95 protein-coding genes and 10 pseudogenes (1 of these 105 only partly in view) are annotated in these 115,343 nt (G+C 62.3%); 43 read left to right on the top strand and 62 right to left on the bottom strand.

Annotation, left to right across the window (positions count from 1 at the left end; genetic code table 11):
• The first annotated feature begins 337 nt into the window (after nucleotides 1-337).
• Entirely contained in the window at nucleotides 338-1,231 is an 894-nt protein-coding gene (locus CNE_RS32455) for an NAD(P)/FAD-dependent oxidoreductase (RefSeq protein ID WP_041229020.1), read from the top strand.
• Between the two features lie 56 nt (nucleotides 1,232-1,287).
• On the top strand, nucleotides 1,288-1,677 hold the full coding sequence (locus CNE_RS32450; RefSeq protein WP_013958976.1) for an antibiotic biosynthesis monooxygenase family protein: 390 nt from the start codon (nucleotides 1,288-1,290) through the stop codon (nucleotides 1,675-1,677).
• Here the strand turns inward: CNE_RS32450 and CNE_RS39885 are convergent.
• Both CNE_RS39885 and CNE_RS39880 read right to left on the bottom strand, forming a co-directional pair.
• Complete coding sequence (locus CNE_RS39885) at nucleotides 1,605-1,904, bottom strand: 2Fe-2S iron-sulfur cluster-binding protein (RefSeq protein ID WP_238553237.1); 300 nt, start codon at nucleotides 1,902-1,904, stop codon at nucleotides 1,605-1,607. The genes CNE_RS32450 and CNE_RS39885 overlap by 73 nt on opposite strands.
• A 256-nt stretch (nucleotides 1,905-2,160) precedes the next feature.
• The gene (locus tag CNE_RS39880; RefSeq protein WP_013958975.1) at nucleotides 2,161-3,066 is read right to left on the bottom strand and encodes an AraC family transcriptional regulator; all 906 of its coding nucleotides are present in this window, start codon (nucleotides 3,064-3,066) and stop codon (nucleotides 2,161-2,163) included.
• Between the two features lie 96 nt (nucleotides 3,067-3,162).
• Between CNE_RS39880 and CNE_RS32445 the strand changes: the two genes are divergently transcribed.
• The 18 genes and pseudogenes from CNE_RS32445 to CNE_RS32360 all read left to right on the top strand — a co-directional run bounded on the left by CNE_RS32445 (nucleotide 3,163) and on the right by CNE_RS32360 (nucleotide 20,459).
• Complete coding sequence (locus tag CNE_RS32445; protein ID WP_013958974.1) at nucleotides 3,163-3,978, top strand: SDR family oxidoreductase; 816 nt, start codon at nucleotides 3,163-3,165, stop codon at nucleotides 3,976-3,978.
• Nucleotides 3,960-4,718 (top strand): type 1 glutamine amidotransferase domain-containing protein, encoded by a 759-nt coding sequence (locus tag CNE_RS32440; protein WP_013958973.1) that lies wholly within the window; start codon nucleotides 3,960-3,962, stop codon nucleotides 4,716-4,718. Before CNE_RS32445 ends, CNE_RS32440 begins: the two co-directional genes overlap by 19 nt.
• Nucleotides 4,719-4,799: 81 nt before the next feature.
• Nucleotides 4,800-5,384 carry a DUF4334 domain-containing protein gene (locus tag CNE_RS32435; RefSeq protein WP_049800708.1) on the top strand — a complete coding sequence of 195 codons (585 nt, stop codon included), beginning with the start codon at nucleotides 4,800-4,802 and terminating at the stop codon, nucleotides 5,382-5,384.
• Nucleotides 5,385-5,516: 132 nt separating this feature from the next.
• Nucleotides 5,517-6,256: pseudogene (locus CNE_RS32430) on the top strand (LysR family transcriptional regulator); the annotation flags it as partial.
• Nucleotides 6,257-6,329: 73 nt separating this feature from the next.
• Nucleotides 6,330-7,882 (top strand): IS3 family transposase gene (locus CNE_RS32420; RefSeq protein WP_238553039.1). Its coding sequence is split into 2 segments (ribosomal slippage): nucleotides 6,330-6,792 and nucleotides 6,792-7,882, totalling 1,554 coding nucleotides; the frame shifts between segments, so codons are not numbered across the junction.
• A gap of 241 nt (nucleotides 7,883-8,123) precedes the next feature.
• Nucleotides 8,124-8,378, top strand: a complete 255-nt coding sequence (locus CNE_RS32415; protein ID WP_013958971.1) for an EexN family lipoprotein — start codon at nucleotides 8,124-8,126, stop codon at nucleotides 8,376-8,378.
• A 231-nt stretch (nucleotides 8,379-8,609) separates the two neighbouring features.
• Nucleotides 8,610-10,617 (top strand): annotated as a pseudogene (locus CNE_RS32410) (conjugal transfer protein TraG).
• A pseudogene (locus CNE_RS39870) lies at nucleotides 10,614-11,091 on the top strand (ribbon-helix-helix protein, CopG family). Before CNE_RS32410 ends, CNE_RS39870 begins: the two co-directional pseudogenes overlap by 4 nt.
• A pseudogene (trbB, locus tag CNE_RS32405) lies at nucleotides 11,088-12,144 on the top strand (P-type conjugative transfer ATPase TrbB). The pseudogenes CNE_RS39870 and trbB overlap by 4 nt, the downstream one beginning before the upstream one ends.
• Nucleotides 12,141-12,524 (top strand): TrbC/VirB2 family protein, encoded by a 384-nt coding sequence (locus CNE_RS32400; RefSeq protein ID WP_013958968.1) that lies wholly within the window; start codon nucleotides 12,141-12,143, stop codon nucleotides 12,522-12,524. The pseudogene trbB and the gene CNE_RS32400 overlap by 4 nt, the downstream one beginning before the upstream one ends.
• Nucleotides 12,521-12,793, top strand: coding sequence for a VirB3 family type IV secretion system protein (locus tag CNE_RS32395; RefSeq protein ID WP_013958967.1), 273 nt, complete (start codon nucleotides 12,521-12,523; stop codon nucleotides 12,791-12,793). Before CNE_RS32400 ends, CNE_RS32395 begins: the two co-directional genes overlap by 4 nt.
• A gap of 72 nt (nucleotides 12,794-12,865) precedes the next feature.
• A pseudogene (trbE, locus tag CNE_RS32390) lies at nucleotides 12,866-14,692 on the top strand (conjugal transfer protein TrbE); the annotation flags it as partial.
• Nucleotides 14,689-15,423, top strand: a pseudogene (gene trbJ / locus CNE_RS32385) (P-type conjugative transfer protein TrbJ); the annotation flags it as partial. The pseudogenes trbE and trbJ, both read left to right, overlap by 4 nt.
• A 350-nt stretch (nucleotides 15,424-15,773) precedes the next feature.
• Entirely contained in the window at nucleotides 15,774-17,147 is a 1,374-nt protein-coding gene (gene trbL, locus CNE_RS32380) for a P-type conjugative transfer protein TrbL (protein WP_013958964.1), read from the top strand.
• A gap of 30 nt (nucleotides 17,148-17,177) precedes the next feature.
• Nucleotides 17,178-17,882 (top strand): conjugal transfer protein TrbF, encoded by a 705-nt coding sequence (trbF, locus tag CNE_RS32375; RefSeq protein WP_013958963.1) that lies wholly within the window; start codon nucleotides 17,178-17,180, stop codon nucleotides 17,880-17,882.
• Nucleotides 17,879-18,871 carry a P-type conjugative transfer protein TrbG gene (trbG, locus tag CNE_RS32370; RefSeq protein ID WP_013958962.1) on the top strand — a complete coding sequence of 331 codons (993 nt, stop codon included), beginning with the start codon at nucleotides 17,879-17,881 and terminating at the stop codon, nucleotides 18,869-18,871. The genes trbF and trbG overlap by 4 nt, the downstream gene beginning before the upstream one ends.
• A gap of 2 nt (nucleotides 18,872-18,873) precedes the next feature.
• Complete coding sequence (locus CNE_RS32365) at nucleotides 18,874-20,151, top strand: TrbI/VirB10 family protein (RefSeq protein WP_013958961.1); 1,278 nt, start codon at nucleotides 18,874-18,876, stop codon at nucleotides 20,149-20,151.
• Nucleotides 20,148-20,459, top strand: coding sequence for a DUF2274 domain-containing protein (locus CNE_RS32360; protein ID WP_013958960.1), 312 nt, complete (start codon nucleotides 20,148-20,150; stop codon nucleotides 20,457-20,459). Before CNE_RS32365 ends, CNE_RS32360 begins: the two co-directional genes overlap by 4 nt.
• Before the next feature lie 152 nt (nucleotides 20,460-20,611).
• Here CNE_RS32360 and CNE_RS32355 read toward each other — a convergent pair whose 3' ends face one another.
• The 10 genes from CNE_RS32355 to CNE_RS32310 form a co-directional block, all read right to left on the bottom strand.
• Entirely contained in the window at nucleotides 20,612-21,700 is a 1,089-nt protein-coding gene (locus tag CNE_RS32355; protein ID WP_013958959.1) for an IS110 family RNA-guided transposase, read from the bottom strand.
• 735 nt (nucleotides 21,701-22,435) lie between these two features.
• The gene (locus tag CNE_RS32350; protein WP_148271749.1) at nucleotides 22,436-23,731 is read right to left on the bottom strand and encodes a hypothetical protein; all 1,296 of its coding nucleotides are present in this window, start codon (nucleotides 23,729-23,731) and stop codon (nucleotides 22,436-22,438) included.
• A gap of 503 nt (nucleotides 23,732-24,234) precedes the next feature.
• Entirely contained in the window at nucleotides 24,235-25,332 is a 1,098-nt protein-coding gene (locus CNE_RS32345; RefSeq protein WP_013958955.1) for a porin, read from the bottom strand.
• Nucleotides 25,333-25,445: 113 nt separating this feature from the next.
• A complete protein-coding gene (gene pobA, locus CNE_RS32340) occupies nucleotides 25,446-26,630 on the bottom strand; it encodes a 4-hydroxybenzoate 3-monooxygenase (RefSeq protein ID WP_013958954.1) in 1,185 nt (394 codons plus the stop codon).
• Between the two features lie 61 nt (nucleotides 26,631-26,691).
• Nucleotides 26,692-27,846 carry an acyl-CoA dehydrogenase family protein gene (locus CNE_RS32335; RefSeq protein ID WP_013958953.1) on the bottom strand — a complete coding sequence of 385 codons (1,155 nt, stop codon included), beginning with the start codon at nucleotides 27,844-27,846 and terminating at the stop codon, nucleotides 26,692-26,694.
• A 127-nt stretch (nucleotides 27,847-27,973) separates the two neighbouring features.
• Complete coding sequence (locus tag CNE_RS32330; protein ID WP_148271748.1) at nucleotides 27,974-28,903, bottom strand: Bug family tripartite tricarboxylate transporter substrate binding protein; 930 nt, start codon at nucleotides 28,901-28,903, stop codon at nucleotides 27,974-27,976.
• 114 nt (nucleotides 28,904-29,017) lie between these two features.
• Nucleotides 29,018-29,371 carry an NIPSNAP family protein gene (locus CNE_RS32325; RefSeq protein WP_013958951.1) on the bottom strand — a complete coding sequence of 118 codons (354 nt, stop codon included), beginning with the start codon at nucleotides 29,369-29,371 and terminating at the stop codon, nucleotides 29,018-29,020.
• Nucleotides 29,358-31,133, bottom strand: coding sequence for an FAD-dependent oxidoreductase (locus CNE_RS32320; protein ID WP_013958950.1), 1,776 nt, complete (start codon nucleotides 31,131-31,133; stop codon nucleotides 29,358-29,360). Before CNE_RS32320 ends, CNE_RS32325 begins: the two co-directional genes overlap by 14 nt.
• Nucleotides 31,134-31,214: 81 nt before the next feature.
• A complete protein-coding gene (locus tag CNE_RS32315; protein ID WP_013958949.1) occupies nucleotides 31,215-31,643 on the bottom strand; it encodes a Zn-ribbon domain-containing OB-fold protein in 429 nt (142 codons plus the stop codon).
• A complete protein-coding gene (locus CNE_RS32310; RefSeq protein WP_013958948.1) occupies nucleotides 31,640-32,839 on the bottom strand; it encodes a thiolase family protein in 1,200 nt (399 codons plus the stop codon). Before CNE_RS32310 ends, CNE_RS32315 begins: the two co-directional genes overlap by 4 nt.
• A 214-nt stretch (nucleotides 32,840-33,053) precedes the next feature.
• Between CNE_RS32310 and CNE_RS32305 the strand changes: the two genes are divergently transcribed.
• Both CNE_RS32305 and CNE_RS39865 read left to right on the top strand, forming a co-directional pair.
• Nucleotides 33,054-34,334, top strand: a complete 1,281-nt coding sequence (locus tag CNE_RS32305; protein WP_013958947.1) for a CaiB/BaiF CoA transferase family protein — start codon at nucleotides 33,054-33,056, stop codon at nucleotides 34,332-34,334.
• A gap of 26 nt (nucleotides 34,335-34,360) precedes the next feature.
• Nucleotides 34,361-35,380, top strand: a complete 1,020-nt coding sequence (locus CNE_RS39865) for a CaiB/BaiF CoA transferase family protein (RefSeq protein WP_080569634.1) — start codon at nucleotides 34,361-34,363, stop codon at nucleotides 35,378-35,380.
• Here the strand turns inward: CNE_RS39865 and CNE_RS32295 are convergent.
• Entirely contained in the window at nucleotides 35,274-36,020 is a 747-nt protein-coding gene (locus tag CNE_RS32295; protein ID WP_238553201.1) for a FadR/GntR family transcriptional regulator, read from the bottom strand. The genes CNE_RS39865 and CNE_RS32295 overlap by 107 nt on opposite strands.
• 334 nt (nucleotides 36,021-36,354) lie before the next feature.
• Between CNE_RS32295 and CNE_RS32290 the strand changes: the two genes are divergently transcribed.
• The 5 genes from CNE_RS32290 (at nucleotide 36,355) to CNE_RS32270 (ending at nucleotide 41,180) form a co-directional block, all read left to right on the top strand.
• Nucleotides 36,355-37,116: an electron transfer flavoprotein subunit beta/FixA family protein gene (locus CNE_RS32290; protein ID WP_013958944.1), complete on the top strand. Its 762-nt coding sequence runs from the start codon at nucleotides 36,355-36,357 to the stop codon at nucleotides 37,114-37,116.
• 18 nt (nucleotides 37,117-37,134) lie between these two features.
• Entirely contained in the window at nucleotides 37,135-38,088 is a 954-nt protein-coding gene (locus CNE_RS32285; protein WP_013958943.1) for an electron transfer flavoprotein subunit alpha/FixB family protein, read from the top strand.
• An 83-nt stretch (nucleotides 38,089-38,171) separates the two neighbouring features.
• Entirely contained in the window at nucleotides 38,172-39,575 is a 1,404-nt protein-coding gene (locus CNE_RS32280; RefSeq protein WP_013958942.1) for an MmgE/PrpD family protein, read from the top strand.
• Nucleotides 39,576-39,632: 57 nt separating this feature from the next.
• Nucleotides 39,633-40,598, top strand: coding sequence for a Bug family tripartite tricarboxylate transporter substrate binding protein (locus CNE_RS32275; RefSeq protein ID WP_041229016.1), 966 nt, complete (start codon nucleotides 39,633-39,635; stop codon nucleotides 40,596-40,598).
• A gap of 90 nt (nucleotides 40,599-40,688) precedes the next feature.
• A complete protein-coding gene (locus CNE_RS32270) occupies nucleotides 40,689-41,180 on the top strand; it encodes a MaoC/PaaZ C-terminal domain-containing protein (RefSeq protein ID WP_013958940.1) in 492 nt (163 codons plus the stop codon).
• Nucleotides 41,181-41,195: 15 nt separating this feature from the next.
• Here CNE_RS32270 and CNE_RS42405 read toward each other — a convergent pair whose 3' ends face one another.
• Complete coding sequence (locus CNE_RS42405) at nucleotides 41,196-41,645, bottom strand: hypothetical protein (RefSeq protein WP_238553200.1); 450 nt, start codon at nucleotides 41,643-41,645, stop codon at nucleotides 41,196-41,198.
• Nucleotides 41,646-41,716: 71 nt separating this feature from the next.
• Between CNE_RS42405 and CNE_RS38755 the strand changes: the two genes are divergently transcribed.
• On the top strand, nucleotides 41,717-41,995 hold the full coding sequence (locus tag CNE_RS38755; RefSeq protein ID WP_238553199.1) for a class III extradiol ring-cleavage dioxygenase family protein: 279 nt from the start codon (nucleotides 41,717-41,719) through the stop codon (nucleotides 41,993-41,995).
• A gap of 784 nt (nucleotides 41,996-42,779) precedes the next feature.
• On the opposite strand, the gene CNE_RS32260 is transcribed toward CNE_RS38755, so the two are convergent.
• On the bottom strand, nucleotides 42,780-43,934 hold the full coding sequence (locus CNE_RS32260; protein WP_013958800.1) for an IS110 family RNA-guided transposase: 1,155 nt from the start codon (nucleotides 43,932-43,934) through the stop codon (nucleotides 42,780-42,782).
• Between the two features lie 873 nt (nucleotides 43,935-44,807).
• Between CNE_RS32260 and CNE_RS32255 the strand changes: the two genes are divergently transcribed.
• The gene (locus CNE_RS32255) at nucleotides 44,808-45,350 is read left to right on the top strand and encodes a Cache 3/Cache 2 fusion domain-containing protein (protein ID WP_013958936.1); all 543 of its coding nucleotides are present in this window, start codon (nucleotides 44,808-44,810) and stop codon (nucleotides 45,348-45,350) included.
• Nucleotides 45,351-45,398: 48 nt separating this feature from the next.
• A pseudogene (locus tag CNE_RS42975) lies at nucleotides 45,399-45,581 on the top strand (tyrosine-type recombinase/integrase); the annotation flags it as partial.
• A gap of 400 nt (nucleotides 45,582-45,981) precedes the next feature.
• On the opposite strand, the gene CNE_RS32250 reads toward CNE_RS42975, so the two are convergent.
• Nucleotides 45,982-46,179 carry a hypothetical protein gene (locus CNE_RS32250; protein WP_041229015.1) on the bottom strand — a complete coding sequence of 66 codons (198 nt, stop codon included), beginning with the start codon at nucleotides 46,177-46,179 and terminating at the stop codon, nucleotides 45,982-45,984.
• A gap of 372 nt (nucleotides 46,180-46,551) precedes the next feature.
• On the opposite strand from CNE_RS32250, the gene CNE_RS32245 reads away from it, so the two are divergent.
• A complete protein-coding gene (locus CNE_RS32245; protein ID WP_041229014.1) occupies nucleotides 46,552-47,820 on the top strand; it encodes a glucoamylase family protein in 1,269 nt (422 codons plus the stop codon).
• On the opposite strand, the gene CNE_RS43195 is transcribed toward CNE_RS32245, so the two are convergent.
• The 17 genes and pseudogenes from CNE_RS43195 to CNE_RS32175 form a co-directional block, all read right to left on the bottom strand.
• Entirely contained in the window at nucleotides 47,798-48,112 is a 315-nt protein-coding gene (locus CNE_RS43195) for a hypothetical protein (RefSeq protein WP_404997167.1), read from the bottom strand. The two genes, CNE_RS32245 and CNE_RS43195, sit on opposite strands and share 23 nt — an antisense overlap.
• Before the next feature lie 94 nt (nucleotides 48,113-48,206).
• Nucleotides 48,207-48,422 (bottom strand): annotated as a pseudogene (locus tag CNE_RS43190) (class I poly(R)-hydroxyalkanoic acid synthase); the annotation flags it as partial.
• A gap of 48 nt (nucleotides 48,423-48,470) precedes the next feature.
• Nucleotides 48,471-49,556 carry an IS630 family transposase gene (locus CNE_RS32235; protein ID WP_013958932.1) on the bottom strand — a complete coding sequence of 362 codons (1,086 nt, stop codon included), beginning with the start codon at nucleotides 49,554-49,556 and terminating at the stop codon, nucleotides 48,471-48,473.
• A 344-nt stretch (nucleotides 49,557-49,900) separates the two neighbouring features.
• Nucleotides 49,901-51,007 (bottom strand): IS110 family RNA-guided transposase, encoded by a 1,107-nt coding sequence (locus CNE_RS32230; protein WP_013958931.1) that lies wholly within the window; start codon nucleotides 51,005-51,007, stop codon nucleotides 49,901-49,903.
• Between the two features lie 95 nt (nucleotides 51,008-51,102).
• The gene (locus CNE_RS32225) at nucleotides 51,103-51,480 is read right to left on the bottom strand and encodes a hypothetical protein (RefSeq protein WP_013958930.1); all 378 of its coding nucleotides are present in this window, start codon (nucleotides 51,478-51,480) and stop codon (nucleotides 51,103-51,105) included.
• Nucleotides 51,481-51,535: 55 nt separating this feature from the next.
• Complete coding sequence (locus CNE_RS32220; protein ID WP_013958929.1) at nucleotides 51,536-51,952, bottom strand: phasin family protein; 417 nt, start codon at nucleotides 51,950-51,952, stop codon at nucleotides 51,536-51,538.
• The gene (locus CNE_RS39845) at nucleotides 51,952-52,119 is read right to left on the bottom strand and encodes a MaoC/PaaZ C-terminal domain-containing protein (RefSeq protein WP_013958928.1); all 168 of its coding nucleotides are present in this window, start codon (nucleotides 52,117-52,119) and stop codon (nucleotides 51,952-51,954) included. The genes CNE_RS32220 and CNE_RS39845 overlap by 1 nt, the downstream gene beginning before the upstream one ends.
• A 313-nt stretch (nucleotides 52,120-52,432) precedes the next feature.
• Nucleotides 52,433-54,334, bottom strand: coding sequence for an acetate--CoA ligase (gene acs / locus CNE_RS32215; protein ID WP_013958927.1), 1,902 nt, complete (start codon nucleotides 54,332-54,334; stop codon nucleotides 52,433-52,435).
• A 158-nt stretch (nucleotides 54,335-54,492) separates the two neighbouring features.
• Complete coding sequence (locus CNE_RS32210) at nucleotides 54,493-55,662, bottom strand: DUF294 nucleotidyltransferase-like domain-containing protein (RefSeq protein WP_148271746.1); 1,170 nt, start codon at nucleotides 55,660-55,662, stop codon at nucleotides 54,493-54,495.
• Nucleotides 55,622-57,742 carry an exonuclease domain-containing protein gene (locus tag CNE_RS32205; protein WP_238553198.1) on the bottom strand — a complete coding sequence of 707 codons (2,121 nt, stop codon included), beginning with the start codon at nucleotides 57,740-57,742 and terminating at the stop codon, nucleotides 55,622-55,624. The genes CNE_RS32210 and CNE_RS32205 overlap by 41 nt, the downstream gene beginning before the upstream one ends.
• Before the next feature lie 38 nt (nucleotides 57,743-57,780).
• Nucleotides 57,781-58,167: a response regulator transcription factor gene (locus CNE_RS32200; protein ID WP_013958924.1), complete on the bottom strand. Its 387-nt coding sequence runs from the start codon at nucleotides 58,165-58,167 to the stop codon at nucleotides 57,781-57,783.
• Nucleotides 58,164-60,917, bottom strand: coding sequence for a sensor histidine kinase (locus CNE_RS32195; RefSeq protein ID WP_013958923.1), 2,754 nt, complete (start codon nucleotides 60,915-60,917; stop codon nucleotides 58,164-58,166). The genes CNE_RS32200 and CNE_RS32195 overlap by 4 nt, the downstream gene beginning before the upstream one ends.
• A gap of 1 nt (nucleotide 60,918) precedes the next feature.
• On the bottom strand, nucleotides 60,919-61,167 hold the full coding sequence (locus tag CNE_RS32190; protein ID WP_013958922.1) for a hypothetical protein: 249 nt from the start codon (nucleotides 61,165-61,167) through the stop codon (nucleotides 60,919-60,921).
• A 55-nt stretch (nucleotides 61,168-61,222) separates the two neighbouring features.
• The gene (locus tag CNE_RS32185) at nucleotides 61,223-62,887 is read right to left on the bottom strand and encodes a cation acetate symporter (RefSeq protein WP_013958921.1); all 1,665 of its coding nucleotides are present in this window, start codon (nucleotides 62,885-62,887) and stop codon (nucleotides 61,223-61,225) included.
• Nucleotides 62,887-63,192, bottom strand: coding sequence for a DUF485 domain-containing protein (locus CNE_RS32180; protein ID WP_013958920.1), 306 nt, complete (start codon nucleotides 63,190-63,192; stop codon nucleotides 62,887-62,889). The genes CNE_RS32185 and CNE_RS32180 overlap by 1 nt, the downstream gene beginning before the upstream one ends.
• A gap of 426 nt (nucleotides 63,193-63,618) precedes the next feature.
• Nucleotides 63,619-63,854: pseudogene (locus CNE_RS42395) on the bottom strand (ABC transporter ATP-binding protein); the annotation flags it as partial.
• 210 nt (nucleotides 63,855-64,064) lie between these two features.
• Nucleotides 64,065-65,303, bottom strand: coding sequence for an MFS transporter (locus CNE_RS32175; protein WP_041229013.1), 1,239 nt, complete (start codon nucleotides 65,301-65,303; stop codon nucleotides 64,065-64,067).
• A 267-nt stretch (nucleotides 65,304-65,570) separates the two neighbouring features.
• On the opposite strand from CNE_RS32175, the gene CNE_RS32170 reads away from it, so the two are divergent.
• Entirely contained in the window at nucleotides 65,571-66,035 is a 465-nt protein-coding gene (locus CNE_RS32170) for a hypothetical protein (RefSeq protein WP_041229012.1), read from the top strand.
• A 133-nt stretch (nucleotides 66,036-66,168) separates the two neighbouring features.
• On the opposite strand, the gene CNE_RS41275 is transcribed toward CNE_RS32170, so the two are convergent.
• From CNE_RS41275 to CNE_RS32135, 9 genes are all read right to left on the bottom strand, one after another.
• Entirely contained in the window at nucleotides 66,169-66,363 is a 195-nt protein-coding gene (locus tag CNE_RS41275; protein WP_148271745.1) for a hypothetical protein, read from the bottom strand.
• 69 nt (nucleotides 66,364-66,432) lie between these two features.
• Nucleotides 66,433-67,569, bottom strand: a complete 1,137-nt coding sequence (gene pqqE, locus CNE_RS32165; RefSeq protein ID WP_013958918.1) for a pyrroloquinoline quinone biosynthesis protein PqqE — start codon at nucleotides 67,567-67,569, stop codon at nucleotides 66,433-66,435.
• Between the two features lie 10 nt (nucleotides 67,570-67,579).
• Nucleotides 67,580-67,858 (bottom strand): pyrroloquinoline quinone biosynthesis peptide chaperone PqqD, encoded by a 279-nt coding sequence (pqqD, locus tag CNE_RS32160; protein ID WP_013958917.1) that lies wholly within the window; start codon nucleotides 67,856-67,858, stop codon nucleotides 67,580-67,582.
• A gap of 34 nt (nucleotides 67,859-67,892) precedes the next feature.
• Nucleotides 67,893-68,618, bottom strand: a complete 726-nt coding sequence (gene pqqC / locus CNE_RS32155; protein WP_013958916.1) for a pyrroloquinoline-quinone synthase PqqC — start codon at nucleotides 68,616-68,618, stop codon at nucleotides 67,893-67,895.
• A 9-nt stretch (nucleotides 68,619-68,627) separates the two neighbouring features.
• Entirely contained in the window at nucleotides 68,628-69,566 is a 939-nt protein-coding gene (gene pqqB / locus CNE_RS32150) for a pyrroloquinoline quinone biosynthesis protein PqqB (protein ID WP_013958915.1), read from the bottom strand.
• 33 nt (nucleotides 69,567-69,599) lie between these two features.
• Nucleotides 69,600-69,674 (bottom strand): pyrroloquinoline quinone precursor peptide PqqA, encoded by a 75-nt coding sequence (pqqA, locus tag CNE_RS39835; RefSeq protein ID WP_080569682.1) that lies wholly within the window; start codon nucleotides 69,672-69,674, stop codon nucleotides 69,600-69,602.
• Nucleotides 69,675-69,902: 228 nt separating this feature from the next.
• Nucleotides 69,903-70,307, bottom strand: a complete 405-nt coding sequence (locus CNE_RS38980) for a Zn-ribbon domain-containing OB-fold protein (protein WP_013958914.1) — start codon at nucleotides 70,305-70,307, stop codon at nucleotides 69,903-69,905.
• Nucleotides 70,304-71,473, bottom strand: a complete 1,170-nt coding sequence (locus CNE_RS32140; protein ID WP_013958913.1) for a thiolase family protein — start codon at nucleotides 71,471-71,473, stop codon at nucleotides 70,304-70,306. The genes CNE_RS38980 and CNE_RS32140 overlap by 4 nt, the downstream gene beginning before the upstream one ends.
• Before the next feature lie 140 nt (nucleotides 71,474-71,613).
• Nucleotides 71,614-72,420 (bottom strand): enoyl-CoA hydratase, encoded by an 807-nt coding sequence (locus tag CNE_RS32135; RefSeq protein ID WP_013958912.1) that lies wholly within the window; start codon nucleotides 72,418-72,420, stop codon nucleotides 71,614-71,616.
• Nucleotides 72,421-72,782: 362 nt separating this feature from the next.
• On the opposite strand from CNE_RS32135, the gene CNE_RS32130 reads away from it, so the two are divergent.
• The 5 genes from CNE_RS32130 to CNE_RS32110 all read left to right on the top strand — a co-directional run bounded on the left by CNE_RS32130 (nucleotide 72,783) and on the right by CNE_RS32110 (nucleotide 78,864).
• On the top strand, nucleotides 72,783-73,556 hold the full coding sequence (locus CNE_RS32130) for an SDR family oxidoreductase (protein WP_013958911.1): 774 nt from the start codon (nucleotides 72,783-72,785) through the stop codon (nucleotides 73,554-73,556).
• A 25-nt stretch (nucleotides 73,557-73,581) separates the two neighbouring features.
• Nucleotides 73,582-75,765 (top strand): PQQ-dependent dehydrogenase, methanol/ethanol family, encoded by a 2,184-nt coding sequence (locus tag CNE_RS32125; RefSeq protein ID WP_238553197.1) that lies wholly within the window; start codon nucleotides 73,582-73,584, stop codon nucleotides 75,763-75,765.
• 152 nt (nucleotides 75,766-75,917) lie between these two features.
• Nucleotides 75,918-76,112: a ferredoxin gene (locus CNE_RS32120; protein ID WP_013958909.1), complete on the top strand. Its 195-nt coding sequence runs from the start codon at nucleotides 75,918-75,920 to the stop codon at nucleotides 76,110-76,112.
• A 149-nt stretch (nucleotides 76,113-76,261) separates the two neighbouring features.
• Nucleotides 76,262-77,524 carry a cytochrome P450 gene (locus tag CNE_RS32115; RefSeq protein ID WP_013958908.1) on the top strand — a complete coding sequence of 421 codons (1,263 nt, stop codon included), beginning with the start codon at nucleotides 76,262-76,264 and terminating at the stop codon, nucleotides 77,522-77,524.
• Nucleotides 77,525-77,622: 98 nt separating this feature from the next.
• A complete protein-coding gene (locus CNE_RS32110) occupies nucleotides 77,623-78,864 on the top strand; it encodes a 4Fe-4S binding protein (protein ID WP_049800705.1) in 1,242 nt (413 codons plus the stop codon).
• Between the two features lie 278 nt (nucleotides 78,865-79,142).
• Here CNE_RS32110 and CNE_RS32105 read toward each other — a convergent pair whose 3' ends face one another.
• From CNE_RS32105 to CNE_RS32075, 7 genes and pseudogenes are all read right to left on the bottom strand, one after another.
• Entirely contained in the window at nucleotides 79,143-80,606 is a 1,464-nt protein-coding gene (locus CNE_RS32105; protein WP_013958906.1) for an FAD-binding protein, read from the bottom strand.
• Between the two features lie 96 nt (nucleotides 80,607-80,702).
• Nucleotides 80,703-81,803, bottom strand: coding sequence for an acyl-CoA dehydrogenase family protein (locus CNE_RS32100; protein WP_238553236.1), 1,101 nt, complete (start codon nucleotides 81,801-81,803; stop codon nucleotides 80,703-80,705).
• Nucleotides 81,804-81,884: 81 nt separating this feature from the next.
• Nucleotides 81,885-83,069: an acyl-CoA dehydrogenase family protein gene (locus CNE_RS32095; RefSeq protein WP_041229010.1), complete on the bottom strand. Its 1,185-nt coding sequence runs from the start codon at nucleotides 83,067-83,069 to the stop codon at nucleotides 81,885-81,887.
• A 171-nt stretch (nucleotides 83,070-83,240) separates the two neighbouring features.
• Nucleotides 83,241-84,403, bottom strand: a pseudogene (locus tag CNE_RS32090) (acyl-CoA dehydrogenase family protein).
• Nucleotides 84,404-84,587: 184 nt separating this feature from the next.
• Nucleotides 84,588-85,349 (bottom strand): crotonase/enoyl-CoA hydratase family protein, encoded by a 762-nt coding sequence (locus tag CNE_RS32085; RefSeq protein WP_013958902.1) that lies wholly within the window; start codon nucleotides 85,347-85,349, stop codon nucleotides 84,588-84,590.
• A gap of 111 nt (nucleotides 85,350-85,460) precedes the next feature.
• A complete protein-coding gene (locus CNE_RS32080) occupies nucleotides 85,461-86,234 on the bottom strand; it encodes an enoyl-CoA hydratase/isomerase family protein (protein WP_013958901.1) in 774 nt (257 codons plus the stop codon).
• 57 nt (nucleotides 86,235-86,291) lie between these two features.
• Nucleotides 86,292-89,786, bottom strand: a complete 3,495-nt coding sequence (locus CNE_RS32075; protein WP_013958900.1) for an indolepyruvate ferredoxin oxidoreductase family protein — start codon at nucleotides 89,784-89,786, stop codon at nucleotides 86,292-86,294.
• A 317-nt stretch (nucleotides 89,787-90,103) separates the two neighbouring features.
• Here CNE_RS32075 and CNE_RS32070 point away from each other — a divergent pair, with 317 nt between their 5' ends.
• Entirely contained in the window at nucleotides 90,104-91,450 is a 1,347-nt protein-coding gene (locus CNE_RS32070) for an amidohydrolase family protein (protein WP_238553196.1), read from the top strand.
• Nucleotides 91,451-91,722: 272 nt separating this feature from the next.
• Here CNE_RS32070 and CNE_RS32065 read toward each other — a convergent pair whose 3' ends face one another.
• The 5 genes from CNE_RS32065 to CNE_RS32045 all read right to left on the bottom strand — a co-directional run bounded on the left by CNE_RS32065 (nucleotide 91,723) and on the right by CNE_RS32045 (nucleotide 100,753).
• The gene (locus CNE_RS32065; RefSeq protein WP_148271743.1) at nucleotides 91,723-94,143 is read right to left on the bottom strand and encodes an efflux RND transporter permease subunit; all 2,421 of its coding nucleotides are present in this window, start codon (nucleotides 94,141-94,143) and stop codon (nucleotides 91,723-91,725) included.
• A 41-nt stretch (nucleotides 94,144-94,184) separates the two neighbouring features.
• A complete protein-coding gene (locus CNE_RS32060) occupies nucleotides 94,185-95,261 on the bottom strand; it encodes a WD40/YVTN/BNR-like repeat-containing protein (RefSeq protein ID WP_013958897.1) in 1,077 nt (358 codons plus the stop codon).
• A 148-nt stretch (nucleotides 95,262-95,409) separates the two neighbouring features.
• On the bottom strand, nucleotides 95,410-96,783 hold the full coding sequence (locus CNE_RS32055; protein ID WP_013958896.1) for a DUF1329 domain-containing protein: 1,374 nt from the start codon (nucleotides 96,781-96,783) through the stop codon (nucleotides 95,410-95,412).
• Nucleotides 96,784-96,991: 208 nt separating this feature from the next.
• Entirely contained in the window at nucleotides 96,992-98,626 is a 1,635-nt protein-coding gene (locus tag CNE_RS32050; RefSeq protein ID WP_013958895.1) for a DUF1302 domain-containing protein, read from the bottom strand.
• A 390-nt stretch (nucleotides 98,627-99,016) separates the two neighbouring features.
• Nucleotides 99,017-100,753, bottom strand: coding sequence for an FAD-dependent oxidoreductase (locus tag CNE_RS32045; RefSeq protein ID WP_013958893.1), 1,737 nt, complete (start codon nucleotides 100,751-100,753; stop codon nucleotides 99,017-99,019).
• Nucleotides 100,754-101,011: 258 nt separating this feature from the next.
• Between CNE_RS32045 and CNE_RS32040 the strand changes: the two genes are divergently transcribed.
• The gene (locus CNE_RS32040; protein ID WP_148271741.1) at nucleotides 101,012-101,575 is read left to right on the top strand and encodes a nuclear transport factor 2 family protein; all 564 of its coding nucleotides are present in this window, start codon (nucleotides 101,012-101,014) and stop codon (nucleotides 101,573-101,575) included.
• A gap of 54 nt (nucleotides 101,576-101,629) precedes the next feature.
• Here CNE_RS32040 and CNE_RS32035 read toward each other — a convergent pair whose 3' ends face one another.
• The 6 genes from CNE_RS32035 to CNE_RS41270 form a co-directional block, all read right to left on the bottom strand.
• Nucleotides 101,630-105,166, bottom strand: coding sequence for an indolepyruvate ferredoxin oxidoreductase family protein (locus CNE_RS32035; protein ID WP_269148759.1), 3,537 nt, complete (start codon nucleotides 105,164-105,166; stop codon nucleotides 101,630-101,632).
• Nucleotides 105,167-105,203: 37 nt separating this feature from the next.
• Entirely contained in the window at nucleotides 105,204-106,496 is a 1,293-nt protein-coding gene (locus CNE_RS32030; RefSeq protein ID WP_041229009.1) for an amidohydrolase family protein, read from the bottom strand.
• Nucleotides 106,497-106,655: 159 nt separating this feature from the next.
• Nucleotides 106,656-107,891: an acyl-CoA dehydrogenase family protein gene (locus tag CNE_RS32025; RefSeq protein ID WP_013958889.1), complete on the bottom strand. Its 1,236-nt coding sequence runs from the start codon at nucleotides 107,889-107,891 to the stop codon at nucleotides 106,656-106,658.
• Nucleotides 107,888-108,988, bottom strand: a complete 1,101-nt coding sequence (locus CNE_RS32020) for a phosphotransferase family protein (protein ID WP_013958888.1) — start codon at nucleotides 108,986-108,988, stop codon at nucleotides 107,888-107,890. The genes CNE_RS32025 and CNE_RS32020 overlap by 4 nt, the downstream gene beginning before the upstream one ends.
• Nucleotides 108,989-109,041: 53 nt before the next feature.
• Complete coding sequence (locus CNE_RS32015; protein WP_041229200.1) at nucleotides 109,042-109,779, bottom strand: SDR family NAD(P)-dependent oxidoreductase; 738 nt, start codon at nucleotides 109,777-109,779, stop codon at nucleotides 109,042-109,044.
• A gap of 522 nt (nucleotides 109,780-110,301) precedes the next feature.
• Nucleotides 110,302-110,550 (bottom strand): hypothetical protein, encoded by a 249-nt coding sequence (locus CNE_RS41270; RefSeq protein WP_041229008.1) that lies wholly within the window; start codon nucleotides 110,548-110,550, stop codon nucleotides 110,302-110,304.
• A gap of 55 nt (nucleotides 110,551-110,605) precedes the next feature.
• Here CNE_RS41270 and CNE_RS32005 point away from each other — a divergent pair, with 55 nt between their 5' ends.
• The 4 genes from CNE_RS32005 to CNE_RS31990 are packed head-to-tail and all read left to right on the top strand — an operon-like array spanning nucleotide 110,606 to nucleotide 114,513.
• Entirely contained in the window at nucleotides 110,606-111,784 is a 1,179-nt protein-coding gene (locus CNE_RS32005) for a thiolase family protein (protein ID WP_013958884.1), read from the top strand.
• 22 nt (nucleotides 111,785-111,806) lie between these two features.
• Complete coding sequence (locus tag CNE_RS32000; RefSeq protein WP_013958883.1) at nucleotides 111,807-112,571, top strand: SDR family NAD(P)-dependent oxidoreductase; 765 nt, start codon at nucleotides 111,807-111,809, stop codon at nucleotides 112,569-112,571.
• Nucleotides 112,572-112,575: 4 nt separating this feature from the next.
• Complete coding sequence (locus CNE_RS31995; RefSeq protein ID WP_013958882.1) at nucleotides 112,576-113,721, top strand: NADH:flavin oxidoreductase; 1,146 nt, start codon at nucleotides 112,576-112,578, stop codon at nucleotides 113,719-113,721.
• Between the two features lie 21 nt (nucleotides 113,722-113,742).
• Nucleotides 113,743-114,513 (top strand): SDR family NAD(P)-dependent oxidoreductase, encoded by a 771-nt coding sequence (locus CNE_RS31990; RefSeq protein ID WP_013958881.1) that lies wholly within the window; start codon nucleotides 113,743-113,745, stop codon nucleotides 114,511-114,513.
• Nucleotides 114,514-114,626: 113 nt separating this feature from the next.
• On the opposite strand, the gene CNE_RS31985 is transcribed toward CNE_RS31990, so the two are convergent.
• Together CNE_RS31985 and CNE_RS31980 are read right to left on the bottom strand one after the other, a co-directional pair.
• Nucleotides 114,627-115,070, bottom strand: a complete 444-nt coding sequence (locus CNE_RS31985) for a nuclear transport factor 2 family protein (protein WP_013958880.1) — start codon at nucleotides 115,068-115,070, stop codon at nucleotides 114,627-114,629.
• Nucleotides 115,071-115,095: 25 nt separating this feature from the next.
• Nucleotides 115,096-115,343 carry the end of a CaiB/BaiF CoA transferase family protein gene (locus CNE_RS31980; RefSeq protein ID WP_013958879.1) on the bottom strand. 889 nt of this gene lie beyond the right edge of the window, so 248 of the gene's 1,137 nt are visible here — the last part of the coding sequence; its start codon lies off the right edge, out of view; the stop codon is at nucleotides 115,096-115,098.

Raw genomic sequence — 115,343 nt, 5'->3', positions numbered from 1 at the left:
GACAAGCGAATTTCCCAGCCGCAGATTTTCTGCGCCAGATCGCATAGGGTCCCGGCCGGAACGCGTTCGACTGTGGATACCAATCTTGAGCCAGGGGAAGCGCCAAGTGTCTAGCGGACCGCGCCAAAATAACAGCGAATTACGCCAAATAGGAGGAGACCTGGCTGTTGCCACCGACGAGTTGATTGCCGAACTGGCGCGTTACCGCCGCGCCCTCTACCGTTACCGAATGCAACCGCGCCGCGGACTACTGCCCAGAGGCGGATCGCTGCGGCCGGCGTTTCTTACTCGGCCCCCCAAGCCCAGCCCCTCCATCGACAAAACGGAGCCCATCACCATGAATGACGTCATCATCATCGGAGGCAGCTTTGCCGGCCTCGCCGCCGCACTGCAGCTCGGCCGTGCCCGCCGCAAGGTCACCGTTCTCGATACCGGCCTGCCGCGCAATCGCTTCGCCGGCCACTCGCATGGCGTGCTCGGCCACGACCACAGCCCGCCGCTGGGCATCCTGGCCGAGGCGCGGCAGCAGCTGGCGCGCTATCCCACAATCAAACTGGTCAGTGCCCGAGCCGAGAGCGTCTCCGGCGCCATCGACGATTTCTCCGTCCTCACTGGCGATGGTGAAAGCCTCAGGGCGCGCCGCCTGATCCTGAGCTATGGCGTTGTCGACCAGATGCCCGCTGTTCCGGGGTATGTCGAAAGCTGGGGCACATACATTGTGCCTTGCCCCTATTGCGATGGCTTTGAAGTCGCTGGCCAGCATTGGGGTCTCGTCTGGTCCGGCCCGCAGTCGATTAATCAGGTCAGGCTGTTCCACGATTGGACCGACAGGTTGACGGTCTTCGCCGATGGTCACGACATTGCACCCGATACCCGGGCCGATCTGGCGCGCCGCAACGCACCTGTCGTTGATGGCCGGATTACCGAAATCGTCCGTCACGGAGGTCGTAATGCCACGGTAAAACTCGATAGCGCCCCCGATGTCGCGGTCGACATTCTGTTCGCGCATCCGCGTACCAAGCCGTCCGCAAGCCTGCATGAATCACTCGGCCTCGCCACGGACAATACGCCAACCGGCATCGCCCTCAAGGTGGACGAGCGCCGCGAAACCAGTATGCCCGGCATCTACGCCGCCGGCGACCTCGCCAACCCCGGATTGCCCTCGGTCACCACGGCATCATGGCAGGGCGCAACGGCCGGCATCTCCGCCCAGCAGTCCATGCTGGCTTGAGTGCAAGCAGCATCGATCACGCCATTTTCAATTTCACAGTAGACGGGAGCGCCACCATGGCTGACCTAAAGCCGCAAGACCGTAAATTCAAACCGCTAGACGATAGATTCCCGCTTGAACGCCAACTCGGCATCGCGGCGGCGCCAGTCGTGCTCATCAACCTCTTCACGCTCGATTACGCCGACGAAGCGGGCTTCCTGGACGTTTTCAAGGCGGCTGCCGAGATCATAACGAAGCAACCGGGCTTCATTTCCATGCAACTGCATCGAGCGATCGGCGATAGCCCGACTTACCTGAACTATGTGGTGTGGGAATCCACCGAGACGGTCCGCGCCGGCCTCACCCATCCCGAGTTCGTCGCGAAGCTTTCGGCCTATCCGTCATCCGTCGTAGGCAGCCCGCACCTGTTCCAGAAGGTCGCCGTCCCCGGCTTCTGCACAGCCTGACTCCGAAATGGCGACTTGGATATGAAGGGCATTTCGGTCTGGGGCCGCCCACAAGTGTCCAACACCAATCGTGGGCATTTGCTGCTTCCACAACAAATCATCATCGTTCTGCTCGACGTCCGTTCCTGCTGCAAGAGGGTGGAATTTCTGTTCTGAGGAATCCCGGCCACCACGGCTGTTTGGCATGTGCCGCATGTTCCTTCGCGGCATGAATACGGAGCATCTATTCCAGCTTCTTTCCAGCGATGTGGAAATCCCCTCTGTAAACAGACCTTAGGGCAGGGGGATTGCAGGCATCGGGCACCGGCTTCTTAAGGCTGTGTCGATCGCGTGTTGCAGGTAAGGGGTCGCCCATGCCTCCGCGGTTCGTGCCGCGTGCGCTGGCGTCCCAGGCAGCGGTCGGTGATGATCGGGGGCGCGGCGTAGATCACAATGACGCGTAACTCGGCAGTTTGACCGGGCGAAGCGTTTGCGGCACAGAACTCAGGGGATATCAGTGGATCGCGCATAGCGCAATGGGGTCATTCCAACATGGCGCGTGAAAGCGGTGGTGAACGTGCTTGCAGAGCTATACCCAACCTGTGTAGCAATACGCTCAGTTGCAAGATCGTGTGCGCGCAGCAGGCGCTTCGCGAGAGCCATGCGCCAAGCGAGAACATATTCCATCGGAGCCAGCCCCACGATGCGACCAAACCGTGCGAAGAAGGCCGAGCGAGACATGCCAGCTTCAATTGCGAGTTTGGTCACAGTCCAATCGCTATCCGGTCGTGCATGTACCGCCCGCAGAGCCGGAGCCAAGCGAACATCCGACAGGCCGCGAGCCAAGCTTGGCACCGAGGCCATCTCGGTCCCGCAGCGTAGAGCTTCGATCATGAGAACCTCAAGAAGACGCTCCAACACCAGATCGCGTCCAGGTCGAAACTGACGCGTTTCATCACTGACAAGCTGCAGTAACTGCTCAAGTCGTGGCTCGCCGCGTGCGACTACTAGTGATGGCAGCAGAGAGACGAGCAGTGCGGCATCGGGCGAGGCAAATCGGCATAGCCCATATTGCATCCTGAGATTGACCGGCTCCGTCGGAGGCCCAACTCTAAACCGGCCCTCCCCAATCTCTACAGGCAGCACGTAGGCACCTTCCGGTGGTGCATCGATGCTTTCGATCGTCTGTTCATTGGCCGAGGGGGATAGGACGAAGTCGCCGGCACGAAGAAGGATAGGCGATCGGCCAGGCCCCACTACACGACAACCGCCCTCTAGAACGGCGAAGTAGACGGGCTTGCTTTCCGGATCGCGGCGGATGCGCCAGCTTCCTGTGTACTCGACTTGTTTGGAAAGGCCGGCGGACGGCTGCAGGAGCGTCACGATCTCTGAGAGTGGGTCTACAGTCATATCAGGACTATCGAAGATGATTTGTGGACCTTTGACTATAGATGGTCTGGTTATTGAAATCTACAATCAAATCAGTCATCCATCACGGAGTCATTTATGCCCACTGTCCTCATCACAGGCTGTTCATCCGGCTTTGGCCTCTTAACCGCCAAAGTATTCCTTCAGCGCGGTTGGAGCGTTATCGCCACCATGCGCAACGTAAGACCAGACATCCTGCCAGCGTCGGATAACCTCATGGTTCTCCCGCTCGATGTCACCGATCCCGAGAGCATCCGGAGCGCCGTTCAAAAGGCTGGCGAAATTGATGTGCTCGTCAACAACGCCGGATTTGGCGCAGGTGTCCCAGTTGAGCTGATCGAGCTTGATACAGCGCGTCAGCTTTTTGAGACCAATACGCTGGGCACGCTCTCCATGATGCAGGCGGTCCTCCCCCAGTTCCGCGAGCGCCGCAGCGGAACGATCATCAACATCACTTCTTCGGTGACGATCAAAGCGCTGCCGCTGGTCGGCACTTATGCCGCGAGCAAGACGGCAGTGAACGCGCTGACGGAATCACTCGCGCTTGAGGTGAGCCCGTTTGGCGTACGCGTGCATCTCGTCCTTCCTGGCCGTTCTCCGGAAACAAGTTTCAGCGGCGTTGCAAGGGCGCATTTGCGGGGGCTGGATAGTGCCGACTACAAGCCATTGATCGATGGAATGATCGCGGATTTTCGCGAGAACAATGGGCCGGTTACCTTTGCGAGCGACGTCGCCGAAGCGGTATGGCACGCGGCAACTGAGCCTAATGCACCATTCAAGATCCCTGCTGGCGAAGACGCCAGATCCTGGATGGCCCAAGCCAACTATGTAGCGCAGAGTCAGCAGAAACAATCGATAGATATGAAGGATCTTCTATGCCCGCATCAGAGTTGAAAATTGAAACCCGCTCCGGCACGAAACGTAAGCCGCGCCGTATATTGTCTATTGTTTCCAATACGGCAAAACTGAAAGGCGTTCCAGTCGGATTCTTTGCAGAGGAAATGACGCGAGCCTTCTTGATGTTCACCGAAGCCGGTCATCAGGTGGACTTGGCCTCGCCATTGGGCGGGGAGGTAATGTACGACACCCATAGCGATCCGCGCGCGCCGAATGGAGCGTATGCCAACGATCTTGTAAGCCTCGGCTTCGTTCACCATGCTAAGTTCGGCGCGCTTTTGAAGAACACGCTCCCGATAAGCAAGGTCAATGTGGACGACTATGATGCCGTATGGGTCGCGGGCGGGGGCGGTCCGCTCGTGACGTTCAGAGATGACACGGCCCTTCACTCGCTTATTGCGTCGTTCTACGAGAAAGAGAAAGTCGTCTCGTTGATCTGCCATGGCTCTTGCCTCCTGCTTTGGACCCGGCTTTCCAACGGAAAGATGCTGGCGGAGGGGAAGAAGTGGACAGGCTTCTCCGACGCGGAGGAAGAGGTGGTGAACGCCCGCTACGGCATGAAGATTCACGCCCAAACTATTCAAGGCGAGGCCGCCAATATTGCCGGAACGACCTTTATCTGCCAGGGAGTCGACGAGCCCTTCGCCGTTCGCGATGGCCGCCTCATTACTGGGCAGCAGCAATACAGTAGTGGCATGACGGCGGCGCTCGTGTTGGATGCACTCGATGAATATTGATGGCCGTGTGCAAGGTTATTTAGTGGAAGGGCTTGTTCACCTGAATTTATTGTCGAGCTGCGACGTTAGAAGGAAACAAAAATGCTGACAGAAATGCTGCGGAATCGAGTCTCTACAACTGCGGCGGTACTGGCCGCTTTCGATGAACTTGATCCATTATCGAGCGATTCGCTAGTTGGCTGCTGGAGTGGTTTTGTGATCGCTACCGGGCACCCCATGGACGGTCTTCTGAGCGCTGTCGGCTGGTACGGGAAAATGTTCCAAAGCGTGGATGAGGCATATCCGCTGATCATCCGGTCCCCGGACGCCAGTACGCTTTTTTCGATCGATCCCAGCCCTTTGCCACTTATAGGCTGCGCGAAGTTATCTCCCACGGATATGGTGTCGCGTTTTTCAACACTTTCCCCGTTGGCCCTGAGCACAACCGTCTCTCACGGTCGGCTGCGTATGGTCGAGTATCGCGGAAAGGTCACAGGAACTCTGATCTACGACCAGCAGCCGATACTCGATCATTTCGTGATGATTGATTCGCAAACGGTACTTGGAATTATGGATTTTAAAGAGTTCCCGCAGCCAGGCGCGTTTGTGCTGCAGCGCGATGACGACAGTGCCGTCAGCGTTGATCGCGGCGACTGGTCCCAACTGGCGGCGCAACGGCTCGGGTGAGCCAATACGTCCCGGCCTTCGTAGCGGGGTGCTCTCCAACCTGGCAGCGGTCCTACTGCTCCGTCCGCTGCCGCTCAGGCTGGCAACAATACGGCGGACGACGGGTTGATAGACACCGAGCGAGGAACGGACATGGAGCTTCGCAATCTACGCTGTTTCCTTGCCGTGGCCGAAGAACTCCACTTCGCTCGGGCGGCGATGAAGTTGCACATGGAGCAGTCGCCGCTGCACGCACAATCAAAGAACTGGAGGAAGACCTGGGTGAGCAGCTGTTCGTCCGCACCAGCCGCAGCACGCGGCTGACGCGGGCGGGCAGGCTGTTCCTTGAGCATGTGCCGCGCGTCTTCGCGGCCTTGAAGCAGGCGCGCGACAGCGTGAAGGCGGCGGCCAATGGTTTCCAAGGCCAGTTGCGCGTGGCGCTGTCCGATGGCATCACGCCTTCGCGCCTGCCTGCCCTGTTGGCGCAATGTCGGGAGGAAGAGCCCGATGTGGCCATCCGCTTCTTTGAGGTACCGCTGTCGCAGCAAATCAAGGGGTTGGGCGACGACCTTTATGACGTCGGCTTTGCCCAGACCGAGGACGTTGGTGAAGGCCTCGTGGCACAGGCGGTGTGGACAGATGCCTTGGTTGTGGCAGTGCCGGCCCGGCACGACCTGCTCCGGCACAAGCGGATCCCCCTGGAAGAAGTGCTGCGCTTTCCGCTTGTGTTGTGTGATCCGCATGCATGCGAGGGCCACGCGCGGCAGATAGAGCGCGTGCTGCGCAAGGTAGACATGGAACCACTAATTGCCGAGCGTGTCGCTTCGTGCGATCTGATGATGGCTTTGGTGGCAGCCGGCATTGCGTTAGGGTTGACCAGCGCAGCGCACATCCCCCGGCGTCAGAATTGTTGTCGTGTCACCTGATTTCGATTGACCCAGTCTGGGGGCGGTAGAGTCAGAGTGAATGAGAGCCTATTCAGCAGAGAGAAAGGAAGCGCTGTTGCGTCGCATGATGCCCCCCGAGAACGCGTTGGTGTCGGCGTTGGCAAGGGAGACGGGAGTTGCGGAGCAGACGTTGTATGCTTGGCGTCGACAGATGAAAGCGCAAGGAGTCCCGGTGCCGGGAGATGGAAAGAACCCCGAGGCGTGGTCCTCGGAGGACAAGTTTGCGGTGGTACTGGAAACCGCGCCGCTCAATGAAGCGGAATTGGCGGAGTATTGCCGCCGCAAGGGTCTTTACGCGGAGCAGATCGCTGCCTGGCGGGAGGCCTGTCGCTCGGCCAATGCCAACGCCGGTGAACAGGCGCGAGAACAACGACTTCAGTCCAAGGGTGACAAGAAGCGCATCCAGCAGCTTGAGAAGGAATTACAGCGAAAGGAGAAGGCGCTGGCGGAGGCGGCCGCATTGCTCATCCTGAGAAAAAAAGCCCAGGCGATTTGGGGAGAAAAAGAGGACGACTGATCAACGTCCCAGATCGCCGATTGTGTATATCGTTGATTCGTGAGGCAGAACGCTCTGGCTGCCGACTGGCACAGGCTTGCGACGAGTTGGGTCTGAGCTTGCGCACCTTCCAGCGCTGGGTTCGAGAAGGCGACGAGGTGGTCGCAGATGCTCGCACCACCACTGTGCGGCCAGCGCCAGCCAACAAGCTAAGCAAGGCGGAACGCCAGCAGATTCTTGCGGTGGCCAACAGCGTGGAGTTTGCCAGTTTGCCGCCCAGCCAGATCGTACCGACGCTGGCGGACCGCGGCCAGTACGTGGCCTCGGAGTCGAGCTTCTATCGTGTCTTGCGTAGCGCGTCGCAGCAGCATCACCGCGGTCGTGCGCGCAAGCCCTCGGCGCGGGTGGTGACCAGCCATTGCGCCACCGGACCCAATCAGGTGTGGAGCTGGGACATTACCTGGATGCCGGCAGCAATCAAGGGCCAGTATTACTACTGGTACATGATGCTGGACGTGTTCAGCCGCAAGATCGTCGGTCATGAAGTGCATCGGGCGGAGTCGGCGGAGTTGGCGGCGTTGCTCATGCGGCGAGCCAGTTTGGCCGAAGGTCTGGCTGGACGTCCTCTGGTTCTGCACTCGGATAACGGCAGTCCAATGAAGGGCGCGACGATGCTCGCCACCCTGGAAAACCTGGGGGTGGTCGCTTCGTTCAGCCGGCCGCGCGTGAGCAATGACAACCCCTACGCCGAGTCGCTGTTCCGGACCTGCAAGTATCGGCCGGACTACCCGCGCCAAGCATTCGGCAGCGTGGACGAGGCGCGTGCATGGACGCAGCGATTTGTGCGTTGGTACAACCACGTGCACAAGCATAGTGGGCTGAAATTCGTGACACCGGCGCAGCGCCACGGTGGCGTAGCCGCGGCGGTGCTGGCGCACCGTGAAGCAGTCTATGCTGAGGCTAAGGCCAGAACGCCCAAGCGTTGGTCCGGGCCGACACGGAACTGGAGTTTGGCAGACGAAGTCTGGCTCAATCCGGAACGGATTGAGCCAGCAGAACTAAAGCAGGTTGCGTGAGGTGACGTGACAACTACGTTGACAATCGCCGACATCGTGGCGAGTCGAGAGACCGGCGTAGTGGCCCGGCCGTTGGCGGGCCACTCGCCGGTACTGACACCTACCTGCTGTGCCCTTCGGGTGAGCCTAGGGAAGCGCTCGCACGCTTCATTGAAAGGGTACGAACCATCGGTCTGCCGGGAGGCACAGGGCCCGCGCTACCACCTGAATTTGATGCTCAGGAGGCAGTCGTGTGAAGCGAATGCCATCTTTGCTGCTGATCGGGGTGCTCACGGCCTGCGGCCCGTCGGAGACGCCGAAGCAGCCCAACCTGCCAACCGTGGAAGAACTCGCCGCCGATCCGGACCGCTTGAAGGAACTGCGCCAGCGATGCAAGACCGACCGCGCAACGCTTGGCGACGTGTTGTGCAACCGGGTGGCCGAAGCCACGCGCAAGCGGTTCTATGGCGACGGAAAGACACCCTATACGCCGCCCGAAACACCGCCTAAGTTCTGATCGCCAGCCTTTCGCAAGAAATTTTGCCCTTCGTAGTCAACACTCCGCAGCGCGCCCACACCTGCGGCGTTCTTACTGGTTTCTTTGCAGCCTGAAACGATGCTTTTTGCATCATCTTGCTTCCGATAACGGTCTTTGACCGGCACTGACCCGGCACCGATTCTCACGCTATGCGGCACGTCCTTTGTGCCGCGCTTGAACGGGGAATAGCGCAAGAATCGGAGGCCAGTCATGCAGGCTCAGGGCGTGCTGTTCGGGCAGATCGCCGCCGTTATCGGCATCGTGATCGCCGGTGTATGGAGTGCAACGCAATGGACAGCCGCCGCCCTGGGCTATCAACTACGCCTTGGCTCGCCCTGGTTCGATTTCTTCGGAACGCCGGTCTATTACCCCTGGCGGTTGTTCGAGTGGTGGTTCTTCTTCGATGCCTACGCGCCTCATGTTTTCGACATAGGCGGGGCAATCGCGGGCGGCAGCGGCCTGGTAGCCGTGGTGGTCGCCGTCGCCATGTCGGTGTGGCGTTCGCGGCAATCGCGCCTTGTCACTACCTACGGCTCGGCGCGCTGGGCCGAAGCGGATGACATTCGCAAGGCCGGACTGACACGGCCGGCCGGCGTGTTCCTCGGCAAATATCGCAACGAGTACCTACGTCACGAAGGCCTCGAGCACATCCTGACCTTTGCGCCCACGCGCTCGGGCAAGGGTGTCGGTCTGGTGGTGCCGACGCTGCTGTCGTGGCCGGCATCCGCCGTCATTCACGACATCAAAGGCGAGAACTGGCAGATCACCGCCGGCTGGCGCTCGCGCTTCTCGCATTGCCTGCTGTTCAACCCGACCGATGCGAAGTCGGCGGCCTATAACCCGCTGCTGGAAGTACGGCGCGGCGCGCATGAAGTGCGCGACGTGCAGAACATCGCGGACATTCTCGTTGACCCCGAAGGCGCGCTGGAGAAACGCAACCATTGGGAGAAGACCAGCCATGCGCTGCTGGTCGGAGCCATCCTGCATGTGCTCTATGCGGGCGAGGACAAGACCCTGCGCGGCGTTGCCAATTTTCTGTCCGATCCGGCCAGCCCGTTCGAGCTGACGCTGCACCGAATGATGACGACAAAGCACCTGGACGAGGTGCCGCATCCGGTTGTCGCGTCCGCTGCCCGCGAAGTGCTCAACAAGTCGGACAACGAACGCTCGGGCGTGTTGAGTACCGCCATGTCGTTCCTCGGTCTGTACCGAGACCCCACGGTGGCCGAAGTCACCTCGCGCTGCGACTGGCGTATCGCCGACCTGATCGCATCCGAGTATCCCGTCTCGCTGTATCTGGTGGTGCCGCCTTCGGACATTTCTCGGACGAAGCCGCTTATCCGCCTGATCCTCAACCAGATCGGCCGGCGGCTCACTGAATCCCTCGACGGCAGCGACGGCATCGAGCGCCGCCACAAGCTGCTGCTGATGCTCGATGAGTTCCCGGCCCTTGGCCGCCTCGACTTCTTCGAGACGGCGCTCGCCTTCATGGCGGGCTACGGCATCCGCAGCTTCCTCATCGCGCAGTCGCTCAACCAGATCGACAAGGCGTATGGGCAGAACGCAGAACCATTCCATCCTCGACAACTGCCACGTCCGCGTGACGTTTGCGACCAACGACGAACGCACGGCGAAACGGATCGCCGAAACGCTCGGCACCGCCACCGAACTGCGCGCGCAGCGCAACTATGCCGGCCACCGGCTCGCGCCGTGGCTCGGGCACTTGATGGTGTCGCGCCAGGAGACGGCCCGCCCGCTGTTGACACCGGGCGAAGTCATGCAGCTTCCAACCGATGAAGCCGTGGTGATGGTGTCCAGCGTGGCACCGATTAAGGCGAAGAATTTGCGCTACTACGCCGACGCGAATTTCAAGAGCCGTGTGCTGCCGCCGCCCGGGCTGGCGGCAGGGCGCTACGCAGATGCGCCGCCGACCCGGCCCGACGACTGGAGCGACCTGGCAATCCCCGCTATGCCGGCAGCCCCGGCGGGCCTGTCCAGCGATAGCGCTGGAACCGCCGATGACGGCGGCCCGCGTCGCCAGCCCGAGCTATCCGAAGTCGCGGAATACACCCCCGAACCGCAGCCCGCCGGCAACGACCTGGCGCTGCTCGATGACGACGACGACCTGCCGCTGCCGCTTCCCGGCCAGCTTGACCCGGCCATGCAGCGCACGGCCCGGCTGGCTTCCCTCGACTCCAACGACGGAATCGACCTATGAGCCAATACCGCCTCAACCTGTTCATCCAGCCCGAGCATGCCAAGCGCCTTGAAGAACTGGCCGCCAAGAAAGGCGTGTCCAAGTCATCCATCGTCGCAGCGGCGCTTGCATCGTGGCTGTCGCCCGATGCCGGCGACCAGCGCGAGGCGGCCATCGCCAAGCGGCTGGATCGCCTGTCGCGGCAGACCGAGCGCATGGAGCGCGACCAGAACATCCAAATCGAAACGCTGGCGCTGTTCATCCGCTACTTCCTGACCGTCAGCACGCCGGTTCCCGAAGCCCATCAGGACGCGGCCCGAGCGCAGGGCAAGGCGCGTTTCGAGCAATTCGTGGAGCAGCTTGGCCGCCACTTGTTGCGTGGTCGGAGCCTGGTGCGCGACGTGGTGGAAGAACTGCATCCCGATCCCGGTGCGGATGGACGACGCGGCGGCGCTGGCCGAAGCCCACGAACGAACTGCGGAGCGTGCCTCATGAGCGCCGTTCCGCAGACCCCGCCCGAGCGCTCATCCACCGCGGCTTCGCTGGATCGCCGCATCCAGATGCTGCGCACGGCAATGGGGCCGGTGATCGCCGCCGCGCTGGCCGACTCGGACGTGGTGGAAGTCATGCTCAACCCCGACCGCACCCTATGGGGGGATCGGCTGTCGTCGGGCCGCACGCCCCTGGGCGTGGAGCTTTCCGAAGACGATGGCGAGCGCATCATCCGCTTGGTGGCCGCGCACGTCGGTGCGGAAGTGCATCGCGGGCGGCCGCTGCTGACCGCCGAGCTGCCCGAAACCGGCGAGCGGTTCGAGGGCATCCTGCCACCGGCCGCGCCCGGCCTTCGCACTGCGCAAGCGCGCCGTGAGCATCATCGGCCTGGATCGCTATGTGGCCGACGGCATTCTGACCACAGGCCAAGCGGACTTCCTGCGCAGTGCCGTGCGCGAGCGCCAGAACATCCTGATCGCCGGCGCGACAAGCAGCGGCAAGACCACGCTCGCCAATGCCTTGCTTGCGGAAATCGCCGCCACCGGCGACCGCGTGCTGGTGCTCGAAGACACGATCGAACTGCAATGCGCCGCCCGTGACCATGTGCCGCTGCGCACCCGCGCCGGTGTCGTGTCGATGACCGAACTGGTGCGCGCCACGATGCGCCTGCGCCCTGATCGCGTGATCGTCGGCGAAGTGCGCGGCGGCGAAGCCCTGGACTTGGTGAAGGTGTGGGGCACCGGCCATCCCGGCGGCACTGCCACCATCCACGCCGGTTCCGCGCTGGGCGCATTGCTGCGCCTCGAACAGTTGATTCTCGAAGTGGCGGTGAACCCGCCGCGTGCGCTGATCGCCGAGGCGGTGAACGTCGTCATCCACATCGCCTGACGTGGCCGCAAGCGCCGCGTCGAAAGCATCGCCCGTGTCGTCGGCTTCGACGGCACTGGCTATCGCCTGGCGGACGCGCTGGAAACGCCGTTTCCCGAGCTGATGCCGGTTCCTCTCGCAGCCGATGCCGCTGCGCCTTCCCTTGACCAACCTGGAGAACTGCCATGATGCAGATGTACGCTCACGCTTTCCGTATTTCTGTAAAACCGGTTTCGACCATCGCACGCCTGCGGCGGCTGGCCGGCCCCGCACACCACGGCCTGCTGCTGGCCGCGCTGCTGCTGTTCCTGACCGGCACCGCGCAGGCGGCCGGTTCCTCGATGCCGTGGGAAGGCCCGCTGCAATCCATTCTGGAGTCGATCCAGGGGCCGGTGGCGCGCATCGTCGCGGTCATCATCATCATCGCCATGGGCCTCGCGCTGGCCTTCGGCGACACGTCGGGCGGCTTCCGCAAACTCATCCAGATCGTCTTCGGGCTGAGCATCGCGTTCGCGGCTTCAAGCTTCTTCCTGTCGTTCTTCAGCTTTTCCGGCGGGGCCGTTGTATGAGCGGCGTGGACAGCTTCGCGGCTGGCTTCGAGGTGCCGCTGCATCGCTCGCTGACCGAGCCGATCCTCATGGGCGGTGCGCCGCGCACCGTGGCGATTGCCAACGGCACGCTGGCCGCCGCCGTCGGGCTGGGCCTGCAACTCTGGATTCCCGGTGTCGCGCTCTGGATCGTTGGTCACTCGCTGGCCGTATGGGGGGCGCGTGTTGATCCGCAGTTCATGCAGGTCTTCGCCCGGCACATCAAGCACAAGCCGCTGCTGGACGTGTAGGGAGACGCCGCCATGCTGAACCTTGCCGAATACCGCCAGCGGCCCGCCTTGCTGGCCGACTGGCTGCCCTGGGCGCTCCTGGCCGATTCCGCGCTGGTCGGCGGCCTCGCGCCCATGCTGGGCGACCAGCACCTGCGCGTGGTGTCGGTGCGGGGCTTCCCGACCTCGACCTGGCCGGGCCTGCTGGACGACCTCAACCGTCTGGGCTTTGCCTATCGCTGGAGTACGCGGTTCCTCTGCCTCGACAAAGCCGAGGCGGAAAAGGAACTGGGCCGCCTGCGCCGCCAATGGTTCGCCAAGCGCAAGAACGTCATCGCGCTGCTGCGCGAAACGATCTTCCAGCAGGAAAGCCCGCTGGTCGATACCGATGCCAGCAACAAGGCGGCCGACGCAGAGGCGGCCTTGCAAGAGCTGGGCAGCGATCAAGTCGCCTTCGGCTACCTCACCGCCACGGTGACGGTGCTCGACGCCGACCCGGCCGTGGCCGACGAGAAGCTGCGCATGGTGGAGCGTGTGATTCAGGGCCGGGGCTTCGTCACCATCCCTGAAACGCTCAATGCGGTGGATGCGTGGCTGTCGTCCATACCGGGTAACGCCTACGCCAACGTGCGCCAGCCCATCGTCTCGACGCTGAACCTGGCGCACATGATGCCGGTGTCCGCCGTGTGGGCCGGGCCGGAGAAGAACGTCCACCTCGACGGCCCGCCGCTGATCGTCACCCGCACCGATGGCGCAACGCCGTTCCGCTTGGTCACGCACATCGGCGACGTGGGGCACACGCTAGTCGCAGGGCCGACGGGTATGGGTAAATCCGTCCTGCTGGCGATGCTGGCCTTGCAGTTCCGCCGCTATGGCGGCTCGCGCATCTTCGCCTTCGACATGGGGCGATCCATGCGGGCGACGGTGCTGGGCCTGGGTGGCGAACACTACGACCTCGGCGCGGACGGCGGCATTGCCTTTCAGCCCTTGGCCCGTATCGACAGCGAAGGCTATCGCACCTGGGCCGCCGAATGGATCGAAGGCCGGTTTCTGCATGAAGGCGTGACCGTCGGCCCCGACGAGAAAGCCGCCATCTGGTCGGCGCTCGGCAGTCTTGCCGGTGCGCCCGTTGAGCAGCGCACGATGACCGGCCTTTCGGTGCTGCTGCAATCGAACGCGCTGCGGCAAGCCCTGTCGCCCTATGTGCTCGGCGGCGCGCACGGCAAGCTGCTGGATGCCGACCGCGACCGGCTCGGCAGCGGCGACGTGCAGGGCTTCGAGATGGAAGAACTGATGCACAGCCCCGCCGCCGTGCAAGCGGTGCTGCGCTATCTGTTCGCCCGCTTCGATGCGCGTTTCGACGGTGCGCCCACGCTGCTGATCCTCGATGAAGCGTGGCTGTTCCTCGATGAACCGTCCTTCGCGGCGCGCATCCGGCAATGGCTCAAGACGCTCAGGAAAAAGAACGTCAGCGTCATCTTCGCCACGCAGTCGCTGGCCGACATCAAGGATTCGACCATCGCGCCCGCGGTCATCGAGAGCTGCGCGAGCCGGATTTTTCTCCCTAACCCGCAGGCTACCGAGCCGCAGATTCGCACGATCTACGAAGGCTTCGGGCTGAACTCGCGGCAAATCGAAATCGTCGCCACCGCGCAGCCCAAGCGCGATTACTACTACCAATCGCGCCTGGGCAATCGCCTGTTCGACCTCGACCTGGGGCCGGCCGCCCTCGCCTTCGCGGGCGCATCCACACCGCAAGACCAACGCGACATCGACCGCGTGCTGACACAGGCCGGCGCTCCCGGCTTCGCCGGTACGTGGCTGCGCCATCTCGGCCTCGATTGGGCCGCTGACCTGCTGCCGTCTTCGCCGGCGGCGGCTTCTTTCCTCGCTTCTCAACCGCTGGAGGTTTCGCCATGAAAGCCCGTGTCCTTTCCGTTTCGCTCGCCGCCGCGCTGTCGGTGTCCCTGCTGGCCGTGCAGCCTGCATCGGCGCTGACGGTGTTCGACCCATCCAACTTCGTGCAGAACACGCTCACCGCCGTTCGCACGCTGGAGCAGATCAACAACCAGATCAACCAGCTCCAAAACGAAGCACAGATGCTGCTGAACCAGGCGCGCAACCTGACGAAGCTGGATTTCAACATCACCAACCGCCTGCGCTCGACGCTTGCCACCACCGAACGCCTGATCGCCGAAGCGCAGGGGTTGGCCTACGACGTGCAGAGTATGGATGCCACGTTCTCGCGCCTGTACCCGGAGCAGTACGCCGCCACCATCAGCGGCGACCGCATGGCACAGGACGCACGCGAACGCTGGAAGAACACGCTCGACGGCCTGCACACCGCGATGCGGATGCAGGCGCAGGTGTCGCAGAACCTGGCGCAAGACGAAAGCGCGCTAGCCGACCTCGTGAGCCAGAGCCAGTCGGCCACCGGCGCGCTGCAAGCGATGCAGGCAACGAACCAGCTTCTCGCCTTGCAGGCCAAGCAGTCCATTCAGACCCAGCAGCTCCAGATCACGCAAGACCGGGCGGCCTCGCTGGAACTGGCTCGGCAGGCGGCGGCCACCGAGCGCGCCCGCGAAGTGCGGCGGCGCTTCCTGGGCACCGGCACGTCGTACACGCCGCAGTCCGTCAACTTCTACAACAACCGACGGGAGGCGGCCATGCGAGGCGTTCCCGTTCTGTCCGTTTCGCTGCTGGCCGTGCTGCTGACCGCGTGCGGCCAGCAGCCGGCCGAAGACCTGGCCGCCACCTTGGCCGCCGATCCCGTGCGGCTCAAGGTGCTGCGCGCCCGATGCGTAGCCGACCGGCAAGCCGCAGGCAAAGACACCTGCCGGGCCGCCGCCGAAGCCTTCCGGCGGCGGTTCTTCGCCGGCCAGGCCGGGCCGGACGAATACCGGACGCTGGCCGAACTGCCGCCGATTCCAGCGAGCTTCGACACGCCCGACGACCACGCGCCGGAAGGCGATGCGCCGCTCGCCGCTGCGGAGGACACGCCATGAACGACGTGACCATCATCGACAGATTTCTCGATACCTTCTCGCGCTACATCGACTCGGGCTTCGGGCTCCTGCAAGGCGAAGTGGCGTTCCTGACCGCCACACTGATCGTCATCGACATGACCATCGCCGGCCTGTATTGGGCCATGAGCCATGCCACCGGCCAAGGCGAGGACGTGATTGCCAAGCTGCTGCGCAAGGTGCTCTACGTCGGTGCCTTCGCCTACATCATCGGCAACTTCAACTGGTTGTCGTGCGTCGTGTTCCGGTCATTTGCGGGGCTAGGTATCACCGCCACCGGCTCGGCCATCACGATGGAGAACTTCTTGCAGCCGGGCCGGCTGGCGAAGACGGGCATCGACGCGGCTGCGCCGATCCTTGACCAGATCGGCGACATGGCCGGCTTCCCCGAAGTGTTCGTGATCCTCGATCCCATCGTGGTGCTGTTCATCGCCTGGCTGGTGGTGATCCTCTGCTTCTTCGTGCTGGCGGTACAGCTTTTCATCACGCTGATCGAGTTCAAGCTGACCACGCTCGCCGGCTTCGTCTTGATTCCGTTTGCGCTCTGGAACAAGACGAGCTTCCTTGCGGAAAAGGTGCTCGGCAACGTGGTTTCGTCGGGCATCAAGGTCTTGGTGCTGGCCGTCATCGTCGGCATCGGCTCGGGCCTGTTCGCGGAGTTTCAGGTTCATCCTGACGAGCCTTCCATCGACCATGCGCTTGTCGTGATGCTGGCCTCGATCGCGCTGCTGGCGCTCGGCATCTTCGGCCCCGGCATCGCCACGGGCCTTGTGTCCGGTGCGCCGCAGCTTGGCGCGGGCGCGATGGCCGGCGCTGCCGTCGGCGCGGTCGGCACTGGCGTTGCCATTGGTGCCACCGCGACCGGCGTGGGCGGTGCCGTCATGGCGGGCGCGCGCATGGCCCCCGCCGCCGCCAAGCTGGCCGGCAGCGGCGCACGCGCCGCCACGTCGGCGGCCAGCAGCGCCAAGTCCGCATTCCAGGCCGGTTCCGCCGCAGCGCGCGGCGGAGCCAAGGGCGCTGCGGCGGGCCTCGGCAATGTCGCCAAGACCGGCGCGCAAGCCGCAGGCCGCCGCGCCGCGTCCGGCGCTTCCGCTGCCGGTCAGAAGGTGGCCGATTCCTTCCGTGCCGGATGGAACGGCGCGAATGCCGGCGCTGCCGGTTCCGGCCAGGCCGCCGCAGGCGAAGGCGCAGACAGCGCAGCCAGCGCGCCGAAGCAAGAGCAACCCGCCTGGGCCAAGCGGATGCACCGCCGCCAGCAGATCACCCATGCCGCGACCACCGCCGCCCACACGCTGCGCGGGGGCGACGGCGGCGGCTCGGGGCAAGGCCCCAGCCTGCGCCCCGATGAGTGACCCGATACCTGACCCTCAAGGAGAACACCCATGCGATTCAAACGCCCGCAGGTGCGCTATGCCGATACGCCGCAGCCTGCCACCCCGTACCAATCCGCCGCGCAGGTGTGGGACGACCGTATCGGCTCGGCCCGCGTCCAGGCCAAGAACTGGCGATTCATGGCCTTCGGCTGTCTCACGCTGGCGCTGCTGATGGCCGGCGGCCTGGTGTGGCGCTCGGCACAGTCCATCGTCACGCCTTACGTCATCGAGGTCGATCAGTCCGGGCAGGTGCGCGCCGTCGGCGAGGCGGCCACGCCGTATCGGCCCGCCGATGCGCAGATCGCGCACCACCTGGCGCGCTTCGTGACGCTGGTGCGCTCGCTATCCATCGACCCGATCGTGGTGCGGCAGAACTGGCTGGATGCCTACGACTACACCACCGACAAGGGCGCGGCGGTGCTCAACGACTACGCCAGCAAGAACGATCCCTTCGCCCGCATCGGCAAGGAATCGGTGACGGTGCAGATCACCAGCGTTGTCCGCGCCAGCGACACGTCTTTCAACGTGCGCTGGACGGAACAACGGTTCATCAACGGTGCCCCCGCTGGCACCGAGCGGTGGAATGCGGTGCTTTCCACTGTCCTGCAAACCCCGCGCACCGAGCAGCGCCTGCGCAAGAACCCACTGGGTATCTACGTCAATGGCCTGTCATGGAGCCGCGAACTGGATTCTTCCGAAGGAGCCAAACCATGAACCAGTCTTTCCGCTTTTACGCTTTCGTGCTGACCGTGGCGGCCCTGTCGGGTTGCGCCTCGCAGGGCAAGCCGCCTCCGTCCATCTCGCTCGATAAGCCGGCGCAGGCGCAGGCGCTGCCGGAGCCACCTGCGCCGGTGGAAGTTGTCACTGTGCCCGAGCCGCTGGCGCTGCCGGCACAGTTGAAGCCGCTACCCGAAGCGGACACGGCCCCGGCGGCGCCGGAGCCTGCTGACGAGAAGGTGCGAGTCTCGCGCGCCAACGCCGAGGCTCGCATCGCGCCCACCCGCGAGGGCTACGTCAATGCGATTCAGGTGTGGCCTTTCACGGACGGCGCGGTCTATCAGGTCTATGCCGCGCCGCGGCACGTGACCGTGGTTTCCTTGCAGCCGGGCGAGGAACTGGTGACTGTTGCCGCAGGCGATACCGTGCGCTGGATCGTCGGTGACACATCCAGCGGCAGCGGCGACGCGCTGCGCATCAATGTGCTGGTGAAGCCCATCCGTTCGAGCCTCAAGACGAACTTGGTCATCACCACCAGCCGCAGGACGTACCTGCTGGAGCTGACCTCGACGGAAAAGGCATGGATGGCGTCGGTGTCCTGGGACTACCCGAAAGACCGGATGCTGGCCCTGCAGCGCCAGTCGCAGGCCGCACAGACAGCCGCGCCGGTCGATACCGGCCTGGCACTGGAGAAGATCCGTTTCCGCTACGCGGTCAGCGGCAGCAATCCGCCGTGGAAGCCGCTGCGCGCCTTCGATGACGGCGAGAAGGTCTATATCCAGTTCCCGCCAGGCATCGCGCAAGGCGAGCTGCCGCCGCTGTTCGTGATCGGCGGGCAGGGTGACGGGCAACTGGTGAACTACCGTTTCCGTCCACCGTACTACATCGTGGATCGGCTGTTCGGTGCGGCCGAACTGCGCCTGGGCGGTGATGGCGGCGACGTGGTGCGGATCGAACGCACGGATGGCGTGGCGCGGAGGAACTGACCATGAGCCAGGACGACACTCCCGACCTCGCCACGCCGCAGGCGGGCAAGGTAGCACCCGAGGCGGTGGCGCTGCGCGCCCAGCCGCGCCCAGTCACGCGCTTGAACCGGCGCACGCTGGCCATCCTCGCCGGCACCCTGTCGGTCGCCGTGCTCGGCGCGCTCATGTGGTCGCTGCAACCGCAGCGGCGCGGCGCTGGCGAGCAGACCGAGCTTTACAACGTCGATCGCGTCTCCAAGTCGGAAGGGCTGGATGCGCTGCCGGCCGACTACTCGAAGCTGCCGCCCCCTTTGCCGGCATCCGTGCCGGAACTGGGGCCGCCGCTGCCGGGCGATCTTGGCCCGGCCATCGTGAAGTCGCAGCAGCCGGTGACGGCCGCCTACACGGCCCCCGGCCACGACCCGAACGATGCGCTACGCAAGGAAGCCGAAGCAGCGGCGGCATCGTTGGTGTTCTTCCGCTCGGGTTCGCAGCAGGCCGCGCAGGTGGCGCAGACGCAGGTGGCCGCCGCGCCGGGCTTCGCCGCCAATGCGGCCTTCGACCCGCTGGCGGCCGGGCCGGCCTCGACGGCGGCTCAGCCTGCCGATCCCACCGCTGTGCAGAACAGGCAAGACCAGAAAGAGGCGTTCCTGACTGGAGGCTCTACGGAAACCCGTAATTCCGGCAATCTGACCCTACCGGCTTCGCCGTATCAGGTCATGGCCGGAACGGTGGTTGCCGGGGCGCTGGTGACGGGTATCAAATCAGACTTGCCGGGCGACGTGATCGCCACGGTGACGGAGCCGGTCTATGACACCGCCACGGGCAAGTTCCTGCTGATCCCGCAGGGTTCGCGCATCCTGGGCAAATACAACAGCCAGGTCAGCTACGGGCAGAGCCGCGTTCAAGTCGTCTGGAATAGGATCATCCTGCCCGATACGTCTTCGCTCACGCTCGACAATCTAGCCGGCACCGACCCGGCCGGCTATGCCGGCCTGGAAGATGGCGTTGATTGGCACTGGGATCGCATCTTTGCCAGCGCTGCACTGACGACGCTGCTGGGCGTCGGCGCAGAGCTAGCCGCGCCGGAGAACCGCCAAGACGGCGATCGGGTCATCATCGCCGGGCGCGACAGCGCGCAGGACAGCATCAATCAGGTCGGTCAAGAGATGACCCGGCGCAACATGAACATTCAGCCGACGCTGACCGAACGTCCGGGCTTGCCGGTTCGCATCATCGTCAACCGCGATCTGGTGCTGCGGCCGTACCAGCCGCTTTTCTTCAATAAGGGGACTTCATGATGACGACGCGCAAGCTGCGGCTGGGGCCGCTGCCGAAATCGGAATCCACGAAGCTGACCTTTGCCTGCCCGGCCAGCCTGAAAGCCGACCTCGACCGCTACGCCGCACTGCACGCGCAGACCTATGGCGAAGCGGTCGATGCGGCGACGTTGATCCCGCACATGCTGGAGACGATCATGGCGGGCGATCGGGGATTCAGAAAATCTATGGTCACCCCCATTTTTGCAACCCTGAGTCTTGATGCCGATGTTGGCTTGCGTAAATCTATTCGGCGTCGTCGTGGGGAATGGCTCCCCGCGCCACGATGAGATCCGCGCCTGACGATCCTAAAAACGGAAGCAGTCTCGAAGACTTGTTTTCTGACCAGGTTCGCCGCCAGGCCGCTGTGCCGTTCACGTCATAAATTTTCAGTCGTCGAAAAACCAGTTGGGTAATTCGTCAGCCAGGGGAGTGCCGCTTCCTAAGCTGGCGCGCCCGTACACCCCGCATCGAACACCGCTCTGCGGGTTGTGATTGCCCATGCTGTTCTGGCAAGCTTGTTCGCCAGCGCGCAAGCCACGACGTTGGAATGGCGGCGCAACAACATTGCGCGTACCCAGTCCGCCAGTCGCCCGGTTCGTCTATCAAGTTGACGCATATAAGCTCTCGCGCACAGAACCAGCAAACGCCTGATGTTCTTGTCCCCGCGTCTACTGATGCCGAGTAAGTTGGCTTTCCCACCGGTACTGTGCTGCCGCGGCACTAGCCCGATCGATGCCGCGAAGTCTCGGCTGCTGCCGTATTGTTTGCCGTCGCCCATCTCGGCGGCCAGTACGCTCGCGGTGATCGGGCCGATTCCTGGAATGGATAGCAGGCGCTGTCCGGTGTCATCATCAGCGAGCTGGAGGGTCATCTCCTTGTCGATCTCGCCAATCTGTTCGGCGAGGTACTTGAAGTGGCTGTGCAGGCGTTCGAGGATCGCGACCAGTTGCGGTGGCAGCGGATGCTCAGCCAGCACCGCCGGCAGGCGCTTGATGACCGCTTGGCCGACCGGCAGGCTAACGCCGAACTCCAGCAGGAAGCCGTGCATCTGGTTGACGGTCTTGGTGCGATCGCGGATCAGCGATTCGCGCGCCCGATGCAGGGCAGACAGCGTTTGCTGGGACTCCGTCTTCGGTGTCACGAACCGCATGGATGGGCGCGAAGCCGCCTCGCAAATCGCCTCAGCATCCACGAAGTCGTTCTTGTTACTCTTGACGAAGGGCCGCACGAACTGCGGTGAGATGAGCTTAACCTGATGACCCAAGGCAGCCAGCTTGCGGGCCATGTGGTGCGAGCCAGCACAGGCTTCCATGACGATGGTGCAGGCGTGGAACGTTGCGAAAAACTCGACCAACTGCTTGCGGCTCAGCTTCTTGCGAAACACGCCTTTACCTCTGCGGTCCTGGCCGTGTAGGTGAAAGGAATGCTTGCCAAGGTCGATACCAACCAGGGTCACGCTTGCAGCATGATGGTCTCCAATCAATTGGTGCCGCAAGCGTAGCGCACTCGCGGAGGCGGGGGTGACCATCAGTCCTAGTGGACTGCGAGCGCCAACCCAACCTGTGTCCTGTCGCAGCGACTCTAGCCTCTCCAAGCACCGCTTCGACTCACCGTGCTACAACAGCCATTTCGCTTTGAGCACGCGTTCACGCAGTCGACTCTTCGAGTATGCGCATCAGTGCCACGCAGACCTCGGAGTGCCATGAGGAGGTTCTCGAACCGCATGCCAATGTGATACCAGTCCAGCACGCGGGCCGTTGCCGGTGGCAACTTGCACGCAAAACTAATATCATCGCCACCATCACTGATACCGGTGATCCGGATGAACTGGTCCACCTACTCGGTCAAGACCACAGTCTGAAGCCGTCGCAGGATCTCTTGCGACTCGCGAATGAACAGGCCCAGCCCCGAGGCCGGAGCCACATCGGCGTTGCGCTCAATCACCGCACTTTGATCACCTTAGAGGGCTGTTCGCCCGCCCGCTCAATACAGGCTTGGATCGAGATGCGCATGGCGGTCTCCGGTAGTCTCAGTGCGCGGCCTCGCCCTACGATATCGAAGGGATTGCCGAGCTGAGCGCCCGGTCTATCGATGCGGACGACTTCGGCCCCATGTCGGACAACAGCATGCAAGAAAAGCGGCCGGGACCCAGGCCTGGCCTGCAAATTCAATGACACGCAGACCCCGCAGTGGTCCGGATTTCGTGGATGTTGTCAAATCCATAAGTACCTCATTCTCAGCGTTCTTGCAGCAGCCAAGTAGCCTAACCGAGCACAAGCGCAGCGCCGCCCATGCTCACAAGTACAAACGCCAGGTTCGCCCGCAGGCTGATGACCAGGATAGGAATACCGCTGAAGCGAGCTGCCATGAGGCTGACCACCGAGAACGGCGTGACGATGATGGCAAGCCCCCAGCCTACCAAAACGGCACACACGTGCACTAATGACGGCAGATTAAGAAGCATCGGAGAAAGACTGGAGCCGACCAGGATGGCGCTAAGCATCGGGTGAATTGCGGTGCCGGAAAGCAGCACTATGGCAACTATTACCAACAGGCAGCTTAGGTAAGACGAGCCGCCTGTCATCTGCGCAATGGCTGCACTCCAACTGACGGGGAGGGCCTGAGAGAAGACCGTGCCGGCGCATCCCGATGCCAAGAACAGCATTACTTCCCCCGCCATGGCGCTTTGCCCGAGGAGATCCTGCCCCAGTTGTCGGCTGCCTGCTGCCCAGCGGCGCGTTCGATCCGAGGTGTGCAGCACATTCAGCAGCCATGCAACTGCAGGCGCGCCGAAGATAATCACGGCGGATATTGACAGATTCAAGCGGTTGCTCGTAAGCACCATGAGTGCAACGAAACACAATATCACCGCCATGATCGGCAGCCCTTCTCGCAGCAGCGGGACGACTGAGGTCGCCTGCGCCTCACTTGGCATCGCGCCTCGCCGCTTAGCCTTCTCAAGCAGCGCTCCCAGGCCGATGAACAGGGCCGATATCACAAAGGCATACGGCAGCACCTCAGTCCATCCGATGCCTCCGTACAGCGCCAGCACGATGCTCATGTTGCTGTACATGGGGCTCCACAGGCTGAGTGCGGCATACCCCCGCGAAATAGCGCTGAAGTCTGCGATCTGGTCTGTCTTCACAACACCGTCGCGCTGGGCCGCCACGTCCATCATCATGGTCAGGCCGGCCAGACCAAGGAACCCGCCCAGGAATTGCGCGGCAATCCCCAAAGCAAGCGGCCTTTGGCTGCGCTGCAGCGCAAAGAGATCCGCAACCACCTTGCGCATGCGAGGCACGCGCATTGACGCGCGCGACAACAAGCTGACCGAGATCAGCAGCGAAGAGATCATGCCGCCGATTCGCACGCCACTCTCCAACGCTTTCATGGGCATGTCAATCACAGGCAACAGCAACACCGTCAGTGACGTCAGTGCGATAGAGGTGCGTCGGACTCCAGTCGCGGCCTGCCGATGCTGCAGCAGCAAGAAGATCAGGTAACCCACGGCAAGCAAGGCAACGCTGAACCGATGGCGCAGCAGCATATCGGCCAGCATCAGTATTGGCATTGCGGCTGTCGCTGTCCCTTGCTTCCAAGGAAAGGCCATGGCCCGGCGGCCGGTTAGCACCGGGCCTCCGGGCGAACCTTCGACGACTTGGAAACAGGCGGGCTTCTTATGTGGATCAGGGCTTCTACTCATCAGGCGCTTACTCAGACCGAGTGACAGTATGGTTGGCGCAGATCACCGGCATCAAGGTGGACCACATCCCCGACAAGGGTGAAGCCGCGACGCCATGGCAGTGCGTGCCGGCGAGTCGCGTTGCAGCATGACGCGGGCGCTGCGCCAGCCCGAACACTATTGCCTGGTATCACGGCGGTACGGCATTCGGCAGAAAACCGCGGCAACTGTGGCCCTCCTGATGGAGCCTTTCCAGGAGCTGGAATTCGTCCTGGCGCAATGACCTCGGCGTCGCGTGTCGGATACATGGCCGTCTCTCCGCAGTGGCCGGCGCCGGATGGACCGGCCGTGCCGGCACCCTCCCCGCCTCAAATAATCAATTAGAACTTGTGGCGCACGCCAACATTGGCCGCGAACTGATTCATGCCCGGATCCGTATTGCCCCATCCTGCGGCACCTTGTCCGGCACCGAGCGCTGAACCGTTCTTGTTCTTCGTGTAGGCAGCGGACAGGTAGACATCTGTGCGCTTGGAGAATGAATAGTTCGCGAACCCGACGAATAACCAAGGATCGGCACTGGAATGGCGGAAGTCCTGATAGTAGGCTGCCCCTGCCAGCGTGACCGCCGGCGTCACCTGCCAACGTGCCCCGGCCCACCACAGGTTCGCTCCCTGCGTCGCCGCAGCGGAAGTCGTGCCCGGCAGCCGCGCCCCGCCCGAGGCATTGGCCCACCGGTATCCCGCGTAAGCAGTCACCTTGTCGAACGCATAGGTGCCGGCGAACGTCGCCCTGCGCGTTGTGGCATCCGGGTTGGTTGTCAGGGTACCGGTATTGGTCTCGTCATACGCCCCGCCAAAACTCGCGCGCCCAATGGAATAGTCAAGTTTTGCGCCGTACTCGCGGCCGAGCTTGGCATGACCAGGAACTTCACTACCATTCACCGTCCCGCTCTCCGCGCCAAAGCTATACATTGCCGCCGCGTTCAGCCCGCCAAAGGTCCCGACGTACTTGACCGTGTTGTCGGAACGCCCCACGAATCCCAGATCCTGGGTAAAGATCGAGTACCGCGGCGCCAGTCCCATGGGGTCAAAGCTCGCGACGAAGTCAAAGAGCAGATTCTGCTGCCGCCCCAGCAGCAAGCTGCCGACACCTGCCTGGCTCAGCCCGACATAGGCAGACCGCCCGAACAGCCGGTTTCCCTGTCCTGACTTGCCGGTATCCGGATCAAAGCCGCTTTCGAGAAGAAACAGTCCCTTCAGACCCGCGCCGAGGTCCTCTGTGCCACGCAAGCCCCATCGCGACCCGGAGATATTGCCTGCGGTTTCCCTGACGAGATCCTTGCCGCCACCCGCCTGATGATTGGCGTATTCAATCCCTACGTCGACCACGCCGTAGAGCGTGACATTGGACTGTGCCGACGCCCCCGATGCCATTGCAGCGAATGCCATCGTGGCACCGATTTGAAAGCGGTACTTCATCTTATCTCCTTCCTCCTTATTGTGATTACCGCGCTGAACATACCGCTGATATCGCGCGGGACGACCGCCGTGCCGCTCCCTGCGGCACGGTACGGATCAGTTGGCCAGGCGCCTCACTCGACCGGATCGTATGGCAGCCCGACATAGTTCTCGGCAATATTCCTGAGCCCTGCCTCCGAGCTGGTGTAGTAGTCGTAGTCCGTTCGCTGCATGCGCTGGTCGAACGGTTCCTTGTCCGGGAATTCGTGCAGGAGGTTGGTCATGAACCATGAGAAGCGCTCGGCCTTCCAGACGCGCCGCAAGGCAATATCCGAGTATTTGTCCAGCAGGTCGGTCCTGCCCTTCTGGTAAAACAGTCGCAGGATCCGGTAGAGCGTATTGACATCGCTCGCGGCAAGGTTCAGGCCTTTTGCGCCGGTCGGGGGCACAATGTGCGCGGCATCGCCGACGAGGAACAGCTTGCCGTACTGCATAGGCTCGACGACATAACTGCGCAACGGCGCGATGCTCTTCTCAAGCGAGGGGCCAGTTACGAGCTTGTCGGCTACCTCAGCGGGCAGACGGCGCTTTAACTCTTCCCAGAAACGATCGTCGGACCAGTCTTCGACGCGCTCGGTCAACGGGACCTGCAGGTAATAGCGGCTGCGCGTTTGGGAGCGTTGGCTGCAAAGCACGAAGCCGCGGCTGTGATGCGCATAAATCAGCTCATGGCTGACCGGCGGGGTATCGGACAGAAGACCCAACCAGCCGAAGGGGTAGACACGCTCGTAATGCTTCTGGATCTCAGCCGGAATGGCCTGCCGCGAGATACCGTGAAAGCCGTCGCAGCCTGCGATGTAGTCGCAGTCCAGGCGTATCGTTTCCCCATCCCGTTCGAACGTGACATAAGGCTGCGCGCCCTTCACGTCATGGAGCCGCACATTGGCAGCCTGATAGATCGTGGGGGCACCGGCCGCCAGGCGGGCATCCATCAGGTCGCGGGTCACTTCAGTCTGACCATAGACCAGCACCGTACTGCCACCCGTCAGTGCCTTGAGGTCCAGGCGGTCGCGTTCCCCCCCATACACCAATTCAATACCCTCATGCACGAGCCCTTCCGCGTCCATGCGCTCGCTCACGCCCGCCTCGCGCATCAGGTCTACCGTGCCTTGCTCGAGCACCCCAGCGCGGATGCGCCCAAGCACGTACTCGGGCGTCTGGCGTTCCAGGATAATGTTGTCGATACCCGCGCGCGTCAGCAATTGCCCCAGCAGCAGACCTGATGGCCCGGCGCCAATGATTGCGACTTGTGTCTTCATCTTGATTCCTTCCAAATACGTAGGGCCGGACCGCAGGCGGCCAGGCCCGACACGTCTTGCCTTACAGGTCCATAAGCTTGGCCAGCACATTGCGCTGGATCTCGTTGCTGCCGCCGCCGATCGGGCCCACGCGCGAGTCCCGGAAGAACATCTGCATGTCGTATTCCATCGAATAACCCGCGCCGCCCAGCACCTGCAGGCCGATATCCGCGCACTTGAAGTTGTTGTCGGTCGCGACGATCTTGGCAATGGATGTTTCCTGCAGGGCGGGATGGCCGCCGTCGAGCAGTTCCGCGACACGATAGGTGGCCTGTCGTGCCGATTCCGACATGATCAGCATGTCGGCAAGCTTGTGCTGGATGACCTGGAACTTCGAGATCGGCTGACCAAACTGGATGCGGTCCTTGGCGTAGTCGCGCGCGTATTCGGTGATCTTGAAGCAATGCCCCGACGAGATTGCCGCCAGCGCCATGCGCTCGAGCCCCAGGCACTTCATGATGTTCTTCCAGGCCATGCCTTCACCGCCGATCAGGTTGGTGGCAGGCACGCGCACGTTGTCGAAGAACACCTCATTGGCGTGCGAGGTCCGCCGGCCGAGCATTGCCAGGGGCTTGATGGTGACACCCGGGGCTTTGGCGTCTACCAGCAGCGTGCTGATGCCCTGATGGCGGGCCGCCCCGGTATCGGTCTTGGTGATCACCACGAGATAGTCCGCAACGTGCGCACAGGTGATCCAGACTTTGTTGCCGTTCAGCACGAATTCGTCGCCATCGCGGCGGGCATTGGTCTTGATGCCGGCCACGTCGGAGCCAGTGCCCGGCTCGGACATCGCCAGCGCGAGCTTGGTCTTGCCTGCGATGATGCCCGGTACAATTGCCTGCTGCAGCTCGGGCGAGCCGAATTTTGCGATATGCATGCCGGCGTAGATCGCCGTGGTGGTCACGGCCTGGGCGATACCGGTGTAGTAATAGCCGAGCGTCTCCAGGAAAACCGCAATGTCCTTGAAGCTGCCGCCCATGCCGCCGAGCGATTCGGGATAGAAGATGCCCAGATAACCCGCTTCGGCCAGCGCGTTAAAGGCTTCATGCGGAAACTCGCGCGCCTCGTCCATCTTGCGGACCTTGTCCCACGGCAGATGGCGCGAAAGCAGGTCGAGCACGCCTTCGCGCATCATGCGCTGTTCTTCCGACAGTCCGGCGATATTCATCAAGGTCATGGGGTACTCCTGAAAACGGATGTTGAGTCAAAAGGGGGGCCGGGCGCCCTGGCGCCGGCGCGTGTGAGCGCCGTGGTTTCAGGCCACGGCTGTACGTCCAGTGGGGATCCTGTTCCGGCAGACGGGCTTAATCTGCGGTGATGTTGTGCTTGCGGATGATCTCCGCGTACTGCGCGTGCTCGGTGCGGAGCAGCTTCTCAAACGTCTGTGGGGAGGACGGCTGGGCCACCGCCGAGTTCGCCAGCAGCTTGGCTCGAATGGCGGGATCTTTCAGCACCTGTTGCACAGCCTGGTTGAGCTTGTCGATGATCGGTTGCGGCGTCTTTGCAGGCGCCATCAGGCCAAACCAGATCTCCGATTTGAACCCGGGCAGGACCTCGGCGATCGGCTGCGCGTTCGGCGCGACCTCCGAGCGCCCGGCGCTCCCCACGCCCAGCAGCTTCAGGTTGCCCGCGTTGACCTGGCCCATCATCGTCGCCGACGGGCTGGTAAATAGCACCTGCGATTCGCCTGAACGTACCGACATTGTGGTATTCGCTTCACCGCGATACGGTACTTGTGTCATGCGCAGGCTGGCCGCCTGCGAAAGCAAGTGCGTGGCCAGGTTGCCGTAGGATCCCGGGCCGGCGGTCGCGTAGTTCAGCGTGTTCGGGCGGCCCTTGGCATAGGCGAAGAACTCGCGCAGGTTGTTGACCGGCAAGTCCTTGTTGACGACCAGCACCATCGGCATGGCGGTCACCGTCGAGATGGGCGCGAGATCCTTGAGCGGGTCGTATCCGGCCGCCTTGTTGAGCAACGCGGCGATCAGCAGACCGTTGTTCGGATACAGCAGGGTATAGCCGTCGGGTGCGGCACGTGCGACAAATGCAGCGCCGATCGCGCCGGATGCCCCCGCGCGATTGTCGACGATGATGGGTTGCCCCAGGATCTTCGACAACTGCTGGGAAATGGCGCGTACCTGGATATCGCTGGCGCCTCCTGCTGAGTATGGCACCACCACCGTGATCGGCTTGGATGGATAAGCGTCCGCTGCGGCAACGGGTGCCAGGGCGGCCATGGATAGCAGCACGCCAGAAAACGCGGCGGCAAGTCCGCGCGAGGTTCGCGCGATGCGAGGCAGGAACTTCATCTTTGTCTCCAATTTCTTGTCAGGTTGGCGGGTTTCTCACCGCTATCGGTGACTCGTCGGAATCGTCACCCCAGGCATGGCAACCGCGCGGATCAGCCGCGTCTCCTGGGCGACGATGAGATGTTCTGACGCCGCCAGATAGTCGGAGAACCGCGGGTGGGCATCGCGCGCACGGGAGCGACGCTCGTAGTCGGCGAGATCCACATATCCCCACAAGTGCACGAACTGGTTCTGCGGTCCGACCTGGCTGACGTAAGCGCCAAGCGGGTTGCCCAGTGTTTCGAGCAGAATGGGCATTGCCATCTTGCCGAACACGTCGAGGAACTCGTTCATCTTGCGCAGCCGGATCGTGTAAATACGGTGGTCGACAAGGGTTAGCGCGTTATCGGGCTGCATGGACCTTCTCCTGTCGTGTACCTTGCAATGCCCGGCTGCCGGCTGGCACATTGGCGCGCCTGGCGATATGCCGGCCGGTGATATAGCCGAATGTCATAATGGGACCAAGCGTGATGCCTGCACCCGGATAATTGCCGCCCATAATGCTTGCGCGGTCGTTGCCTACAGCGTAGAGCCCTTCAATAGGGACGCCATCCTCGCGTAGCACGGCCCCTTCCACATTAGTCGCAATGCCGTCGAAGGTGCCGAGATCGCCCATCACAACCTTCAGCGCATAGAAGGGGCCTTGTGCGACCGGCGCCACGCAGGGGTTCGGTTTGTGCTCCGGGTCGCCGAGGTACCGGTTGAACGAGGTGGTGCCGCGGCCGAACTGGCGGTCGTCGCCGTGCTGTGCCCCCGCGTTGAAGTCCCGCACCGTCTGCTCCAGCGCGTTCGCGTCGATGCCGCACTTCTGCGCCAGCTCGGCGAGCGATCTTCCGCGCATGAGGTAGCCTTTGCGCAGTAGTCCCCCCAGGGGAAGCGGCGCCGGCTTGGCGTAGCCCAAGCCATACTTGGAAATGGTGCCCTGGTCGCAGATCAGCCACATCGCCGTTTCCGGCTGGCCTTCGCAAGCGCGAATGAGGTCCGCCCCCACATCGTGGTACGAATTGGATTCGTTGGTGAACCGCTGGCCGTTGCGCAGCACGCCGATCACGCCTGGCTTATAGCGGTCCAGCAGGTGGGGGAACGCCACGAAACGGCCGCCGCGCATCGGCACCTTCGACACCGGCATCCAGGCCGCCGCGTCGCGATAGCGCAGCGGCACTGTCCCGCCGGCCTGTTCGGCCAGGCGCGCACCATCACCGGTGTTAGTGACAGGCACGGGCGAGAAGTGTTCTCCGCCACGGGCAATGTGTGGGTATGCCTTGCGCAGCCGCTCTATGTCATGGGAGAAGCCGCCACTAGCCAGCACCACCCCTTGCCTGGCGCGGATCTCGACCTCGCGGCCGTCGCGGCTGACGACCGCGCCCACGACGGCGCCGTCTCGCGTGACAAGGCGAAGTGCGGGAGAAGCGGTCCAGATGGGAATGCCGAGCTCCAGAGCCGATTTCGCCAGGCGCGCGGCCAGTGCATTGCCGCTGGTCACATTGACGCCGCGTCGATAGCGCACCAGTTCCTTGAGGTGGCTTGCCAGCCGCCTGGCAACGTAGAAGAACGAGCGGACCGACTTCGTGACATTGAAGAAGTGCTTCAGGTCGGCATTAGACGAATTGAACATCATGCCGATGAACGTGATCGTCGCCAGCGGCGGGCGCAGGCGCGGCATGTCCTTCCCGAGTTCGCGGATGTCGAAGGGCGCCGCCAGGATCGAGCGGCCGACATCCACGCCGCCGATCTGCGTAGGGTGGTAGTCGGGGTACAGCGTCGGCACGAACCTCACGCTGGTTTCGCGCTCAAACCACTCGACCATCTTTGGACCGTTCTCCAGGAACGCGTCGACGGCAGCAGCGTCGAAGGCGGCGCCCGCTTCAGCAGCGAGATACGAGCGCGCGGCATCGCGGCTGTCTTTCTGGTTGGCGCGGCGGGAGACCGGGTTGCCGGGAATCCATAGCACACCGCCCGAAAAGGCGGTGGTACCGCCAAACATGCTGTCCTTCTCCACGACCAATACGTTGAGGCCGTGCTTGCGGGCCGTGACTGCAGTGGAGAGGCCGCCCGCGCCGGAGCCGATCACCAGCAGATCGCAGTCGACGGTGTCTGTGGACGGAGGGGTGTCGCGCATGGCGTAACTCCTGAAACAATATGGAAAATGGTCGTGATCGCAGCGGCGGCCGTACCGTGGCCGCCGCGCGAGGACAATTGCTCAGCGCTGCAGAGCCCGGGCGGCGAACAGGTCTCCGTCCTCGTAGCGCAGCCGGACCATCTCGACGGGCATGCCAACGCTTGGGGCAACGGCTTCTGTCTCTAGCAGCTTGCATGCGATGCGCACGCCGCAGTCCAGGTCGACAATACAGACGCAGTACGGGGCCTCTGCCGCGAAGATGGTCGGCGCAGCGTGCACGCGCGTCCAGGAATAGATAACGCCGCGCTGACTGAGCTCGGTCCATTCGAGTGAATCGGACCAGCAATGCGGGCAAATGATCTGTGGCGGAAAACTCTGCTTGCCGCAGTCGCAGCAGCCGGTAGTGATCCAGCGGCCTTGCGCAAGTGCGCTCCAGAAGGGCTCGGTCGCTTTCGATACACGGGGCGGATAGGCGCGTGCGGCGGCCATATCGACGGTCTTGAGCATCATTGAACTCCCTCGAACACGTGAACCAGCGCAGCGTTGTAGTTGCCCAGTTCACCGGTGGCAACCCCCCATCTGGCGTCCTTCACCTGGCGGTCTCCCGCGCGGCCCCGTAGTTGCTCGGCGATCTCCACGTAGTTGTAGAGCGACGTGACATAGGACGGATGGCCACGCGAGATCAGACCACCCGAGGTCGATATCGGAATCCTGCCGCCCAGGGTTGTTTCTCCTTCGAGCGCAGCGATCGATCCGCGGCCGCGCGGCACCAGTCCGAGGGCCTCGCTGACCAAGATCTCGACAATCGTGCAAGGCGCATAGGGTTCCGCCATGTCCAGGTCGGCAGGCGTGATGCCGGCCTCTGCGTACGCATATGCCGAAGCCACACGCGCTGCCTCGAAACCGATCATGTCGTTGGGCACGTCACTGATCTGGTGGGAGCCGTCATGGTGGAAGCCGCGGCCTTGGATCAGCACATACGGGCGGCCGGTAGCCAGTGCAACATCCTCGCTTGCAAGTACCAGGCAGGCCGCCCCGTCCCCGCGGGGGGGCACGTCGTACAGCCCCAATGGCTCAACGATCGGCCGCTGTTCCAATACGTCCTGCATCGTGACCGGCTTCCGGTATTGGGCCAGCGGGTTCATGGACGCATGGAAGCGGTTCTTCACGGCCACGGCAGCCAGCTGCTCGCGCGTGGCGCCATACTCGTGCATATAACGGGTGGCATCCATGGCGTACCACGAGATTGGCGTGAAGCCTGCCGGCACATGGAAGTCGACGTCACCGGTCGCGCGCATGCTGCTCATGGCGTGCTCGGCAGAAGAAACCGCCGTTTCCATATTGACGCCGAGTGCCAGTGCGACTTTGGCCCTACCCAGCAGGATCTCATTGCATGCCTGGTCCAGCGCCAGCGCCGCGGTCATGCCATTGCCCATCACCTCGAGCACGGTACCCCGGCATGGCAGCTTGAGTTTGCCAACCATGAAGGTGTGCAAATACTTCTGGCGCGTATAGGGACGCGGCAACGTGAAGACCAGGCTCTCGATATCGCGCTTCTCCACGCCGGCATCGCGCGTCGCCTCAAGCACCAGGCGAAGCAGAATCTCGTGCTCCAGCGTGTGGATGTCCTCCGTGTCCGCCGTCTGGTGCCGCCCCACCGGAATGGCACTCGCGCCGATGATCGCGATGCGCTTTTTCTTGCTCATTGCCTTGTCTCCATCACTCGTGCATGCAGCGGAACGCTCGTTCCCGCCAATGCACACGTTCGATTTTATCCAATGGTAGAACCAATGAAGTCATGATGTCAAATCAGGGATTTCACTCAGAGGCCCCCTTCCCAACTCGAGTCGCAATCGTTGACTACGCTGCGGCGATCCATTACATTGGTTGAGCCATTGACAAACGTTGGAGAAGGAGACCATGTTTAACCAGGGCTATATCGAAGAGCTACCAGTGCGTGAGACGCCATCTCAGCCAAGAGAAAGCGCCGTGAGCGGACTAAAAGTGGTGGACTTTTCGCATTTCATCGCTGGGCCATTCGCGACAATGATCCTGGGGGACTTTGGCGCTGATGTAATCAAGATTGAGCGACCTGGGCGCGGGGAGGATTTTCGCTATTACCCCCCACTGGATCCCGAGCTACCTGCGCAAGGCGGCCCGTACCTTTGGAGCAATCGAAACAAGCGCAGTCTCGCGCTAGATATCAAGACCGAGGAAGGTGCGAAGGTAGCGCTCGATCTGATCGCCACTGCCGACGTCGTGTTCGAGAACTTTTCGAGCGGCGTCATGGAGCGTCTTGGACTTGGCTACGAGCGCTGCGCGCAACTCAATCCACGCCTCATTTACTGTTCCGTGTCCGCGTATGGGCGTACGGGGCCATATGCGGATCGACTGGGTTTCGACCCTGTCGTGCAGGCTGAGAGCGGTTACATGTCCATGAATGGCTACCCTGACCGCCCCGGCGTCCGCAGCGGGCCGGTGGTAATGGATATGGGGACGGCCCTGATGGCGAGCAATGCACTGCTGCTTGCCTTATTGGCACGCGAGCGCACCGGGAAGGGACAGTTTGTGGAGGTATCGCTATTTGATACCGCTGTGATGATGACCGGATTCGCCGGCATGCAGAACTTGCTGACCGGAAAGGATCCCCAGCGCCACGGCAACTCAACCCCGGATACCTGCCCGTCGGGGGTGTTTCGCGCGGCGGACCGCCCCTTTTACCTGCATTGTGGGAACGACAAGATCTTTGCGCGCCTGTTCGGCGATGTCTTGGGACGCCCGGATATTGCGGCTCGTCCCGATCTGGTGAGAAGCTTCGATCGGCTTAATCATCGTGACGAACTGTTTGGGATTCTCAACGAGGCTTTTTCGGCGCAGCCATGGAGCCACTGGCAAGCTAAGTTGCGCGCAGCCTCCATACCACACGGCGAAGTCCGTACACTTGGCGAGGCGTTGCGCTCTGGCGAGGCCCAGTCACGCGGTCTGACAAACCGTATTCCCCATCCCGTAAAAGGCTGGATTCCCCACATTGAATCGCCGATGAGGCTATCCGAAACGCCTGCCGTGGCGCCGCGGCCGGCGCCCGCGGTGGGTCAGCACACCCTCGAAGTGCTGCGCGAAGTCCTTCACTACGACGACGCGCGGATCGCGGCTCTCGAGCGCGCCGGCGCCCTGGGTGCTGCGCCGGTACCACAAGCATAATCCCGGTTATGGCTGGCAACGGAAACATGATCTTGCGTGAATCCAACGCTGTCGTGCAGAAGAAAGGGCCTTTGGCTGGCGTACGCATCGCGGAGTTTGCGGGGTTGGGGCCTGGTCCGTTTGCCTGCATGCTGCTGGCGGACATGGGCGCGGATATTGTGCGCATCGACCGCCCGGGCGCGAGACAGGTTCACCCCCATGACCTGATCGGACGCGGTAGGCGCACCGTGCTGCTGGACCTCAAGCACCCGGGCGACCGCGATCAGGCGCTCGCGTTGCTGGCCCACACCGACGCGCTCGTGGAGGGATTCCGCCCGGGGGTGATGGAACGCCTCGGCCTGGGGCCGGAGGCGGTGGCGGCAGTCAATCCGAGACTGGTCTACGGCCGCATGACGGGCTGGGGACAGGAAGGGCCACTGTCACAAACCGCTGGCCACGATATCAACTACATCGCGCTGTCGGGAGCACTGGCTGCGATCGGCGAGCGCGATGGCGCACCGGTACCGCCGCTGAACCTGCTCGGAGACTATGGCGGGGGTAGCCTGTACCTCGTGACAGGCATCCTTGCCGCTCTGATCGAAGCGCGCACCTCGGGTCGTGGACAGGTGGTGGACGCCGCGATCTGTGACGGCGCGCTCTCGTTGATGAGCCTGTCTCAGAGCCAAAGTCTGCGGGGCCTTTACACCGAGCACCGCGGCGACAACATGCTGGATGGGGGCGCTCCTTACTACGCGGTGTACCGCGCCGCCGATGGCGAATACATCTGCATCGGCGCGATCGAACCGCAGTTCTTCGCGCTGTTGTGCGAGCGCATCGGCTTGAATCCGGCGCTGCGGGATGCACAACACGACCGGAGCCGATGGCCGGCACTGAGAGCGGAACTGACGCGGATCTTTGCAGCAGACCCTGTCTGCCTGGACTGCAACGAAGACAGACCACTCAGCCATTATTCCCGACCTGCGACAGATAGTAGCGATGCACGCGCCGAAGATGCGCGGTCATCTCGCTGGCAGCCTCGTCCGCATTTCGTTCGACAAGGAACTTGACAAGCCTGCGCCGCGATGGGAGTACGAAACGGTTCTCGTTATAGCCAATCTCCGCAATGTAATCGACCATCACTTTCAAGATGGCCTCCATCGTGAGGATCAGGATGGGATTACCGGAAATCCTGACGAGAAGACGATGGAACTCGAGGTTAATGCGCGCACGCTCCTCAATATTTCCCGTCTTTTGCGCCGCCTCGGCCGCGGCGACGTTCGCCTGTAGTGCCTCGAGGTCCGCTTCAGTTGCCTTCAGGCAAACGTCGCGGACCACAAGGTCAGCAAGCATGACCCGCGCTTCGGTCAGTTGCTCCGGCGTGATCGACCCGAGATAGTAGAGGTCCGTCAATCCGGTAATGACAACGTCCTTGTCGCCCTTCTTGATGAACGCACCACCTGTAGCGCCCTTCTTGAGCTCGACGAGGCCGGAAATCTCAAGCGCACGCAAGGCTTCGCGCAAAGTGTTGCGGCTCACGCCGAAACGCACGCAAAGGTCGCGTTCAGGAGGAAGCTTTTGACCCGGCTTAAGCCTGCCTGCCATCACCTCCTGCCGGATCTGCCTAGCGATTTCGTCGACCGCCCGGCTGACCGAGATCGGTTCGAAAGCGGCTTCCTCAGAAACGGCAGCCTGCCCGGTTTGGTCCATGTGCATTTCCACTGCTTTACCCTTTTCTGACTGCTTTTGGTGCGCTTTCACGACGCTCGACGCGCCACAGGTCCGCGTACATCGTAGCACACCGCGGCCGACGGTTCCATTGATAGGACCAATGAACTTCCGGCCGTCACGTCAGGGAAATCACTAGGTTCGGCTTCATTGACGCGTAATTCGCGATCAAAGTACCATTGGCTCAACCAATGACTTTTCTTATCCGTGCACGCAGGCGCGCGGAACCCTGAACTGCTGCAACTGAGTTACAGCGGAGCGTTCGTTCGCCGCGCCTGGCAGGTATGGTCAATTGTTGAATAGCTGAGTAGATACGATGAAAGTACTCGTCGCAGTCAAGCGGGTGGTGGATTACAACGTCAAGGTCCGCGTCAAGGCGGACGACAGTGGCGTCGATCTGGCCAATGTGAAGATGAGCATGAACCCCTTCGACGAAATCGCCGTGGAAGAGGCTGTGCGCCTGAAGGAAGTCGGCGCTGCCACCGAAGTGATCGCCGTCTCGTGCGGTGTCACGCAGTGCCAGGAAACCCTGCGCACCGCGATGGCTATCGGTGCCGACCGCGGCATCCTGGTGGAATCGAATGAAGACCTGCAACCGCTGGCCGTGGCCAAGCTGCTGAAGGCGCTGATCGACAAGGAACAGCCGCAACTGGTGATCCTGGGCAAGCAGGCCATCGACGACGACTCCAACCAGACCGGTCAGATGGTGGCCGCGCTGGCTGGCCTGCCGCAAGCCACGTTTGCCTCGAAGGTGGTGGTTGCCGACGAGGGTGGGCAAAAGCGGGCCTCGGTCACGCGTGAAGTCGATGGCGGCCTGGAAACGCTGTCGCTCAAGCTGCCGGCCGTGGTCACGACCGACCTGCGCCTGAACGAGCCGCGCTACGTCACGCTGCCGAACATCATGAAGGCCAAGAAGAAACCGCTCGATACCGTCAAGCCGGAAGACCTCGGCGTCGACGTCAAGCCGCGCCTGGCGACCCTGAAGGTGGTCGAGCCTGCCAAGCGCAGCGCGGGTGTGATGGTGCCGGACGTCGCGACGCTGGTGCAGAAGCTGAAGAACGAAGCCAAGGTTATCTGAGCGCGGGGGAGAAATAACATGACTGCACTCGTCATTGCTGAACACGACAATCAATCCATCAAGGCCGCCACGCTGAACACCGTGACCGCCGCTGCCCAGTGCGGCGGCCACGTGCACGTGCTGGTGGCTGGTTCCAACGCCAAGGCCGCGGCTGACGCCGCCGCCAAGATCGCCGGCGTGACCAAGGTCCTGCTGGCCGACGCACCGTACTTCGGTGACGGCCTGGCCGAGAACGTGGCCGAGCAGGCGCTGACCATCGCCAACGACTACTCGCACATCCTGGCTCCGGCCACCCCGTACGGCAAGAACATCCTGCCGCGCGTGGCTGCCAAGCTGGACGTGGCCCAGATCTCGGAAATCTCCAAGGTCGACGCCCCGGACACGTTCGAGCGCCCGATCTACGCCGGCAACGCCATTGCCACGGTCAAGTCGGAAGACAAGATCAAGGTCATCACCGTGCGCGGCACCGCCTTTGACGCCGCTGCCGCCGAAGGTGGCTCGGCCGCCGAAGGTGGCTCGGCCGCCGTTGAAACCCTGCCGGCCATGGCCGACGCAGGCGTTTCGCAGTTTGTTTCGCGCGAAGTGGCCAAGAGCGACCGTCCGGAACTGACCGCCGCCAAGATCATCGTCTCGGGTGGCCGTGGCGTAGGTTCGGGTGAGAACTACACCAAGGTGCTGACGCCGCTGGCCGACAAGCTGGGCGCCGCGCTGGGTGCCTCGCGCGCTGCCGTGGACGCCGGCTTCGTGCCGAACGACTACCAGGTCGGCCAGACCGGCAAGATCGTCGCGCCGCAGCTGTATATCGCCGCCGGTATCTCCGGCGCGATCCAGCACCTGGCCGGCATGAAGGACTCCAAGGTGATCGTCGCGATCAACAGGGACGCCGAAGCCCCGATCTTCTCGGTGGCCGACTACGGCCTGGTGGGCGATCTGAACACCGTGGTTCCGGAGCTGGTGGCCGCGCTGGGCTGATGCCGTCAGCTTGCCGGCCGTGACGCGGCCGGCAATGTTTGCGGCTGTACTCCCTCTCCTTTTGAAGGCCTTGAGTCTCCATCATGACTTCGCCCCCTACTGCTGCCACGTTCCTCGACCACCTCCATACGCGCGCCGCGCATTGTCGCTTCGACCGCCTGCCCGATGCCGTCGTTACCCAGGCCAAGCTTTGCATTCTCGACACCATCGGCTGCATTGTCGCCGGCATGCAGGCCGAGGAATCCAGACTCGTCGCCGGACCGTCAGCCACATCTACCCAGGCCGGTGATCAGGCTTCCGTATTTGTCCACGGCAGCAAGATGCCGATCGCAGCGGCAGTTATTGCGAACGGCTACGCGGGGGACATTCTGGAATTGAACGACCTGATTGGTGGCCACGCGAGCATCGGTTGCGTGACTGCGGCTGTCGCCACGGCCGAGGCGGTTGGCGCGAGTGGTCGCCAGCTGATCGAAGCCGTGGTGCGCGCCATCGAACTGACCAGCGCCGTCTACACAGCCGTCTATCCGTCATTGAAGCCATATGGTGAAGTGGGTCTAACCCCCGTCGGGCTGCCATCTTCTGTCGGCGCCGCGTCAGGCGTGGCACACTTGCGCGGACTGGATGACAAGCAAACCCGCCATGCGCTGGCGATTTCGGGGGCGCTGGCCGGCTGGTGCCCTGCGGAGGTCATCTTCCGCCAGGGCGGCACTGTCAAGCCCATGCTATTCGGGGCGCAGCCGGCGGCTACCGCCGTCACTGCGGTGCAGTATGCCAGCCACGGCATGACAGGCCCACTTCAACTGCTTGACGGTGACCTTGGGTACTTCTCGACGGTATCCAAGAGCGGCCGTCAGAACACGGGGGTGTCGTTGGAGAACTGGGCGTTGCTCGCCCCACGTCGCAAGCTTCACGCTTGCTGCGGGTATATCCATTCCGCAGTCGATGCACTCGCCGCCTTGCGGCGTGGCTGGCAGGGCGACCTTGCCGAGTGCGACATTGAAGTCAGGCTGCCAGCGTATGTGCACGAAGCGGTGGCCAAGACCGAGCCGCCTCGCACGGCGAACGAGGCGCGCTTCGATATCCGCTACTGCCTCGCGCTTGCGGCTTGCGGGTTCGATGTCATTCTGCCCGGACACGGCCTCGAGCTTCACCAGTATCTCGACCGCCCCGATGTGCGCGCAGTCATATCGAACATCGTTGCCGTTTCAGATCCGTCGCTGAATCACTATGAGCGCAGCCAGGTCTCCATCCGGCATCGGCACTCGGACCGATCGCAGTCTCTGTATCAGGATGCACCGCGCGGGGCTCCCTCGAACCCCCTCAGCGCGAGCGACATCGTGGAGAAATTCGTCGCACTGGTCTCCTGGCACATCTCCCCAGACAAGGCGCATGCGTATGCGAAACGCGTACTGGCACTCGAAGAATATACCGATTGCGAGTGGCTGGTCGACTCATTGCAGACGGATCCGCGCGTGGCTTGCGCCTGACGCAGGCAGCCTGATCCCTATCACATCCCCAGGCCAGAACGAGAGAGGAAAACGATTATGAGAGGCGCTTCATTTGCGGGTCTTGCATTAGCGATGAGCATGGCATGCGCTGGCGCGTCTGCCGAGCCCGGCTACCCGACCCGGCCCATCCGGATCATCGTGCCGTTCACGGCAGGATCGACCTCAGACATCACTGCGCGTGCTGTGGCGACCCGGATTGCGGCGCCGCTTGGGCAGCCGGTCATTGTCGAGAATCGTCCTGGCGCCAATGGGGTGCTTGGCATGCAGGCCGCCATGCGCACCAACCCGGACGGGTATACACTCGTGCTGTCGAGCGCGTCCTCGACCATGGTGCCCCCCGCATTACTCAGGTCCCCGCCCTTCGATCCACGCAAGCACTTCACGCCCATTTCGCTGGTCGCTGCCACGCCATTGCTACTTGTGACACGCAAGGACGCCTCGATCAACTCCGTTTCAGATCTCATCGCACAAGCGAAACGCGCGCCCGGGACGGTGACCTACGGCAGTTCGGCGGGCCTCTACCAGCTCGCCATGGAATCACTCAATCAGCGGGTGGGAACGGACATAACCCCCATCCCTTACAAGGGCCCTGCTGAAGCTCAGTCCGATCTGATCGGGGGCAGGCTAACGGTCATCTCGGATTCTCTCGGCCCTATCATGCCTCATATACGAAGTGGCCGCGTCAAGCCTCTTGCGATGCTGAGCGCAAAGCGATCCGATTTGCTGCCCGACACTCCCACCATGCAGGAACTCGGCTACAAGGACTTCGAGTTCACCGGCTGGCTCGGGCTGCTTGCGCCGGCGGGAACGCCGCGCGAGATTGTCAGCCGGCTGAACGCCGAAATTGTGAAGGCTGTGGAATCGGGTGAAGTACGGCGGCAGTTTGCCTTGCTCGGAATTGAAGCCAAATCGTCGACGCCCGAGGCGTATGCGTCTTTGATTGGTCGAGACACGGCTCGCTATGTGCGTATTGCGGAGCTTGCCGGCATCGAAAAACAGTAGGCATGCCGCCTGACGGATGAAGCCTTTTCTAACTGGCACGAACGTCGCCCGAATCGCTCTTTTAGCCTACCACCTTTCCTGGATTGCCCAATGACTGATGACGCAGCTCGCTATCAACCGCGTGGCCTCTATTTCGAGGATTTCGAAATTGGCAAGACTATCGTAACGTCGCGACGCACTGTCACGCTGACCGATATTGTCAATTTCGCTTGCCTGTCGGGCGACCACAATGCCCCCCATATCGATCACGAGTTCTGCAAGACGCAACCCTATGGAGAACCCATTGCCCACGGCCCGCTCGTGCTGGCGATCGCCGGCGGGCTCCAGTGCCTAAGCGGCATTAACGACGGCACCATCGTCGCGATGCTCGGTCTGGACAAGTGGCGGATGCACCTTCCGGTCAAGGCAGGCGACACCGTCCAGGTATTCATCACGCCCACCGAGAAGAAGTTGACCAGCAGCGGCAAGCAGGGCATCGTCATCTGCGACCGCATTGTCAAGAATCAACGCGGCGAGACAGTGCACTCAATGGTGATCTCGCTCATGTACAAGTGTCGGTCGACTGAAGAGCCGCCCCAATAAGCGTTGCCAAGGAGCCTAGCGCAGTGCCACGTCGAAGGTGGCGATGCCCCGGCATTCCAGCGGGAACAGCTGCGACAGCTCGGGCGCACACAAGGGGCCACTGTAGCATGTCGGTCGGGGCATGCACGTGGTGAACGAACCGGCGGAATTGCGCGAGGCGATCCGTTGGCCAACCGGACAAATCCAGCTGTACATCGCGCGCAGGCCGCAGCCCAGCATTACACCTGCGCTGATCATGGCGCCACGCGACTCCTCCAGCCACACAGCATCCTCGCCGATCTTGGCCGCATGGGCCGCTGCCTGTTCGAGCCAAGGCGCATGTGCCTTGGGGACGACCAGCATCGTCAAACCCAGTCCGTCCATCGCATGCAGAGCGTGCTCGAGATTAACGCCCTTACCGTTCTCTAGTTTGGAAAGCATGCCGATGGCGACACCGCAGTGCCCCGCCGCCTGGTCAATGAGCATCCCGTCCCCTGCGCGGGTTGCTCGAATGCGGTCGCCCAGTTGGTGCATGGTGCGAATGGTCGCGCGAGAAGGTGGCGTTGGATCAGGTAGCGATCGTACCGGACTTCCAGCAATGGGTGTACGACCGCCTCCAGGATGGCAAGACGGCCGAACTGCTGGACTACAGACGCCTCGCGGCATCGGGGGTGCGCGCCCATCCGACCGAAGAACACCTGATGCCTTTGTTTGTCGCGCTGGGCGCAGCCGCTGGGAACGGCGCGGCGCCGGCAATGCAGCGCGAGTTTGCCGAGGTGGATCACGGGATCCTGGCGATGGATGTCTACAGATTTGCGCGCCAGGGCTCTGACTGAAGGACGGATTTCAGACTACCGGCCAGTCCTCAGGTACCCATGCTGTTACGGCTGGCGAGTCCGTATGCTCTCGCGCTTAACATCGCTGCAATAGGCGAAATAGCCACGCCCCGCGAGGTTCAGCAGTAGGCAGTCGCCGGCCCACCAGGGCGCGATGGAACGAAAGCTGCCTGAAGCGGTACGTGGTCTCGCGGAAGATCATCGCATCGCTGCAGGGTGTGACCAGGTCGGAACGCCAAACCTGTCTTCCTCTATCATCAGCCCTGCCGATGGCCGGTGATGACCGCGCATAGGCCGGACCTGCCATCGGTTCGCGAGCACTTCACGGAGTCCCCCGCCCTTGACTGCCATACACAAGCTGTTACATGAGCGGATTGGCGATTAATTGCGCTTTTTTTGACGCTCTCGCCGGGCAGGCCATTTTTTTATTCGCCGGCGCCGACAGTGGCGGCGAGCGTGCTGTTGCAGATCGCTTCTATGGGGAATAGTTTGTCAAGTGGCGACAAGCTTTCTACAAAGATTCAGATCATAAAGAGTCCTCGAGGTCGGGCTGCGTGGGCTCGACTAACGTAAGGGGGAGACGGCTGGTGCGCACGTGAGACATCGACGTCTCACCAACTTCTATCCGCCGGTAGTACCGGCCTCATCCTTTATGCGCGTGGCGCCGGATAGTGCAATCCGGGAGATGTGCCCCATCTAATTATCGGCCGCGCTCAGCAGGCCAGCGATCTGCGCGGGCACAACTCATCTCACCCTCGATTGTTTTGCGACATCGCAACTGATGTCATGCCAGTTTGAACTGGGCCCCGTCGGGAATGATGCCTTCCGTTAGGTAACGCCATAGTGCAATCACGAGGCGCCTGGCGAGCGCGACGATGGCAATGCGGCGGGCACGGCGGTTGGGCCCGGTACCTTGGGTGCGTTCGTTGAACCATCGTGTAAGCGCACTGCCAGGCTGGTATCGGAGCCAGCCCCAAGCCATCTCGATAAGCTGAACCCGTACCCGTCGATTGCCTTGCTTGCTAATACCCTGATCGACCCGGCTCTGGCCGCTGTCGTAGGGCTGGGGCACGAGTCCTACGCACGCGCCGAGCTGTCGGCGGTTGCGGAACTGCCGCCAGAACAGTTCGAGCATAAGACGCGATGCACCAATGTCACCCACTCCCCTCAAGCGCTTGAGCCAGGTGATTCGCTCACGTACCGGCTCGGGTAGGCGGTCATGAAGAGTACGCTGGAGATCCTTGAGTTGCTGCTCGGCGAGTTCCAGGCGATGCGATTCACGCAGCAACCGTTCGCGCAGTTCGTCTGGCAACGGCGAGCCGTCGTGGCAGGTCAGTTCGCCGCGAGCGAGCCGCTTGGCGAATGCACGGTGGTCAACCTCGTCCCAACAGCCAACGGTAACAAGCAGTTTGCGCATGCGGTCGCGGTGCTGCATGACTTCCTTCTGCAGTTGTCCGCGATCGCGAATCAGATGACGCGACGCTTCATCCTGCAGAGAGGGCGCACGCACCACCCGCATACGGTCTCGCTCGCCATGTAGCCATGCACGTAGATTGGTGACGAGCTTGATTGCATCGAGGCGGTCCGTCTTCGCACGCCGCTTGTGGCGCTCCACCGGGATGCTCGCGGCATCGACCATATAACAGTCGATGCCGCGCGAGCGCAGCGACCGAAGGATCCAGAATCCGTCCTGTCCAGCTTCGTAGCTCACGACCACACGCACATGCGAAGGCAGCGACCACTTGCGCTTTTGCTGCTCGATCAGATCAAGCACGGCCTGCAGTCGAGAAGCGGCTTGTAGAGCACCGACCGAGTGAACCGCGGGTTGCTCCCTGAATCCGTCGTGAAGTGCAACCTTCCATTGTGCGGCCGACAGTTCGAGAGATACCGCCAGGATGGCGTCTTCAGCATGTAGTTCGGTAGCGTGATCGGCGTTCATGATGCCCTCCATTGAGCGAGCTCGTGCCCCATCAATCCTACTGCTAGCCGTCTTGGCGATTCTTCCCCTACATAGGATCTATTTCGGCTAATGGCGACCGCTAATTCCGCCAATGTGGGTGCCAGCCAGGATAGATTAAGGAAAAACGCTCTTCTCCTACCGATGCTCGCGAGTGCTTTCAATGGTGATCTCCCCAGCGCGAAGATCGTCGCGTAAACGCGGATCGCCAGAATGCCCCTATTTCTTTCGATCTTTCGCGCGGTCATACGCATGGCTCTACCGAACTATCACCCTCCCCGTCCGCCCTGCCCGGCCAGCAACAGAATTTCGCCGACACCGGCTCGGCGTAGCCCGCGCTAGCTGTATTAATGATCCGCCGCGCCGCATTAGCGGAATTCTTGGACATGGACGGAAAGTGGCGTTGCTCTCTCACAACGACAAAAAATTGCCACTGAACGGCCGTTTTGCCATATAGATCAAATGTTTACAGCCATGTGATCGCTAGCGGATATAGCGGTCACCGCTAGCGGAATTAATGATCCTCAACAGCAAGCATAAGGCGCGTCCGCTATGGCATTTCCGCACCGATCGAGGACCGCATCCGAAAATGACGCTTGGCGACTGCGCATCGAGCCGGCGGGGCACTCCAAGCAGTCGGAGTCGGACGCCACACCAAGCGCCACTCGATATCGCTTACTAATCAAAAAAATATGCACATTTCGCCATTCAACATCATCCCTGTTGCAGAATGTTGCTACGTCGCACACCGGTTTTGCGGCTGCCTATACTCCAAGCGGACAAATGGGGTGCCACCCGGTCCCGGGGACGTTGCCGCCCCGCCTCGTCGGCAATGCTGACAAAAAGGGGGACACAATGGCAAAGGTAAGTCCCGCAGGTGCTATCAGGCGATGGATCGCCGTCGTGGTCTATGCACTCGCGTTGCCGATCTTCGCCCCTGCCATGAGCCATGCACAATCGCCAGAGAACGTAAAGCAGGCCATGGAGTCACTGAAGGCAAAGACGGTCAAATTGGGCGTACCGGGGATCAAAGGAGAAGATGCTGTTGCTGGAAAACCCGCGCCAGCCTTGTACTTTGGCGCGACCAAGATGAACAACAACTTCGCCGTGGTTGATGAAGTCAAGAAGGAGCATAGCGGCACGGCAACATTGTTCGTCAAGAACGGCGATGACTTCGTCCGTGTGGCGACGAATGTGCAGAAGGACGACGGATCGAGAGCGATTGGGACTGTTCTCGACCCAAAGGGCAAGGCTATCGCCGCAATACGTAGTGGCGGTGCCTACTATGGTGACGCAGACATCCTTGGCAAGCCCTATATTACCGGGTATGAACCCATTCGGGATGCCAGCGGCAACGTCATCGGTATCTACTACGTGGGATACCCAAAGACAAAGTAATCCCAAGACGTCGCGTCACCTAACAGTGACGCGTCTTTTTGGTCAAAGGGCGAACGCGCCGGACTGGTTAACCTCCGTTGGCACGACCTTCGCCATCCGGCGATCACCCGGCTGGCGGCGAAACTACCGAACCCGATCGAACTGGCGGCAGTGTCCGGGCATCGCAGACTGACGATGCTCAAAAGGTACTACCACCCGTCCGCCGCCGACTTGGCGAAGAAGATTGGTTGACCGAACAGGGCAGCCACGACTGAAGTACATCTGAACGCCGATGCCCTTCCTGATCGATCTAATCGGAAGCGCAAACAAGAAACCCGCCGAAGCGGGTTGGGGGGCGGGCGTCGGAACGAAGCAGAAGTGGGGTTGCGGCCCGGGATGGGTGGCCGCCTTTGGGTGCGTTCGTTCCGATGTAGGGCCAGTCTACGAGCACCAGCACATCGTAAAGGCCACGGCACCGGTTCTGGCCGAACACGGCTACGACATCATGCGCACCGGAAGCGGTTCGATGACGCAATATCGGAAAATCATTCCCAGAAGGTTTGCCGCCGCATTGCGCCTTCTCCATAATGCTCCCTGCTCCTGCCCTCCCCGCTCAGTAGTCCACGCCCCCGCCCGCATCCCCGCAAGCCGCTCAAAGGCCAGCACTAATGTGGTATGGCAGCGCCGCAGCTTTTTCCTTCGCATCATCACGCGCGACGAGCATGCTGACGATGGCTTGCTTGGGCTTACCGTTCGCATCCACCGTCGCGCCGAGCAAATCTGCGGCGATGATCTCCCTCACCCTATTCTTTGCCCGTTCGAGGCGGATCTGCATTTGTACTTGGTTCATGACGGCTCCTTGATGAGACCTGACACACATCTGCTTGTCACAATCGAAGATTAGTAGCGGGAATCCTTCCTGTCGGTACGACGACGGACAATCCGATAGATGGCCTTCGTCGCGCGTGCCAGCTGGCACCTGCGCCCGGGCGCGGCGAGACGGTGATCCGAGAAAAAATCCCGCGGACTGTACGCCTGCGGACGGCACAGTTTGCCGGGACAAGTTATACAACGAAACACGAACGTCCTTCGGGCAAATTGCGGCAATACAAGGCGCACGGTGAGCCTCTAAGGCATGCCGCCTCGTTCCCCCAAAGCCCGGATTGGAGTAGTGCTGGCCGTGACAAATGCCAGAGTCGCCAGGTCGATCGCGCAGGTTGAAATGCTGCAGGGGTTGCAGCGGGATTCGTTTGCCTATTTCGTGAACGAGGCGAACCCGGCAAACGGCCTGGTGTTCGACAAGACACGCCTAGAGTGGCCCGCCAGCATAGCGGCCATCGGCATGGCGCTCACGGTCTACCCGGTGGGCGTCGACCACCATTTCATGTCGCGCAACCACGCCGCACAGCGCACGCTGGCAACGCTGCGCTTCCTGGCATGCTGCGAGCAGAGCACCGCGCCCGATGCCAGCGGCTACAAAGGCTTTTACTACCATTTTCTGAGCATGACGTCCGGCCGCCGGGCGTGGCTCTGCGAGTTGTCAAGTGTGGACACCGCAATCCTGATGGCGGGCATCCTGACAGCGGCAGCGTTCTTCCAGGAGGAAACCGCCAGCGAGGCCGAGATAAGGCGGCTGGCCGACATGCTTTATAGACGGGTGGACTGGCACTGGATGCTCGGGGCCAATCCACTCTTGTGCCACGGCTGGACGCCCGAGCACGGATTCCTGAAGTGGCACTGGGAAGGCTATGACGAGGCACTGATCCTGTACATCCTCGCGCTTGGCTCCCCGACGTTTCCCATCCCTGCGCACAGCTATCCGGCGTGGGTCGCGAGCTATTGCTGGAAGACGGTCTACGGCATCGAATATCTGTATGCCGGCCCCCTCTTCACCCATCAGCTCTCCCATGCAAGGGTAGACTTTCGCGGCATCCGCGATCCGTTCATGCAGCAGCATCAATGCGACTACTTCGAGAACAGCCGCCGTGCGACCCTGGTGCAGCAGCAGTACGCGATCCGCAATCCCATGGATTTCGAACAATATGGAGAGTTCTGCTGGGGCACGACCGCCAGCGACGGCCCTGGCACAGTTACCCGTACGGTCAATGGCGTGCAGCGCACGTTCTTCGACTACATCGCGCGCGGCGTTCCCTACGGGCCGGACGACGGCACCCTCGCGCCGTGGGCCGTCGTGGCCTCCCTCCCGTTTGCCCCCGACATTGTGTTGCCGACAATCGCGCACTTCAACCGGCTCCGGCTCTGTGAAGCCAATCCCTATGGCTTCAAGGCGTCATTCAATCCAACTTTTCCCTGCGAGCCCGCCCGCGCGGCGGGATGGGTGTCGGAATATCACTTCGGCATCAATGAGGGCCCGACGATCATCATGATCGAAAACTACCAGAGCGGCCGGATTTGGGCCCTCATGCGGCAATGCCCCTATATCAAGGCCGGATTGCGTCGCGCGGCCTTCAGCGGAGGATGGCTAGACTGATGCGAAACAGCAGTGCGATCGACGCTTCGCCGGTCAGTTTCGCCGCCTCCTGCCTGTATTCCTCTACCCGCGTCACATCGACATGGGAAATGAAGAAGTCAGGGTCGGCGCTCCTGAACACGAGAACCTGTACAGTTTCCTTGTCGGCGCCGCTGATGACCAGCGCCACTTCGATCGCTTTCATGACGCCCTGGCTCAGGTAATCGCCCCAGGTAACGTGGCCACACGTGGCATCGGGGTTGCGCCACGACATCAGAAAGAGCGTGTGGCCTTGTTCGACGGCGAACCGCACAAACGAGTTCTCTGGCTGCAAGTCCAGGATGTAGATTGTTGATGGACGGCGGCACGATCAGCAGCGGGCGCGTTGCCACCCGTTCGGTTAGCGGCGGCGACTGGATCAGCTGAAAACGTCCTCGAACACAACCGCGCCTTCGGACATTGCCACGTTCTTGCCGATCTCGAACGCCGGTCTCGTCGGTGATCGACAGCCCGCCTTTGCGCATGTCCGCGAGCAGGTTCCTGAGGCCGGCCTGCAGGCTCTCGCCCTCGAACGCGAGTTGCAGCACCTCCGGATTGGTCGCGGCGAAGTTGGCAGGGCTCATCGCATCGATGAACTGGCGCGTGTAGAAGCGCAGCCGTTGCTTGGCGGGCTAGTGTCCTGAGTCAGAAATTCGTAGACAAAATCGCTTGATGCTGGCGAGGATGTCATCGGCGGACTTTGTCCACACGAAAGGCGTGGGGTTGGCGTTGTTCAGGTCAAGGTATTGGCGGATAGCTTGCTCAAGTTGTCGGGTTGAGCGATGCGTGCCGCGGCGGATGTATTGTTCGGTGATGGTTGCAAACCAGCGCTCCACCTGATTGATCCACGAGGCGGAGGTCGGTGTGAAATGAACATGGAAGCGTGGATGGCGAGCGAACCAAGCCTTGATCGACGCCGTCTTGTGCGTGCCGTAGTTGTCCATGACGAGATGCACATCGAGCTTGGGTGGCACATTGGCTTCGATCGTGCGTAGAAACTGCAGGAACTCACTGCTGCGATGTCTGCGATGCAATTCACCGATAACTTTTCCTGTGGCGATGTCCAGCGCGGCGAACAACGTTGTCGTGCCATGGCGCATGTAGTCATGCGTGCGTCGCTCGGGGATGCCTGGCGCCATCGGCAAAATAGGCTGCGTGCGGTCCAGCGCCTGAATCTGGCTCTTCTCGTCAACGCACAACACCATGGCCTTGAGCGGTGGGTCGAGGTACAACCCCACGATATCTCGCACCTTCTCCACGAACAATGGGTCGCTGGACAGCTTGAAGGTCTCCTGTCGATGCGGCTGCAGCCCAAAGGCGCGCCAGATACGCGTCACGGTCGACTGCGACAGATCTGCCGCGCGAGCCATGCTGCGCGTGCTCCAGTGAGTAGCCCCGGCTGGCACGGATTCGAGCGTCTTGGCAATAATCGCATCGACCTGTGCGTCAGCGATGGTCCTCGGCGCCCCTGGGCGCGGAGCATCCAGCAGCCCATCCAGGCGATCCGCGACGAATCGCGAGCGCCACTTGGAAACCGTATGCACGTCGACACGCTGCTTTGCGGCAACGGTCTTGTTGTCCAGGCCTTCAGCACTGGCCAGCACAATGCGCGCGCGCAAAGCCAACGCCTGTGCCGTCTTGCGCCGCATCGTCAGCGCCTTGAGCTGCTCGCGTTCAGCCTCACTCAAGATTAGTTCCGCCTTTGGTCTTCCCCTCATCGCTACCTCGCCCTGTGCGTGCCTTCAATGCAGAGTACAACGCGAGCCAAATAATGCAATGAATTTCAGACTCATGACACTGATATGTATTGACCTTGTCAAGTTGGTTGGTTTCCTATTTTTGGCTGGTTGAACTCCAGTGTATTTGGGCCAGGGCCGGCGGTTCTTCGACGGTTGATCATTCTGATATGCGCGGGTTGGGTACCGCATGACAAATGATTCGTCGAGGAGCTGCCTCCGTCTAGTTTCGAGGGTTGTGCTGTTTCCAGTTGCCTCCTAGTGTGGGCGAGGATTCTCCACCGCTGCCGGACCTGGCCCAAATACACTGGTGTCTATCGGTTCGATTAGGGCCGTCTGACCTCTGCCTGCTGGCCGACCGCCCAAATAAAGCCCGTTAGTTCACGTGCAATCGCTGTACAGACCTGCACTGGCAGTTTGCCGCGCGCGCTCAGGTGACGATAGCGATGACACAGCCGTTTCTGCGCTTCCCAGGCAATCCCCTGGATCTCTGTCGTGGTGCGTTCGGCACGACGCTGGAGGGTGGCGGTCTTTCGCGCTGGATGCCGATAGGTCCAGGCCGCCTCGACCAGCACTCGCCGCACATGGCTGTTGCCGGCCTTGGTAATACTGCCTCGTCGTTCGCGCTTGCCGCTGGAATGCTCGCTTGGCACCAGTCCGAGATAGGCCATCAACTGCGGCGCGTCGGTGAAGCGGCGCAGATCGCCAAGCTCGGCCACCACCGTCACGGCAGTGATCAGGCTCACGCCGCGCAGAGCCATTAGGGCCTCGATCACCGGCCAAACCGGGCTGTCTTGCACCGCGCGCGCGATCTCCTGCTCCAGGCGTGCCACACGCTGGCTGCAAGCCTTGACCGTATCGATGTATTCCTGCAGCACGATCTGCTGCACCGGGTAGGCAAACTTGATCCCCTCGAGCCAGCGCCAGTGCGCTTGGGTCCAGCGGGATTTACCGCTATAGCGGTGGCCATGGCGTGACAGAAACGACAACAATCTTTGCTTGGCCTGCCGCTGCAGATGCTTCATGTCCTCGCGTGCACGGGTGAGGTCGCGTAAGGCCTCCTGGGCTTCGCCGGGGACCCAGACCGCGGTCAGTTCGCCGGCCCGGTGCAGCCGGGCCAGGCTCAGGCTGTCGCGGCGGTCGGTCTTGACGCGTTCGCCAGGCTTGCGCGGAATCAGCGAAGGGGCGACCACCTGACAGTCCTGCTTCAGATCACGCAGTTGCCGATACAGCACGTAGCCACCCGGCCCCGCTTCGTAGCAAAACGAAAGTCGGGCTCCGTCACGTTTGAGTTGCGTAACCAGCTTCCTGATCACCTCCGGCGTATTCCCGATCTCGCCGACATACCTGACGTCGCCAGCTGTGTCCGCCACCGCCACGGCAATGGTTTCTTGGTGGACATCCAGGCCCACGTACTTGCTAAACTTGTCCATGACCTGCCCCCTCAATTGTGGCTCTGGGCCGTTGGTTTAACCCACCTCAAGCCTAATCCACGTCGCTTGAGGTGCGGCAGGTCAATACATTCTGTCTAGTCAAACGCCGCGGCCTCGACCATGTCTTCGGCTAATCTGGCGTTGAGCAGGTAGCTTTGCTTGAGCAAGCTGTAGAAGGGATTGTCGCACCGGTCGACGGCGCTGAAGGGGCGATCGCCCCGCTCGGGCGCGACCTCCGCTTCGGGCGGTCGATCGGCCATGCTGGCAAGCATCCGCGTCCAAAGTGCGAACTGCTGCTGGAAATAGTGCCATTGCAGATCCGCGAACGGTCCTGCGCCGGGCTGCACAGATGGTGCGTCGGAGGAACCGGGGACCTGTGCGGCTGGGTTAAGCATCATGGCCGGCCACAGGCTCTGTCCCGATTGGATGAAGCCCTGCAAATATTCGTCAGGAACGTTGTAGGGCGATGCCATCGATTTCTCCATGATCCCGGGTGCCGTGGCGGCCGTCGGCCAGCGCGTCCATGCCCTACTTGGGATGCAGCAACTTCTTAATCTCCTCCATATGCTCCGTGGCCCGCTGCGTGATGGTGGCCAGCGCATCGACCTGCGACTTGCGTGCCATCTCCGCGAGATCCTTCATATCGGTCAGCGCCGTCTGGTAGGCCACGCGAATCATCTCCGCCTGCTTGCCAGGGTCGATCAAGCCAGCGCCACCGGCCTGGGCCTGGGCAAAGTCCTGGATTCCCTGCATGGTCCGGGTCAGGATCTCGGATTGCTTCTGTGCCATGGCTTGCATCGCCTCATAGGTAACCTTGTTGCTCTCGGCTAGCGCCTCCATGTCCTTGCGCTGCGACTCGATGATCGACGACATATCAAGCCCGGTGACCTTGAAGTCCAGCATCATCTTGGTCACGTTGGCGAAGGGGTTGGTTTGGGTGGTCATCAATTGTCTCCTGTTGAAAGGAATCGTTGCGGGTTCGCAGGCAGGCAGCGGCGATAATCGCCAACGCCATCGCGCCTAGGTGGAGGTAGGAGGTCCTGGGAGAATTCCTCGTCGATGTGCACCGCGTTGTTGTCGCCCGAGACGGCGGCGAACAGCACGATATCCACCAGCCACTTCGTAAACTGCTTGGATCTTGCCGCCCTCACAATCCGTGCGTCGAACCTGGCTGGACGCAACGCACATCTTCCGAAAAATCCCGTTCCGACTCTGATCTGTTGCGGCACGTGCGCGCCTACATCTGTTCTATAGCCTGTTACGGTAGGAATGCTGTCCGCAAGCGTACCGTCCCGCGGAATTTCACGTCCATGTCCATACACGCGCGAGTCCCGCCGTTAGGCGCCGCTTCGGCTCAGCGGAGCTGCTCGAGGATCGCTGGATTCTCAAGCGTCGACACATCCTGCGTGATCGCCTCGCCATTCGCTAGCGAACGCAGCAGCCGGCGCATGATCTTGCCCGAACGCGTCTTAGGCAAGTTGTCGCCAAATCGAATGTCCTCGGTTTCGCAATCGGTCCGATCTCCTTGCTCACCCACGCCCGCAACGCGTTTGCGATCTTCACCGCTTCCTCGCCCTCCGGGCGCGCGCCCTTCAGCACCACGAACGCAATGACGGTTTCGCCGGTGATCTCGTCCGGCCGGCCGACCACGGCAGCCTCGGCCACCAGCGCATTCGCAGCCAGCGCCGACTCGATCTCCATGGTGCCAAGCCGGTGGCCGGACACATTGAGCACATCGTCGATACGCCCCATGATCGTGAAATAGCCCGTCACAGGGTCACGGACGGCGCCATCGCCGGCAAGGTACAACTTGCCGCCAAGCTCTTCCGGGAAGTAGCTCGACTGATAGCGCTCGGGGTCGCCCCAGATGGTGCGCAGCATCGCGGGCCACGGGCGCTTGATCACCAGGATCCCGCCCTGTCCGGCAGGCACGTCCTGCCCGGTTTCATCGACGACCGCCGCCATGATGCCCGGCAACGGCAGGGTGCACGAGCCCGGCACAAGCGGCGTCGCGCCGGGCAGCGGCGAGATCATGTGCCCGCCCGTCTCGGTCTGCCACCAGGTATCGAGGATCGGGCAGCGTGCGCCGCCGATGTTGGTGTAGTACCACATCCACCCTTCCGGATTGATCGGCTCGCCGACGGAGCCAAGGATGCGCAGCGACGACAGGTCATAGTTCGACGGACTCACCTTTTCGTCAACAGCGGCTGCCTTAATGAGCGAACGGATGGCGGTTGGCGCGGTATAGAAGACCGTGACCTGGTGCTTCGCGATCATATCCCAGAAGCGGCCCGCGTGCGGGTAAGTCGGCACGCCTTCGAACAGCACCTGGGTGCCGCCGACCGCGAGCGGGCCATAGGTGATATAGCTGTGGCCGGTGATCCAGCCAATGTCAGCGGTACACCAAAATACATCCGTCGGCTTCCAATCGAAGGTCCATTTCATGGTCTGCGCGGCCCACAGCAAAAAGCCCCCGGTGCTGTGCTGAACGCCTTTCGGCTTGCCGGTCGAACCAGAGGTGTACAGGATAAAGAGCGGATGCTCGGCGCCAACCCACTCCGGTTCACAGGTGCTGGCCTCGGCTTGCGCCAGTTCATGCATCCACAGATCGCGATCCGCGTTCCACTGTATCTTGCCGCCCGTGCGCTGGTACACGATCACGCTCTTCACCGCTTCGCAGCCGCCCAGCGCGAGGGCTTCGTCCGCGATACTCTTCAGCGGCAGGGCTTTGCCGCCGCGCATCTGTTCGTCCGCGGTGACCAGCGCAACGGCACCCACACCCACCAGCCGTTCGTGCAGCGATTTCGCGGAGAAGCCGCCGAAAACAATCGAATGCGTCGCGCCGATTCGCGCGCATGCCTGCATGGCGACCACGCCCTCCACCGACATTGGTAGGTAGATCACGACACGGTCACCCTTCTTCACGCCACGTCTCCTGAACGCGTTCGCGAAGCGGCACACGCGTTGCAGGAGATCCTGGTAGGTCACGGTGGCCACGGTGCCATCGTCGGCTTCAAAGAGGATAGCAACCCGGTCGCCATTGCCGGCCTCGACATGGCGATCAAGACAGTTGTACGAGGCGTTTAGCTCTCCATCCTCGAACCACGTGTAGAACGGCGCGTTCGATTCGTCCAGGACTTTGGAGAAAGGCGCCTTCCATGTCAGCGTCTCGCGTGCGAGACGCCCCCAGAAGCCGTTGTAGTCGGCTTCAGCCTCGGCGACGAGGGTCTTGTACGCGTCCATGCCAGAGATGGCCGCATCTGCCGCAAGCTCTGCGGGCGGCGGGAACAGGCGGTGTTCGTGGAGAACCGATTCAATGGATTTCATTGCTTACTCCTGCGTGCATATTGAGCATGGGGCCATGCCGCCGCGCCATCCTCTGCCACCCTCCCTGAAACAAGCGGCTCAAGGCCTTTGCCATACTGTGCACGCAATCGCCTTTGAAGTCGGTACGCCGCCGTACCCGGTGCGCGGCACCGGCGCGATCAGATGCCCTGGCGAGCGTCCAGGTAATCCAGTGCCAGGTGCTTCTGCAATACACGGGCCTGGCGCAAGGCGTCGAGCAATGCGCGCCGCTCGCCCGTCTCCAGTTCGTCCGGGTCCACATGGTTGTGCATGGGCATGCCGCGTTCGAAGCAGCGCTGCTGTGTCTTCAGGCGCAACCTCTGGATGCAATCGAAAGCGAGGATCCACGCTTGCACATCCTTCGGCGCCAGGCGTCCCATCTCGCCGGCCCGCCTGAGGCGATGCGCCGTATTGCTTGCGCGGGCGCCGCAAGCCAGGCCGTAGATGCGGGCCGCATCGACGAACAGCGTGGCGGCGTCCAGCTTCAGATCGATCGTTCCGGCGAACTCACCGCGCTTCGCGACCACGAAGTCCCGCAGTAAACCAAGCGGTGCTTTGCGCCGCAGTGCATTCGCGGTCATCTGGAACAGGAAGCGCGGGTTGTCCGGCGCCATCTTCCCGAGCCAACCCATCAATGCCTGCGCCAGCTCCCCGGCGCCGTAAAGCGGCCGCAAGTCGAAGAAGATGGTGGCGTTAAGCAACCCCGGCGGATCACCTTCGATGATCCAGCTCGCGAAGCGCTCACGCCATTCATGCAGGTCCAGGCACCATTGCGGATTGCTCGCCATAATCTGGCCGGTGCACAGCGGGAACCCGCAAGCATCGAGCGTTTCGTTGATGCGCAGCGCCAGCGGCAGCATCCGGTCGCGCATTGCCTCTGCGCCGCCGCTGCCCGCTAGGATCATCCCGTTGTCCTGGTCGCTCGACAGTGTCTGTTCCTGGCGGCCTTCGCTGCCGAGGGCGATCCAGCACCAGCGCATGCCCGCCATCTCCTCCCCGGCACAGGCGAGATCGATCACGCGCTGCGTCAACGCATCGTTGAGCGTCGAGATGAGCCGGGTAGTCGGCTCGCTTGCCGCCTGGCCCGCCACGCGCTGCCAGAGCGATCGAATCTCCGCGGCTGCCCGCTGCAGGCCCCTTTCGTCCTGCGCGCTGGCGATGCGCAGCCTGGCTCCCGCGATATCGCGCGAGAACGCACCGCCCCCCACGGCGGTCGGGTCGAAGGCGGCATCGGGATGGATCGTTGGCGGATCGCTCATGGACGATTGCTCAGTACCGGATCCGCGCATAGTGGGTCTGTTGCGCGGCATCGCGTGCCTCCTTCAGCGTGAAGATGCCTTTTTCCGCGAGCAAGGGGGTCATCTTGAGAAAAACCTCGCCGGTGACGATCGCGTCGCCCAGCGCGGTATGGCGGCCGATGATCGCCACCCCGAAACGGCCGGCGATCGCCTCCAGCGTGTGCTCAGCCTGATGGGGGTGGATCACTTGCGATAGCAGCAGCGTATCGAGGACCGGCTGGGTGAAGGCCGTGCCGGTTCTTGCCTCCAGCATTTGCAAGAACTTCATGTCGAACGCGGCATTGTGCGCGACAAGCACGGTGTCAGCGGCGAAACGGTGGAACTGCGGCAGTACCGTTTCGATCGGTGGCTGGCCATTGAGCATGGCTTGCGTGATGCCGTGAATCGCGATCGACCCGGCGCTCAGCGCGCCACGCGGCTGGATCAGCTGGTCGAAGCTTTCCCGCTGCAGCAGCCGGCCATTGACGATGCGCAAGGCACCGATGGAGATGATCTCATCGCCGGCTGCGGGATCCAGCCCGGTGGTTTCGGTATCGAACACCGTGAAATTGAGTTGCGAGAGCAGGCACTGGTCGGCCTCGGCGCTCTGTCCCGGCCTGTGAAACAAGTCGAAATCGTAGAATTCCGGGCGGCCTTCCTGTGCCGGCGGGATGTCCAGCGCCGGCCCCGGCTCGGACAGCGGCAGCATCAGACGATAGCGAGCGACATCAGGCGACGCCCCGGCGGAACACACGGCCTCGCCGCCTTGACGCGCGATCAGTGCGCTCAGCGAGAGCGCTGCGCCGGCCGCGGTGATCGGCAACGGCGCGTTCTCCCACACCCGCAGCGTGTCGGCGGTCAGCGGCGTGCCGCGCCAGGTGAGATCAAGATAGGCCAGCCGGCCGGCACGATGCAGCCCGAAGCGCAACTCGGTGACGCTGGCTTCGGTGGCGAGCCGCTGCGCAAGATAGGCCAGCGCCTGGGTCAAGGCGTAGCTGTCCACCTTGAGCCACAACGTGGCGTCGACCGTATCGCTGGCGGTGACGCTGAGCGAGGGGCTGCCGATTCGTCGCACCAGCAGCGCGAGCAGATCGGCGCCGCGCATCTCTTCGAGTTCCTGACGGCTGTCCATCCCGGCGCCGCGCTGATCCACGGCACGGTCGATCTGGTACACCAGGCGCTGCGATTCGTCGTCGATGATGCTGGTGAGCTGAGTCCGCTTCTCAGCGCTCATTTCCGGGTACGCCTGGATGGCTTCCACCGCCGTACGGATACTCGCCAGCGTGGCGCGCGCATCTTGCGTGAGCGACTGCAGCAACGCGTCGCGGCGGCTGTCGGCCTCGACGTTGCGGGTGATGTCTTCCAACGTCAGCACGAAGCCATTGAGGGTGTGTGCGCTGTCGAACACCGGCGCCATCTGCGCGCGCACGATCTGGCCCTGCGCGAGCGTGGCGACAAATCCGGATACCGGTCTCGCCGCGCCGTCCTCGTTCTCCCGAAGTTGCTGCTGGATCTGCTCCAGCGCATGCAGGATAAGCCCACGTTCGATCGCGCCGAACACAGAGCGGCCCAGCCCGATTGCCGCCGTGCCGGCCGCAGGCGCGCCGCCCCGCCCGGCTTCGAGCAACTGCCTGGCGCTGTCGTTGTAGAGCAGTATTTGCCCTTCGATATTGCAGACCAGCACGCTCAAGGAAAGCTCCGCCATGAGCGCGGCGAGCCGGTTCTTTTCCTCGGCCAGCGCGCGGTTCGCCAGCTCGATTTTCTGCTGCACGCCGTCGTGCAGCGTCTGGTGGGAAGCTGCCAGCAGGTTGAGCGCTTCTCCGAGGCTGCGCACGCCGCGCGCGCCCTGTGGCTCGATGCGGTGGCCAGGGTTGGCCGCAAGCAGCGCGGCGTCTTCGGCCAGGCGCGTGACCGGCGTCGGGTAAGCGTTGAACAACGCCTTCAGGCCGACGCCCAAGGCCAGCAGCAGCAGTGCCGCCAGCGCGATCCACAGCGCACCGCGCTGCAACACCAGCGCGGTCAACCATGCGCGCTGCGCCGCCGGCAGATCGATCGCAAGCGGCAGGAGCATCGCGCCGACGACAAGCAGCTGCACCAGGAAGAGCAGCGCCAACGTAACGCCAAAGCGGTGTTGCGCGATCCACTTTTGAATCATTCGCGTGCTCTCTGGCCGCTCGCGAGCAAGGCGCTCACCTGCTCGACCAGCGCCCTGGTGGAAAACGGCTTGGTGATATAGGCATCGGCGCCCAGCGCGAGGCCCTTGGCCACCTCCAGGTCTCGTCCCTTCGCCGACAGCATGACCACCTTGACTCGATCCCAAGCCTTGTTTTCCCGGATCTTCTGGCAGACCTCGAAGCCGCTAAGCAACGGGAGCATGATGTCGAGCAGGACCAGATCGGGCTGAAACGCGGTCATCTGCTCCAAGGCTGCCTGCCCATCGCGCGCAATGCCTACTTCGTAGCCGCTCTGCTGCATCAGGAATTCCAGCGGGATCACGATGTTCGGTTCGTCATCGACGATGAGGACTTTGTGGGTCATGACGTTGTCTCCGGTCCCTTCTGCAGCGGCAGCGTGAATACGAACACCGCGCCGTTTTCCGGCGTCGCTTCCAGCCACAGACTACCGCCGAAATGACGGATGATTTCCCGGCTGATCGGCAATCCCAGCCCGGTGCCCTGGGGCTTGCCCGCCAGCCTGTCGCCGCCCTGGCGGAACTTGTCGAAGATAAGCTCCCGGTCCTGCGGACGCACGCCGCCCCCGTTGTCTCGCACCGCAACACGCAAATCGTTGCCCACCACCTCCAGGCTCACCGCGACGCGGCCGTGCGCCCGGTCGCAGAACTTCACCGCATTCGACAGCAGGTTCAGCATCACCTGCATCAGCCGGTCGGGGTCGGCCAGCAGCAGCGGGACCTGCGGGGGCAACTGCAACGCAAGCTGAATGCGTTGCTCCAGGAACAGGTGCCGAGTAGCGTCCACCGCGTCCTGGATCACCTGCTTCAAGTCTAGCGGTACGGTGTGCCATTCGGTGCTACCGGATTCGATCTTGGCCAGGTCGAGCACGTTGTTGATGAGGCGTGTGAGGCGCTCGCTTTCCTTGATTACAAGGTCGAGGTATTCGCTGCGTTTGTCAGCGGCAAGATCGGGATGGTCGCGCAGGATTTCCGAGAAGGCACGGATTGACGTCAGTGGCGTGCGCAGCTCGTGGGTCACGGTCGAGATAAAGTCGTCCTTCATGTGGTCGAGTTCGGTGAGCCGCACGTTGGCTGCCTTGAGTCCAGCCGACACGGTCTCGAGCTCACGCGATTTCTGTTCCAGTTGCCGGCTGTAGGCGACCGCTTGCGCGGTCTCATCCAGGATCGCCATGGCTTCGTCCAGGCCGAGCGGTGCCTCATTCACCGCAGAAGCGATCACTGCCCGCGCCGATGCGGCGCCAATTGCGCCGGCCAGCTGGATCTCCGCGAAATGCACCAAGTCGGCGTCGGTCGACCGCCCGTCCGCCCTGCCTTGCTCACGAAATCGCGCATAGGCCTCATCGGCACGCGCGGCGCCAAGGAAACGCCGCAGCAACGCGAGTACCGCATCCACCGAAGCGCTGCCACGCCATACATGGGGTCCCGGCGCGCTGCCGCTGTGCGCGTAGGCATCGACGAACAGGATGGCCTGCACCCGCTCCACCGCGCTTTGCGTGGTCGTGAGCGACACGCCGACATAGCCACCGACGTTCGCCAGCAGGCTCCAGAACAGCGCATGCGAGACCGGATCCAGGCCGTCCAGGCCAAACAGCTGCTGCGGCCTCAGCCAGCCTATGCCGAACGGCCCGTATTCGACAAAGCTGGCCGGCACCCAGCCGGACTGCGCAAACGATGGCAGCAGGAGCGTGTAGGCCCAGAGCAGGAAGCCGGCACCCAGCCCGACAAGCGCGCCTTGCCGCGTACCGTTCTTCCAGTAGATCGCGCCCAGCATCGCGGGCGCGAACTGGGCCACGGCCGCGAACGAAATCAAGCCGATCGAAACCAACGCGTAGGCTTCGCCGGCCAGGCGGAAGTAGGCGTAGCCGAGCATCATCAACAGCACGATTGCCGCGCGCCTGATGGTCAGCAGCAGCGCATTGATATCGGCGCGATGGCTAAACCGCAGCGGCTTAAGGTGCAGTAGCAACGGCATCACCAGGTCATTGCAGACCATGGTGCTAAGTGCGATGGTCTCGACGATGACCATGCCAGTGGCCGCCGACAGCCCGCCGATAAACACCAGGAGCGTGAGCGCCGGGGACTGCTCCCCGATAGGCAGGGCTAGCACGTACATATCCGGATCGACTTCGCCCCCTGGGAAGTGCAGGATCCCCGCGAAGGCGATGGGCAGGACAAAGACATTGATGGCCAGGAGATACAAAGGCAATAGCCAGGTGGCCGTCTTCAGGTGGTTTTCGTCGATGTTCTCGACGACTGCGATCTGGAACTGGCGCGGCAGGAGCAGCATCGAGAACATCGACAGCACGATCAGCACGGCCCATGCGCCAAAGGTTACGTTACCGGCACCCGCCGCATCGCCATTCAACGTCAGGAGCGCTTTCAGGGCAGGCACCCCTTCGGCACGCCCGAACAGGTCCCCGAATCCGTCATAGATGCCAAAGGTGACAAAGACCCCCACCGCAAGGAACGCCACCAGCTTGACCAGCGATTCGAAGGCGATCGCGGCAACCATGCCTTCATGGCGCTCTGCCGCATCGACGTGACGGGTGCCAAACAGGATGGTGAACACCGCCAGCATCAGCGCGAGGTAGAGTGTCGTGTCCGACCAGACCGGCCCGGCTTCGTCGCCCCGCATGCCGAGGCCGGGGGAATGCGCCAGTACCGCGACACTTGCCGAGACCGCCTTCAGCTGCAGCGCGATATAGGGCACGATGCCAATCACCGACACCAGCGTGACAAGGCCGCCAAGCAGCGCGCTCTTGCCGTAGCGGGAGGCAAGGAAGTCGGCAATCGAGGTGATGCGGTTGTTCTTGCTGATGCGGATGATCTTGCGCAGCAGGGTCCACCAGAGTGCCGCCATCAGCGTGGGGCCGAGGTAGATGGGCAGGAAGCCGATGCCGCTGACCGCAGCCCGGCCGACGCTGCCATAGTAGGTCCATGAGGTCGCGTAGACCGCCAGCGACAACCCATACAGGTACGGGTTGTTTATCATGCTGGCACCGGCATCAGCGCGCCTGTCGCCGTAGAACGCAATCGCAAACAACATGCCGAGATACGCGAACGACGCCAGCGCAATGACCCAGCCATCCAGCATTTCAGTCCTCCGGCACGGGTGCCGACGGGTCGGACTGCGAGGGTCTTCCGCGCGGCGCCCTCTGTTCCGCCGTGAACGCCAGCAGGGTGATGAGCAACGCCCAGGCGGCAAACAAGTAGCAGTACAAGCGCGGGACGCCGAACCACGTGCGCGAATCGTTGAACAGCGCCAGCAATGGGTAGTTGAACAACAACCAGCCCAGGGCAAACAGCGCGATCAGGCGGTGCCCGAGAAGGGAACGGCGCGACATGAAACGTTCCTCAGTAACGTCAATGCCTCCAGTGGCTTCAGCAGCTTCAGCGACCTCAGTGGCCGGAAGCCTCCGATGCGCCGATGCCGGTTTCAGAACGGACCTTCTGCGCCGGGTATCCCGCCCGGTCGATGCGGGCACGCTCGCTGTGGTCCAGTGTCGAGAACAGCCAGATGCCGACAAACGCCACGGTCATGGAAAACAGGGCCGGCGATGTGTAGGGAAAGATGGCATCCGTGTAGCCGAACACATCGACCCAGACCGACTTGGAGACAATGGTCAGGCCGACGGCGGTAATCAGGCCGAGAAAGCCGCCGATGGTCGCGCCACGTGTCGTGCAGTCTTTCCAAAGCACAGCCATGAACAACACGGGGAAGGTCGCCGATGCCGCCACCGCAAAAGCCAGCGACACCATGAAGGCAATATTCTGCTTCTCGAATGCGATCCCCAGAATCACGGCCACGACGCCCAGCGCGATGGTCGTCACGCGCGATACGCGCAGTTCCTTGTCGCTGGCGGCCTTGCCCTTCTTGAACACGGTCGCGTAGAGGTCATGCGACACCGCCGAAGCGCCGGACAACGTCAGCCCCGCGACTACGGCAAGAATCGTGGCGAAGGCCACCGCGGAAATAAAGCCGAGGAAGACATTGCCGCCGACGGCCTTCGCAAGGTGGATAGCCGCCATGTTGTTGCCGCCCAGCAAGCCGCCAAGCGCGTCCTTGTACACCGGGTTGGTGCTGACCAGGACAATGGCGCCAAAGCCGATGATGAAGGTGAGCAGGTAGAAGTAGCCGATCCAGGTTGTCGCCCAGAACACCGACTTGCGTGCTTCCTTGGCGCTCGGTACGGTGAAGAACCGCATCAGGATGTGAGGCAGGCCCGCAGTGCCGAACATCAGCGCCATGCCGAATGAAATGGCAGAGATGGGATCCTTGATGAAGGTGCCCGGGCCCATGATAGCGTCCTTCTTGGCGTGGATCTCAACCGCTTTGGCGAAGAGCGCTTCGGGATTGAAATGGAACTGCGCCAGCACCATGAATGCCATGAAGCTCGCACCCGCAAGCAGCAGGCCGGCCTTGATGATCTGGACCCAGGTAGTCGCCGTCATGCCCCCGAACAGCACGTACACCATCATCAGGGTGCCGACGATCACCACCGCAAGCCAGTACTCCAGGCCGAACAGCAGCTTGATCAACTGGCCGGCACCGACCATCTGGGCGATCAGGTAGAACGCCACCACCACCAGCGTGCCGGAGGCCGCGAACACGCGGATCGGGGTCTGCGCGAAGCGATAGGCCGCCACGTCGGCAAAAGTAAAGCGACCGAGGTTGCGCAGGCGCTCGGCCATCAGGAAGGTGATAACAGGCCAGCCCACCAGGAAGCCGATCGAATAGATCAGGCCGTCATAGCCGTTCAGGTAAACCGCGGCCGATATCCCAAGAAAGGATGCCGCGGACATGTAGTCGCCCGCAATTGCCAGCCCGTTCTGGAATCCGGTGATGCCGCCGCCGGCGGTGTAGAAATCCGCCGCGGACTTTGTCTTGGCGGCAGCCCATTTAGTGATGAACAAGGTGAACACCACAAATACAGCGAACATGGATATCGCTGTCCAGTTGGTTGGCTGCTTTTGCATTTGGCCAAGATCGCCACCGGCTCCCCAGGCTGCGCCACCAATGGCCAGTAGCATCAATGCGCATAGGATACGGTTCCGGGCCGACATTACAGCACCTCCTTGCGAATCTGAGCCGTCAGGTTGTCGAATTCGCCGTTGGCGCGCCGGACGTAGATGCCGGTGACGACCACCGTAAATACGATCACAAAGAGGCCGATCGGAATCCCCCAGGTCATCACGCCATCGCCGATCCTGGTGGAGAGCAAGGTCTTCCCGAAGGCAACCAGAAGGATGTAGCCGTAGTACACGACCATCATCATTGCGGTCAGCACCCATCCGTAGGTGGAGCGGGCTGAAACCAGCCGCCGGTAGTTGGAATTGGACTCTATCCGTTGAACGAGATCTTCTTCCATGCCTTGTCTCCTGTTCGCCGGATAAGAGGCCCTATCCGTAGCCGGTTTTTTTGTCTCAATACGTATGTGTTTTGGCCGTCTGTCGGGCAGCCGCGCCCATTCATGGCGATGTGCACGCGGGCCAAAGGCACGTGCCTTGAGACGTGTATTTGCCTAGCATTCTCGCCCGCTGCCTCTGGCAGCGTCACAAGCGCGTAACCCCTCCTGGGGAGACTAAGCAGGCCGAAGTGCATCGCCGGCTCCTTCGCAAGATCCGAATGCGTAAGAGACAGATACCCCGAATAGTAAGGCGTTTCGGTACGCTGGCGAACACGCCCGATTTCGCCGCAAGGCCGGCAAAATATCAAACGGTAACTGTGGCAAGCCGGTGCTTGATATCTATGACGGTTGCTGATGGCGACAGCGCCATTCGGCGCGAACGAGGATCTACCAGCCAAAGCGGTAGTCTCTGGTCGGATGCAGTTGCCATCTCCCGTCCCGGGCAGCTCCAGAACCTGGTGGTGATATTTAAGGAGTGTGGGTCGATGGCTAACGCTAACAAGCGTCGTCGGCATGCCGGCCAACTGCGAGTATAGACCTTCCTAGTTGCCAATATCCAAGGCGCTGGTAGCCTCATCCAGCATGGCATAGCGCGGCTTTGCGAGCAGTACACGCCCGACACTTCAGGGCGGCAGAAGATCACTATTGAAAATATAGGTCAACCATATGGTGAGAAGAAGGGAAGGCATGGTGCCGTATACCGAAGCAAAAGTGGGTCTCCCGCACTTTGTGTGACGGATTCCCCTGCTTTTGGCCACTCCCCGGCTGGTTCGCGTGATTTCGTCCATTGGATGTCCGATTACAGGGGAGCTGTGACTGGCTGACGCAAGCTTTCAGGGAATTGCAGGCACGGCTGGCAGCGACCTCTGCCGGCGCAGGATCAGCAACAAGCAACAGAGGAAGACGCCCGCCGCGGTCAGCAGGCTGGCCGTCGCAAGGAAGGCCAAGTCGTAGCGGCCGACGCGGTCGAAAATCAGACCAAGCGCCGGCGCGAATCCCAGGATGAAAGGCAGCTTGATGGAATAGCTGTATCCCATCGCACGGCTCACACTCTCGATGCCGAACATCTGGCTGATCGCTGCGCCGTGCAGCGTCACGAGCGGCACCACGCAGATGCCGAGCAGCCCCGCCAGCGCATACAAGTGAGTGCCGTCGACCAGCAGGAGTCCCCACCACAGCGCGGCCTGGAGAAAGGCACTGAGCGCCAGTGCTGCCGGCGCGCCGATGCGGTCGCAAATCCAGCCAAACAGCAGCGTGCCCCCAATCCCCGCGCCCGCATAGACCGACAGCAGTGCTGCGGCGGCTTGCAATGGCATCTGCCGACACATGCCAAACGGCACGATATGCACGACGAAACCGGTGCCTGCGCCAGCCATGATGCCAATGCCGAGCGATAGCAACCAGAATGCCGGACGCTTGAGCAACGACGCGCCGCTCGCGCATTGCGCCGCTGGCACACCGGGCTGTGCTTGGTGCGCCGCAACTGGCGCGGGCTCGACCAATCGCAGGAGCAACAGCGCGAGCAAGGCACAGATCGCGCCCATCGCGCTCAACAGGCCGGCACGGCCGTAGTGCGGCAGCAGTTTGGCGACGATATACGGCGTCAGAAACAGCAGGATCGGCAGGTTGACGATGCTGAGCACTTTGCCGCGGTTCTTATCAAACCAGCGGCTGATCAGGATCAACGGCCCAAGGATTGCCGTAAGGCAGACACCGATCCCGATCAGTCCGTACATCCCCAGCGCGACCGCGAACGAACCGGCGCAGGCCAGCCCCACGTAGCCGATCGCGCTCAGCAGGGCGCCGCCGGCCATGCCGGTGCGCACGGACACCCTCTCCATCCATCCGCCGAGCACTGGCGACAAGCCTCCCAACGCCAGCGTGATCAAGCTCATCCCGGCGGTGGCGAGCGCGCGCGATACGCCGAAATCCTGCTCCGTGCTCGCCAGTAGCGGGCCGAACGAACCGAAGGCAAAGCCCATCACACAGTTCTGCGCCAGTAGGCAGAGCAGCACCAATGACCACTTCCGGCCATCGCGCGCGCCGTCGTCCAGCCTGCGTTCCTTGCTCACTTGCGTCTCCCGAGAGCCATGGTGCATGGCAAGTGTAGTAAGCGGTCGCCTCGGGGATGCCGCTACAGGCGCAATCAGCGATGCCTCCTACGGCAATGTTCTTCCCTTATGCCGAGGGGGTCGCTGAACGGAACGGGGAGCCATTGAACTAGACAGGACCGGGATCCCGGGCGGAGCCTCTTGCGCCGCAAGATGTAACTGACGGAGGGTGGCCTATATTGGGATCGGAGTCGAATCAGGACCGGGGAAAATGTTGGAGAACTTGTGATGAAAAATACGCTCCTATCAACGATATTGGCGTTTTCGGCAATTCCCGCGGGAATTGCGCCCACAGATGCCATCGCCCAGAACGATGCAGTGACTATCGTCCCCCTCACTGCCACGACGCGCAATGCCGGACATATAGCGCAGGCCACATTGGCGGCGCAGGGCGACCAGACTGCAATAACCCTTCTTATTGGCGGTGTCCCCAACGAGGTGAGTCCCCCCGCTCACCTGTACACGTACATCTACCGCGGATCCTGCGCCAGTCATGGTGCGATGCCCGCATATGACCTCAATCGTACTGTGCTTCCAGACAACCTGCCTGGTAGTGGTGGCGTCTTAACACTATCGAGAAGATCCACGGCCACGTTGAGTCAGCTCAGAGGAGGCGAATACACGGTCGTGGTGCGGACAAGCCCTGCGGATGGCAATTTCGATATTTTCTGCGGGGACATCCGGGCGAGCTGACGCAGGTGCGGCAAGGTTTCGGCCGCGTCATAGCGCGGCCGAGTTACCGCATCGTCCGCGGTCTGTCGAAGCGACAGCGTCGACACACGCGCGCGATGACTTCCTCGACGACTCTCCTACGAATGGCCAGCCCCTATCTCGCTTGCTCAAACAGCAACGCCCAACTACACGACGAGTTGCAAAAGAAAATGGGACGATCCGACGACGTTTGATCAGACAACGCCCCATTTTCGTTATCGTCCACGGCCCGTTCGTACATCACCGCAACAACAATAAGAAAGACCGCGGCAGCGGCACCGATGATGAATGTAATTCGGCGTCTTGACATGGCATGCTCCTGCTTCAGTTCCCGCTTTAGTTACCGCCCCCCGGCTTGACCTCAGCGAGACCACTCCACCTAGCTCTGCTCACCTGGATGCAGCCGGCGAGAATTCTCATCGCTTCTGAAAATCATCGCTTGAGCCGCCGCGCGCGGCCGCTGCGCAACAACAGCGATCACACGCTCGACTTCGCCGTGCGATGGCGAGCGCTCGCAGACCGGATCAGCATTAGCCGCGCTGCCTGTCAGCAGGTACGCTTGGCAGCGGCAGCCGCCATAATCCTTATGTCGCTCGTCGCAACTGCGGCAGGGCTCCTTCATCCAGCCGTCGCTTCGGAACGCATTGAACGCTTCGCTGTCTCGCCACACCTCGGCGAGCGTGGTGTCCCGGACATTCGGAAACTCCAACCCGGGTATCACGCGCGCTGCATGGCAAGGGAGCGCCGTGCCGTCTGGAGAAATGGCAAGAAACACCGAACCCCAGCCGTTCATGCAGGCCTTCGGGCGTCTTTCGAAATAGTCCGGCACCACAAACAGAATCTGGCAACGTTCCCCAAGGCGACTGCGCCACATCCTGACTGCTTCTTCGGCGGTCCGCACCTGCTCCACATCAGGCAGAAGCTGATCGCGGTTGACGAGTGCCCAGCCGTAATACTGCGTGTTCGCCAGTTCGAGATAGTCGGCCTCGAGCGCCACCGCCATCTCGATGATCTTATCGACATGCGGCAGGTTGTGCCTGTGCAGCACGACGTTCAGGACCATTGGATAGCCGTTGGCCTTGATGAGCCTGGCAACGCGTTGCTTGAGTTCGAAGGTGCGCGTGTTGCTCAGGAAGTCGTTCAGCTCTCGTGTGGAATCCTGGAACGAGAGCTGTATATGATCCAAACCGGCAGCCTTGAGCGCGGCCAAGCGCTCCGCGGTAGCGCCTACGCCGGATGTAATGAGGTTGGTGTAATACCCCAGGCGATGCGCCTCGCCGACCAAGACTTCCAGGTCGTCGCGCATCATTGGTTCGCCGCCCGAGAATCCGACCTGCACAGCACCCAAGGCCCTCGCCTGGCGAAGCACTTCAAACCACTCGCTTGTGGTAAGTTCTTCACGATTCCGCGCGTAATCCGTTGGGTTGGAGCAGAAGGCGCAATGCAGCGGGCATCGGTAAGTCAGCTCGGCAAGCAGCCACAGTGGCGGATTAGCCAACAGTCGATCGCCGCTCATACCGAAGTCCTCATTCGCGCACCCAGCCGACCCAGCCACGTTGTGTCGCATGCGCCAGAAACGCTTGAACCTCTGCTCGAATACCCTGCACGCTAAAGACCGTCTCAAGTTCAGTCACGAGCTCATCCGTGACACGCGTGCCGTCACAGCGTTTGAGAATCTCTGCCGCGCTAACATTCAGACGGATCATCCCTTCCGGAAACAGCAGCACGTGCGCCTGTTGCGCTGCCTCCCACTGAAGGCGAAATCCGACATTCAAGACGGGGGTGGAAAGATCCCATTCGGTCATGATAAAGCGAGCTCCTGTCGCCAATGCCAGCGTGTCAACCTGGGAACGCATGTTCAATTGCGTCCAGCATCTGCCAGAGGATGTCGAGCTTGAATTGCAGGATGCCTAGCGCGCGTTCTTGCTGGCTCCGGGTGGTGAAGTGATCGAGCGTGACGCGCAGACCATGATCGACGTCGCGCTGAGCAAGCGGAATGCGCGAGCGGAAGTATTCGAGTCCATCTGCTGCAATCCACGGATAATTTAGCGGCCACGCGGCAAGACGATCCCGATGGATCTGTGGCGCGAACATCTCGGTCAGCGAGGCGCAGACCCCTTCCTGCCAGGGAGCTCTCTGGGCGAAGTTGACATAGGCATCGACCGCGAAGCGCACCCCCGGGACCACCAGTTCGAGCGACCAGAGCGCCTCGCGCGACAGCCCGACAGCCTTACCCAGGCGTGTCCACGCCTCAATGCCGCCCTCTTGCTCTCCCCAGCCGTCGTGATCGAGCAATCGCACCACCCATTCGCGTCGCGTGGCCCGGTCACCGCAGTTAGAAAGAATGGCCGCGTCCTTGAGCGGTATATTGATCTGGTAGTAAAAACGGTTGGCTACCCAGCCGCGTATCTGCTGCGGCGAGCACTCACCGCTGTTCAGGCGAACATTGAAAGGATGATGAATATGGTACCGCTTGCCCATGTCGCGCAGGCGCGCTTCAAATTCCAGGCGCGTCCAGGCATCCCCTTCCTCACGACTGGTGGATAACGGATCGGTCAGGTGCATCGCGATACCTCACACACAAAAGGTCATGCCGTCGACGGCCACTTCGATCCCGTGGCGGTCGAGCTCACGCCGCTCCGGGCTGTCGTCTCGCAGAATCGGGTTGGTGTTGTTGATGTGAATCAGGACCTTGCGCTGCCGCGCGGCAGCCCGGCCGGAGATATCGGGCAGACCACCAAGCGCGGCGATCATGCCGGTCGGTCCGCTCTGCGGCAAGTGGCCCATATCACTCGCCGACTTCGTCGACAGCCCGACGCGCATCATTTCATCTTCTTGCCAGAATGTGCCATCAATCAACAGCAGATCAGCCCCAGCCATCGCTTCGCGAACGGGCGTATCGATCTGGCCGAGGCCGGGCGCATAGAAGACAACAGCGCCGCTGGTTTCGTTCTCGATCAGCAGACCGATGTTGTCATCTGGCGCAGGCCGATTGCGGTTCGGCGAGTAAGGAGGGGCTGCACTGGACAGCGGGACAGCGGTGAAGCGCGTATGCGGCAGTCCGGGAATCCTGAACCCTCTCCCGTTCATCGGGATTTCCCGGTAGTCGAGCCCGCAGTAATGCGACAGCATCGGACCAAGCGGAAAGCCTTCGCGCAGCTCCGCCCAGACGGATGGCGTTGCATGCAGCGGCAACGGCGTCTGACGCTCGCGCAGGAGCAAGAGGCCAGCCGTGTGGTCGATCTGGGCGTCCGTCACGAGCGCGCACACAATGCCGCTATCGCGCAGGGCGCGGGCGGGCTGCAATTCCGGGGTGGCCCGAATCTGCTGCAGGATGTCCGGCGAGGCATTGAGCAGCACCCAGTCTCTATCGTTTTCGGAAATGCACAGCGAGGATTGCGTGCGGGCCGTGATGCCCGGGTCGCCCCGGCGCACCGCGGCGCAGTTTGCACAATTGCAATTCCACTGCGGCAGTCCGCCGCCCGCGGCCGAGCCTAGCACCTTGATCTTCATGGGACGTAATGGACGGTGTGCCGCGCGACAGCGTCAGCGGTTGGCGATGTACATGGTAATTTCAAAGCCAAAGCGCATTTCGCAATAGGCGGGGGTTTCCCAGGTCATTTTTATCTCTCCTTACGTTGTTGGATAAAGCGGCACCATGCCATTGCCGATACATCACCGGCCCACGGGGTGGCGGGAGACCGCCCCTCCGGCTTCGCGTTGATGCGCTCCAACAGCGTAAGGCGAAACATCGAGGGCATTTGCCTGTAACCGCATCCGGCATTGCATCGAATCGCCATCAGTGCCAACTGCAGGCTGCACCTTGTCCTTCCGGAGCGGCCAGCCGGGTCACATTTCGCTCGGCTTGAACTGGGGCAGAGAGATGCCGTCGCGATCCTCGAATGCGACTGAAACCGCCATGCCGATGCGCGCTTCAAGCGGATCGCAAAGCACGATATTGCACATCATGCGAACGCCCTCTTCCAGGTCCACCAGCGCGAGGATGTAGGGAACGGAACTCTCCATGGCCGGAAAAGGCGCGACATGCACGACGGTAAATGTCGCCACCGTCCCCTTGCCCCGGGCTCGCTTCCAGTCAAGGTCGTCCGACCAGCAACAGGGGCAACGCGGATGGGTAAAGCGGAACAAGGCCTCGCATTTTTGGCAATGCCGCAGACGCAGTTCCCCAACCGCCGTACCTTCCCAGTACGGGGCATTCAAGCTGCTGACCTTCGGCTTGGGCTTTGCTGTCATGGTTCGCTTCCCAGGATGAGGGTTGCATGGTCGTACATCATTCCTCCGTAGCAATGGATCAGCGCGTTCTCGGCCTGCCTGACCTGGTTCGCTCCGGCCAGCCCCATCACCTGACGCGCGCCTTCGATCAGGACCGACATGCCGGAGGCGTCCCCGGTATGGCCGAAGGAGAGCAGGCCACCGTTGGTATTCATCGGCAGACTGCCGCCGGGATCGGTCGCGCCGGACTGAACGAAACGACCGGAAGCGCCACGTTCGCAGAAGCCGAGGTTCTCCAGCAATAGCAAGGGCGCCGCGGTAAAGGCATCGTAGAGCTCGACGACATCGATATCGGCAGGAGTAAGCCCTGCGCGCCGGAATGCCTGCTCGCCGGAAACCACGGCACCCGTCTGCGTGAGGTTGCGGGTACTGCTGATGGAGCCGCTCAAGTGGCTCTCCCCATAACCCTTGACGTAAGCCGGCCGGCCGGACAGCCGTTTGCCGATATCGGCGCGCGTCACGAGGATCGCGCCGCCACCATCGGATGGGACCGAGCAATCGAGGTAATGGAAAGGCTCCGCGATCGGGCGAGACTGCATCACATCGCCAATCGTGATCGGTCCCTGATCATGCATGCGCGCATCCGGATTGAGCAGCGCCCACTTGCGGGCGGATACCGCCACCCTGGCCAGATCCGCGCGGGTCACGCCGCGTTCGGCCATGAACTGCTGCGCAATCAGCGCATACAGGGCGGGAACGAAGGTGCCATACGGGAACTCGAAATCTTCCTCGCTGATGGCGCGCGCCATCATTTCGGCTGCACCCGCGCCCGGCTTCATGAACTTTCCCGCCCCGATGCATAGGACCGTGTTCGCTTGCCCGGCTGCGATGGCCATCGAAGCCCGCTGCACCATCAAGGCAAAGGTTGCGCCGCCGGAAGAAATGGTTTCCGCAAATCCGGGCTGGATCCCCAATTCCGCGATCAGTCGTTCATGAATGTACGCATCGGTCGCACCGGATGCCTGCCCCCCGGGACAGGTCAGCAGCCCGTCGATATCCTGCGGCCGGATAGACCATTCGGATAGCGCGCCATTCAGGACGGCGTGAAATATATCGTGCGGGCCGAGGCCGGGATAACGCCCGGGCTTCATTTCATGGATTGCGCAAATCGTTACAGCACTGTCCAACTTGTTTCTCCTGGTTCAGGATTATGTGTGCCCGGAGCGTCCATACCGTTTGTGATGAACCATTTCAGGGGTCGCAAACCGCAATCCGGCCATGCCACCGCGTTGCGTGTCATGGCCGAAAGAAAATCAGGCAAGGATATTCAGGCGTCGCCCTGGACCTTCTTCGCCGACTGGATGGTGCGCTCCCGTCCCGCGTCCATGATCGCCTTGTGCTCGTCGGTGGAATGCGTGACGTGGTGGGTGTCGAAATGCGCCATCACGGACGTCCGGAAGCCCATCATGTCAGCCGTCCGGTTCAGCGAGCGCTTCAGCATCTGTGTGCTCATGGGCGGCGCCGCCGCGATCCGCTGGGCAAGTTCCAGCGTGAATGCCTCCAGTTCGGCGCGGGGCACCACGTGATTGACCATGCCCCACTCCCTGGCTTCCGTGGCACTGATACGCTGGCCGGTAAACAGGAGCTCCTTGGCCTTGCGCAAGCCCAGCACCCAGGGATGCACCAGCACTTCGACCGCGGCCACGCCCAGGCTGTGATTCACGGGGTCGCTGAAGAAGGCATCATCAGCAGCCACGACCAGGTCGCACATATTGGCCACCATGAAGCCGCCAGCCACGCAAGCGCCCTGCACCTGCGCAATCGTCGGCTTTGGAAAATCCCAGATGCGCATGGCATTGCCGAGGTAGCGTTCGGTTTCCCAGACCCAGGCCCGCTCGGTATTCAGCCCACGGCGAGTCGAAAGCGGATCGGTCAGGTCGTGCCCGGAAGAAAAATGCTTTCCTGTTCCGCCGATGATGACCGCCCCGACCCGATCATCGGTTTTGGCCCTTTGCAGCGCATCGTCCATTTCCGCGAGCAGACGTTCGCTCTCGGCGTTGGCCTTGGCCGGACGATTGTGGCAAATGCGCGCCACGGCGCCGACAACCTCGTACGTTATGTCCTGATATTCCATGGTCGCTCTGTTGCGTCCAGTCTGGATGTCTCGCCTGCGTGAAGGAGCGTGGGTAGCTACGGTTCACCAGCCTGATACCCTCAGCAATAGCCTGCAAGACCGCCTGATATCCCTTCCCGAACCTTAGACGCCTTTGCGACCAAAGGCTTGTCTGCAGCGGCAGTCCCCTTTGATCAGGTCCGCACACGCCGTCGGACATCGGCGGCGGTGACGACAATCGATCATCGCGCTGCAATCCGTGTTACCTGCGCAGGAACTGAAGCGCATTCGGCTGGCACCGCAGCCCGCAGATGCGTAAGGTAATCCGGGAGTGATGCGACGTCGCGTGTGATAGCCACAGCTTGTCAACCGGAGAAATAATCATGAACAAGGCTTTGAACGGGAAGATCGCTCTCGTCACGGGAGCCGGCTCAGGCATCGGCCATGCGTCCGCGCTGGCGTTCGCCCGCGCGGGAGCCACGGTAGTGGTGTCGGACATGCTGCTGGAGCGGTGCGAGGCGGTGGTCAGCGAGATCACGCGCGAGGGTGGCAGTGCCAGCGCCCGGCAGTGTGATGTCCGGGATCCCCGACAGATCGACGCACTGTTTCAAACCGTGCTGGAGTCCTACGGACAACTGGATTGCGCGTTCAACAACGCCGGGGTTGGCGGACCGATCACGCCCCTTGCCGAATATCCCGATGACGCCTGGTCCGAGGTCATCGGCACCAATCTCGCCAGCGTCTTTCATTGCATGAAGCATGAGATCCGCCAGATGGTCAAACAGGGAGCAGGATCCATCGTCAACTGTGCGTCGGTAACGGGCCTTAACGGCATGCGCGGCATGCCGGTCTATTCCGCCGCGAAGCACGGCATCCTGGGCTTGACGAAGTCCGCCGCGCTCGACTATGCGCAGCAGGGCGTGCGCATTAATGCCGTCTGTCCGGGCGTCATCCATACACCGGCAGTGGACCAATGGATCGAAAAGGATCCCGACGGCGCCAGGCAGTTCATGCGGGAAATGACGGCCAGGGAGCCCATCGGCCGGCTCGGCACGCCCGACGAGGTCGCCAGCGCGGTGGTCTGGCTGTGCAGCCCGGGCGCCAGCTTCATGATCGGCCACGGCCTCGCCGTCGACGGCGGCTACACGGCGCAATGATGGTTGTCTTTCTGATAACGAGACGATGAGCGAAATGGATTCCACCGCGGCAGTGCCGGCAATGACCGAACAGGGTTGCCCGGCCGGCTTGCCAGGATCGCGCCCGACGACAGTACTGGCGACCTGCCTGCGGCTGACAATCGCCGCTTTCCTTGCGCTTGGCACAAGCGGGGTCCCGGCCGCCCCCGGCGCGCAAGCCTCTGCGCATCGGCTTGCCGATGGCAATACAGGCGGGGACTGGGCAGGCTGGGGACGCACCTACGGCGAGCAGCACTTCAGTCCCTTAAGCGAAATTAACGGCGGCAATGTCAACAAGCTGGGGCTCGCCTGGTCCGTCGACCTGCCTCCCGGCAATGCGGTAAGCGTACCGCTTGCGGTTGGCGGCACGCTCTTTTACACCACCGGCTACAGTGTGATCCATGCGGTCAACGCCGCCAGCGGCAAGCCGCTCTGGCGATTCGATCCGAAAGCGGCGGAAGCGGCCGGCGAAAGGCTGAGGCAGGGCTGGGGCAGCCGCGGCATCGCCTGGTGGAACGGCATGATTTTCACAGGCACCCAGGACGGACGCCTGATCGCAGTGAATGCCGCCACCGGGCGCGAAATCTGGAGCACGCAAACGCTCGAACCCGGCGACCATCGCTTCATCAGCGGCGCACCACGCGTCTTTGACGGCAAGGTCATCATCGGCCATGGCGGAGCGGATTCCGGCGCCGCGCGCGGCTACGTGACCGCCTATGATGCCCGGACCGGCAAGCAGCTGTGGCGCTTCTGGACGGTGCCGGGCAACCCCGCGAATGGATTTGAAAATGACGCCATGAAAATGGCGGCCCGGACCTGGTCAGGCGAGTGGTGGAAATTCGGCGGCGGCGGCACGGTCTGGAACGCGATGAGCTATGACGCCGATACCGATACTGTCTTTATCGGCACCGGCAATGGCGCTCCGTGGAACCATCGCATCCGCAGCAAAGGCAAGGGCGACAACCTCTTTCTTTGCTCGATTGTGGCCATCGACGGCAAGACTGGAGCCTACAAATGGCACTATCAGGTCAATCCCGGCGAAAGCTGGGATTACAACGCCGCCATGGACATGCACCTGGCCGACCTTGCGATCAATGGAACGATGCGCAAGGTGCTGATCCAGGCGCCCAAGAACGGGTTCCTTTATGTCATTGACCGTCTTACCGGACAACTGATCTCCGCAGAAAAAATCGCCAAGGTCACATGGGCCGACCGCATCGACATCGCCACGGGCCGGCCGGTGGAACACCCGGGCGCCCGTTTTCCCGATGGCACCACCTTCGAAATGTGGCCCAGCAACAGCGGCGCCCATAGTTGGCAGCCATCCGCGTACAGCCCCCTGACCAGGCTGGTGTACATCCCGGTGAGGGAAACCGGGATTGCGATGAACGACCAGGGGATCGACCCGGACACCTGGACATATCAAGGGGGGAACAAGCCGAACCTTGGCCTCAATCTCGCGCCAGTCAAGCCCGACCCGCTGAACAACACCAGCCGCCTGCTCGCCTGGGATCCGGTCGCACGCCAGGAGGCATGGCGCGTCGCCACCCCCGGTGCCTGGAACGGGGGCTTGATGGCAACCGCGGGCAACCTGGTATTTCAGGGCCAGATCGATGGCAGGATCAACGGCTATGACAGCAAGACGGGACGGCGCCTGTGGTCCTTTGACGCTGGTGCAGGCATCCTGGCGCCGCCCATTACCTACACCGCGAATGGCAAGCAATATCTCACCGTGTTGACCGGCGTCGGGACCAGCGCAGGCATCGACAGTAGCCAGCTCGCGGCGACACCTGACTACCGCACCCAACAGCGGCGTGTCCTCACGTTCGCGTTGAATGGGAAGGCTGTGCTGTCAGCGAACAAGACCGTCGTGCCCGAACCTGTCCGCGATGCTGACTACCGCCCGGATAACCAGATGGCAATGCGGGGCATGATGACCTTCCTGTCGCACTGTATCGAGTGCCACGGAATCGGAGCCATCGCCGCCGGCGCGGCGCCTGACCTCAGAGCCTCGGCCATACCGCTGTATGGGGAGGCCTTCAGGCACATCGTTCATGGCGGCGCACTCGTGTCGCAGGGAATGCCGCGCTTTACCGAGTTTACCGGGCCGCAACTCGATGACCTGCGTCAGTATATCCGCTCGGAAGCAGCGGCATGGCGACAGCGTGAAAGCGAACGGAATCCCGGGTAAGCCATCGCCCGGATCCCCTGTGTTGCGGCATTGATCAAATGCCGCTTCGGTACCAAGACGGTTCATCGCCCGCCCCGGAAATAAAATCAGGCCAAAGCGATGGAGGCGGCCAGGCGCCCCTTCCGCGCGGCATAGTCAAGGAGACCAGGAACATGAAAGTACGAATCAAGAACGAACTGTGCGTGGGACATGGCATGTGCCGGCTTGCCTGTCCGCAGATTTTCCACCTAAACGATCAGGACGGGCATGCCTATATTCTGACCGAGGAAGTGCCGCCGGAACTGGAGGACGGCGTCGAATTCGCCATCGGCAGTTGCCCCGAGCAGGCGATCGAGATCTTCGAGTGAGAGCTTCGATCAAAACCGTCGACAGAGACCGTTGAGTTTCACGCTGCATGCCGGATCCCTGCAAAGCGCGAACCGATGCGGCCGGGCGCAGGCGCATTGCGCGTCGATGCGTAGTTTAGTTAAACAGGACGAGAGGAGAGGTGATCCAGATGGATCTGCATGACAATAGCCCGGCCAAGGCAACGCTGAGTTTCGATCCGGCGGGAAGCGGCCACGACGCATGGAGCGAGAATTTCGCGACATCTCGCAAGGAGTGCCCCGTGTTCTGGTCGGAAGCCCATGGCGGCTACTGGACCGTGGCCAATCATGAATCGGCCACCCGCGTGGCGCGCGACTGGCAAACCTTCTCTTCGCAAAAATCCTGGGATCCGGCAACCGGTCATCATGAGGGTGGCAATGTCATTCCCTCCATTCCCGGACCGGCCTTCATCCCGGTGGAAACCGATCCGCCCCTGTGGAAGCGCTATCGCCTGCTCCTCAATCCGTTTTTCGCACCCAAGGCCGCGGAACGATTCCGTCCGATCGCGGAGGAAATCGCGACGGCACTGATGGATCGCGTGATCGAGAAGGGCTCGTTCGATATCGTCAAGGATTTCTCCAACCCCGTGCCTGCGCTCACGACGCTCAGGATCCTGGGCATTCCGTTTGATGCCGACAATTGGGAGCGTTTCGCCGACCCGTTCCACAAGCTCGCTTATGCCAGGGAACTGCCGGAATTTCCAGAGGTTCTGGCCAACCTCGAATGGATTCGCGGCAAGCTGGCCGACCTGGCGGATGCATGCCACCAGCATCCGGGGGACGGCCTGTTCAGCACCTTGTGCCATGCCGAAGCGGAAGGCGCTTCGCTGTCGAAACAGGAGTTGGTCGACATTGGCATGATGCTGCTGGTAGGCGGCGTTGGCACCACCAATGCGCTGTTTGCCAACACCATGATCTACCTCGACAAGCACCGCGCGATCCTGGAGCGGCTGGTTTCCAATCCGGACATGCTGCCGATCGCGATCGAGGAATTCGTCCGATTCTTTTCACCGGTTTCCGGCCAAGCGCGCCTCGTCAAATGCCCGGTCGATGTGGGCAGCCAGCACATGCGGCCGGGAGAGCCACTGCTGCTGGCCTTGTCTTCCGCCAACCGTGACGAGTCGGTGTTCAGGAATCCCGACGAGGTCATGGTCGACCGCATGCCGAATCCGCACATCGGCTTTGGCGGCGGCAATCACCGCTGCCTGGGCTCATTCTTCGCTCGCGAGATGTTCACCGCGATGTTCCGGGAAATGACGAAGCGCATGCCCGACTACGCTGTCGATCACGACCGTGCCAGCCGCTATCCGTGCGTCGCCTCCGTCAATGGCTGGATCTCCGCCCCCGCGCGCTTTACGCCCGGGAAAAAGGTTGGCTCGGCGGTCAAGCTATAAAAGACGCTCGCCCGGCAGGGGCACATGCCGGCGTGCCTGCCGGCCGCCGCACAGGAAAGGCCGGGGGTATTTCGAAGAAAGACTGAGCCTGCCGGGCGTTGCTGCTGATTTCTGACATCGCGTTATTCATTCTTTCGTTCAGTTCAATGCTCCAGGAACCCTCATACCACAGACAGCACCTGATCGATCCGGCGCAATGCATCCGGTGCAATACCTGTCTCGAATCGTGCCCCGAGTCAGCCATCCAGTTCGACGGCGCCAACTACATTGTGGATGCCACGATCTGCAACGATTGCGGGATATGTAAGCCCGATTGCCCCACGGGGGCGATCGACAACTACCGTCTCGTTCCCAGGGAAGCGCCCTACTCGCTGGCCGACCAGTCGGATTGGGAAGCCCTTCCGGAGCAGGGCCCGCTGGCGGATGGAGTGGCGCCGGACATCGTCCATGAGGCCGGCCCTGGCCCGCAGATATCCGTCGCCCCCTGGTCCGCAACCAGGGCAACGACCATGCTGTTCCCCCCCGCGAAGCCGGTGGTGGCGAAAATCAAGAGCAATCTCCGGCTGACCGCCGAGGATGCGGAGAACGATATCCGGCACATCGTCCTGGATTTCGGCGAGCAGCCGCATGGCTTGCTCGAGGGACAGACCCTTGCCGTAGTGCCGCCCGGCAGCGGCACCAGCGGACAGCCCCATCACTTGCGCAACTATTCGGTTGCGAGTACCCGGCACGGTGAGACGGCGGGATCCAACGATGTCGCCTTCACGGTGAAGCGTGTCGTGGAAGCCCGCGACAGCGGGATCTATCGGGGTATTGCATCTAATTACTTGTGCGACGCCCGGCCGGGCGACCCCGTGCAGTGCGTCGGCCCGTTTGGCAACGCGTTCCTGCTGCCGCTGCACCCGGGGGCGAAACTGCTCATGATCTGCGTAGGCACCGGCGTGGCGCCGTTCCGCTCGTTCATCCAGCACCGCCAGCGGCATCCGCAGCCGGCGGCAGGCCCCTGGATCCTGCTCTACGGAGGGCGCTCGCCCCAGGAGATGGCCTACCATGATGAATTGGGCCTGCTGCCTGCTGCCGAGGTGGACGTGCGCTTCGCCTATTCCCGTCTTCCGGAACATCCGAAGACGTATGTCCACGATCTGCTTTTGCATGCTGGCCAGGAGGTGGCCTCCCTTCTGGATGACACGGAAACCTACATCTATATTTGCGGTCTCCGAGCCATGGAAGACGGCGTCATGTCCGCGTTCGAGACGATTTGCACATCCAGCCAGAAGAACTGGACCGAGTTGCGCAAGGCAATGCAGGAACAAGGCCGCCTTCATATAGAAACCTACTAGGGCCTCGCTGGTCCGGGAGTTTCCGCCGGACCGTCCCGCGCAGCCGCATGAAGAAATGCCCGGCGCCGCGGCTTGCGCGCCAGGCGTGGTATCGCCGTCCCCCGGCGCATCACTGACAACGGCTCAGCGTTGGGCTGACGGGACCGATGACGGGACCGTACCGGAGCCTTGCCCGGTTGACCGCGACACGACAGCTGGCATCGGCCACATCGCGGCATCGGCGGCGTTGCACCCGTGTGCCGACTTCCAGCCCCGGGAAGCAACGCCTTGATGATGCTTCACAATGAAACTGCCCCGCTGGCATGCCTTCCCGCCCGCCGCCCGAAGAAGGAACCGGGCGCCAGGCTCAAGCCACTGGCGTAGCTTTTTCCGCTGCGCGGAATATGGGCGGCGCACGCGCCGACCACGTACAGACCTTGAATTGGCCTTCCGGCGGCGTCCAGCGCTTCGCCATGGATGCCGGTCTCCAGGCCCCCCAGCGTCATGTAGACGTAAGCTGACTTCGTGAAGGAGATGTCGAAGGCCGCGTAGGGCCCGACATCCAGCGGTTTGATCCAATCGCCTTGCTTGTGGAACTGGTTGTCTTCTCCGGCGGCCGCATCGCGGTTGTAAGCCGCCATGGTTTTCTGCAGCGCACCCGTCGGCATGCCAAGCGCCTTCTCCATTTCCTGCACCGTTTCCCAGCCGTCGATCAAGGCATGCCGGGCTGTCGTCATCTCCGGATAGGCGAATATCTCCGCATCGACGATCAGATAGGCCGTCTGGCCGGGCTGCTCCATGGTAAATTGCGCGGTCCGCCCGTGGTAGGCGTCTTCCGCCACGAAGCGCTCCCCGTTCCGATTCACAATGATGCCCTTGATGAGTTGCTCAGGCGGATAAATCGGCGCAGTCGCCATGACGCCATCCATCGCCGCCACGGCGGCACCGACCGACTGACCGAGCACGATGCCGATGCCATCATTGTATGGGATGCCGATCGGAATCGACGTGTCGCTAAGCAGGGCGATATGCTCGCGCGCCATCGCCTCATTCATATTGAGCCCGCCGGTGGCGAGTATCACGCCGCGGCGCGCCTCGATATGAAGATCCCCGGTCGTCTGGCGCACTCTCACCCCTGTCACGTGGCCCGCCTCGTTCACCACCAGGGCAGTGACCCGGCTGTCATAGAGCGCGGGGATGCCTTCCTCAGCGCACTTCGCCAGCAGCGCATGCATGGCAACCGCGCCGCCGGTTTCCCCTGCGCCAGCCGCCTTGTGCCCGCGCGGCACCGGTTCTGCGATTTCCCGATAAGGCCATACCTTTTCGTTGCCGGTGCTGTAAAGACACTCCGTTCCGGGGGGAAAGAACACCTTGCCGGGGTAGCCGGATCGCTCGAATGGCACGCCCTGGGATTCCAGCCAATGGAAATGTTCGACGCTGTGGTTGCAAAACAGGCGAACCAGTTCATCGTTGGGATGCTCCGTGTTGGCCATCAGGAAGCGCGCCATGTTGTCGGCGCTATCTTCGTAGCCGCAAGCCTTTTGCACGTCAGTACCGCCGCCGAGGTAGAACACGCCGGCCGATATCGCGCTTGCGCCGCCACCGCCGCTCGCGCGCTCGATGATCAGCACTTCGGCGCCACCCCGCCTAGCCTCCAGGGCCGCGCATGCGCCAGCGATACCCTGCCCGACGACCACCACATCGGCCGAGCGGTCCCAGCGCCCGATCCCTGACTGCTTTACCGCCTCAGACTTCAATGACATTGATTTTCCCTCCACTCGATCTTCTGATGCATTTTCAGTGCCTTCCCACTGCGCCCACCGGGCGCCGTTTGCGGCGCCATCGATAGCCCGCGAGGCTTATCGGCGCTCGCGGTGACAGAGGGTGAACAATGCGGGCGCTACCCGGTCCTTGCGCTGTTCGGCCGTTCCACCCAACACTTCCCCCGACCTTGCGCGCTTGAGGAACAGGTGGCACGGATATTCCCAGGTGAAACCGATGCCACCATGGAGTTGCACACAATCTTCAGTCAGGCTCCTGTAAACCGACCCGGCATAGATGCGGGCGCCGGCTGCCTGCGCCTGCCCTTCCTTCTTTGCCTCGAAGGCGCTGCGGCACACCGAATGGATCAGCGCGCGCGCTGCCTCGATCGAAACCTTGTGCTCCGCGCAGCGGTGCTTGAGCGCCTGGAATGAGGCAATCGGGCGATTGAACTGGTGGCGCTGGTGCATATAGACGAGGGTGCCTTCCAGCGCAGCATCGGCGCCACCGAGCGCGTCGCATGCCAGTGCCAGGTCGAAATGCGCATTCATCCTCCGCTGCGCATCCACCGCAGCATCTCCCCGAAGGATGATGTCATCCTCGTACAGTTCAAGTTCCCTGAACGCGACATCCGCCACCTGGCGGGTCGGATCCCATGTCGGGCGGTAGGTAATGTCGACGCCGGGATGCGGCAGTGCCACCAGCGCGATGGCCGCCTGATTGCCCTCGACCGGCACCAGCAGATGGGTGGCATGCACCGCATCGAGGACGTTGCGCATCGTTCCCTCGACCATGTGCACGCCACCGTAGGGGCGACACGTCACGCTTCCCACGCCGGTCGCCGCTGCAACGATGATCGCGTCTCCCTGCAGCGCCGCCTGCACCAGGCCTGCGGCGCAGTCCGTCGCGCCGGGATGCGCAATGATTTCCAGCCCGACCGATGCGCCAAGGAACGGTTGCGGCGACAAGGCGCGGCCCAGCTCGAAGTACAAGGTCGATAGCGCCGCGAAAGGCTGCTCCAGCCCGCCTTTTCCCTCCGCAATCGTGAGTCCGAGCCAGCCAAGCTCCGCGATCAGCTGCCACAGGTGGCGGTCGAAGGATGGCGTGGCACACGGATCTCCCAGCAATGTCTTACGGTCTACATGCCGCTCGAGGACACGCCGGGCGGAATCACGTAACTCGTCGTTGTCTATCAGCACTTCCAAAGCAGTTCTCCATTCAGTAGTTGACCGCAACCGAAGGCCGGCCAAGCGGTGAGTCGATCGTGTGGTTCATGTGGATCACGCCGACTTTTCCCTCGGCATCCCGAGCACGCGTTCAGCGATGATGTTGCGCTGGATTTCATTGGTGCCCCCCGCGATGGTCCACATGAATGAATTCATGTAATCGAAGGACCAGTTGCCGGTTTCGTGCCCGCCACCCAGCGTAAACGGCGCCAGCAATGGCGCGGCCGGGTCCGCCCGCAGCCCGAGTGCCGTGAACTCCCGCAGCACCTGTGCGTACAGCTGCTTGACGATCGACGCGGCGCCGCCGATATCCTTGCCCGCCATCATGTCCGACATCATCGCCCTGACCAGCGCACGCAACGCCTCGATCTTGATGAACACGTCGACCGCCTCGCGTCGCAACTGGTCGTCAACCACCGCGCCGTTGCCATCCGAAATCGCTTCCAGCAAACGCCAGCGCGACCACGATAGCCGTTCCGCAAGCTCGAAGATCGTCACGCCGCGCTCCGAACTCAACGTGGTCTGCGCCACCCGCCAGCCCTGGTTTTCCTCGCCGATGCGGTTCGCCACCGGAATTCGCACATCGGTCAGGAAAATTTCGGCGAATTCTTCATCGCCGGTGATCTGCCGGATTGGCCGGCATTCAACGCCCGGCGATTTCATATCCATCAGCAGGAAAGTGATTCCAGCCTGCTTCGGCCCGGTCGCGTCGGTGCGCACCAGGAGAAGGCAATAGTCCGCATGCTGCCCGAGCGTGGACCAGATCTTCTGTCCGTTGACGACGTAATGATCGCCGTCGCGATGCGCCCGGGTCTTGAGAGATGCGAGGTCGGAACCAGCATTCGGCTCGGAGAATCCCTGGCACCAGATCTCGCCATGCAGAATTGCCGGCAGGTGGCGCGCTTTCTGTTCTTCCGTCCCCCACTCCGCCAGCGTCATTGCCGTGTGGTACAAGGAAATGAAATACAGAATCAGACGCGGTGCGCCGGCGCGCACCATTTCCTCAACGATGACCAGCTGTTCGTCGAGCGACCGACCGCCTCCATGCCAGCCTTCCGGCCAATGGGCGGTGGCATAACCTGCGTCCACCAGCGTCTTCATCCACTTTCTCTGGAACGAAACGAAGTCTTCGGTCCGGGTGCCGGTCATCTCCGACCGCCAGTCGGCCGGTACATTCTGCGCAAGCCAGGACCGCACTTCCGCGCGAAGCTCGGCGAGCTTCTTCCGATCGTCAGTCATGATTGATCTTCCAAGGATTGATGTTGAGCTTCGCGGCATTTCGCCGCGTGCCCCCTGGCCTCAGAGAATGACAAAAATCCAACGCGGTGTCGTGCCCACGCCCGCAACCGAATTTTGATGATGGTGCATTGTTCTGGCCTGGAAGGCTTCGGCGCAGTGGCTCCAACGGCGTTACAGGCTGCGCGCGATCAACAGCTTCATGATTTCGTTCGTGCCGCCGTAGATCCGGTTGACGCGCGTATCCTTGAACATCTGTGCGATCGGATATTCGAGCATATATCCGTAGCCGCTATGCAGCTGCAGGCATTCGTCGACGATCTGGCAGCAGATCTCGCTGAGCCAGTATTTCGCCATTGACGCGGTGGCGTTGTCCAGGGAGCGCTGTAGCAGGCGTTCCGTGCAGTAGTGCAGGAAGACTTTGGCGATTTCGCCTGGGTCTTGCATTCCGCCAGCTTGAACTGCGTGTTCTGGAAGTCGATGACGCGCTTGCCGAACGCCTGGCGCTCCTTGGCGTAATCGATGGTTGCCTCAAGCGCTCGCTCTATGGAGGCCATACTCTGCCACGCAATCACCATGCGCTCCTGCGGCAGCTTTTCCATCAGTTGCTGAAAGCCCCGGCCTTCGACGCCGCCCAGCAGGTTTTCCGCCGGAACCCGCATGTCGTGGAAGAACAGCTCGGTGGTGTCGCGCCCTTCCTGTCCCAGCTTGTGCAGCAGGCGCCCACGGTCGAATCCCTCGACCTTGTCGGCTTCCACCGCGAACAGGGAGATGCCCTTCGCGCCTTCGTCCTGGCCTGTCTTCGCGGCGACGATCACCAGCGTCGCATGCAACCCGTTGGTAATGAACGTCTTCTGGCCGTTGATCACGTAGTGATCGCCGTCGCGCCGGGCCGTCGTGCGCATGCCCTGCAGGTCCGATCCGGCCGCGGGCTCGGACATCGCGACCGCCAGCACCCGTCTCGCCGGTGACAACCTTGGGCAGCCACTTGCGCTTTTGCGCTTCCAACCCGTAACTGACCAGGTAGGGTGCGACAACCGCATTGTGCAAGGGAAGCGCGAATCCCTGGACCCCACGCAGACCGAGCTGTTCCATGAGCACGATCTCATGCCGGAAGTCGCCGCCACCGCCGCCGTATTCTTCCGGAATGCTGATGCCGAGCAGGCCGGCCTCGCCGGCCTTGTTCCATAACTCCCTGTCCACGGAGCCATTGGTGCGCCAGCGCTCGACATCGGCCGCGCTCGCATGGCGGTCGAGGAAGCGTCCTGCCATGGTCTCGAGCAGGCGAGCTCCTCGGTAGCCATGAAGCCCGGTGGATCTACGTGAATTGCAGACATAGTCGCCTTTCAAGGTTGGGGAAATCGTCGGGGACATCGGCAAGGAGAACCGCCGGGGCTGCCTCTCCTTCCGTTCCGCCGGCGCTTGAGCCGGGTCGTTGCCGGGATCTTTGCCGGAAGCGCGGCTGGCTATCGATGTGCTGTGCGCCCGACCCGCCCGGCGATCCTTCCCGCCCGTGCCGGGTCAGTTGCCCGCCCAGACCGGCTTGCGCTTCTCGGCGAAGGCAAGGGCACCCTCGCGTGCGTCATTCGATCGGAACACCGGCATGGTGTAAGCGTCCTGCCGCTCGAACAATTCGGTGCTCGCCCAATCCTGGGATTCCTTCATCACCTGCTTGCTCACCATGGTGGCCATCGGACCATTGGCGGCGATGGTGCGGGCCAGATCGAGGGCCGCATCGAGCGCCTGCCCCTCCGGCGCGACGCGATTGATGAGGCCATGCGCATGGAGCTCCCGTGCGGACACCATCGCGCCCGTCAGTACCAGTTCCATCGCGATCCGGTAAGGCAGTTGCCGCGGCAGCCGGACCAGCCCGCCCGCATTGGCGACCAGGCCGCGCCTGACTTCGGGCAGGCCGAACTTTGCGGTTTCCGCGGCAACGATCAGATCGCAGGCCAGCGCCAATTCAAAGCCGCCGGCCAATGCATATCCCTCCACCGCCGCGATCAGCGGCTTGCGCACCGTGGCGTTGGTCAGCCCCGCCAGGCCACGGCCGCGTGGCTTGACGTTTTCGCCGCGCAGGAATGCCTTCAGATCCATGCCAGCGCTGAAGACGCCGGCAGCGCCAGTCAGGATCGCGACACTGACATCGGACCGCTGATCAATCTGGTCGGTCGCATCGGCAATGGCGAGCGCAACCGCCGCATTGATCGCATTCTTCGCTTCCGGCCGGTTGATTGTGATGACGGCCACGCCTTCGCTTACGGTAAATTCCAGTTCGGACATCTCTGAGTCTCCAGTTCTTTCTGCAGCGGATTCCGGCCCCAGGCACGCGCGCAGGCCGCGCGTGCCGCCATTGCCGTCCGGACCCTTGCTTCCGATGACGCCAATCCCCGATTATTTTTTCTTCAGACTGGCGATCATTTCCGCCACCTCGGGGCGCGTCATGCTTTCCATTTCGTAGGCCAGGCCGGCTTCAAAGACGGTATGCGCGGTCTGCTCGGTCAGGCGCATGAACGCTCGCTTGGTGCCTTCCACGCCTGCGCGCGGCAGGTCAGCGATCCGGCGCGCAATCTGCAGCGCACGCTCGAGCGCTTTTTCCGGGGTCTCGACCAGGTCGGTGACCAGGCCCATCTCGTATGCGTCCCTTGCGCTCATCGCATCTCCCGTGAGCAGGAATCGCTTGGCGCGCATCAGGCCGGCCGCCTGCGACCAGCCAACAATGCCGCCGTCGCCAGCCACCAGTCCGATCGATACATGCGGATCGGACACCTTGGCGTTTTCATAGGCGACGACGATATCGCACAGCGTCATGACGGTGGCGCCCATACCCACCGACGCACCCTGCACCGCGGCGATCACCGGGACCGGCAGCGTGACCAGGGAACGGAACACCCTTCTCGCATCGCGCATGATGCGCTCACGCACCTGCACCGAATCGCGCGCCTGAATGATCTCCTCGAAGTCCCCTCCGGCCGAGAAAACCTTTCCCTCCGCGGAAATGACCAGTGCGCGGATCGCCGGGTCACGCCCGATATCGTCGAGGACGTCGGCGAATTCCAAATGCGCGAGTTCGTCGAAGCGATTCAGCAGCGCCGGACGGGTAAAGCGGAGGTGCGCGATATGGTCATGGATCTCAAGGCTGAGGGTGGAAAGGTTCTTGCTCGACATGGCATTCAGTCTCCCTTGCTGGATAAATGGGTGTCAGGATGAAAGACGCGTCACCACTCATCGCCTCTTCATCAGAAAGATGGGTTGCTCGTGGCCGGCGGGCTCCGGCGCATCGAGCGCGGCAAGCAAGGCGGTCTCGCGCGCGCGGTATTCCTTCAACGCGGCTTGCTTGACCGGGCCAAAGCCACGGATATCCGCGGGTGCGCGGGCAAGGTCGATGGCAACCTGGATGTTGTGCTGGCCCAGCTTGTCCGTCACCGTCTCGATCAGCGATCGGTATTCACGGATCAGACCCCGTTCCATCCTGCGTTCCGCGCTGTAGCCGAAGGGGTCCAGCAGGGTGCCGCGCAGCCCCTTGAACGATTTCAGCACCCGGAAGGCCGGCACGATCCACTGGCCGAACTCGCGCTTGCGGGGACGCCCGGATGCGCGGTCGCGGCCTGGAAGCATGGGCGGTGCCAGATGGAAGGTCAGCTTGATGTCGCCCGAGAACTGGGTAAGCAGGCGCTCCCGGAATTTCCCGTCGCTATGCAGGCGAGCCACTTCGTACTCATCCTTGTAGGCCATCAGGCGGGCCAGCGTCATGGCGACTTCCCGGACGAATACGGCGCCACGGGAAAGCTTCTTCTGTTGCACCCGGCCCTCGATCGCGAGCATGAAATCCTCGTACACCTTTGCATAGGCGGCGTCCTGATAATCGGTCAGCAGTCCGATCCGGCTCGCCAGGATTTCCTCGATGGTGTCCAGGCGCGACACGTTCCCGCCCTTCTCATGGGGTGCGAACGCGTCGGGGGAGTGGGCAGCCAGCCGGCCCAGCGCGAACGTGCGCAGGTTGCCCTCGACGAAGGTGCCGTTCAGGCGGATCGCTTCCTGGATGGACTCGACCGACAGCGGGAGCAGTCCCTTCTGCACCGCGTAACCGACCATCAGCACATTGGTCGCGATGCTGTCGCCGATGAAGTCTGTCGCCAGCCGGGAGGCCTGGAACGCCAGCAACTCGCCGCCGTCGATGCCCTGGCGAATGACTTCCAGCAACTCGTCTTCGCCGATCTGGAAGTCACGCCTGGTCTGAAACTCCCCGGTCGGCACCACATCCGTGTTGACCACCGCGCGGGTCCTTCCGGGTTTCACCGTCTTCATCACCTCGGCACCGGATGCGACGATCATGTCGCAGGCCAGTATCACGTCGGTCATGCCTGCCCCGAGGCGGGAACTGTGCGCCTGTTCATGATTGCGGCTAATCCGGATATGGCTCGTCACCGCGCCGCCCTTCTGCGCCATCCCCGTCATATCGAGGATGGTGCAACCCTTGCCCTCGAGATGCGCCGCCATGCCCAGCAATGCCCCAACGGTCAGCACACCGGTACCGCCGATGCCCGCGACCAGCACATTGCATTCCTCATCCTGCGAGACCCTTGCCGGCGCAGGCAAGGCAGCGATCAGCGTTTCAAACCCGTCGGCGTCGACCACCGGCTTTCTCGCGATGCCGGCACCGCGAACGGTGACGAACGACGGACAAAAGCCTTTCACACAGCTGAAATCCTTGTTGCACGTCGATTGGTGAATCATCCGCTTGCGCCCGAACTCGGTTTCCAGCGGCTGGATGCTGACGCAATTGGACTGGACCGAGCAGTCGCCGCAGCCTTCGCACACGTCCTGGTTGATGAACACTCTCTTGTCGGGGTCTGGGAATTTCCCGCGCTTGCGCCGACGACGTTTTTCCGTCGCGCAAGTCTGTTCGTAGACAATGCCCGAAACCCCCTTGACCTCCCGCAGCTCACGCTGCAGTTTGTCGAGCAGATCCCGATGGTGCACTTTCACGCCGGCCGGCAGCACGCCGGAAAATTTATCGGGATCGTCGGTGACCAGCATCACCGGTGACACGCCCTCGGCCACGAGCTGCCTGATGACGTCGACAGGCCCGATCGCCGCTTCGAGCGGTTGCCCGCCAGTCATCGCTACCGCATCGTTGTAGAGAACCTTGAACGTCATGTTCGCCTTCGCGGCGACCGCGGCGCGGATGGCCAGAATGCCGGAATGCGAATAGGTTCCGTCGCCGATGTTCTGGAAAACATGCGGGGTATCCACCAACGGACCGACCGATACCCAAGGCATGCCGTCGCCGCCCATGGGCATCGGCTGCATGGTGCGTCTTTCCGGCATGACATAAGCGGCGAGGCCATGGCAGCCTACCGCGCTGATGGCAATGCTTCCGTCCGGAATCCGGGTACTGGTGTTATGCGGACAGCCGGAGCAATAGAATGCTGGCCGTGACACACCGCCGCCGGCCACGCTTGTCTTTTCCTCGATCCGGTTGAATGCGTCGAAGCGGGCGGTGACATCAGGCGGCGTCAGGCCGATCTGGTCCAGCACCCGCTTGATCGCGCGGCGCACCGCCGCCGCCGTCAGTTCGCCATTCAGCGGCAGCAGCGCGGCGCCGTTCAGGTCCTGCTTCCCCGCCAGCGCCGGCCGGCGATCCGCGCTGATGCCATAGAGATGGCGGGCGAGCTGGTCCTCGATGACAGGGCGTTTTTCCTCGACGACAAGCACCGCCTTGCTGCCCTGAGCAAACGCTACCGCAGTCTCGCGCTCGAGCGGCCAGATCATGCCTGGTTTGTAAAGGCGCACACCAAGCTCCCTGCACCGCGCTTCATCCAGCCCAAGGTCGGCCAAGGCCTGTCGCACATCGAGATAGGCCTTGCCGGCGGCGACGATGGACAGGTTCCTGCGCGGTGAATCCAGGATGACGCGATCGATGCCGTTGGCGCGAACAAAGGCGGCAGCGGCGGGCAAACGCTGGTTGAGGACCCAGTCCTCCTGCACCAGCGGCGGCAGCTTCGGCCGGAGGTTAAGTCCTTCCGGCGGCAGCTCCAGATCGGCCGGGATGACAAACTGTCGACAGGCATCCGGAAGCTCGACGGATGCCGCCAGGTCAAGCGTGTCGGTAATGCATTTCAGGCCGACATACAAGCCGCTATAGCGCGACAACGCCCAGCCGAAAATGCCGAACTCCAGAATTTCGCGAATCGTCGATGGATATAGCGTCGGCACGAAACCTGCGATCAGCGTATGTTCGGACTGATGGGCGCTCGCCGAGGATTTGCCGCCGTGGTCATCCCCCACCACGGCAAGCACGCCGCCATGCGCGGCGGAACCTTCCAGATTGCCGAGTTTCAACGACTCGGAAGCGCGATCGGCGCCCAATCCCTTTCCGTACCACAAGCCGAACACGCCCTGGTATTTCGACTTCCCGAACCAGGACAGTTCCTGCGTGCCGCGGATCGCGGTTGCCGCCAGCTCTTCGTTCAACCCGGCGTGGAAACGGACATCGTGCTCATCGAGCAGTGATTGCGCCCCCCACAAGGCCGCGTCGTACACGCCGAGCGGCGAACCGCGATAGCCGGAGATATAGCCTGTGGTGACCAGCCCCTGGGCGCGATCCCGGCGCGCCTGGTCCAGGGGAAGGCGCACCAGCGCCTGATTCGATGATATAAAGACCCGTCCGCTTTCGAGCAGGTACTTGTCATTCAACGTCGTGACGCTCTTGGTCATACAAGGAAGCTTCCGGTGAAGTTGGTTCTTCGGTCAGTGACTTGTTCGGTGCGTCTGGTGACAGGGCCAAGGTCGGAAGTTTCCGGGTTGCCGAGCCCTGCCCAAATCCACCATCGGCTTTATAAGGGATTTGCCCCGGTTTCCCTTGTCCCTTACTGAACAGTGTTTTGAACGTACGCGGAAATCACCTGGACCGGATCCGGGGTCGCGCGGGGCATGCCTGCGCCGGGCGAGGTGCGGGGCCATCCCGTCAAGCGGCAGGATTTATCCATTCCCGCAGTCGTATTTGACCAAGCCCACACTGTGCCTCCCCGGACATGATCCGCTTTGCAGCGGGGGACAAATCTGCCAGTGCCGCGCCGCCTAACATGGCTCCCAAGGACGGGTCATGGTGGCACGTCACATTTGGGAAAAGGAATACCATGTCAGAGCAAAAGGCAGACCCGGTGATTGAAGTCAATCCGGAGAATCAATGGCGACTCATTACACCAGGCTCCGATTCCTGGCCTCGTTCGCCGCGCCCTAACAGCAACAAGAAGAAATACTTCATGGTGACGGTGGACTCGCACATGAGCCCGCCTCCGACCCTGTTCAAGGACAGAATCGACAAGCGGTTCGTCGACCGGCTTCCCCGCTTCGAAGTCCGCGATGGCAAGAAATACATCGTGCAGGAAGGGTTGCCGCCCGCGCGCGTGGCCGAGACCAGGCTCGAGGGTGAAGACGAGTTGCGCACCAAGGCGGGCGCCTACCTGATTCACGACCCGATGACCATCGAGGAACGCCATCGCAATCTCGATCTCGATGGCGTGGATGGCGAAATCATTTTCCCGAACGGCGCCGCGCTCCTGATGTTCACCTCGCGCGACGCCGAATTCCTGATGGCGCAGGCGCGCGTCTGGAACGACTGGCTGTGGCAGGAGTGCGCGCCTTACAAGCACCGCACCAAGGCGATCGCGGCGATCCCGACCGTGGATATCGACATGGCGGTGGCCGAAGTCCAGCGCGTGGCGAAGATGGGTTACGACATTATCATGCTGCCCAACAAGCCGGTCTTCGGGCCGCCCGAACTGGGGCAGCCCAACTACAACCTGCCGGAGTACGACAGGCTCTGGGCAGCCATCCAGGATGCCGACCTCGCCATCACGTTCCATGTGTCGACCGGCCAGGATCCACGTACTGCGTCGGGCAACGGCGGCGCCATCCTCAATTTCTGCATCCATTCGCTGGGCCCGACCATCGAGCCGGTGGTCGCGCTGTGCGCCTCGGGTGTGATCGAGCGCTTCCCGGGCATTCGCTTCGCCACCATCGAGGCGAACGGCGGCTGGGCTCCCTGGCTGCTCGATCGCATGGATGAGGCCTACCGCACCCACCACTTCTGGGTACGCCCGAAGCTGAAGAACCTGCCGAGTGAATACTACCGCGCGAATGGCGCCGCATCCGTCGGCGAAGACCGTGCCGCGCTGATGCTCGCGGATGCCTATGGACTGGAAAACAACTTCATGTGGGCCAACGACTACCCGCATCACGAGGGAACCTGGCCGCATTCCGCGGAATCGATCGAGCGCACCTGCGCCACTCTGAAGGAAGAAAGCCGCGCGAAGATCCTGGGCCTGAACGCGGCCAGGTTCTTCAAGTTTGATATCCCGAAGCACTATCTGGACTGACCGGCTGTGACAGGCGGCATCACGCCGCCTGTCAGGCCAGCCCGGTCTGTGCAATGGCATGACCGGTGATCGGCGCAGCGGCATGGCATCGTGCCATGCCGCATCCAACGCATCAGGAAAAGTTGGGAGCGCGCTTCTCGACGAAGGTTTCGCCGATAAACGCCATCTTCATGCAGCGCGCAAGCGGTCTGCCCGCCGCCTCCGTATTCCTTTGCGAAGGTCAGGCCCAACCAGCCTTGCCGGCTGAGCCCCCGTTACATCCACTGACTTCCTCAGTGGGCTCCGCCAAACGCCGGAACCTGGCCCGCTTTCGAGACATTGACATCCTTCAGCAGGAAGTGCGACAACGCCGGGATCAGAATCAGCGCGCCGATCATGTTCCACAGGAACATGAAAGTCAGCATGATGCCCATGTCGGCCTGGAACTTGATCGGCGAGACCGCCCAGGTAATGACTCCGGCCGCCAGCGTCACACCCACCAGCGCCACCATCTTGCCGGTGCGTTCCAGCGCGTGCTGATAGGACTCGCGCAACGAATAGCCCTGGCGCTGGAATGACAACTGCACGCTGAGCAGGTATAGCGCGTAGTCGACGCCGATTCCCACGCCAAGTGCCACCACGGGGAGCGTCGCCACCTTGATGCCGATGCCGAGCATCGCCATCAGCGCCTCGGCCATGATGGAGGTCAGCATCAGCGGCAGCACCGCCACCAGCACGGCCCTCCAGTTGCGGAATGTGATTGCGCAAAGCAGCGCAACTGCCACATACACCCAGAGCAGCATTTCCCGGTTGGCTTTCTCGACCACCGCATTGGTCGCCGCCTCGATGCCGGCATTGCCCGCCGCCATCAGGTACTGCCGGTCAGGCACCGAATTCCTGGCAGCGAAGTCCTGCGCCACCGCCACTACCCGCTTCAGGGTTCCCGCCTTGTGGTCTTCGAGATACGCCAGGACCGGCATGAAGGAACAATCGTTGTTCAGCATCTCGGACTTCCAGTTCTGGGCGAGATTGATGCGGTCCTTCAGCACCAGCGGATCCCATGCGACTGTCAGCCACTTCGGATTGCCTTCGTATGCGCCCACGGTGAACAGGCGCAACGTATCGACCAGCGAAGTCGTCTGCTGCACGCCTGGCACCCGATCGAGTTCAGCGCCGAGCCGGTCCATTTCAATCATGGTTTCAAAGGAGCGGCATCCATCCATCGGCGTCTTCACCATCACGGCAAAGACGTCGCTGGAAATGCCAAACTTCTCGGTGATGAACGCATTGTCGAGGTTGTAGCGCGAGTCGGAACGAAGTTCGGGAGCGCCCGGGTCAAGGTCTCCGATCTTGACGTCCATGCTTTTCCCGAAGGCAAGCACGGCGAGGGCCACGCCCACGCCGACCGCGCACAATGCGTAGCCGCGTTCGGTAAACCGGCCAAGCCAGCCCCAGATGCCAGACGCCACGCGCTTCTTGCCGCCGCCAGACGCCCCCGCCAGGCTACGACAGGCCGCCGACGACGATACGCCGACGTACGACAGAAGCACCGGGAGCAGGATAAGGTTGGTAAAGATCAGCACCGCGACCCCGACACTGGCCGACAGTGCCAGTTCGCGGATCACCGGAATGTCGATGATCATCAGCACCGCGAATCCCACTGCATCGGCCAGCAAGGCGGTGAGGCCGGCAAGGAACAGGCGCCTGAAGGTAAAGCGTGCCGCCACCCACTGATGCATGCCCCTGCCGATATCCTGCATCACCCCATTCATCTTCTGCGCACCATGGCTCACGCCAATGGCAAACACCAGGAACGGCACCAGGATCGAGAAGGGATCGATTTCCATGCCGAGACTGGCCACGATCCCGAGCTGCCAGATCACCGCGACAATCGAGCACGCCATCACCAGCATGGTGCTGCGCACATCCCGGGTATACAGGTAGATGATGGCGGTGGCGGTGAAAGCGGCCAGGGCGAAAAAGGTCATCACCTTCTCCAGCCCTTCGATCAGGTCGCCGACCAGCTTGGCGAAGCCGATGATATGCACCCGGTAGCGCGAATCTTTCTGGATTTCGCTGCGCACCTCTTCAAGCACCGCGGACAAGGCCGCATAGTCCACCGGTTTGCCGTCGGCGTCGCGGTCCAGCAATGGAATGACGATCATGCTGGAGCGCTGGTCGATGCTGACCAGGTTGCCGATCTGGCCCGCTCGTTCAATGTTGAGTTTCAGTTCGGCGATGGCAGCTTCGGAGCCGTCATAGCTGTTCGGCATGAGCGGGCCGCCGTCGAAGCCGGTTTCGGTCACCTCCGACCATCGTACCGCAGGGGAAAACAGCGACTTCATCCAGGCACGGTCGACAGCCGGCGACAGAAAAATCTTGTCATTGGCCTTTCCCAGGGTAGTCAGATAATCGCGGTTGTAAATGTCGCCCTGGGTATTCTCCACCACCACCCTGACGGTATTACCCAATCCGCGCAGTTCATCACGGTTTTCCAGGTAATGGCGTACGAATTCATGGCTATGCGGCAGCATCTTTTCGAAGCTCGCGTTCACATGCAGCAAACGCAACTGGTAACCGAATACGGCGGTCACCAGCAAGCACGCCAGCATCACCCAGGTGCGGTGATTGAAAATGAGGCGTTCCACCAGGCTGCCCGACGACCTGTCGAACTGGGCCGGATCGCGATGGACGGGACCAGCCTCTTGATGCATAGGTGCATTTACCATAATTTCGCTTCAGTGTCTGATACGGGCTAACGGGACTGCGGGACGCGGTTGGCGGACTCTCCGGTACGGACGCCCCGGGGTCCGACGGTGACATATGCGCCGGTCGGAAATGCGAGAAGACCCGCCACTGCCGTGGGCAATGGGTCGGCCGCCCGAGCAAACGATCCGCCGTTGTCGGAACTGCGAAGGATGTCTCCGGACTGGCTGGCCACGATGATTTCGCCGGTCTGACTCACGTCACCGGCGACGATGCCGCCGCGGACGTCGGTTTTGATTTTTTCCCAGCTGGCGCCCCGGTCGAATGTGCGAAAAAGGCTGCCGCGCATGCCGTACGCAAGGACGGCGCGTCCGGCCAGGACCAATCCGAACAATGAGCCGTCATAGGGCGTCTTGACCAGGATAAACTTGCCCTTGTGTTCATCCCAGCGCCATACGGAGCCGCTCTCGCCCGCGATGTACACGTCATCGCCATTGCCGCGCACGGTGTAGAAATGCAGCTCACCGGGATTGTCGATCTTGTCGATCAGTGGAATCCACTGCTTGCCGCCGTCGTCGGTGCGCATGATCCTGTTGAAGCTTCCGACGATATAGCCGGTGCTCTCGTTCTTGAACCAGACATCGAGGAAGGGCTGGGCGGTGGCTTCCTCCGCCCAGCGCGCTGCCTGCTTGAGCACCGTATCCCGGTTTTCCGGGCCCAGGTCATCCGCGTGTTTCCGGTAGTAGGCAAGGGCCGCTTGTCCTGCGTCCTTGCCGTCGAGCTGCTTGGCCCAGGTGGCGCCACCGTCGGCGCTGTGCAGCACCACGCCGCCATGACCGACCGCCCACCCCATGCGCTCGTCGACGAAAGACACGCCGACGAGATCGCTGGAAACGGGAACTTTCGCTTGCCGCCATGCCTTCCCATTACGATCCTGATAGGCAATGACACCGTGCCGGCCGACGGAAACGGTACGGCTACCCGCCTGGGCAATGGCGAACATCGGCGCCTGGTCGGGATGAGGAATCGTCTTCGATGGAAGGCTCAATGGATTCTGGAAGGCATTGGCGGTGAAAGGCAGGGCGCAGGCAAGACAGATCGCCAGAACGCGGAATGGTCGGTTCATACTTAACCCTCGGAGGGAACTGTGACTAGCGTCCCTGGCCATGCAATCTGATCAAGGGCGCCATCGACGGCAACGTGGCGATGCAGCGGACAGCATGCGCAAGACGGTGCGGCACCTCTCGGCGCCGCATCCGGAAAGCCAATCGCCGTTAGCGGATACCGCCGCCGGCCAGCGCGCCTGGCGTGTACTCACGGTCCGCCACGCGGCCCGGCACAGGCACCTGGCCTTTGCGCGAAAAGGCGACGTGGTTGAAGGAACCGTAGGCGCCGGTCTGCAGGTCGTAAGTCACGAACGGCTGGCTGAACATCCCCGTCCCCTGTTTCGGGTCGCTGTACACGTAGTACGGCAATTGCTGAGTCGTGCGGTACAGATTGCCCGCCGCGTCGTAACCGTCATAGACACCAGCGCCAAAGGAATCCTCGTCGATGTACATGATCCGCTTCGAGAAGATATGGCGCTTCCCTTCCTTCAGCGTTGCCTCGATGTGCCAGACCCGGTGCAATTCCCAGCGCACGCAGGCGGGGTTCAGGAAGTCCTTCGTGTGCATCTTCTCTTCGCTGCACTCCGGAGAAAGCGTCTTGTAGGCGTTATAGGGAATGTACATTTCCTTCTTGCCGATCAGCTTCCAGTTGAAACGGTCCGTCTTCCCATAAAAGCCGCGGACCTCGTCCATCGCGGAAACGCCACCCGACGACGGATTCGGCGTGTCGTAGGCAAGGTCCGGCGACAGCTTCACACGGCGCTGTCCGGGCAGATACTGGTAGACGGGCGCGACTTCCTTCTGGTCGATCGGACTGATCAGGAGCAGCCGCTCGCCTGCGCTGCGGGCCGGTTCGTCGGTGTCATAGCGAACGCGGCTGAGGAGCTTTGCAGATCCATCGCCCTTGTTGCTGGAATCCCAGTAAGGCTTATCTTCGGAAGCCCGAAACCACGACATCAAGGTCATCCTTCCGGACCTGTCCACGACGTAGCTACCCAACGTGTACGTACTCGATACGCCGTAGAACGCAAGCAGATGGTTCCAGATCGCCTCCTCCCCATTCCTGGGAATCGGGAACGGCACACCAGCCTGGCAACCGGTCAGGTTGTCATTCTCCAGTTTGCAATTCGTCGCATTCGCCATGGAGCCATCCAGCGCGTACTTCGGATAGATCATCGTACGGCGACTGGGATAAACGTTCAGGTGGTATCCCGGATGTCTGGCAAGCATCGCCTTCACGCCTTCAGCCAGCTTGTCGACATGCTGCGCCATATTCTTCGCATCGATCGAGAACAATGGCTTGTCGCTGGCAAACGGGTCCGGCAAATAGCCTGGATTTTTCGGATCGAACGAAGCCGGCGGCGTGAGGGGAACGCCAGTATATTCAGGAATCGTGCCGCTCTTGTTGCCCGCCTTGATGGCGCCGAAAGGTGTCAGCGCGCCTTCCAGTTGCTTCGCCTCTTCGGCGGGAATAGCGGCAATCGCGGTCCCGGCGCCAAGCGCCGCGAGGGTCAACGCAATGGATTTCATGCCGTAGTTCATGGTGTCTCCTTCAGTTTCTACGTAAGTTCAATCACAGCGTCCCAACGCATTGACGCATTGGGAGGTGCCTGAACTGCCTGCCTGCCCGACTGATGGCTTGCAAGTGATGCCCTACCCTTCCGACCTTGCCGGGAAAATCGAGGGTGTGCCGCTCGGTAAGGGCATCTGCGTTGCGCCGAGGTTGGTAAAGCGGTTTTTCGGCGACCTGTTAGAGCGAGGTCTGAAAAGTCAGAGAAACCCAGCCTCGATCGGAATAGAGCGCGCCGCCACCGTTGTTGGTCGTGACCGCGGTGCCGTTGTCGCGGAACTTGACGAGGTAATCGTTATACTTGAGCGAAATGGAATAGCGGTTGTGCACCTCCGCCGTCAGCCCGATGCTGTAGGCGCCGTTTCCTTTGCGGCTGCCGCCGAGGGTTGCCGCGTTGCCGCCGAGGCCGATGGAGTAACTCAGCGGGGCCTTGAGGTCCACGCCCGGCAGAACCTGGTACCACACCGGTTCAAACGACAGGTTCAACGCCCATGCGTTCTTGGTGACGCAGCCATCGTAGACATCGCCCGGCACGCCCGGCGTGGCGGATACGCAGGCGGCCGTTCCCTCCAGCGGAAGCAGGCCACCATTGCTTTTTGCCTTGATCAGGTGCGTATAGTTCAGTTCGGCGGTAAGGGGAGCCGCGCCCCACAGCGGGCTGTTACCAAAGTACGCGATGCCATTAACAAGAGCGTGCACGGTATCGCCACGAGCCCCCTGAGCACTGAGTGCCGCATTGCTATTCAGCGCAGCATCCTTGCGATAGGAGACTTCCGCGCCGATACTCGCCCCGCCCAACTGTTTCGCCAGGCTGACACCATAGAGCTTGGTATTCTCCGCATAGGCAAGGCGAGCGCTCGAAAAGCCGGGATTGAAGACCACCCAGGGCAGCTTCTCGTCAAACTCGCGGTAATAGAATCCGACCGTGCCCTGCAGCCAATCCGGCGACCACCGGCCCATGACGCCCCAGTCGCCGGTGTTGCGGGGGCGATCGCTGGCGCCGAGGAACGGGACGCCGGGCTGGACAAAGGTACCGCCGCCCACCGAGAAGAAATTGGCGGAGCCGAAGTACGTGCCGCCATCAGGCAAGCGCCATGGTTTCCAGTCGAGGAAATACAAAGCCGCCACCGACAGCTCTTCAGTCAATTGCGCCTGACCCGAGATTTGCGCTATCGGTAGAAACAGTTCCTTCGCCTGGCTGCCCGGATTGGCAGTCGCCTTGATTACGTCCACCGGACCCTGCGAATACGCGATGCTGTTTGACAAGGAAAAAAGCGACTCGCCCCAGTAGGTGGTGTGCTGACCCAATTTCAGATTGACCGGGACATTGCCAAGGTCAAATTTGGTGAAGGCAAAGGCATCCAGGAACTCTCCGGAAGGGCCCCGGTTATATCGCTTGACGTAATTGGTGTAATTGCCGCCAGGGTAGGAGCTGGGAGGACCGAAAATCGGATTGCCTTCGACCTTGGTGTCGCTGTACGCATTGTCGTACCAGCCGGCCGCGCTGATCCTGAAGCCGTGACGGCCTTTATAAACCACGTCCATCTCGGACAACAGGTCGACACGATTGGTGACCAGGTCGCCCTGGTCGAACTTCATATCGGACGTGTCGAACAGCGGATTATTGATGATTCTCGAATCCCGGCCTTCCGCGCGAATGCCGATGTTGTAGCGAACGGTATTGTCCCAGCGGACTTCGAAGTCCGGATCCGGCAGGTCGAACTTGAAGGCCTGGGCATCGCGGGCCACGCCGATCAACAGACCCAACGCGGCGGCGGCATGCAAGCCTCTGGCCCATCCTTTGATGTTGCTCATTTTTCTGTCTCTCTCCTCTTTGATGTGCATTCCAATTCCATTTCCGAGCGGTCTGCGTATCGATCAGAGAGCATGCGACGACGCTGTGTTATTTTTTTTCCAGCTGATCGATTGGCGAACGATTGAACTTATGCCTAATTTCATCCGCCCTTATGGCATTGAATTTAAGCTGAATCGCAGAGAATTTGCGTCCGAAAACATGTCTGTAGAGGCCAACAGTTTTGACGAAACGTGGCAGGCCTTTGCTCTGCTCGCTTTGCTCAGACAATCAGCCATGCCGGATGCAACTCGACTGCCACATGGCGTGGCTGCTGAGTCTCGATGGAATAGGCCGCCACACGTGAAGAGAGATGCCGGGTTCCAATCGGCTTCATCGAGAGCGGCAACCTCTCACATTGATTGCGCCTTGGGCGGCACAGTGTCGGTCTGGCACCGCCGCGGCATTCGCGCCACGATGTCCTCCACCGCAACGAACCCAAACGTCATCGCCGGGCCGATCGTGCCTCCGGCGCCGGGATAGCAGACACCGAAAGGGGACCCCGCCGCATTGCCAGCGGCATACAAGCCGGGTATTGGCTTGTCGGACGGGCCCAGCACCCGCGCATTCGCATCGCACTTCAGGCCGCCCTTGGTCCCCATGTCGCCGAGAACGACTGGCACTGCGTAATACGGCGGCGTATCGATCGATCCGATGGAGGAATTGGGCGTGATGCGCGCGTCGCCGGTAAATCTGTCATAGTCGTCGCTGCCACGACCGAACTCCGGATCGACGCCAGTCCTGGCATATTCGTTCATCTTGCGCACGGTCTGCGACAATGCCTTGGGATCGATTTCAATCCTGGCCGCCAGCTCTTCGATGGTGTCGGCGCGATAGACATAATGATTCCACCACTCTCTCGGCACCTTGCGATCTGGCATGATGGCGTTGAGCATGAAGCCACCGGCATTGTATTTCTCGCGGAATTGCGCATCGAACACCAGCCAGACGGTCATGTTTGCGCCAGTTGTCGCATGGTCCTCCAGCATCGCCAGGCCGAACTGATCGTAGGCGATGCATTCCTTGACGAAGCGCACGCCATTGCGGTTGACGCAGACGCTATGGGGACGGCCATGGTCAAACGACATTTGATGCGTCATTTCCGCGTTAGGCACGCCGATGGTGGGCAAGAGCATGCTGGGGATGAACCAGCCGGTCTCCATGAACTCCGTAGCGGCCCCAACCCGTTGGGCGGCGAGGGTGCCGGCGCCGTCGTTGGCGCGCTCCGGACTGGAACTCCAGTTCGCAGGCGTCGGCACCGTGAAATACCGATTGCGCATTTCCTGGTTCCACTCGAAGCCGCCCGAAGCCATCACGACACCGTGGCGCACATGGGCGACATAGTGGCGATCGTTGCGCACCAGCCTGACACCAGTCACCGTGCCTTCGTGCAGCACCAGATCCTCCAGGGCGGTGTTGAGCTGGATCTTTACGCCGCGCCGGTCGACTTCCCTGCGCAATCCTCCCGTCAGCGCGTTGCCCATCGTCAGGCGGCGGTCGCGCCGCGTGATCCTGCGCCATTCGAAGTCAAGCCAGTAACGCTTGAAGATACTGATAATGACGCGCCGCCAGCGTGGCGCGCGGGTCGCCAGCGTAAATGCCTCATCCAGGCCGAAGGAATAGCGGTTGAACAGCTTGCCGCGCACCGGAGCGGAGCGCATCGCATGCACGCTGTCTCCCACCTCCATCGCGTCAATCTCATAGGGAAACAGCGCCCGGCCGATGTGGGCGCCCGGCGCGTCCGGGAAGTAATCCGGATAGCCGTCCAGCACATGCAGCCGAACCCCGATCTGTTCGAGGAACTGCAGCATCCTCGGCCCGTTGTCCACGAACGACTCAAGCCGGTCGCGACGGACATCGCCCTTCGAGACCGCCTGCAGATAGGTGAGCGCCTTCTCGCGGGAGTCACCGGGGCTGCCCAGTCCGTGATTCGGCACCCACACACCGCCCCCCGAGGACGCGGACGTGCCACCCCACTGGTGCGCCTTCTCCACCACCAGTACGCTTAATCCGTGGTAAGCCGCACGCGCGGCCGCCATCAAACCAGCGGCACCCGACCCCACCACCACCACATCATATGTCTCTGCCATCGATTGGCCCTATGTCATAGTTATTGGTGCCAGGCTGCTGCCCGCAAGCGTTTCAGCGCTGCCGTGCGATGGATGGCGAGGCAATGCAAAGACCCGTACCGCAACCCGTATCGCAATCCACGCAAAAGCCAGCACAAATCGTCATAAAGAGGATAGCCGAGCGAAGGCGGCAGCCGCCAACGCGATTGATCACGCTTGCGCAATCAGGCTTTCCTGCAGTGGATATCGAATACATCCGACTGGCGTCACAAGATCGCCATGGCTAACGTACTGCCGGGACGCTTCGCGTCATCCCGATGGTCCTGCGCGCGACAACGCGGAGGACCGATCAAGCCGGCGGCCTGGCAATCCCGGCCGCTCACCACAACGCATTTCCTGAAAGGACAGGCAATGGTTCCTGACGACCTCTCCCCCAATGCGCGACTGGCACTGCGCGCTCTGGCCTGCGCCAGCGAGCGCAACCTGGAAGGGTTCCGCACCTGCTGCGCCCCCGACATCGTCCTTGATTTCCCGTTTCACCCGAACGGCGCTCAAACCCACTATGGGGTTGACGAAATGATCAGGGAATTCAGTGTCGAAAAGGTATTTGAGACCTTCCGCATCGACCCGCAGGAAGTGCTCGACTGCGGGGACAAGATCATCATCGAAGGCCGCTCCCATGGCACTTACAGGAGCGGTCGGCCGCCCTACGGCAATCATTACATCTTCATCATGGCCTGCAAGGATGGCAAGGTCACCCACTGGAAGGAGTTCTACAATCCGCTGGAGGCATTGAAGCAGAACTACGGCAAGCCGCGGCCGGAAAAGCAAGCCGGCGCCTGATCACGGCGATTGCGCCACCGCGCCTGTCCTTGTGAAGCGGCAGGCGCGGCGGCCCTACGCCTGGACCGCGGTCCTTGGCTCCACGCAAGCGGACGCACAGGCCGCATGAAAGCGCTCCAGAGTGCGACGCTCGAGCGCGCGCGCCTTGACCACGTTAGCTTCCTTCACATGCCCGAAGCCCCGGATCTGCCCTGCAATACCGGCCAGTTCGATGGCCACCGCATGACTGGAAGGCGTCAGGCAGTCCGCGACCATTGTCATCTGCATCTCATAATGGTCAATCAAGCTCCGCTCCATGCGGCGTTCCGCCGTATAGCCGAACAGATCCAGCGGCGTACCGCGCAATCCCTTCAGGTTCGCGAGCAGCGGAAAGAGCTTTGCCAGCCACGGGCCGAATTCGCGCTTGATCAGATGGCCGGACCCGGGATCGCGCCTGGCCAACAGCGGCGGCGCCAGGTTGTAGCGGATCGTTGCGCCATCCTCGAATGCGTCCCTGAGTTGCCGCTTGAACGCCGGGTCCGAATACAGGCGGGCGACTTCATATTCATCCTTATAAGCCATCAGCCTGGCGAAATTACGCGCAACCGCGACTGCCAGGGCGGTCTTGCCGGGCATCACGCGTTCCTCTGCGGTGACGACACGCTGCACCAGGCGCCGATAGCGCTCCGCATAAGCGGCGTTCTGGTAAGCGGTCAACATGTGGCTGCGGTGCGCCACGATGTCGGGCAGTTCGCTCAGGGACTTGAAGTTGATCTTCTGCCGCGCACCGGCCGCTGCCTCCAGCGCTGCCGGATCGATCGCGTAGTAGCGTCCGAGGGCGAAGGCCTTCTTGTTGAAGGCAATCGCCACGCCATTGATTTCCACCGCCCTTTCCACCGCTTCCGGAGTCACGGGAAGCAGGCCACGCTGGCATGCATGGCCGAGCAAGAACAGGTTGGCGGCGATGGCATCGCCGAGCAACGCCAACCCCAGCCCGGTGGCATCGACGACCTCCAGTTCCGCGCATTGCTTTTCCAGCTTCCGGACGATCTGACGCTGGTCGATGGTCAGATCGGGATTACGCTGGAATGCGGCAACCGGAACGATCCTCGCGTTGGCCACGGTGCGCGTGCGCGTGGCATCATAAGTCGCAGCCGGCTCCCTGGACAGCGCGGCAACCGCGTCGAAGGCCAATGCAAGGTCGGCCTCGGCCGCACCCAGCCTGGCCGCTCTCAACTGGCCCTGGTTCGCGGCGATGCGGACATGGCTGAACACCGCGCCGTTCTTGACGCTCAGGCCAGTCATATCGAAGATGGAACAGGCCTTGCGCTCAAGGTGGGCCGCCATCCCGAGCAATGCGCCGATGGTGACCACGCCGGTGCCGCCAATGCCGGAAATCATGAGATTGAATCCCGCTTCCCCGATCGGAGCGACCGCCGGAGCAGGCAAGCCAGTCAGGGACAGGCCCGCGAGGTCCGCGGTTTCCGGCTTGCGCGGCTCGGCCCCAAGCACCGTCACAAAGCTCGGGCAGAACCCCTTGACGCAGCTGTAATCCTTGTTGCAGTTCGACTGGTCGATTTCCCGTTTGCGCCCGAGCTCCGTTTCCTTCGGCCACACGCTCACGCAATTGGACTGTGTCGAACAGTCGCCGCAGCCTTCGCATACCTCGGCATGGATGAACATGCGCCTGGGCGGATCGGAAAACTTGTCGCGCTTGCGGCGACGCCGTTTCTCGGCGGCACAGGTCTGCTCGTAGATGACGACCGTGACGCCCTTGATCTCGCGCAGTTGCCTTTGAACGGTGTCGTAGTGATCGCGGTGGTGGACGGCGACGCCGTCAGCCAGGCCACTGCGAGGACCGTAAAGATCGGGCCGGTCGGTCACCAGCACACAGCGCTTCACCCCTTCGGCCAGGACCTGCCTCGTGATATCTCCTGGCGTGAGCGGCCCATCCACCGGCTGGCCGCCCGTCATTGCCACCGCGTCGTTGAACAAGATCTTGAACGTCATGTTGACGTTGGCGGCAATCGCTCCGCGAATCGCCAGCAGCCCGGAATGGTAATAGGTGCCATCGCCCATGTTCTGGAATATGTGCGGCACCCCGGAGAAATGGGCAACGCTGTACCAATGCGCACCCTCCCCGCCCATGTGGCTGGTGGTCAGCATCTCCGGACCACTGTACATGGCCATCGCATGGCAACCGATGCCGCCGGCGGCAACGCTGCCTTCCGGGAAGCGGGTTCCGGTATTGTGCGGACAACCGGAACAGAAATAGGGTGCGCGAACCACGTCGGTGGGCGGATTCAGAGCGGCTGCGAGTTCCGCCTGCCCGATCAGCCGCTGTACACGCGCCGCAACCTCCGCGTCCTCGATGCCAAGCCGCCGCAGGCGCTCACCGATCACGATGGCCAGCTTCAGCGGCTCCAGCTGCGTGTCGCACGCAATCATTGCGATGCCGTCTTCATCGGTCTTGCCGACGATGCGCGGCATGCCGGGCTGGCCATACAAGGCCACCTTTGCCTGGTGCTCCACGATCGGGTTCTTTTCTTCGATGAACAGCAATTCCTGCTGTCCCCGCGCGAAATCCGCCATCCCTTGCGGCTCGAGCGGATACACGCAACCCAGCTGGTAGACCGAGATGCCGAGCCGGGTGGCGTGCGCATCGCTCAGGCCCAGAAGACCGAGCGCCTGTCGCACGTCCTGTACCGCCTTGCCCGCGGTAACGATGCCAAGCCGGCGTTGCGTCGCCTCCACCAGGACCCGGTTGACATAATTGGCTCGCAAGAACCGTTCGACCAACGGCAGGCGGTAGCGCTTGACCACGATCTCCGACTGGATCCGGTCGCGGTCGCTGGGATAATTGTGAAAGCCCGTGGGCGGCGCGCTGCCGCGTTCCGGCAATGCCCATGCTCCCGCGTGCGCGGGGATCGCCACCGTCATCGTTTGTTCGATGACCTCGTTGCAGACTTTCAGTCCGGCATAAAGACCGGTGTAACGCGACAGCGCGAATCCCAGCAGGCCGAAATCGAGGATATCCTGCACATTGGACGGCGCCAGCACCGGGATTCCCGCATGCATGAGCACGCTTTCGCTTTGATGGGCGATGCTCGACGATTTCCCGGCATGGTCATCCCCCGCGACCACCAGCACGCCGCCATTGGGATGGGTTCCGGCGATATTGCCATGCCGCAACGGGTCGCCCGACCGGTCCACGCCCGGTCCCTTCCCGTACCAGATAGCGAATATGCCGTCCTTCGTCGGCCTGTGCAGCGGCCCAAGCGTCTGCGTGCCCCACACGGCGGTTGCAGCCAGGTCCTCGTTGACCCCGGGCTGAAACAGGATGTCCTCGCGTTCCAGGTGTGCCTTCGCCTTCCACAATTCCAGGTCGTAGGCGCCAAGCGGCGATCCGCGATAACCCGAGATGAAGCCGGCGGTATTGAGTCCACGCTTGCGATCGAGTCCACGCTGCAGCATGGGCAGCCGCACCAATGCCTGGATTCCGGTCATCATGGCCATTCCGGCTTCCAGCAGATACTTGTCTTCAACCGTTACGTCGCGCATTGGCGAGTCTCCTTGGCAGGTCGCGTACCCGCGCCATCCATTGCCGCGCAGCCCCGGAGCCGCGCTTGCGGGCGAAGCCAGGCCATGATCAGTGGGCCGAGCCCAGTTCGTCTTTCACGATCCGCCCGCGCTGCAGGATCAGCTTGAGATAGCGCGCCGGATCGCACAGGATCCCGATGTCCTCTCCCGGGTCCCCGTCAAGGACGATGAGATCGGCCGCCTTGCCGGTCTCGAGCGTGCCGCTCTCGTGGTCGGCGAGCGCCATCTGCGCGCCATTGGCCGTCGCCCAGCGAATCACATCATCGGCCGGGATGCCGAAATCCTTGACATAGATTTCGAGCTCGCGTCCATACACGCCCGGTGCATGCAGCATGCCCTGGGCGCCGAAGTCGTCGCCGGGGACGATACGCACCCCGGCCGCGTTCGCTTTCGGCACCATCTCGAGCAGATTCAGCCAGGTGCGGTCGACCGGATTGGCCGGGTCAAGGCGCTCCCCCCGGGCGGCACTGCTCGCGAGCTTGCCGAACACCGGGCTGGGGATGAAGTAGGTGCCGTGCCCGGCCATCGCCTCGATGCATTGCTCGTCCAGGTAATCGCAATGATCGAGAATGTCGACGCCGGCTTCGATGCATTTCAGGATCGATGCCTTGTTGGTCACGTGCACCCGCACGCGCTTGTCGCGCTCGTGCGCGGCGTCGACCAGTGCGCGCAGTTCGGACAGGGAAATGGATCGATAACCAGGCGTCCAGTCCAGACCGTGGCCGCCGTCGATGTAGGTTTTGACAATCTCGGCGCCAAACAGGATCTCCTGGCGCACCGCCCGCACCATGGCATCGACGCCATCGGCGAACACATTGCCGCCAATGCGGCGCAGCCCATCACAGACCGGCGCCGGCGACCGCCACCACTGCCCGCGGTCCTCCTGGTCCGCCGTTCCCAGGATATGGCGGCTGCACGGTACGATATCTGCCCCCTCGATCAGTCCCGATTCCAGTGCCATTTTCATCTGGCCATCGAGGTTGTTGGAACATGCCGCGGAAATGACGCGCAGCACCCCCGACATCAGTGCGCTGCGCAGCGCCGATGCCGCCTGCAACGCGAGAATCGCCGGCGGCTGCTCGGTCCCGACGAAGGTCCCGGCCCGTCCGGAAGCAAACAGCGGTGGCCCGATATTCACGAACTCGCCATGCCAGTGACCGACGGTCATGCCGGGCATGATCGTCCTGCCCGCGAGGTCGATGTGTCGTCCGCCGCCAGGGTCGGCGCGCTCGCGGTGGATGGCGGAAATCCTGCCACCCTCGACCACAACCGTCATTCCGGTCTGTTTCGAATTGCGCCCGTCATACAAGGTGGCGGACGTGAAGATGGTACGCTGGCCCACGTGATCTCTCTTTGTATTTGGCTGCCCGATGACATTACCCATCTGGCCAGCTCAGACTTGCCTGAGCTGGCAGGCTGAATTGCCGGCTGCTACCAGTGCCCTGTCCCCCCTGTCCCGATAGCGGCTGCCGGCCTTGTCGAAGTGGGACAAGCCATGGCGTCAGGCGGCGGCCTTCGCCGCGTACTTCGCGTATTCGAGCTTGGCAATGGTGCGTGCGTGTACCTCGTCCGGACCATCGGCGATGCGCAAGGCTCTTACCCGGGCGAACAGGGCCGCGGTACCGGCATCGCTGTCCAGCCCGCCCGCGCCGAACGACTGGATCGCATGGTCGATGATGCGCAACGCGGTGCGAGGCGCAGCCACCTTGATCATCGAGATTTCCAGGCGTGCCACCTTGTTGCCGACCTTGTCCATCATGTCGGCCGCCTTCAGCGTCAGCAGGCGGGTCATCTCAATGTCAATGCGCGCCTGCGCCACGCGCTGCTCCCAGATGGAATGATCTGCAATGACCTTGCCGAAGGTGCGCCGCTCCAGCAGCCGCCGCGTCATCTTCTCCAGCGCCACCTCCGCAAGACCGACGATCCGCATGCAGTGATGGATACGGCCCGGGCCGAGGCGCCCCTGCGAAATCTCGAAACCACGCCCTTCCCCGAGGACCAGGTTTTCCGCCGGCACGCGTACATTGTCGAACGTCACCTCGAAATGACCATGCGGCGCATCGTCATAGCCGAAATTGGTCATCATTCGCCCGATGTGGATGCCGGGAGTGTCGATCGGCACCAGGATCTGCGACTGCTGGGCGTGCCGCGGTGACTCCGGATTGGTCTTGCCCATGACGATGAGCAGCTTGCAGCGCGGGTCGCCCACGCCGGAAATCCACCATTTCCTGCCGTTGATCACATACTCGTCGCCCTGCCGCTCGATCCGGGTCTGCACGTTGGTGGCGTCGGAGCATGCGCTATCCGGCTCGGTCATCGCATAGGCCGAGCGGATCTCGCCGCGCATCAGCGGGCGCAGCCAGCGTTCCTGCTGCGCTTGCGTGCCGTAGCGGTGCAGCACTTCCATGTTGCCGGTATCGGGCGCGGAACAGTTGAACACCTCCGAGGCCCAGGTCAGGCGCCCCATTTCCTCGGCTGCCAGTGCGTACTCGAGATTGCTGTATCCGGCACCACGAAATTCATCGGTATCATGCTCCGGCGACGGCGGCAGGAACAGGTTCCACAGCCCGGCTTCCCGCGCTGTCTGCTTCAGCGTCTGCAGCACAGCCGGCTGCTGCCAGCGCTGCTGCTGCAGCTCGGCAAAATAGGCCGGCACGGCCGGGTAGACATGCTCTGTCATGAAGCCGCGCACCCGCTCGCCAAGCTGCCGCTGACGGTCTGAGTATTCAAAATTCATTGTTGGACCTTCTCTCGGTTGCTGGTGATTCGTTGTCGGGCGCGCTCGAGCAGCGCGATGGCGGTTGCATGCAGCCGGGCGCCCGTGGCCGGATCCGCCTTGCCTGCCTGCGCGCGCGCGTACGTGCCTTCGAGCAGGATGCCGAGCTTGTAACAGGCAAGGATCTCGAACCACGGCAGGTTCGAAAGATCCCTGGCCGATTTCTTTGCGTATCGCGCAATCAGCGCCTCGCGCGTCGGAAATCCGGTTGATGGATCGACCCGCATGGAAAGAACCGGCGGCCCGTCGCCATCCGGCCAGGTGGACAGCAGGCGGCCGAGATCCATCAGCGGATCGCCCAGCGTCGCCATTTCCCAGTCAACGATCGCGGCCAGGCTGCCATCGGCGTGGTAAAGGACATTGCCGATATGGTAGTCGCCATGCATGATGCCTGGCCTCATCCCGACGGGCCGGTTCTGCTCGAGCCATGCGCCGATGCCGTGGACATCGCCAAGCTCTCCCCGTCCGGACCATTCCGGATAGCGGTGGTACGACTCCAGTTCCGCCGCCCAGCGTCCGACCTGGCGCTCCAGGAAGCCGTCGAGCCGGCCGAAATCCGACAGTCCCACCGCTTCGTGGTCCACGTTCGCCAGCGCGACCAGGCCGTCGATCAGCGCGAAGCCCATGGCGTGACGTAGCTCGGGCGATTCCTTTGCTTGCCCTGGCATGGCGACCGTCGCATTGAAACCGGCGACCGGCTCCATCAGATAGAACACCGCACCAAGCACAGTTTCGTCGGTACACGTGGCAATCAGGCGCGGATGCGGCACGCCGGTAGAGGCAAGCGCCGCAAGCACGCGAGACTCGCGGATCATGGTCTTGTTGCTCTCCGGGCGCGGATGCGCGGGCGGATGACGAAAAATGAATTCGCGCGCTCCGCGCCGGAAGCGCAACAGGATATTCTGTGTGCCGCCGCCAATCCGGGATACGGCGTGAACCGGCCCGCTTTCCAGGCCGTTCTCGTCCATCCAGCGCGCGAGCGCGACGAGATCCACCGGCGCGGAGACATCTTCGGTTGCCGCTGCGGCGGATGGTTGTGCAAGCTGAATCTGTGACACTTGACGTTCACTCCTGGTTGGACGCCAACGCGAAGCGGCCGGCGCCGGTTCACTCAAAGGCTGCGACCGCCGTCGACGATCAACGTCTGGCCGGTGATGTAGGACGCAAGGGGAGAGGCGAGAAACAGCGCCACGCCAGCCATGTCTTCAGGCGTGCCGAACCGGCCGACTGATATCGTGTCCAGGGCGGCCTGACGGCGGTCGGGGTGTGCGGTGGTGACGGCGGTCATCTTCGTCGCGACCATGCCGGGAGCGATCGCATTCACCCGCACGCCCTCTGCCCCCCAGGCGTCTCCCAGCGTGCGCGTCAGCCCCAGCAATCCGGCCTTGGAGGCGGCGTAGGCGGGGTTCCCCTTGACGGACTTGTAGGCGCCGATCGAACTGATGATGATGATCGAACCGGTCGAGCGCTTCAGCATCTCGAAGAACCTGAGGCTGCAATGCATCACGCTGTTCAGGTTGACATCGACCACATGCCGGAACGATTCGATCTCGAACTCTTGCCGGCGGTACTTCACCGCTCCCTGCGCCAGCACCAGGATATCCAGTTCCGTGAATGAGGGCTCGAAGCGCGTCAGCGCATCGGCGTCCGAGACATCTACCTGCGCGTAACACAATCCATCCAGGTTTGATCCCGCTTCACCGGCATAGTCTGCCGCGCAGGCACGCGTACCCCATACATGCACGGTGGCCCCGCGTTCCAGATAGGCTCGAGCGATTCCGTTCCCGATGCCGCTCGAGCCGCCGACGACCAGCGCGCTCTTTCCACTCAGGTTGAAAGTATTTTCCATCATTGCAATTTCTTGTTTCCCTGCTTCCTGGATCCCGGCCGGTTGCGGCAAACGATGCGCTGCGCTCCGGCTGGAATGGATCGCGTCAATCGACGCGCCTGTCATAACCGGTCCAGTAAGGCTCCCGCAACAGCCGGCGCAGCACCTTGCCGTTCGGATTGCGCGGAAGATCCTGGACGATCTCGATGGACTAGTGCGGCGAGCCGCGTGGAGCGCTCGTCCAGCTCCGCATACGACGTCACGCGCCCCTCGAACTCAAGTGCCGTCGCGAGCGGGCGCACTTGCGCGTGATGGGAAAGCAGATCGGGCAGAGCCTGCAGCCTGGCAAAGTCAAGCATCGTGCATGCACCCTCGTTATGTTCTGTGCCGGAGTTTGCATGGTGCCGCGCAGCCCTGACAAGCGCGCAGCCATGCCACATCCAATGGAGAACAAAGCCCATGCGTTGGCAGTGAAAATGCGCACCAGGCGTGGGCTTTCAGCAGCTTTGGCACCTTGGATGTGACGAGGAACTCTTGGCCAGCTCACTGATTTTGCACATGCCGCATTTTTTCCGCGGCCGCACACCGCACGGCGGCCGGCAACGTCAACTTGACGCTGCGTGGGGTGCGGCGGATGGCGACGCACGCGGCGTTGAACACCATCCTTAACTGCTTGAGAGCGCAATCGCATTTGTCCAGCATGCTTTCGCCATGTCCCTCATTTTGGCGATGACTTATGCTGGATCGCAGCTTCTCCTGCAGCGGCGATGCGCACTTGTTGCGATTCAGCATAAGTCCATCGCCATGCGCGGCAATCTGATCAGGGATAAAGAGAAAGGGTACGACAATGAAGAATCCGGTAATAGTAGACGCGATCCGCTCGCCGATGGCGCGCGGCAAAGCGGGCGGGGCGCTCTCGTCCTTGCACCCCACGGACATGCTGGGAAACCTGTTCAAGGCGTTGATGACGCGCCATGACATCGACCCTGCCTCGGTCGATGACGTGATCGTGGGTTGCGTGAGCCAGGTTGGCGAGCAATCCGGCAATCCGGGCCGTCTTGCGTGGCTCGGCGCAGGATTGCCCGAAACCGTGCCGTCCACCACGGTGGACCGGCGCTGCGGCTCGAGCCAGCAGGCGGTGCATTTCGCCGCCCAGGGCATCGCTGCCGGCGCCTATGACATCGTGATCGCTGGCGGCGTGGAGTCGATGAGCCGGATTCCGATGTTCAGCGCGCGCATCGGCCAGGATCCGGTCGGCTCCCAGGTCTACGAACGCTATGCGAACGGGCTGATCCTGCAGGGCACGGCAGCCGAGCGCATCGCGGGGCGCTGGGGCATCTCGCGCGAAGAGATGAATGCGTATTCCGCGCGTTCGCACCAGCGTGCACAAGCAGCCCGCGACAGCGGGGCATTCGCTTCCGAGATCGTCCCGGTGACGGCAAATGGCGTGGATTTCCGCCATGACGAAACCATCCGGGACAACTGCACGGCGGAAAGCATTGCGCATCTGAAGCCGTCTTTCGTCGATGAAAAGATGCAGGCGCTCTATCCTGAAATCCGCTGGAGTGTGACAGCGGGCAACTCCTCCCAACTGTGCGATGGTGCATCCGCGTTGCTGCTGATGAGCGAGGAAACGGCAGTGCGCCTGCGGCTCAAGCCGCGCGCCCGCTTCGTGGCGTTCGACGTGATCGGCGACGATCCCAACATGATGCTGACGGCACCGATCCCGGCGACAAAGCGCGCGCTCGCCAAAGCGGGCCTCAAGCCGGGCGATATCGATCACTTCGAAGTCAACGAGGCGTTTGCCAGCGTGCCACTGGCGTGGCTGCGTGAAATCGGCGCCGATCCGGAGCGCCTGAATCCGCGTGGTGGCGCAATCGCCCTTGGCCACCCGCTGGGCGCCTCGGGTGGCCGCCTGATGACCACGATGCTGCATGCGCTGGAGCAAACAGGCGGCCGCTACGGCCTGCAAACGATGTGCGAGGCGGGCGGCCTTGCCAACGCGACGATCATCGAACGGCTATAAAAGCAAAGAGGAAGAAACGAATATGGACATCAAGGGAATTTCCGCAGTAGTCACTGGCGGCGCTTCGGGGCTGGGCCGCGCCACGGTCGAGAAGCTGCTCGCTTCGGGCGCCAGGGTTGTCATCGCCGACTTGCCGACCTCGGCGGGCGTTGAAATCGCCAGCGAACTCGGTAGTGCATGCCGCTTCGTGCCGGCCGATGTCACCAGCGAAGAACAAATGATCGAAGTTTTCCGCACGGCCCAGGCCATGGCGCCGTTACGCGCCACCGTGCATTGCGCCGGACGCGGCGGCCCGATCCGAGTCGTCGACAAATCCGGCGTGCCCGGCTCCCTGGAGCACTATGAGCAGATCGTACGCATCAATCTGGTCGGCACGTTCAATGTGGTCCGACTGGCCGCGGCCGAAATGGCCAAGTTGGAGGAGCTGGACGGTGAACGTGGCGCGATCGTGCTGACTTCTTCGGTCGCGGCATTCGAAGGCCAGATCGGACAGATTCCCTACGCTTCCGCGAAAGCCGGCATCGTTGGGATGACGATCGTCGCGGCGCGCGACCTGGCGAGCCGGAAGATCCGCGTCTGCACCATTGCGCCGGGCACCTTCGATACACCGATCCTGGCGCGGGTCAGCGCGGAAGCGCGCGAGGGCCTCGCCAAGGCAGTGCCGCATCCGTCCCGGCTTGGCCGCCCGCCTGAGTTTGCCATGCTCGCCACGCATATCATCGAGAATCCGATGATGAACGGCGAGACGATTCGCCTGGATGGCGCAATCCGCATGCCTCCGCGCTGATGCCATGACGCGCCAGCTATTGGGCGAGCCGCTCGCCATTCGCGGCACCACCTTGTCCAACCGCATCGTCATGTCGCCGATGACGCGAGGATTCTGTCCCCGCGGGGCGCCGACCGAGCAGGTATGCAGCTACTACAGCCGGCGCGCCGCCGGCGGGTTCGGCCTGGTCATTACCGAAGCCATCGGCGTCGACCATCGCTCCGCACTGGGAGACGCAGGTCTTGGCGAGGACGACATCCCCGTCCTTCATGGGGAGGCGCCGCTGGCGGGATGGCGCCGGGTCGTCGAGGCAGTGCACGCGGCGGGCGGCAAGATCATTCCGCAACTGTGGCACCAGGGCGTCATGCGCCTCCCCGGCACCGGGCCGCACCCTGAGGCGCCGACCCTCGGTCCTTCGGGCCTGTGGGGGCCGCTGAGACGAACCACGTCGATCGATGCCGGGAAGATCCCTTCCCAGCCGCTCATCGGCGAGCCGATGAGCGAACAGGACATTGAAGACGTGATCGAGGCGCACGTCCGGTCGGCGCGCAACGCGATCCAGGCCGGATTCGACGGCATCGCGATCCATGGTGGCCATGGCTATCTGATCGATACGTTCCTGTGGGAGGAAACCAACCGCCGCACGGACCGCTGGGGCGGCAACCGCGCCCGGCGCAGCGCCTTCGCCGCCGAGATCGTGCATAGGATACGTGCGGCGATCGGCCCGAACCTGCCCATCTTCTTTCGCTTTTCGCAGTGGAAGCAGCAGGACTTCCGCGCCCAGCTCGGCAACACGCCGCAGGAACTGGCAGACGTGCTGCAACCGCTCGCCGACGCCGGGGTCGATGTCTTCGATGCCAGCGTGCGCTACTTCGACCGGCCCGCATTTTCCGGGTCCGATCTCAGCCTGGCCGGCTGGGCCAAGAAGCTGACCGGCAAGCATGCGATGGCGGTTGGAGGCGTTGGCGTCAACAAGGGCATGTATGACGGCAACAGCAATCTCAGCGCGGTCGATAACGTCGATGCGGTGGTCAAGCGTGTCTCCAGTGGCGAGATCGATCTGGTCGCGGTGGGCCGCGCGGCGATCGGGGATCCGGCGTGGGCCAGAAAATCGCTCGCCGGCGATACCGCGGAGCCATTCGATCCCGCATCGCTTGCCGAGTTGAGGTAGTCAACACCGGAGAATCGGAACATGGGTGATCTCGAAGGAAAAGTGGCACTGGTATCGGGCGGCAGCAAGGGAATGGGCGAGGCCATTGCCCGCCTGTTTGCCAGGGAAGGCGCGAGGGTGGTCCTCACTGCGCGTTCCGAGGCGGATGCGCGCCGGGTGGCGGAATCGATCGGGCCGAGCGCATGCGGCATGGCACTTGAAGTGTCGAACCGCTCCAACTGGGTCCGCGTCATCGACGCGGTTTCCGAAAGGTGGGGCCGGCTCGACATCCTGGTCAACAGCGCCGGCGTCAGTATCGGCGGCTCGATCGAAGATACCAACGAGGAAAACTGGCGGCTGCATATGGCCACCAATCTTGACGGCGTCTACTACGGTTGCCAGACCGCGTTGCCGCTGATGAAATCCTCTGGAGAGCCATCCTCCATCATCAATATCGCTTCCGTGATCGCTTCGCGCCCGATGAGCAGCCTGATGGCCTATGGCGCGTCGAAGACGGCAATGGTAGCCATGACCAAATCCATTGCCCTGCATTGCGCCCTCAATGGCTATGCGATTCGCGCCAACACCATCCATCCCGGCGGAATCGAAACCCCGATGTTCGAGGACGCGCTGGTGCAAACGGGCCTGCCACGCGAGCAAGCTTATGCGATGTGGTGCAGCGCCCATCCAATGGGCCGGATCGGCAAGCCGGAAGAAGTCGCCCAGGCTGCGCTGTGGCTGGCAAGCGACGCCTCAAGCTTCACCACCGGCGGCGAGGTTACGGTCGATGGCGGTTCGGCCATTCGCCACTGACCCGGGACTTCTCAGAGGACGATGACGATTTGAAAGGCGGCGTGGAAGTGGTCACCGGAGCAAGCCGGGTTTCGCTAATCCATGCTTGCTGCAGCCAACCATGAAGCCCGCCATCAAGCGCGGGCAGGCGCCGTCTTTCCTGCCTTGGTGCCGGCCGCGGCTTTCATCACTTCGAGGGGATTATAGAACTCGCGCCACCGCGTCACCTTCCCGTTCACGATCTTCAGGATGAAAATATAGTGGTTCGTGTAGTCGGGCCGGCCGTCGGCATATGTCCCCCTGGACCTTGCCTCGATGATACTGGTTCCGCCGTCCTTCTGTTCGTTGAACTCGAGGATCCTGATTTCCAGATCCTGGAATACCTTGATGATCCGTACCGCATCCATGAGCGAATCGGCGCCTTCGATCCGCACCGGCGAACCGGATTGGTGAAACGGCCAATCCAGCGTCACGTCCGGTGCGAGCAGCGCCCTCAACCCCTCAAAGTCGCGGGCGGCAAGCAGTTTCAGCGCGTGAATGGCGACTTCCGAAGGAAGAGAACCAGTATCCGTTGACATGGGAAGTCCCTGTGAAAACGAAAGATCAGGAAACGACGCCAGCGGCGGCAAGTTCCGCAGTGTAGTCGGAGCCGATTCCCCAATCCGCCAGAATGCTCTGGCTGTCGGTATCCAGGCGCTGCGACATTGCCTGGATCTGGCCAGGCGTCACGGAGAAGCGCGGCGCCGGGGCAGGCTGAGGCACGCCGTCGATCTCGACAAAGGTCTCGCGCGCGACCTGATGCGGATCCTGCATGGCTTCCTCGATCGATAGCACCGGCGCGAAGCAGGCAT

It is taken from the genome of Cupriavidus necator N-1 (assembly GCF_000219215.1).
In the GTDB taxonomy this organism is placed as follows: Bacteria; Pseudomonadota; Gammaproteobacteria; order Burkholderiales; family Burkholderiaceae; genus Cupriavidus; species Cupriavidus necator.
The sequence above is the reverse complement of the archived record's forward strand: the minus strand, read 5'-3'. Positions and strand labels throughout refer to the sequence as shown.

What these genes read in the sequence shown, in the direction of transcription:
- CNE_RS32455 (WP_041229020.1), top strand. Translation starts at nt 338, where the DNA reads ATGAATGACGTCATCATCATCGGAGGCAGCTTTGCCGGCCTCGCCGCC.
- CNE_RS32450 (WP_013958976.1), top strand. Translation starts at nt 1,288, where the DNA reads ATGGCTGACCTAAAGCCGCAAGACCGTAAATTCAAACCGCTAGACGAT.
- CNE_RS39880 (WP_013958975.1), bottom strand. Translation starts at nt 3,066, where the DNA reads ATGACTGTAGACCCACTCTCAGAGATCGTGACGCTCCTGCAGCCGTCC.
- CNE_RS32445 (WP_013958974.1), top strand. Translation starts at nt 3,163, where the DNA reads ATGCCCACTGTCCTCATCACAGGCTGTTCATCCGGCTTTGGCCTCTTA.
- CNE_RS32440 (WP_013958973.1), top strand. Translation starts at nt 3,960, where the DNA reads ATGCCCGCATCAGAGTTGAAAATTGAAACCCGCTCCGGCACGAAACGT.
- CNE_RS32435 (WP_049800708.1), top strand. Translation starts at nt 4,800, where the DNA reads ATGCTGACAGAAATGCTGCGGAATCGAGTCTCTACAACTGCGGCGGTA.
- CNE_RS32415 (WP_013958971.1), top strand. Translation starts at nt 8,124, where the DNA reads ATGCCATCTTTGCTGCTGATCGGGGTGCTCACGGCCTGCGGCCCGTCG.
- CNE_RS32400 (WP_013958968.1), top strand. Translation starts at nt 12,141, where the DNA reads ATGATGCAGATGTACGCTCACGCTTTCCGTATTTCTGTAAAACCGGTT.
- CNE_RS32395 (WP_013958967.1), top strand. Translation starts at nt 12,521, where the DNA reads ATGAGCGGCGTGGACAGCTTCGCGGCTGGCTTCGAGGTGCCGCTGCAT.
- trbL (WP_013958964.1), top strand. Translation starts at nt 15,774, where the DNA reads ATGAACGACGTGACCATCATCGACAGATTTCTCGATACCTTCTCGCGC.
- trbF (WP_013958963.1), top strand. Translation starts at nt 17,178, where the DNA reads ATGCGATTCAAACGCCCGCAGGTGCGCTATGCCGATACGCCGCAGCCT.
- trbG (WP_013958962.1), top strand. Translation starts at nt 17,879, where the DNA reads ATGAACCAGTCTTTCCGCTTTTACGCTTTCGTGCTGACCGTGGCGGCC.
- CNE_RS32365 (WP_013958961.1), top strand. Translation starts at nt 18,874, where the DNA reads ATGAGCCAGGACGACACTCCCGACCTCGCCACGCCGCAGGCGGGCAAG.
- CNE_RS32360 (WP_013958960.1), top strand. Translation starts at nt 20,148, where the DNA reads ATGATGACGACGCGCAAGCTGCGGCTGGGGCCGCTGCCGAAATCGGAA.
- CNE_RS32355 (WP_013958959.1), bottom strand. Translation starts at nt 21,700, where the DNA reads ATGGTCACCCCCGCCTCCGCGAGTGCGCTACGCTTGCGGCACCAATTG.
- CNE_RS32350 (WP_148271749.1), bottom strand. Translation starts at nt 23,731, where the DNA reads ATGCTGGCCGATATGCTGCTGCGCCATCGGTTCAGCGTTGCCTTGCTT.
- CNE_RS32345 (WP_013958955.1), bottom strand. Translation starts at nt 25,332, where the DNA reads ATGAAGTACCGCTTTCAAATCGGTGCCACGATGGCATTCGCTGCAATG.
- pobA (WP_013958954.1), bottom strand. Translation starts at nt 26,630, where the DNA reads ATGAAGACACAAGTCGCAATCATTGGCGCCGGGCCATCAGGTCTGCTG.
- CNE_RS32335 (WP_013958953.1), bottom strand. Translation starts at nt 27,846, where the DNA reads ATGACCTTGATGAATATCGCCGGACTGTCGGAAGAACAGCGCATGATG.
- CNE_RS32330 (WP_148271748.1), bottom strand. Translation starts at nt 28,903, where the DNA reads ATGGCCGCCCTGGCACCCGTTGCCGCAGCGGACGCTTATCCATCCAAG.
- CNE_RS32325 (WP_013958951.1), bottom strand. Translation starts at nt 29,371, where the DNA reads ATGCAGCCCGATAACGCGCTAACCCTTGTCGACCACCGTATTTACACG.
- CNE_RS32320 (WP_013958950.1), bottom strand. Translation starts at nt 31,133, where the DNA reads ATGCGCGACACCCCTCCGTCCACAGACACCGTCGACTGCGATCTGCTG.
- CNE_RS32315 (WP_013958949.1), bottom strand. Translation starts at nt 31,643, where the DNA reads ATGATGCTCAAGACCGTCGATATGGCCGCCGCACGCGCCTATCCGCCC.
- CNE_RS32310 (WP_013958948.1), bottom strand. Translation starts at nt 32,839, where the DNA reads ATGAGCAAGAAAAAGCGCATCGCGATCATCGGCGCGAGTGCCATTCCG.
- CNE_RS32305 (WP_013958947.1), top strand. Translation starts at nt 33,054, where the DNA reads ATGTTTAACCAGGGCTATATCGAAGAGCTACCAGTGCGTGAGACGCCA.
- CNE_RS39865 (WP_080569634.1), top strand. Translation starts at nt 34,361, where the DNA reads ATGATCTTGCGTGAATCCAACGCTGTCGTGCAGAAGAAAGGGCCTTTG.
- CNE_RS32295 (WP_238553201.1), bottom strand. Translation starts at nt 36,020, where the DNA reads ATGGACCAAACCGGGCAGGCTGCCGTTTCTGAGGAAGCCGCTTTCGAA.
- CNE_RS32290 (WP_013958944.1), top strand. Translation starts at nt 36,355, where the DNA reads ATGAAAGTACTCGTCGCAGTCAAGCGGGTGGTGGATTACAACGTCAAG.
- CNE_RS32285 (WP_013958943.1), top strand. Translation starts at nt 37,135, where the DNA reads ATGACTGCACTCGTCATTGCTGAACACGACAATCAATCCATCAAGGCC.
- CNE_RS32280 (WP_013958942.1), top strand. Translation starts at nt 38,172, where the DNA reads ATGACTTCGCCCCCTACTGCTGCCACGTTCCTCGACCACCTCCATACG.
- CNE_RS32275 (WP_041229016.1), top strand. Translation starts at nt 39,633, where the DNA reads ATGAGAGGCGCTTCATTTGCGGGTCTTGCATTAGCGATGAGCATGGCA.
- CNE_RS32270 (WP_013958940.1), top strand. Translation starts at nt 40,689, where the DNA reads ATGACTGATGACGCAGCTCGCTATCAACCGCGTGGCCTCTATTTCGAG.
- CNE_RS42405 (WP_238553200.1), bottom strand. Translation starts at nt 41,645, where the DNA reads ATGCTCATTGACCAGGCGGCGGGGCACTGCGGTGTCGCCATCGGCATG.
- CNE_RS32260 (WP_013958800.1), bottom strand. Translation starts at nt 43,934, where the DNA reads ATGAACGCCGATCACGCTACCGAACTACATGCTGAAGACGCCATCCTG.
- CNE_RS32255 (WP_013958936.1), top strand. Translation starts at nt 44,808, where the DNA reads ATGGCAAAGGTAAGTCCCGCAGGTGCTATCAGGCGATGGATCGCCGTC.
- CNE_RS32250 (WP_041229015.1), bottom strand. Translation starts at nt 46,179, where the DNA reads ATGAACCAAGTACAAATGCAGATCCGCCTCGAACGGGCAAAGAATAGG.
- CNE_RS32245 (WP_041229014.1), top strand. Translation starts at nt 46,552, where the DNA reads ATGCTGCAGGGGTTGCAGCGGGATTCGTTTGCCTATTTCGTGAACGAG.
- CNE_RS32235 (WP_013958932.1), bottom strand. Translation starts at nt 49,556, where the DNA reads ATGAGGGGAAGACCAAAGGCGGAACTAATCTTGAGTGAGGCTGAACGC.
- CNE_RS32230 (WP_013958931.1), bottom strand. Translation starts at nt 51,007, where the DNA reads ATGGACAAGTTTAGCAAGTACGTGGGCCTGGATGTCCACCAAGAAACC.
- CNE_RS32225 (WP_013958930.1), bottom strand. Translation starts at nt 51,480, where the DNA reads ATGGCATCGCCCTACAACGTTCCTGACGAATATTTGCAGGGCTTCATC.
- CNE_RS32220 (WP_013958929.1), bottom strand. Translation starts at nt 51,952, where the DNA reads ATGACCACCCAAACCAACCCCTTCGCCAACGTGACCAAGATGATGCTG.
- acs (WP_013958927.1), bottom strand. Translation starts at nt 54,334, where the DNA reads ATGAAATCCATTGAATCGGTTCTCCACGAACACCGCCTGTTCCCGCCG.
- CNE_RS32210 (WP_148271746.1), bottom strand. Translation starts at nt 55,662, where the DNA reads ATGCCGCGCAACAGACCCACTATGCGCGGATCCGGTACTGAGCAATCG.
- CNE_RS32200 (WP_013958924.1), bottom strand. Translation starts at nt 58,167, where the DNA reads ATGACCCACAAAGTCCTCATCGTCGATGACGAACCGAACATCGTGATC.
- CNE_RS32195 (WP_013958923.1), bottom strand. Translation starts at nt 60,917, where the DNA reads ATGCTGGATGGCTGGGTCATTGCGCTGGCGTCGTTCGCGTATCTCGGC.
- CNE_RS32190 (WP_013958922.1), bottom strand. Translation starts at nt 61,167, where the DNA reads ATGTCGCGCCGTTCCCTTCTCGGGCACCGCCTGATCGCGCTGTTTGCC.
- CNE_RS32185 (WP_013958921.1), bottom strand. Translation starts at nt 62,887, where the DNA reads ATGTCGGCCCGGAACCGTATCCTATGCGCATTGATGCTACTGGCCATT.
- CNE_RS32180 (WP_013958920.1), bottom strand. Translation starts at nt 63,192, where the DNA reads ATGGAAGAAGATCTCGTTCAACGGATAGAGTCCAATTCCAACTACCGG.
- CNE_RS32170 (WP_041229012.1), top strand. Translation starts at nt 65,571, where the DNA reads ATGAAAAATACGCTCCTATCAACGATATTGGCGTTTTCGGCAATTCCC.
- CNE_RS41275 (WP_148271745.1), bottom strand. Translation starts at nt 66,363, where the DNA reads ATGTCAAGACGCCGAATTACATTCATCATCGGTGCCGCTGCCGCGGTC.
- pqqE (WP_013958918.1), bottom strand. Translation starts at nt 67,569, where the DNA reads ATGAGCGGCGATCGACTGTTGGCTAATCCGCCACTGTGGCTGCTTGCC.
- pqqD (WP_013958917.1), bottom strand. Translation starts at nt 67,858, where the DNA reads ATGACCGAATGGGATCTTTCCACCCCCGTCTTGAATGTCGGATTTCGC.
- pqqC (WP_013958916.1), bottom strand. Translation starts at nt 68,618, where the DNA reads ATGCACCTGACCGATCCGTTATCCACCAGTCGTGAGGAAGGGGATGCC.
- pqqB (WP_013958915.1), bottom strand. Translation starts at nt 69,566, where the DNA reads ATGAAGATCAAGGTGCTAGGCTCGGCCGCGGGCGGCGGACTGCCGCAG.
- CNE_RS38980 (WP_013958914.1), bottom strand. Translation starts at nt 70,307, where the DNA reads ATGACAGCAAAGCCCAAGCCGAAGGTCAGCAGCTTGAATGCCCCGTAC.
- CNE_RS32135 (WP_013958912.1), bottom strand. Translation starts at nt 72,420, where the DNA reads ATGGAATATCAGGACATAACGTACGAGGTTGTCGGCGCCGTGGCGCGC.
- CNE_RS32130 (WP_013958911.1), top strand. Translation starts at nt 72,783, where the DNA reads ATGAACAAGGCTTTGAACGGGAAGATCGCTCTCGTCACGGGAGCCGGC.
- CNE_RS32125 (WP_238553197.1), top strand. Translation starts at nt 73,582, where the DNA reads ATGAGCGAAATGGATTCCACCGCGGCAGTGCCGGCAATGACCGAACAG.
- CNE_RS32120 (WP_013958909.1), top strand. Translation starts at nt 75,918, where the DNA reads ATGAAAGTACGAATCAAGAACGAACTGTGCGTGGGACATGGCATGTGC.
- CNE_RS32115 (WP_013958908.1), top strand. Translation starts at nt 76,262, where the DNA reads ATGGATCTGCATGACAATAGCCCGGCCAAGGCAACGCTGAGTTTCGAT.
- CNE_RS32105 (WP_013958906.1), bottom strand. Translation starts at nt 80,606, where the DNA reads ATGTCATTGAAGTCTGAGGCGGTAAAGCAGTCAGGGATCGGGCGCTGG.
- CNE_RS32095 (WP_041229010.1), bottom strand. Translation starts at nt 83,069, where the DNA reads ATGACTGACGATCGGAAGAAGCTCGCCGAGCTTCGCGCGGAAGTGCGG.
- CNE_RS32085 (WP_013958902.1), bottom strand. Translation starts at nt 85,349, where the DNA reads ATGTCCGAACTGGAATTTACCGTAAGCGAAGGCGTGGCCGTCATCACA.
- CNE_RS32080 (WP_013958901.1), bottom strand. Translation starts at nt 86,234, where the DNA reads ATGTCGAGCAAGAACCTTTCCACCCTCAGCCTTGAGATCCATGACCAT.
- CNE_RS32075 (WP_013958900.1), bottom strand. Translation starts at nt 89,786, where the DNA reads ATGACCAAGAGCGTCACGACGTTGAATGACAAGTACCTGCTCGAAAGC.
- CNE_RS32070 (WP_238553196.1), top strand. Translation starts at nt 90,104, where the DNA reads ATGATCCGCTTTGCAGCGGGGGACAAATCTGCCAGTGCCGCGCCGCCT.
- CNE_RS32065 (WP_148271743.1), bottom strand. Translation starts at nt 94,143, where the DNA reads ATGCATCAAGAGGCTGGTCCCGTCCATCGCGATCCGGCCCAGTTCGAC.
- CNE_RS32060 (WP_013958897.1), bottom strand. Translation starts at nt 95,261, where the DNA reads ATGAACCGACCATTCCGCGTTCTGGCGATCTGTCTTGCCTGCGCCCTG.
- CNE_RS32055 (WP_013958896.1), bottom strand. Translation starts at nt 96,783, where the DNA reads ATGAACTACGGCATGAAATCCATTGCGTTGACCCTCGCGGCGCTTGGC.
- CNE_RS32050 (WP_013958895.1), bottom strand. Translation starts at nt 98,626, where the DNA reads ATGAGCAACATCAAAGGATGGGCCAGAGGCTTGCATGCCGCCGCCGCG.
- CNE_RS32045 (WP_013958893.1), bottom strand. Translation starts at nt 100,753, where the DNA reads ATGGCAGAGACATATGATGTGGTGGTGGTGGGGTCGGGTGCCGCTGGT.
- CNE_RS32040 (WP_148271741.1), top strand. Translation starts at nt 101,012, where the DNA reads ATGGCTAACGTACTGCCGGGACGCTTCGCGTCATCCCGATGGTCCTGC.
- CNE_RS32025 (WP_013958889.1), bottom strand. Translation starts at nt 107,891, where the DNA reads ATGAATTTTGAATACTCAGACCGTCAGCGGCAGCTTGGCGAGCGGGTG.
- CNE_RS32015 (WP_041229200.1), bottom strand. Translation starts at nt 109,779, where the DNA reads ATGGAAAATACTTTCAACCTGAGTGGAAAGAGCGCGCTGGTCGTCGGC.
- CNE_RS41270 (WP_041229008.1), bottom strand. Translation starts at nt 110,550, where the DNA reads ATGCTGAATCGCAACAAGTGCGCATCGCCGCTGCAGGAGAAGCTGCGA.
- CNE_RS32005 (WP_013958884.1), top strand. Translation starts at nt 110,606, where the DNA reads ATGAAGAATCCGGTAATAGTAGACGCGATCCGCTCGCCGATGGCGCGC.
- CNE_RS32000 (WP_013958883.1), top strand. Translation starts at nt 111,807, where the DNA reads ATGGACATCAAGGGAATTTCCGCAGTAGTCACTGGCGGCGCTTCGGGG.
- CNE_RS31995 (WP_013958882.1), top strand. Translation starts at nt 112,576, where the DNA reads ATGACGCGCCAGCTATTGGGCGAGCCGCTCGCCATTCGCGGCACCACC.
- CNE_RS31990 (WP_013958881.1), top strand. Translation starts at nt 113,743, where the DNA reads ATGGGTGATCTCGAAGGAAAAGTGGCACTGGTATCGGGCGGCAGCAAG.
- CNE_RS31985 (WP_013958880.1), bottom strand. Translation starts at nt 115,070, where the DNA reads ATGTCAACGGATACTGGTTCTCTTCCTTCGGAAGTCGCCATTCACGCG.